The 112296-nt window shown below is 72.2% G+C and carries 106 protein-coding genes, 1 pseudogene and 2 riboswitches (2 of these 109 cut by a window edge); of the genes and pseudogenes, 46 read left to right on the plus strand and 61 right to left on the minus strand.

The window, feature by feature from the left end; translation table 11 throughout:
• Positions 1 to 90 carry the 5' portion of a bifunctional diaminohydroxyphosphoribosylaminopyrimidine deaminase/5-amino-6-(5-phosphoribosylamino)uracil reductase RibD gene (gene ribD / locus ACH4XV_RS17415; RefSeq protein WP_395791105.1) on the minus strand. 987 nt of this gene lie to the left of the window's left edge, so only the first 90 of its 1077 coding nucleotides appear in the window; its start codon is at positions 88 to 90; its stop codon lies beyond the left edge, outside the window.
• Positions 91 to 255: 165 nt separating this feature from the next.
• Positions 256 to 400: riboswitch (FMN riboswitch) on the minus strand.
• A 187-nt stretch (positions 401 to 587) separates the two neighbouring features.
• Between ribD and rpe the strand changes: the two genes are divergently transcribed.
• Positions 588 to 1262, plus strand: a complete 675-nt coding sequence (gene rpe, locus ACH4XV_RS17420; RefSeq protein ID WP_380041990.1) for a ribulose-phosphate 3-epimerase — start codon at positions 588 to 590, stop codon at positions 1260 to 1262.
• 164 nt (positions 1263 to 1426) lie between these two features.
• Here rpe and ACH4XV_RS17425 read toward each other — a convergent pair whose 3' ends face one another.
• From ACH4XV_RS17425 to def, 5 genes are all read right to left on the minus strand, one after another.
• The gene (locus ACH4XV_RS17425) at positions 1427 to 2206 is read right to left on the minus strand and encodes a class I SAM-dependent methyltransferase (RefSeq protein WP_395790633.1); all 780 of its coding nucleotides are present in this window, start codon (positions 2204 to 2206) and stop codon (positions 1427 to 1429) included.
• 36 nt (positions 2207 to 2242) lie between these two features.
• On the minus strand, positions 2243 to 2968 hold the full coding sequence (locus tag ACH4XV_RS17430; protein ID WP_395790635.1) for a hypothetical protein: 726 nt from the start codon (positions 2966 to 2968) through the stop codon (positions 2243 to 2245).
• Between the two features lie 173 nt (positions 2969 to 3141).
• Positions 3142 to 4536 carry an RsmB/NOP family class I SAM-dependent RNA methyltransferase gene (locus ACH4XV_RS17435; RefSeq protein ID WP_126642974.1) on the minus strand — a complete coding sequence of 465 codons (1395 nt, stop codon included), beginning with the start codon at positions 4534 to 4536 and terminating at the stop codon, positions 3142 to 3144.
• Between the two features lie 5 nt (positions 4537 to 4541).
• Positions 4542 to 5474: a methionyl-tRNA formyltransferase gene (gene fmt / locus ACH4XV_RS17440; protein WP_395790637.1), complete on the minus strand. Its 933-nt coding sequence runs from the start codon at positions 5472 to 5474 to the stop codon at positions 4542 to 4544.
• Between the two features lie 6 nt (positions 5475 to 5480).
• A complete protein-coding gene (gene def / locus ACH4XV_RS17445) occupies positions 5481 to 6026 on the minus strand; it encodes a peptide deformylase (RefSeq protein WP_380001302.1) in 546 nt (181 codons plus the stop codon).
• Positions 6027 to 6362: 336 nt separating this feature from the next.
• Here def and ACH4XV_RS17450 point away from each other — a divergent pair, with 336 nt between their 5' ends.
• Positions 6363 to 6971 (plus strand): RNA polymerase sigma factor, encoded by a 609-nt coding sequence (locus ACH4XV_RS17450; RefSeq protein ID WP_395790639.1) that lies wholly within the window; start codon positions 6363 to 6365, stop codon positions 6969 to 6971.
• Positions 6968 to 8167 carry a hypothetical protein gene (locus tag ACH4XV_RS17455; protein WP_395790641.1) on the plus strand — a complete coding sequence of 400 codons (1200 nt, stop codon included), beginning with the start codon at positions 6968 to 6970 and terminating at the stop codon, positions 8165 to 8167. Before ACH4XV_RS17450 ends, ACH4XV_RS17455 begins: the two co-directional genes overlap by 4 nt.
• Before the next feature lie 264 nt (positions 8168 to 8431).
• Here the strand turns inward: ACH4XV_RS17455 and ACH4XV_RS17460 are convergent, their stop codons facing one another.
• A complete protein-coding gene (locus ACH4XV_RS17460; RefSeq protein ID WP_395790643.1) occupies positions 8432 to 10660 on the minus strand; it encodes a primosomal protein N' in 2229 nt (742 codons plus the stop codon).
• A 193-nt stretch (positions 10661 to 10853) separates the two neighbouring features.
• Positions 10854 to 12932 carry a restriction endonuclease gene (locus ACH4XV_RS17465; protein WP_395790645.1) on the minus strand — a complete coding sequence of 693 codons (2079 nt, stop codon included), beginning with the start codon at positions 12930 to 12932 and terminating at the stop codon, positions 10854 to 10856.
• A 257-nt stretch (positions 12933 to 13189) separates the two neighbouring features.
• Here ACH4XV_RS17465 and ACH4XV_RS17470 point away from each other — a divergent pair, with 257 nt between their 5' ends.
• Positions 13190 to 13603: a hypothetical protein gene (locus ACH4XV_RS17470; RefSeq protein WP_395790647.1), complete on the plus strand. Its 414-nt coding sequence runs from the start codon at positions 13190 to 13192 to the stop codon at positions 13601 to 13603.
• Positions 13604 to 13655: 52 nt separating this feature from the next.
• Here ACH4XV_RS17470 and ACH4XV_RS17475 read toward each other — a convergent pair whose 3' ends face one another.
• Positions 13656 to 14171 carry an excalibur calcium-binding domain-containing protein gene (locus tag ACH4XV_RS17475; RefSeq protein WP_395790649.1) on the minus strand — a complete coding sequence of 172 codons (516 nt, stop codon included), beginning with the start codon at positions 14169 to 14171 and terminating at the stop codon, positions 13656 to 13658.
• Between the two features lie 163 nt (positions 14172 to 14334).
• Between ACH4XV_RS17475 and ACH4XV_RS17480 the strand changes: the two genes are divergently transcribed.
• The 3 genes from ACH4XV_RS17480 (at position 14335) to ACH4XV_RS17490 (ending at position 17525) form a co-directional block, all read left to right on the plus strand.
• The gene (locus ACH4XV_RS17480) at positions 14335 to 15747 is read left to right on the plus strand and encodes a wax ester/triacylglycerol synthase family O-acyltransferase (protein WP_395790651.1); all 1413 of its coding nucleotides are present in this window, start codon (positions 14335 to 14337) and stop codon (positions 15745 to 15747) included.
• A 222-nt stretch (positions 15748 to 15969) separates the two neighbouring features.
• Entirely contained in the window at positions 15970 to 16665 is a 696-nt protein-coding gene (locus ACH4XV_RS17485; RefSeq protein ID WP_395790653.1) for a hypothetical protein, read from the plus strand.
• Positions 16666 to 16748: 83 nt separating this feature from the next.
• The gene (locus ACH4XV_RS17490) at positions 16749 to 17525 is read left to right on the plus strand and encodes an alpha/beta hydrolase (protein ID WP_395790655.1); all 777 of its coding nucleotides are present in this window, start codon (positions 16749 to 16751) and stop codon (positions 17523 to 17525) included.
• Between the two features lie 33 nt (positions 17526 to 17558).
• Here the strand turns inward: ACH4XV_RS17490 and ACH4XV_RS17495 are convergent, their stop codons facing one another.
• Positions 17559 to 18542, minus strand: coding sequence for a DMT family transporter (locus tag ACH4XV_RS17495; RefSeq protein ID WP_395790657.1), 984 nt, complete (start codon positions 18540 to 18542; stop codon positions 17559 to 17561).
• A gap of 99 nt (positions 18543 to 18641) precedes the next feature.
• On the opposite strand from ACH4XV_RS17495, the gene ACH4XV_RS17500 reads away from it, so the two are divergent.
• Positions 18642 to 19202, plus strand: a complete 561-nt coding sequence (locus ACH4XV_RS17500) for a CGNR zinc finger domain-containing protein (protein ID WP_395790659.1) — start codon at positions 18642 to 18644, stop codon at positions 19200 to 19202.
• Positions 19203 to 19280: 78 nt separating this feature from the next.
• Here ACH4XV_RS17500 and ACH4XV_RS17505 read toward each other — a convergent pair whose 3' ends face one another.
• Both ACH4XV_RS17505 and ACH4XV_RS17510 read right to left on the minus strand, forming a co-directional pair.
• The gene (locus tag ACH4XV_RS17505; protein ID WP_380001276.1) at positions 19281 to 19784 is read right to left on the minus strand and encodes a MarR family winged helix-turn-helix transcriptional regulator; all 504 of its coding nucleotides are present in this window, start codon (positions 19782 to 19784) and stop codon (positions 19281 to 19283) included.
• A gap of 72 nt (positions 19785 to 19856) precedes the next feature.
• Positions 19857 to 21836, minus strand: a complete 1980-nt coding sequence (locus ACH4XV_RS17510) for a hypothetical protein (protein ID WP_395790661.1) — start codon at positions 21834 to 21836, stop codon at positions 19857 to 19859.
• 309 nt (positions 21837 to 22145) lie between these two features.
• Between ACH4XV_RS17510 and ACH4XV_RS17515 the strand changes: the two genes are divergently transcribed.
• Positions 22146 to 22874, plus strand: a complete 729-nt coding sequence (locus ACH4XV_RS17515; RefSeq protein ID WP_395791107.1) for a ZIP family metal transporter — start codon at positions 22146 to 22148, stop codon at positions 22872 to 22874.
• Positions 22875 to 22917: 43 nt separating this feature from the next.
• On the opposite strand, the gene ACH4XV_RS17520 is transcribed toward ACH4XV_RS17515, so the two are convergent.
• On the minus strand, positions 22918 to 23322 hold the full coding sequence (locus ACH4XV_RS17520) for a VOC family protein (protein WP_395790663.1): 405 nt from the start codon (positions 23320 to 23322) through the stop codon (positions 22918 to 22920).
• A gap of 205 nt (positions 23323 to 23527) precedes the next feature.
• Here ACH4XV_RS17520 and ACH4XV_RS17525 point away from each other — a divergent pair, with 205 nt between their 5' ends.
• Positions 23528 to 24055 carry a hypothetical protein gene (locus ACH4XV_RS17525; protein WP_395790665.1) on the plus strand — a complete coding sequence of 176 codons (528 nt, stop codon included), beginning with the start codon at positions 23528 to 23530 and terminating at the stop codon, positions 24053 to 24055.
• 218 nt (positions 24056 to 24273) lie between these two features.
• Complete coding sequence (locus ACH4XV_RS17530; protein WP_395790667.1) at positions 24274 to 24624, plus strand: YrdB family protein; 351 nt, start codon at positions 24274 to 24276, stop codon at positions 24622 to 24624.
• Between the two features lie 28 nt (positions 24625 to 24652).
• Here ACH4XV_RS17530 and ACH4XV_RS17535 read toward each other — a convergent pair whose 3' ends face one another.
• Positions 24653 to 25651: a phosphotransferase gene (locus tag ACH4XV_RS17535; protein ID WP_395790669.1), complete on the minus strand. Its 999-nt coding sequence runs from the start codon at positions 25649 to 25651 to the stop codon at positions 24653 to 24655.
• A 251-nt stretch (positions 25652 to 25902) separates the two neighbouring features.
• Here ACH4XV_RS17535 and ACH4XV_RS17540 point away from each other — a divergent pair, with 251 nt between their 5' ends.
• Positions 25903 to 26739: an undecaprenyl-diphosphate phosphatase gene (locus tag ACH4XV_RS17540; RefSeq protein WP_395791109.1), complete on the plus strand. Its 837-nt coding sequence runs from the start codon at positions 25903 to 25905 to the stop codon at positions 26737 to 26739.
• Positions 26740 to 26869: 130 nt separating this feature from the next.
• Here the strand turns inward: ACH4XV_RS17540 and ACH4XV_RS17545 are convergent, their stop codons facing one another.
• The 5 genes from ACH4XV_RS17545 to ACH4XV_RS17565 all read right to left on the minus strand — a co-directional run bounded on the left by ACH4XV_RS17545 (position 26870) and on the right by ACH4XV_RS17565 (position 31711).
• A complete protein-coding gene (locus ACH4XV_RS17545; protein ID WP_395790671.1) occupies positions 26870 to 27682 on the minus strand; it encodes a hypothetical protein in 813 nt (270 codons plus the stop codon).
• A gap of 72 nt (positions 27683 to 27754) precedes the next feature.
• Positions 27755 to 28192, minus strand: coding sequence for an ATP-binding protein (locus tag ACH4XV_RS17550; protein WP_395790673.1), 438 nt, complete (start codon positions 28190 to 28192; stop codon positions 27755 to 27757).
• A 453-nt stretch (positions 28193 to 28645) separates the two neighbouring features.
• Positions 28646 to 29302, minus strand: a complete 657-nt coding sequence (locus ACH4XV_RS17555) for a hypothetical protein (protein ID WP_395790675.1) — start codon at positions 29300 to 29302, stop codon at positions 28646 to 28648.
• Positions 29299 to 30114 carry a hypothetical protein gene (locus ACH4XV_RS17560; RefSeq protein ID WP_395790677.1) on the minus strand — a complete coding sequence of 272 codons (816 nt, stop codon included), beginning with the start codon at positions 30112 to 30114 and terminating at the stop codon, positions 29299 to 29301. Before ACH4XV_RS17560 ends, ACH4XV_RS17555 begins: the two co-directional genes overlap by 4 nt.
• Positions 30115 to 30256: 142 nt before the next feature.
• Positions 30257 to 31711 carry a benzaldehyde dehydrogenase gene (locus ACH4XV_RS17565; protein WP_395790679.1) on the minus strand — a complete coding sequence of 485 codons (1455 nt, stop codon included), beginning with the start codon at positions 31709 to 31711 and terminating at the stop codon, positions 30257 to 30259.
• Positions 31712 to 31870: 159 nt separating this feature from the next.
• Here ACH4XV_RS17565 and ACH4XV_RS17570 point away from each other — a divergent pair, with 159 nt between their 5' ends.
• Positions 31871 to 32677, plus strand: coding sequence for a GNAT family N-acetyltransferase (locus ACH4XV_RS17570; protein ID WP_395790681.1), 807 nt, complete (start codon positions 31871 to 31873; stop codon positions 32675 to 32677).
• 17 nt (positions 32678 to 32694) lie between these two features.
• On the opposite strand, the gene ACH4XV_RS17575 is transcribed toward ACH4XV_RS17570, so the two are convergent.
• The 3 genes from ACH4XV_RS17575 to ACH4XV_RS17585 all read right to left on the minus strand — a co-directional run bounded on the left by ACH4XV_RS17575 (position 32695) and on the right by ACH4XV_RS17585 (position 35732).
• Positions 32695 to 33495, minus strand: a complete 801-nt coding sequence (locus ACH4XV_RS17575; RefSeq protein ID WP_395790683.1) for a family 1 encapsulin nanocompartment shell protein — start codon at positions 33493 to 33495, stop codon at positions 32695 to 32697.
• Positions 33492 to 34625: a Dyp-type peroxidase gene (locus ACH4XV_RS17580; protein WP_395790685.1), complete on the minus strand. Its 1134-nt coding sequence runs from the start codon at positions 34623 to 34625 to the stop codon at positions 33492 to 33494. Before ACH4XV_RS17580 ends, ACH4XV_RS17575 begins: the two co-directional genes overlap by 4 nt.
• A gap of 369 nt (positions 34626 to 34994) precedes the next feature.
• Positions 34995 to 35732 (minus strand): SDR family oxidoreductase, encoded by a 738-nt coding sequence (locus tag ACH4XV_RS17585; protein ID WP_395790687.1) that lies wholly within the window; start codon positions 35730 to 35732, stop codon positions 34995 to 34997.
• A gap of 71 nt (positions 35733 to 35803) precedes the next feature.
• On the opposite strand from ACH4XV_RS17585, the gene ACH4XV_RS17590 reads away from it, so the two are divergent.
• Positions 35804 to 36748, plus strand: coding sequence for a LysR family transcriptional regulator (locus ACH4XV_RS17590; protein WP_395790689.1), 945 nt, complete (start codon positions 35804 to 35806; stop codon positions 36746 to 36748).
• A gap of 25 nt (positions 36749 to 36773) precedes the next feature.
• On the opposite strand, the gene ACH4XV_RS17595 is transcribed toward ACH4XV_RS17590, so the two are convergent.
• From ACH4XV_RS17595 to ACH4XV_RS17625, 7 genes are all read right to left on the minus strand, one after another.
• Positions 36774 to 37922, minus strand: coding sequence for an alcohol dehydrogenase catalytic domain-containing protein (locus ACH4XV_RS17595; protein ID WP_395790691.1), 1149 nt, complete (start codon positions 37920 to 37922; stop codon positions 36774 to 36776).
• On the minus strand, positions 37919 to 38218 hold the full coding sequence (locus tag ACH4XV_RS17600) for a putative quinol monooxygenase (protein WP_395790693.1): 300 nt from the start codon (positions 38216 to 38218) through the stop codon (positions 37919 to 37921). Before ACH4XV_RS17600 ends, ACH4XV_RS17595 begins: the two co-directional genes overlap by 4 nt.
• A gap of 18 nt (positions 38219 to 38236) precedes the next feature.
• On the minus strand, positions 38237 to 38893 hold the full coding sequence (locus ACH4XV_RS17605) for a glycerol-3-phosphate responsive antiterminator (protein WP_395790695.1): 657 nt from the start codon (positions 38891 to 38893) through the stop codon (positions 38237 to 38239).
• Positions 38894 to 38922: 29 nt separating this feature from the next.
• Positions 38923 to 40464, minus strand: coding sequence for an FAD-binding oxidoreductase (locus ACH4XV_RS17610; RefSeq protein ID WP_395790697.1), 1542 nt, complete (start codon positions 40462 to 40464; stop codon positions 38923 to 38925).
• Positions 40461 to 42176 carry a glycerol-3-phosphate dehydrogenase/oxidase gene (locus tag ACH4XV_RS17615; RefSeq protein WP_395790699.1) on the minus strand — a complete coding sequence of 572 codons (1716 nt, stop codon included), beginning with the start codon at positions 42174 to 42176 and terminating at the stop codon, positions 40461 to 40463. The genes ACH4XV_RS17610 and ACH4XV_RS17615 overlap by 4 nt, the downstream gene beginning before the upstream one ends.
• A 66-nt stretch (positions 42177 to 42242) precedes the next feature.
• Positions 42243 to 43766 (minus strand): FGGY family carbohydrate kinase, encoded by a 1524-nt coding sequence (locus tag ACH4XV_RS17620; RefSeq protein WP_395790701.1) that lies wholly within the window; start codon positions 43764 to 43766, stop codon positions 42243 to 42245.
• 82 nt (positions 43767 to 43848) lie between these two features.
• The gene (locus ACH4XV_RS17625) at positions 43849 to 45312 is read right to left on the minus strand and encodes an MFS transporter (protein ID WP_380001232.1); all 1464 of its coding nucleotides are present in this window, start codon (positions 45310 to 45312) and stop codon (positions 43849 to 43851) included.
• 174 nt (positions 45313 to 45486) lie between these two features.
• On the opposite strand from ACH4XV_RS17625, the gene ACH4XV_RS17630 reads away from it, so the two are divergent.
• Entirely contained in the window at positions 45487 to 46479 is a 993-nt protein-coding gene (locus ACH4XV_RS17630) for an aldo/keto reductase (protein WP_395790703.1), read from the plus strand.
• Between the two features lie 67 nt (positions 46480 to 46546).
• On the opposite strand, the gene ACH4XV_RS17635 is transcribed toward ACH4XV_RS17630, so the two are convergent.
• On the minus strand, positions 46547 to 46915 hold the full coding sequence (locus ACH4XV_RS17635; protein WP_395790705.1) for a VOC family protein: 369 nt from the start codon (positions 46913 to 46915) through the stop codon (positions 46547 to 46549).
• A 63-nt stretch (positions 46916 to 46978) separates the two neighbouring features.
• Between ACH4XV_RS17635 and ACH4XV_RS17640 the strand changes: the two genes are divergently transcribed.
• Entirely contained in the window at positions 46979 to 47437 is a 459-nt protein-coding gene (locus ACH4XV_RS17640; protein WP_395790707.1) for a MarR family winged helix-turn-helix transcriptional regulator, read from the plus strand.
• 84 nt (positions 47438 to 47521) lie between these two features.
• Here ACH4XV_RS17640 and ACH4XV_RS17645 read toward each other — a convergent pair whose 3' ends face one another.
• From ACH4XV_RS17645 to ACH4XV_RS17655, 3 genes are all read right to left on the minus strand, one after another.
• On the minus strand, positions 47522 to 47710 hold the full coding sequence (locus tag ACH4XV_RS17645; RefSeq protein ID WP_395791111.1) for a DUF397 domain-containing protein: 189 nt from the start codon (positions 47708 to 47710) through the stop codon (positions 47522 to 47524).
• Positions 47711 to 47839: 129 nt separating this feature from the next.
• Positions 47840 to 48025: a DUF397 domain-containing protein gene (locus ACH4XV_RS17650; protein WP_395790709.1), complete on the minus strand. Its 186-nt coding sequence runs from the start codon at positions 48023 to 48025 to the stop codon at positions 47840 to 47842.
• Positions 48022 to 48903 carry a helix-turn-helix domain-containing protein gene (locus tag ACH4XV_RS17655; RefSeq protein WP_395790711.1) on the minus strand — a complete coding sequence of 294 codons (882 nt, stop codon included), beginning with the start codon at positions 48901 to 48903 and terminating at the stop codon, positions 48022 to 48024. The genes ACH4XV_RS17650 and ACH4XV_RS17655 overlap by 4 nt, the downstream gene beginning before the upstream one ends.
• A 498-nt stretch (positions 48904 to 49401) precedes the next feature.
• On the opposite strand from ACH4XV_RS17655, the gene ACH4XV_RS17660 reads away from it, so the two are divergent.
• Both ACH4XV_RS17660 and ACH4XV_RS17665 read left to right on the plus strand, forming a co-directional pair.
• Positions 49402 to 49602: a hypothetical protein gene (locus tag ACH4XV_RS17660; RefSeq protein ID WP_395790713.1), complete on the plus strand. Its 201-nt coding sequence runs from the start codon at positions 49402 to 49404 to the stop codon at positions 49600 to 49602.
• A 261-nt stretch (positions 49603 to 49863) separates the two neighbouring features.
• On the plus strand, positions 49864 to 50637 hold the full coding sequence (locus ACH4XV_RS17665) for a phosphotransferase (RefSeq protein ID WP_395790715.1): 774 nt from the start codon (positions 49864 to 49866) through the stop codon (positions 50635 to 50637).
• 478 nt (positions 50638 to 51115) lie between these two features.
• On the opposite strand, the gene ACH4XV_RS17670 is transcribed toward ACH4XV_RS17665, so the two are convergent.
• The 5 genes from ACH4XV_RS17670 to ACH4XV_RS17690 form a co-directional block, all read right to left on the minus strand.
• Complete coding sequence (locus ACH4XV_RS17670) at positions 51116 to 51781, minus strand: HAD family hydrolase (RefSeq protein ID WP_395790717.1); 666 nt, start codon at positions 51779 to 51781, stop codon at positions 51116 to 51118.
• A gap of 156 nt (positions 51782 to 51937) precedes the next feature.
• Positions 51938 to 53023 carry an exo-alpha-sialidase gene (locus ACH4XV_RS17675; protein ID WP_395790719.1) on the minus strand — a complete coding sequence of 362 codons (1086 nt, stop codon included), beginning with the start codon at positions 53021 to 53023 and terminating at the stop codon, positions 51938 to 51940.
• A gap of 107 nt (positions 53024 to 53130) precedes the next feature.
• Complete coding sequence (locus ACH4XV_RS17680; protein ID WP_078974297.1) at positions 53131 to 53493, minus strand: DUF2203 domain-containing protein; 363 nt, start codon at positions 53491 to 53493, stop codon at positions 53131 to 53133.
• Positions 53494 to 53605: 112 nt separating this feature from the next.
• On the minus strand, positions 53606 to 53866 hold the full coding sequence (locus ACH4XV_RS17685; protein ID WP_395790721.1) for a hypothetical protein: 261 nt from the start codon (positions 53864 to 53866) through the stop codon (positions 53606 to 53608).
• The gene (locus ACH4XV_RS17690) at positions 53854 to 55053 is read right to left on the minus strand and encodes a helix-turn-helix domain-containing protein (protein WP_395790723.1); all 1200 of its coding nucleotides are present in this window, start codon (positions 55051 to 55053) and stop codon (positions 53854 to 53856) included. The genes ACH4XV_RS17685 and ACH4XV_RS17690 overlap by 13 nt, the downstream gene beginning before the upstream one ends.
• 213 nt (positions 55054 to 55266) lie before the next feature.
• Between ACH4XV_RS17690 and ACH4XV_RS17695 the strand changes: the two genes are divergently transcribed.
• The 4 genes from ACH4XV_RS17695 to ACH4XV_RS17710 are packed head-to-tail and all read left to right on the plus strand — an operon-like array spanning position 55267 to position 59417.
• The gene (locus ACH4XV_RS17695; RefSeq protein ID WP_395790725.1) at positions 55267 to 57933 is read left to right on the plus strand and encodes a nitrate- and nitrite sensing domain-containing protein; all 2667 of its coding nucleotides are present in this window, start codon (positions 55267 to 55269) and stop codon (positions 57931 to 57933) included.
• Positions 57930 to 58388, plus strand: coding sequence for a roadblock/LC7 domain-containing protein (locus tag ACH4XV_RS17700; RefSeq protein ID WP_078974301.1), 459 nt, complete (start codon positions 57930 to 57932; stop codon positions 58386 to 58388). The genes ACH4XV_RS17695 and ACH4XV_RS17700 overlap by 4 nt, the downstream gene beginning before the upstream one ends.
• Entirely contained in the window at positions 58385 to 58819 is a 435-nt protein-coding gene (locus ACH4XV_RS17705; protein ID WP_395790727.1) for a DUF742 domain-containing protein, read from the plus strand. Before ACH4XV_RS17700 ends, ACH4XV_RS17705 begins: the two co-directional genes overlap by 4 nt.
• Positions 58800 to 59417, plus strand: a complete 618-nt coding sequence (locus ACH4XV_RS17710) for an ATP/GTP-binding protein (protein ID WP_126643058.1) — start codon at positions 58800 to 58802, stop codon at positions 59415 to 59417. Before ACH4XV_RS17705 ends, ACH4XV_RS17710 begins: the two co-directional genes overlap by 20 nt.
• 22 nt (positions 59418 to 59439) lie before the next feature.
• Here ACH4XV_RS17710 and ACH4XV_RS17715 read toward each other — a convergent pair whose 3' ends face one another.
• On the minus strand, positions 59440 to 61761 hold the full coding sequence (locus ACH4XV_RS17715; protein ID WP_395790729.1) for a germacradienol/geosmin synthase: 2322 nt from the start codon (positions 61759 to 61761) through the stop codon (positions 59440 to 59442).
• A 197-nt stretch (positions 61762 to 61958) separates the two neighbouring features.
• Between ACH4XV_RS17715 and ACH4XV_RS17720 the strand changes: the two genes are divergently transcribed.
• Positions 61959 to 62384, plus strand: coding sequence for a RidA family protein (locus ACH4XV_RS17720; RefSeq protein WP_395790731.1), 426 nt, complete (start codon positions 61959 to 61961; stop codon positions 62382 to 62384).
• Positions 62385 to 62493: 109 nt separating this feature from the next.
• Positions 62494 to 62865: a hypothetical protein gene (locus ACH4XV_RS17725; protein ID WP_395790733.1), complete on the plus strand. Its 372-nt coding sequence runs from the start codon at positions 62494 to 62496 to the stop codon at positions 62863 to 62865.
• Between the two features lie 100 nt (positions 62866 to 62965).
• Here ACH4XV_RS17725 and ACH4XV_RS17730 read toward each other — a convergent pair whose 3' ends face one another.
• From ACH4XV_RS17730 to ACH4XV_RS17740, 3 genes are all read right to left on the minus strand, one after another.
• Positions 62966 to 64243, minus strand: a complete 1278-nt coding sequence (locus tag ACH4XV_RS17730) for a VWA domain-containing protein (RefSeq protein WP_395790735.1) — start codon at positions 64241 to 64243, stop codon at positions 62966 to 62968.
• Between the two features lie 140 nt (positions 64244 to 64383).
• On the minus strand, positions 64384 to 65715 hold the full coding sequence (locus tag ACH4XV_RS17735; RefSeq protein ID WP_395790737.1) for an aspartate aminotransferase family protein: 1332 nt from the start codon (positions 65713 to 65715) through the stop codon (positions 64384 to 64386).
• 513 nt (positions 65716 to 66228) lie between these two features.
• Positions 66229 to 66651, minus strand: coding sequence for a secondary thiamine-phosphate synthase enzyme YjbQ (locus ACH4XV_RS17740; RefSeq protein WP_395790739.1), 423 nt, complete (start codon positions 66649 to 66651; stop codon positions 66229 to 66231).
• Positions 66652 to 66796: 145 nt separating this feature from the next.
• Between ACH4XV_RS17740 and ACH4XV_RS17745 the strand changes: the two genes are divergently transcribed.
• The 3 genes from ACH4XV_RS17745 (at position 66797) to ACH4XV_RS17755 (ending at position 69441) form a co-directional block, all read left to right on the plus strand.
• Entirely contained in the window at positions 66797 to 67165 is a 369-nt protein-coding gene (locus ACH4XV_RS17745; protein ID WP_395790741.1) for a winged helix-turn-helix transcriptional regulator, read from the plus strand.
• A 190-nt stretch (positions 67166 to 67355) separates the two neighbouring features.
• Positions 67356 to 68546: a 3-dehydroquinate synthase gene (aroB, locus tag ACH4XV_RS17750; RefSeq protein WP_395790743.1), complete on the plus strand. Its 1191-nt coding sequence runs from the start codon at positions 67356 to 67358 to the stop codon at positions 68544 to 68546.
• On the plus strand, positions 68539 to 69441 hold the full coding sequence (locus ACH4XV_RS17755) for a carbohydrate kinase family protein (RefSeq protein ID WP_395790745.1): 903 nt from the start codon (positions 68539 to 68541) through the stop codon (positions 69439 to 69441). Before aroB ends, ACH4XV_RS17755 begins: the two co-directional genes overlap by 8 nt.
• Here ACH4XV_RS17755 and ACH4XV_RS17760 read toward each other — a convergent pair.
• Genes ACH4XV_RS17760 through ACH4XV_RS17770 form a run of 3 tightly spaced genes read right to left on the minus strand, consistent with a single transcriptional unit; the run spans position 69407 to position 72578 of the window.
• The gene (locus ACH4XV_RS17760) at positions 69407 to 70516 is read right to left on the minus strand and encodes a sugar phosphate nucleotidyltransferase (protein WP_395790747.1); all 1110 of its coding nucleotides are present in this window, start codon (positions 70514 to 70516) and stop codon (positions 69407 to 69409) included. The genes ACH4XV_RS17755 and ACH4XV_RS17760 overlap by 35 nt on opposite strands.
• On the minus strand, positions 70513 to 71628 hold the full coding sequence (locus ACH4XV_RS17765) for a sugar phosphate isomerase/epimerase family protein (RefSeq protein ID WP_395790749.1): 1116 nt from the start codon (positions 71626 to 71628) through the stop codon (positions 70513 to 70515). The genes ACH4XV_RS17760 and ACH4XV_RS17765 overlap by 4 nt, the downstream gene beginning before the upstream one ends.
• A 35-nt stretch (positions 71629 to 71663) precedes the next feature.
• The gene (locus tag ACH4XV_RS17770; RefSeq protein ID WP_395790751.1) at positions 71664 to 72578 is read right to left on the minus strand and encodes a BadF/BadG/BcrA/BcrD ATPase family protein; all 915 of its coding nucleotides are present in this window, start codon (positions 72576 to 72578) and stop codon (positions 71664 to 71666) included.
• Between the two features lie 133 nt (positions 72579 to 72711).
• Here ACH4XV_RS17770 and ACH4XV_RS17775 point away from each other — a divergent pair, with 133 nt between their 5' ends.
• From ACH4XV_RS17775 to ACH4XV_RS17800, 6 genes are read left to right on the plus strand one after another with little or no spacing between them, the layout of a single operon-like run.
• Positions 72712 to 74061: an MFS transporter gene (locus tag ACH4XV_RS17775; protein WP_395790753.1), complete on the plus strand. Its 1350-nt coding sequence runs from the start codon at positions 72712 to 72714 to the stop codon at positions 74059 to 74061.
• Entirely contained in the window at positions 74058 to 75020 is a 963-nt protein-coding gene (locus tag ACH4XV_RS17780; protein WP_395790755.1) for an SDR family oxidoreductase, read from the plus strand. Before ACH4XV_RS17775 ends, ACH4XV_RS17780 begins: the two co-directional genes overlap by 4 nt.
• Entirely contained in the window at positions 75020 to 76456 is a 1437-nt protein-coding gene (locus ACH4XV_RS17785; RefSeq protein ID WP_395790757.1) for a trehalose-6-phosphate synthase, read from the plus strand. The genes ACH4XV_RS17780 and ACH4XV_RS17785 overlap by 1 nt, the downstream gene beginning before the upstream one ends.
• Positions 76449 to 77795, plus strand: coding sequence for an aspartate aminotransferase family protein (locus ACH4XV_RS17790; protein WP_395790759.1), 1347 nt, complete (start codon positions 76449 to 76451; stop codon positions 77793 to 77795). The genes ACH4XV_RS17785 and ACH4XV_RS17790 overlap by 8 nt, the downstream gene beginning before the upstream one ends.
• Complete coding sequence (locus ACH4XV_RS17795) at positions 77792 to 78802, plus strand: alcohol dehydrogenase catalytic domain-containing protein (RefSeq protein WP_395790761.1); 1011 nt, start codon at positions 77792 to 77794, stop codon at positions 78800 to 78802. The genes ACH4XV_RS17790 and ACH4XV_RS17795 overlap by 4 nt, the downstream gene beginning before the upstream one ends.
• Before the next feature lie 10 nt (positions 78803 to 78812).
• On the plus strand, positions 78813 to 79223 hold the full coding sequence (locus ACH4XV_RS17800; protein ID WP_395790763.1) for a PPOX class F420-dependent oxidoreductase: 411 nt from the start codon (positions 78813 to 78815) through the stop codon (positions 79221 to 79223).
• Between the two features lie 27 nt (positions 79224 to 79250).
• Here the strand turns inward: ACH4XV_RS17800 and ACH4XV_RS17805 are convergent, their stop codons facing one another.
• Positions 79251 to 79835 (minus strand): histidine phosphatase family protein, encoded by a 585-nt coding sequence (locus ACH4XV_RS17805; protein ID WP_395790765.1) that lies wholly within the window; start codon positions 79833 to 79835, stop codon positions 79251 to 79253.
• A gap of 124 nt (positions 79836 to 79959) precedes the next feature.
• Positions 79960 to 80047, plus strand: a riboswitch (cobalamin riboswitch).
• A 51-nt stretch (positions 80048 to 80098) separates the two neighbouring features.
• Between ACH4XV_RS17805 and ACH4XV_RS17810 the strand changes: the two genes are divergently transcribed.
• The 3 genes from ACH4XV_RS17810 to ACH4XV_RS17820 all read left to right on the plus strand — a co-directional run bounded on the left by ACH4XV_RS17810 (position 80099) and on the right by ACH4XV_RS17820 (position 81912).
• Positions 80099 to 80311: a CbtB-domain containing protein gene (locus ACH4XV_RS17810; RefSeq protein WP_395790767.1), complete on the plus strand. Its 213-nt coding sequence runs from the start codon at positions 80099 to 80101 to the stop codon at positions 80309 to 80311.
• Between the two features lie 95 nt (positions 80312 to 80406).
• A complete protein-coding gene (locus ACH4XV_RS17815) occupies positions 80407 to 81165 on the plus strand; it encodes a CbtA family protein (protein ID WP_395790769.1) in 759 nt (252 codons plus the stop codon).
• A 252-nt stretch (positions 81166 to 81417) separates the two neighbouring features.
• The gene (locus tag ACH4XV_RS17820; RefSeq protein WP_395790771.1) at positions 81418 to 81912 is read left to right on the plus strand and encodes a topology modulation protein; all 495 of its coding nucleotides are present in this window, start codon (positions 81418 to 81420) and stop codon (positions 81910 to 81912) included.
• 18 nt (positions 81913 to 81930) lie between these two features.
• On the opposite strand, the gene ACH4XV_RS17825 is transcribed toward ACH4XV_RS17820, so the two are convergent.
• The 3 genes from ACH4XV_RS17825 to ACH4XV_RS17835 all read right to left on the minus strand — a co-directional run bounded on the left by ACH4XV_RS17825 (position 81931) and on the right by ACH4XV_RS17835 (position 85777).
• Positions 81931 to 82533 carry an Lrp/AsnC family transcriptional regulator gene (locus ACH4XV_RS17825; protein ID WP_395790773.1) on the minus strand — a complete coding sequence of 201 codons (603 nt, stop codon included), beginning with the start codon at positions 82531 to 82533 and terminating at the stop codon, positions 81931 to 81933.
• Between the two features lie 44 nt (positions 82534 to 82577).
• A complete protein-coding gene (locus tag ACH4XV_RS17830; RefSeq protein ID WP_395790775.1) occupies positions 82578 to 83975 on the minus strand; it encodes an NAD(P)/FAD-dependent oxidoreductase in 1398 nt (465 codons plus the stop codon).
• Between the two features lie 353 nt (positions 83976 to 84328).
• Positions 84329 to 85777 (minus strand): aldehyde dehydrogenase family protein, encoded by a 1449-nt coding sequence (locus ACH4XV_RS17835; protein ID WP_395790777.1) that lies wholly within the window; start codon positions 85775 to 85777, stop codon positions 84329 to 84331.
• A 293-nt stretch (positions 85778 to 86070) separates the two neighbouring features.
• On the opposite strand from ACH4XV_RS17835, the gene ACH4XV_RS17840 reads away from it, so the two are divergent.
• A complete protein-coding gene (locus ACH4XV_RS17840; RefSeq protein WP_395790779.1) occupies positions 86071 to 87534 on the plus strand; it encodes an APC family permease in 1464 nt (487 codons plus the stop codon).
• A gap of 88 nt (positions 87535 to 87622) precedes the next feature.
• On the plus strand, positions 87623 to 88198 hold the full coding sequence (locus ACH4XV_RS17845; protein ID WP_395790781.1) for a GNAT family N-acetyltransferase: 576 nt from the start codon (positions 87623 to 87625) through the stop codon (positions 88196 to 88198).
• A gap of 48 nt (positions 88199 to 88246) precedes the next feature.
• Here the strand turns inward: ACH4XV_RS17845 and ACH4XV_RS17850 are convergent, their stop codons facing one another.
• Together ACH4XV_RS17850 and ACH4XV_RS17855 are read right to left on the minus strand one after the other, a co-directional pair.
• Positions 88247 to 88852, minus strand: coding sequence for a CGNR zinc finger domain-containing protein (locus ACH4XV_RS17850; protein WP_395790783.1), 606 nt, complete (start codon positions 88850 to 88852; stop codon positions 88247 to 88249).
• A gap of 71 nt (positions 88853 to 88923) precedes the next feature.
• Positions 88924 to 93582: a HEAT repeat domain-containing protein gene (locus ACH4XV_RS17855; protein WP_395790785.1), complete on the minus strand. Its 4659-nt coding sequence runs from the start codon at positions 93580 to 93582 to the stop codon at positions 88924 to 88926.
• Between the two features lie 198 nt (positions 93583 to 93780).
• Here ACH4XV_RS17855 and ACH4XV_RS17860 point away from each other — a divergent pair, with 198 nt between their 5' ends.
• On the plus strand, positions 93781 to 94680 hold the full coding sequence (locus tag ACH4XV_RS17860; RefSeq protein ID WP_395790787.1) for a GNAT family N-acetyltransferase: 900 nt from the start codon (positions 93781 to 93783) through the stop codon (positions 94678 to 94680).
• Between the two features lie 34 nt (positions 94681 to 94714).
• On the opposite strand, the gene ACH4XV_RS17865 is transcribed toward ACH4XV_RS17860, so the two are convergent.
• Positions 94715 to 95890, minus strand: coding sequence for a chitinase (locus ACH4XV_RS17865; RefSeq protein ID WP_395791113.1), 1176 nt, complete (start codon positions 95888 to 95890; stop codon positions 94715 to 94717).
• A 670-nt stretch (positions 95891 to 96560) separates the two neighbouring features.
• On the opposite strand from ACH4XV_RS17865, the gene ACH4XV_RS17870 reads away from it, so the two are divergent.
• Together ACH4XV_RS17870 and ACH4XV_RS17875 are read left to right on the plus strand one after the other, a co-directional pair.
• Positions 96561 to 97307, plus strand: coding sequence for a GntR family transcriptional regulator (locus ACH4XV_RS17870; RefSeq protein ID WP_078974328.1), 747 nt, complete (start codon positions 96561 to 96563; stop codon positions 97305 to 97307).
• A 112-nt stretch (positions 97308 to 97419) separates the two neighbouring features.
• A complete protein-coding gene (locus ACH4XV_RS17875; protein ID WP_395790789.1) occupies positions 97420 to 98583 on the plus strand; it encodes an ROK family transcriptional regulator in 1164 nt (387 codons plus the stop codon).
• Between the two features lie 132 nt (positions 98584 to 98715).
• Here the strand turns inward: ACH4XV_RS17875 and ACH4XV_RS17880 are convergent, their stop codons facing one another.
• A complete protein-coding gene (locus tag ACH4XV_RS17880) occupies positions 98716 to 99354 on the minus strand; it encodes an NAD(P)-dependent oxidoreductase (RefSeq protein ID WP_395790791.1) in 639 nt (212 codons plus the stop codon).
• Positions 99355 to 99455: 101 nt separating this feature from the next.
• On the opposite strand from ACH4XV_RS17880, the gene ACH4XV_RS17885 reads away from it, so the two are divergent.
• Positions 99456 to 99854, plus strand: coding sequence for a winged helix-turn-helix transcriptional regulator (locus ACH4XV_RS17885; RefSeq protein ID WP_395790793.1), 399 nt, complete (start codon positions 99456 to 99458; stop codon positions 99852 to 99854).
• A gap of 44 nt (positions 99855 to 99898) precedes the next feature.
• Here the strand turns inward: ACH4XV_RS17885 and ACH4XV_RS17890 are convergent, their stop codons facing one another.
• The 6 genes from ACH4XV_RS17890 to ACH4XV_RS17915 all read right to left on the minus strand — a co-directional run bounded on the left by ACH4XV_RS17890 (position 99899) and on the right by ACH4XV_RS17915 (position 106891).
• The gene (locus tag ACH4XV_RS17890) at positions 99899 to 100948 is read right to left on the minus strand and encodes an SIS domain-containing protein (RefSeq protein ID WP_395790795.1); all 1050 of its coding nucleotides are present in this window, start codon (positions 100946 to 100948) and stop codon (positions 99899 to 99901) included.
• Between the two features lie 204 nt (positions 100949 to 101152).
• Positions 101153 to 102223, minus strand: a complete 1071-nt coding sequence (locus ACH4XV_RS17895; protein ID WP_395790797.1) for a hypothetical protein — start codon at positions 102221 to 102223, stop codon at positions 101153 to 101155.
• Positions 102224 to 102851: 628 nt separating this feature from the next.
• Positions 102852 to 104087: an ABC transporter permease gene (locus ACH4XV_RS17900; protein WP_395790799.1), complete on the minus strand. Its 1236-nt coding sequence runs from the start codon at positions 104085 to 104087 to the stop codon at positions 102852 to 102854.
• Entirely contained in the window at positions 104081 to 104851 is a 771-nt protein-coding gene (locus ACH4XV_RS17905; protein ID WP_395790801.1) for an ABC transporter ATP-binding protein, read from the minus strand. Before ACH4XV_RS17905 ends, ACH4XV_RS17900 begins: the two co-directional genes overlap by 7 nt.
• Positions 104848 to 106293: a peptidoglycan-binding protein gene (locus ACH4XV_RS17910; RefSeq protein WP_395790803.1), complete on the minus strand. Its 1446-nt coding sequence runs from the start codon at positions 106291 to 106293 to the stop codon at positions 104848 to 104850. The genes ACH4XV_RS17905 and ACH4XV_RS17910 overlap by 4 nt, the downstream gene beginning before the upstream one ends.
• A 10-nt stretch (positions 106294 to 106303) precedes the next feature.
• Entirely contained in the window at positions 106304 to 106891 is a 588-nt protein-coding gene (locus ACH4XV_RS17915; protein WP_395790805.1) for a hypothetical protein, read from the minus strand.
• A 243-nt stretch (positions 106892 to 107134) separates the two neighbouring features.
• Here ACH4XV_RS17915 and ACH4XV_RS17920 point away from each other — a divergent pair, with 243 nt between their 5' ends.
• The 3 genes and pseudogenes from ACH4XV_RS17920 to ACH4XV_RS17930 all read left to right on the plus strand — a co-directional run.
• Positions 107135 to 107788, plus strand: a complete 654-nt coding sequence (locus ACH4XV_RS17920; protein WP_395790807.1) for a response regulator transcription factor — start codon at positions 107135 to 107137, stop codon at positions 107786 to 107788.
• Positions 107785 to 109098 carry a sensor histidine kinase gene (locus ACH4XV_RS17925; protein WP_395790809.1) on the plus strand — a complete coding sequence of 438 codons (1314 nt, stop codon included), beginning with the start codon at positions 107785 to 107787 and terminating at the stop codon, positions 109096 to 109098. Before ACH4XV_RS17920 ends, ACH4XV_RS17925 begins: the two co-directional genes overlap by 4 nt.
• Before the next feature lie 25 nt (positions 109099 to 109123).
• Positions 109124 to 109213, plus strand: a pseudogene (locus ACH4XV_RS17930) (SDR family oxidoreductase); the annotation flags it as partial.
• A gap of 16 nt (positions 109214 to 109229) precedes the next feature.
• Here the strand turns inward: ACH4XV_RS17930 and ACH4XV_RS17935 are convergent.
• Positions 109230 to 109787 carry a DUF4291 domain-containing protein gene (locus ACH4XV_RS17935; RefSeq protein ID WP_395790811.1) on the minus strand — a complete coding sequence of 186 codons (558 nt, stop codon included), beginning with the start codon at positions 109785 to 109787 and terminating at the stop codon, positions 109230 to 109232.
• 283 nt (positions 109788 to 110070) lie between these two features.
• Between ACH4XV_RS17935 and ACH4XV_RS17940 the strand changes: the two genes are divergently transcribed.
• On the plus strand, positions 110071 to 111777 hold the full coding sequence (locus tag ACH4XV_RS17940; RefSeq protein ID WP_395790813.1) for an FG-GAP repeat domain-containing protein: 1707 nt from the start codon (positions 110071 to 110073) through the stop codon (positions 111775 to 111777).
• A gap of 51 nt (positions 111778 to 111828) precedes the next feature.
• On the opposite strand, the gene aceE is transcribed toward ACH4XV_RS17940, so the two are convergent.
• On the minus strand, positions 111829 to 112296 hold the 3' end of the coding sequence (aceE, locus tag ACH4XV_RS17945) for a pyruvate dehydrogenase (acetyl-transferring), homodimeric type (RefSeq protein WP_395790815.1). 2211 nt of this gene lie beyond the right edge of the window; the window shows 468 of its 2679 coding nt (coding positions 2212–2679); its start codon lies off the right edge, out of view; the stop codon is at positions 111829 to 111831.

Raw genomic sequence — 112296 nt, forward strand, 5'->3', positions numbered from 1 at the left:
GCCGTCGGGGCCGAGCACGACACAGCCGACCAGCGGATTGGGACTGGTGTGGCCGAGCGCACGGCTCGCCAGCGAGATGGCCCGGCGCATCGCCGAGGTCTCCTCGACCGGCGGGGTGGTGTTGCCCTCCACCTCGTGCCTCCTCGCGTTCGACGCGGGGCAACCGGGGTGTTTTCGGGCACAACGACACGACGAATCGACGCGCGGGGATGTCGGCGCACCTTGGGGTACGCGGGCATGCCGCAGTCGCTCGCCGCGCGCCACCTCCCATCCGGACTTTGACCGTCGGTACCGGAATTCCACCGGTTCAGCCGGCCGTCGCTCCACGTGATGCGGGGCGTCGACCGGGTCGCGGACTGTAACCGCCGGTTCGGATTTTCACCGACCCCGGAGCGCGCGTACGTGACTTTCGTACACCTCGAAGTGTGCCACGGCGGCCGACAACGTTGACCGTGGGCAACCTGTGCCGTCCGTCACGGCGCGTTCGTATATCCGAACGCGACTGCGGCGAGGATGATCTGACGATTCGTCAGGTCACTGGTCGAGGCGGTGCCCGCGGCGGGCCGCTTCGATGAGATTCTGTGCGCATGACCGTGCAGATCAATCCGAGCATCCTGTCCGCCGACTTCGCCCGCCTCGCCGACGAGGTCGCGCAGGTGCGCAACGCCGACTGGCTCCACGTGGATGTCATGGACAACCACTTCGTACCGAACCTCACCCTCGGGCTGCCCGTGGTGGAGAGCCTGATGAAGGCCACCGACACCCCCATCGACATGCACCTGATGATCGAGGACCCGGACCGCTGGGCGCCCGCCTATGCGGAGGCCGGCGCGGGCAGTGTCACGTTCCACGTGGAGGCCGCGACCGCCCCGATCAAGCTCGCCCGCGACCTGCGGGCCAAGGGCGCGCGGGCCTCGATGGCGCTGCGGCCGGCCACGCCGATCGAGCCGTACGAGGACCTGCTGCCCGAGCTGGACATGCTCCTGGTGATGACGGTCGAGCCGGGATTCGGCGGGCAGAGCTTCCTGGACGTGATGCTGCCGAAGATCCGCCGGACCCGGCAGCTGATCGCCAAGCACGGTCTGCAGATGTGGCTGCAGGTGGACGGCGGGGTCTCCGCCAAGACGATCGAGATGTGCGCGGAGGCCGGGGCGGACGTGTTCGTGGCGGGCTCGGCGGTCTTCGACGGGGCGGACCCGGGTGCGGCGGTGGACCGGCTGCGGGCGCTGGCGACGGGGGCGGCGGAGCGCTGCGCCCATTAGGGCGGGGTTGTTGTGCCCACGCGCCCGCCCATTGCGCTGCGTGAGCACGCTGCGGTTTTCATGGTTCGGGGCCGCCCACGCCGGCCCGTGAAGCTTCGTCACAATGAGTGAAAGCGACGCGGGGCTGTTGGGGTCTCTCGTCGTCCTCGCCGGGGCGGGAGACCTCAGCCGGTCGCGGACCAGATCGTCCAGTGATCGATTTCGGTGATGGGTTCCCCGGACGGGAGCCTGGACTCGATGTAGCCCGCCAGCGCGTCCAGTTCGGTGTCGGTCAGTTCGTGCAGGATCGAGCGGCCCGCGCGGGCGCGCAGGTCGGCGCCGACCTCTCGGGCGTCGGTGTAGGTGCGGCGGGTCTCGGCGAGCGCGGTGGTGCGTACGGCGGTGAAGCCGGCCTCGCGCAGTGCCGCCTCGACCGTGGCGCCGGTGGGGCGCCGGGCGGTCTCGATCGCGAGCAGCGCGGGGAACCGCTCGAAGAACCAGCCGCGCAGGTGGGTGGGCGTGCCGGGGCGGGCGACGTCGGCCGGGGTGCGGTCCTGGACGATCAGCGTGCCGCCGGGCGCGAGCAGCCGCCGGGCCTCGCGGAAGCATCCGGGGAGGTCGTCGAGGTGGTGGATCAGCGCCCGCTCGAACACGATGTCGGCGCCGCCGTCGGGCAACCCGGTGGCGTACGCGTCCCCTTCCCGAAACGACAGTCCTTCCCGCGGCGACAGCCCGGCCCGCTCCCGGGCGCCGGAGAGGATCGCGGCCGAGAAGTCCACTCCGACCGCGCTCGCCGCCCCCAGATCAAGCCACGCGGTGGTGTACACCCCGCCGCCGCAGCCGACGTCCACCACCCGCGCCCCGACGGGGTCCACGAGGTCGCCGACCAGCCGCGCCCAGTCCGCGCCGGCGGTGCGGTGGGTGTACGTGAGGCGGTTGGCGTGGCTGTGGAAGTCGATCGGCATGGCGGCCTCCCGGGGGCATGGCAAACTATCTCGATATCAAGATACTTCACGACGAGAGGATGCTTCAAGGTCTCGCCGGCGCCGCCGGATCAGGTACACGCCGGTACACAGGGTGACCCCGGTAAGCGCGGCGATGTGCTCGCGGCCGGCAAGGTTCGGCTTGACCACGACCTCGGCGATCATCAGCGCCCACACCCCCATGAACAGGATCGGCGCCCGGCGCACCATCGCGATGCACACCACCAGGCCGACCACCGCGGCCGAGGGGCCGGTGTCCATGATGTCGCCCTGGTGCGCGTCGATGCCGAGCAGGTGGTCCGGGCCGAGGCCGACCATCACGCGCGCGGCCAGCGTGCCCGACAGCGTGGCGACGTACGCGATCACCAGGGTCCGACGGGCGCCCAGGTCGAGTTCGGCCAGTCCGAACAGGATCAGCACCTGGATCAGCGCACCCCACACCGGCAGGTCCGGCGCGGGCACGAACAACGACACGGGGGTGCGCAGCAGCGCGAGCGGCAGCGGGATGCCCGCGCTCACCCCGCCCAGCACCCGCACCACGTCGCCGCCCCACGAGGTACGCCAGGCCAGCCAGAAGCCGAGGCTCAGGAGCACCGCACACACCGTGAGCGGAATCGCTTTCGGCCCATGCGCGCGCAGTTCGCGCACGGGCCGCGCGGTGAGTCTGGTCCATTCGCCGCGCACCGCCGCCCCCGTGCGGACGAGCAGGCCGGGGCGCGGGGTGCTGCGGGCGAGCGTGGACATGGGTACGGCGGCTCCTGCGATGGCGGGATGTCGCGACCGCCCGTGGTGCGCGTGGAACCGGAGGGACGGCCGGTGCGGCCGAGCCCGAAGTGACGACCACCCTCGCCGTTATGCCCCATTCAACCGGATTCAGCCGCGTATCATCCCATTCGGCGGGGCAACCGTCGACCCGGTCATCCCCTCCGACGCAGCAGGGCCAGATACATCGCGTCCGTGCCGTGCAGGTGCGGCCACAGTTGTACGTCCGGCCCGCTGCCCAGGTGCGGTACACCCGGGAACAGGGGGCGGGCGTCGATCAGCTCGGCCTCGTCCGCGCGCAGGATGTCGTCGACCACCACGCGGGTCTCGGCCGGGTGCGGTGAACAGGTGACGTAGGCGATCACCCCGCCGGGACGGGCCGCCGCGACCGCCGTGCGGAGCAAGGCGCGCTGGAGTTCGCCCAGTTCGGGGATGTCCTCGGGCTTGCGGCGCCAGCGCGACTCGGGGCGGCGGCGCAGCGCGCCCAGGCCGCTGCACGGGACGTCGGCGATCACCCGGTCGAAGCTGCCGGGTCGCCAGGCCGGCCTGGTGCCGTCGGCGGTGATCACCTGATGGTGGGTCAGGTGGCCGATCGCGTTGCGGACCAGGCGGGCGCGGTGGTGGCGGCGTTCGACCGCGAGCAGCGACACGTCGCGGCCCGTGGCGATCGCGGCGAGCAGGCCCGCCTTGCCGCCGGGGCCGGCGCACAGGTCCAGCCAGCGGCTCTCGGCGCCCTCGACCTCGGCGTTCGCCAGCGCGGCGGCGACGAGCTGGCTGCCCTCGTCCTGGACGGCGGCGCGGCCGTCGCGGATCGCCTTGATCGCGGCGGGGTCGCCCTCGGGCAGCGTGGCGGCGTACGGCGACCAGCGCCCGGGGGTGGCCCCGGCCTCGTACAGCTCGGCCAGTTCCACCCGGCCCGGGCGGGCCACCAGGGAGATCACCGGGGCGAGGTTGTCGGCGGCGAGCAGCGCCTCCATCGCGGCGCGGTCGTGCGGGTTGCCGCGCGCGCCCAGCGCGTCCCACAGCGCCTGCACGATCCAGCGCGGGTGCGAGTGCAGGACCGCGAGGTGGCCCTCGGGGTCGTCCTCGTAGGGCGGCGCGATCTGCCGCAACCACGTGTCCAGGTCCTGCTTGGACACCCGGCGCAGGATCGCGTTGACGAACTTGGCCCGGCCGTCGCCGAGTACCGCGCGGGCCAGTTCCACAGTGGCCGAGACGGCCGCGTGCACGGGGGTGCGCATGCTCAGCAGCTGGTGCACGCCGAGCGCGAGCACGTCCAGGACCGGCGGGTCGATCTCCTGGATCGGCCGGTCGGTGCAGGCCGCCACGATCCGGTCGTAGGTGCCCTGGCGGCGCAGTGTGCCGTGCACCAGCTCGGTCGCGAAGGCGGCGTCGCGGGGGATGATCCGGCGCTCGCGCAGCAGCGCGGGCAGCACCAGGTTGGCGTAGGCGTCGCGTTCGCCGACCGCGTGCAGGACGTCGTAGGCGGCCAGGCGCGCGGCGTCGGGACGCGGGCGGCGGTAGGGGCGTGCGGCGGGGGCGTTGGTCACGGTGCTCAGTTCGTGCCGAGGGTTTCACCGGGCTCGGGGTGTGCGCCCCGGGCCCAGTCGGTGGCGGCCATCATGCGTTTGCCCTGGGGCTGGACCCGGGTGAGTTCGACCGCGTGGCTGCCGGTACCCACGCGGACCACCTTCTTCTCCACCGCGATCTCGCCGGGGGCCAGCGCGTTGTCGCCGGCGCGCAGCCGGACCGGGGCGAGCTTCAGCCGCTCGCCGCGGAAGGTGGTCCAGGCGCCGGGGGCGGGGGTACAGCCGCGCACCACGCGATCCACGCGCAGCGCGGGTGCGGTGAAGTCGACGCGGGCGTCCTCGACGCCGATCTTGGGCGCGAGGGACACCCCCTCCGGGGACTGCGGTCGCGGGGCGAGGCTGCCGTCGGCGATCCCGTCCATGGTCGCCACCAGCAGGCGCGCGCCGGAGCGGGAGAGCCGGTCGAGCAGGTCGCCGCTGGTGTCGGTGGGCCGGATCTCGTCGGTGACCATGCCGTAGACCGGACCGGAGTCCAGGCCCTGTTCGATCTCGAAGGTGCACGCGCCGGTGATGTCGTCGCCGGCGAGCACGGCGTGCTGCACCGGCGCCGCGCCGCGCCAGGCGGGCAGCAGCGAGAAGTGCAGGTTGACCCAGCCGCGCGCGGGGATCTCCAACGCGGCCTTGGGCAGCAGCGCGCCGTAGGCGACCACGGGGCAGCAGTCGGGGGCGATCTCGGTGAGCCGGGCCAGAAATTCCGGGTCGCGCGGCTTGGCCGGGCGCAGGATCTCGATCCCGGCCTCGGCGGCCCGCTCGGCCACCGGACTGGCGACCAGCCTGCGACCGCGACCGGCGGGGGCGTCGGGGCGGGTGACCACCGCGACCACCTCGTGCCGGGACTCCAGGAGGGCTTCGAGTGCGGGGACGGCGACCTCGGGGGTGCCGGCGAAGACTAGGCGCATGGGGTTTTAGAGGGCCTTCCCGAAGGTGGAGTGGGGGGAGAACTTCACCTGGGGCGGGGCCTGCCCCGCCCACTCCGCCTCGCGCAGCGCACGCAGCGCGGACTTGCGCTGTTCGCGGTCGAGCCGGTCGATGAACAGGATGCCGTCGAGGTGGTCGGTCTCGTGCTGGATGCAGCGCGAGAGCAGCCGGGTGCCCTCGATGACGACGGGGTCGCCGTGCATGTTGAAGCCCTTGGCGACCACGCCGTACGCGCGCTTCGTGTCGTAGCGCAGACCCGGCAGGGACAGGCAGCCCTCGGGGCCGTCCTGTTCGTCCTCGGACAGGTCCAGGTCGGGGTTGATCAGGTGGCCCACCTCGCCGTCCACCTGGTAGGTGAACACCCGCAGGGCGACGCCGATCTGCGGCGCGGCCAGGCCGCTGCCGGGCGCGTCGCGCATGGTGTCGGTGAGGTCGGCGACCAGTCGACGCAGTTCCTTGTCGAACACGGTGACCGGGTCGGCCTTGCTGCGCAGGACGGGGTCGCCGAACAGGCGGATCGGCTGGACTGCCACGGGTGTGCTCCCCCATCGGTGGTCGGTCGGTGGTCGGTCGTACGGCTGCCGGCCGCCGGCGACCGCCGCGCGTGGTGGCGCGGCACACGAGGTGTGCCGCCCGGCGGTGTCGGTCGATCGGAACCGGAGAGCGGCAAGTCTACTGAGCGGGCGCGGCCCGGCTTCCGCATCCCGGGCGCGGGTCGCGGGCGGGGCGGGGCGCGGTACGTGCGGCGACCGTCCGCGTCGGTTTCCGGTCGTGGACGGGGCGGGGCGGGCGTACCCGCGGCGACCCTGGCGGGGTGGGGCCGGCGTACCTGCGGCAACCCCGTTGGAGGTGGCGGACACTCTCCGGGTGTGACGACCGAACAGGAGCATCAGGACGGGGACCACGTGTTGTGGGCCCGGGTCCGCGCGGGGGATCGCGACGCGTTCGCGGTGGTGTTCGACCGGCACGCGGGGGCGGTCTACGGCCACGTCCTGCGGCGGACCGGTGACGGCGGTGAGGCCGAGGACCTGACATCGGCGGTGTTCCTGACCGCCTGGCGCCGCCGTGCGGAGGTGACCTTCGACCGGGACAGCGCGCTGCCGTGGCTGCTCGGCACGGCGAACCGCACGGTGGCCAACCGGCGGCGCGCGCTCAAGCGTTATCGGGCGCTGGCCGCGCGTGTGCCGCTGCCCGACCACGAACCCGACCACGCGGACGAGGTGGCCCGGCGGATCGACCGCGAGCGGACGGCGCAGGCGTTGCGGCGTTCGGTGGCGAAGCTGCCCCGGCACGAGCGCGACGTGGTGGAGCTGTGCGTGTGGGGCGGCCTGGATCAGCAGGCTGCGGCCATCGCGCTGGGCGTGGCGCTGGGCACGGTCAAGGCGCGGATGCATCGGGCCCGGAAGCGGTTGAGCGGCCTGCTGGCCGAAGAGGGCGTGCACGCGAGCACGCACACAGGCATCGAGGAGGCACGATGAGCCCGTACGACGAGGACCGGCTGCCGGGACACGACCGGCGCCGGCGCGAGTTGCTGGCCATGCTCGACACGGAGCCGTCCGGGCGGCATCGGGCGCTGGTACCGGGAATCGCCGCCGGCGCGGTGCTCGCGATGTGCGCCGTGGGGGTGCTGGCCGCGGGGCCGTGGCGGGGGCCGGAGAGCCTGTCGGCCGCGGGGCCGGTGGCCGGCCAGGACCCGTCCCAGGGCGTGCCGAGGGAGTCGGCCAAGGCGGGCGACCCGGTGCCGTGGGACGTGGCGAGCCGAACCCTGGCGACGTGTCTGGACAACGGCCGGCAGGCCGCGGTCCCGCCCGCGCCGCCGACCGGATTCGGGACGTCGAAGCCGACGTGGCGACCGCCGGGGGCGACGATGTCGCCGGGGTCGGGATGGTCGCTGCCGCCGGGGATGCCGTTGGCGGAGGCGACCGTGCCGCCGTGGTCGGGCGATCCGGTGCCGCCGGCCGGAACGGGCCGGCCGACCGGGCCGGACGTGTCCCCGCCGTCGTCCGGGGGGCCCGCGAACGGGTCCGGGTCGCTGTACTGGCCGGACAAACCGGCCACGTTCCCGCCGGGCGCCACGGTGGACGGGGGGCCGCCGCCACCGCTGACGGCGAGCCCGACGGCGCACGGGACGCGGACGCCGAGTCCGGCCGGGCCCGACGCGTCGTTGTGGAAGGTGCGCGAGCCGGATTCGGCGTTCAAGCCGTACTTCACCGCCTGGGAGGAGATGCGGGGCGGCATGTTGCGCCCGATGGTCGTGGGCAAGGCGACCAAGCCGGGTCTGGTGGTCTGCCACGGGGAGGCGCCACCGGACTTCCCGGCCCCGACGGCGGCCGACGGCACCCTCGCGGGCCCGTTCGAAGTCCGTCGCAGCATGCTCCTCGGTCCGGTGAACGACCCGCCGCCCGCCTCCGCGGTGTCGACATGGTGGGGCAGGACCACGGCCTCGGTGGCCCGGATCGTGGTGGAACTGTCGGACGGAAGCACGATCGGCGCGGTGGTCCGCAACGGCGTGTGGTTCGCCGGCATCCCCGGCAACCTCGACGCCCCACCGCACATCCGCGCCTACGACGCGGCCGGCACCCTCCTGGCCGACCGCACGGGCGACACGGAGTCGCTGCGCTGCGCCACGGCCCCGACGACGAAGGGCTGCGGAAGCCGCACGCGCTGGGGGTAGCGCCATCACCCGCGAGATGGGCCAACGCCCGAGTGCTCGCGGCTCTGCGGGGCGGCGGGGCCGCGGGGTTGCCGGGCCGCAGGGCCGCCGGGCCGCAACCGCTGAGAAACCCGCGCGGGCATGGTGTCACTCGCGTCGGCGGGTCACACCGGGTGGGCTCGTGGCCACCCGGCGCGGCCTCGGGAACCGGGCCACGAGCCGGGCGCCCGGGGTGCCGCCGGGGCGCGCGCCGTCCGGGCGTACCCGGCGCCGCGCCCGACCGCGTCAGCCGATGTCCGGCGGATCGACCCTGATCAGTACCGGATCGGCGGTGCCCCGGGCCAGACGCAATGTCTGTGCCGCCTTCAGCGCGTGTGCCAGTTCCGCGCCACGGCCCGGTTCGATCCGGAGCAGGACCCGTTCGTGGCGCGGCGGTTCGGGCGTCGGCCGGGCCGCCGCGGGGGGCGGCGGCGTGGTGCCGAACAGGGCGCGGGTGAGTTCGGCGCGGGTGTCGGCGGCCCTGGGGTCGGGCCGGGCCGGCGCCGGCGGCGGGGTCCGGGCGACTGTCGGGGCGACCGGGACGGGCCCCAGTACGTCCACCCCGTCCGGCAGCCGCAACACCGCCAGGAAGTCGGCGATCCCGGCGGGCGGCCCGGTGACCGACGCCATCCGCGACACCGGCGGCAGGTTCAGGTCGGCCCGCTCGCCGAGTTCGGTCAGCGCGTACCCCTGCGGGTCCCACCGCACCAGCGCCTGCACCGGACGCAGCGTGGACTCGGCGACCACGACCAGCGTGCCACCCTCCCCCGCCGGGCGGACCAGGCTCGCCGCGTCCAGCCAGCGGCGCAGCGCCTCCTCGCCGGCGCGCAGGTCGGGGCGGGTGAGCAGGGCCCAGCCGTCCAGGAGCAGCGCCGCCGCGTAGCCGCTCGGCGCGACCGGTTCGGCCCCGGGCGTGGCGATGATCAGCGCCGGCAGGTCCGGCACGGTGGTCAGGATCGCGTCCCGCCCGGAGGTACGCACCGGCACGGTCGGGAACGCGCGGCCCAACTCCTCCGCGGTCCGTCGCGCGCCGATCACGCCCGCCCGGATCCGGTCCCCGCCGCACACCCGGCAATGCCAGTTCGGCGCCGGACGGGTACACCAGCCGCAGGTCAACACCCCGTCCCCGGAGGGCAGTTCGAGCGGCCCGGAACAGTGCACGCAGCGCGCCGGCTCACGGCAGCGCTGACACGACGTGCGCACCAGGTAGCCGCGTCGGGGCACCTGGACCAGGACCGGACCGCTGCGCAACGCGGTGCGCGCCACGTCCCAGGCCAGGCTCGGCAACCGCGCGGCGCGCGCCGCCTCGTCCCGGGCCAGGTCGAAATCGCTGCCGATGGTGCGTACGAGCGGCGCGGCGGCGCGGACGGCGGCGCGGTCGGCGTCCAGCGGCCGGGCCCAACCGGTGCGGACCAGTTGCGCGGCCTCGACCGTGGTGGAGTGTCCGCCGACGGTGAACGCGGCGTGCTCGCGGGCGGCACGCATGGCGAGCACCTCGCGCACGTGCGGGTGCGGCGCGTTCTGGTCGGCGTGCGAGTCGTCGCCGTCGTTCCAGACCAGGGCCAGGCCCAGTTCCACCACCGGCGCGAACATCGCCGCGCGGGTGCCCACGACGGCGCGTACCGTGCCCCGGTTGACCGCCAGCCAGCGCCGGTAGCGCTCCTCCGGTCCGAGTCCTGCGGTCAGCGCGACGTGCCGGCCCGGACCGAGCAGCGCGGTCAACGCCGCGTCGACCCGGTCCACGGCCTTGGCGTCGGGGACGACCGCGAGCGCTCCCCTGCCCCCGGCCAGGGTGGCGGCCAGCGCGCGGGCGATCTCGTCCGGCCAGTGCGGCCCGGGCAGCGCGGTCCACACTGTGCGCGGCGACTCCCCGGCGACGAGCGCGGCCAGGTGCGCGGCGCCGGCCGGGTAGCGCGACCACGGCCCGGGCGCGGGGGGCCCGGGCCGCGCCAACGGCTCCCCCGAGGACTCCGCCTCGGCGCGCGCGTGCCGGGCCGGCAGCGCGAGTTGCACGACGTCGGCGAGGCTGCCCGCGTAACGGTCTGCCACCGCCCGGGCCAGCTCGACCATCGGCGGCGCGAGCACGATCTCGGGCGAGACGACGCTCGCCAACGGGGCCAGCGGCCCGGCGTAGGTGCTGCGCTCGACCCGCTCGACGATCACCCCGTCGATCAACCCGCCACCGCGCCGCCGCCCGTCCACGACCTTGGCTCCGAACCGCACCCGCACCCGCACCCCGGGCTGGGCCTGCTCGTCCAGCTTGGCCGGCACCGAGTAGTCGAACAGCCGATCCAGGTGCACGAGCCCCTTGTCCACGACGACCCGGGCCACCGGCAGCCGCTCGGCCTGCGCCGGCGCCTTCGGCTTGCGCCCCCGCGCAGCCCGCACAGCCCGCCGAGCCCCCTCGACCCCGAACGCCAGCTGCCCGTCCCCGCCGCTGCCCCCACCGGGATCGTTCGTCGCCACATCGATCATCCTGACAGACGGGTACGACGCATCCACGCAGGTACGGACACCCCCGGCAGCCCGGCACCGCTCCCCTGACGGGCAACGGCACCCCGCTTCGCATACTTCCAGGTAGGAGGCGGAGGAGATCCGCACCTACCTTCGGCTCATGCTGGACGTCTGAAGCGTCATGCACGCCGGATCGACCCCGGCCGGGCGTGGCCTACTCCACCTCCACGCCGTGTGACTCCGCGACGCCCAGTAGGCCGTTGCGGAAGCCGTTCGTGGTGGGCGAGAAGGTCCAGCCCGTCTCGGTGCGGACGAAGGCGCCCAGGACCATGGCGGTTTCGCCGGGGCGGCGGGTCGGGATCGGGTTGGTGCCGAGGTTGCGGCCGTTCGCCTGGTCGAGGCGGGTGAGTTTGGTGCCGCGCAGGGTGCTCAGGTCGCGGCCGGGGGCGTGTTCCTCGTCGACGGCGGCGGCCAGGACCAGGCGGTCGGCCTCGCGGGGCAGCAGGGCCAGGTCGATCAGGAAGGCCACGCCGTCGCCGAGCCGTACCGCCCCTTCCGGACTGGCCGGGTTGTTGAAGAAGACGAAGTGCTCGTCGCCGAGCACCCGGCCGCGTCGGCATACGAACGCGCACGGGTCCAGCGGCGGCGCGGTCCCCGCGTCCCAGGCCACCTGGACCAGGAGCCGGCTGCCGGGCGCGGCGGCCGTGCCGGTGCCCGGGCCCAGCCGACCGCGCAGGCCGTGTCGGGCGAGCAGGCCGACCAACTCCGGCCCGGTGACCAGGCCCAACGGCTTGTTGCGGATGAACTCGTGGCTGCCGGGCCCGAATTGGGACGTGGTGACCAGCAGGCCCTTGTTCGCGCCGTGGTGCTGTACGGTCCCGGCCAGGTCGCGTACGGCGGTCGGCGGGACGGTGTGCCGGTAGCGCTTGACCTGCACCACGATCGTGCCGCCGCGGATCGGGTCCGGGTCCACCGCGACCACGTCGACGCCCTGGTCGCCGCTGCGCGCGGTGGTCGCGACCTCCATGCCCATTCGCTGGAACAGCTCGGCGATCAGGTTCTCGAACTCGATCGGGTCCATCACGAACAGGTCCGGATCGTCGTCCGCCCCGGGCCGCGCGGGCAGCGTGGGGGTGGGCGCCGGCGTCGGCGCCGAGGCGACGCTGTCCGCGAGCCGGGTCGTGCGTACCGGGGTGGGCCGGTCCGGGCGCGTCGACAGCGTGCCCTCCATCGCCTCCAGGCACGCGACCGCGTCCACCCGGTCCAGGCTGATGTGCCGGAAGTCCTGCGCGCGGGCGGTCACCGTGACCAGGTACGTGCGCCCGGGTCGGCCCGTCGCCGGGTCGATCGCCTGGACGAAGCCGTTCAGCACCACCGAGTCGAGGATGCCCTCGTGGTCGGCGAAGAACAGCTCGGCGAGAATCCGCAGCGCGCTCTGCGCGAGCACGTCGCGGTGGATCGTGCGCCGGTCGGTCGCCGTACGGGCGACCTCCTTCTCCTGGTCGTCGGTCTTCACGTAGCGCATCCGGGCCACCGCCGGCACCACGTCGACGGTCGGGAGTTCGTGGTCGACCACGAGCTGGCGCTGCGCGGCGTCGAAGGCCACCGTCGACTGGTCGGAGAAGCCCTCCGGCCAGTCCGGCGAGGCGAGCAGGACCCCCTCGAAGTAGTCCTCGATCGCCTCCGGGTCGCGCGCCGCGAGCCGCCGCACCAGGTCGTCGACCTGCTCGTTGCGCTGCGCGGCGAGCGCCCGCTGACCGTTGGCCCACTCCTCGAACTGGCGGCGGTAGTCGTTGTATCGCTGCTGCCGCTCGTATTCGGCGGCCTGCGCGGCCCGCAGGTCGTGCTCGTAGCGGGCCTGTGCCTGCGCCCGGTCCTGCTCGTAGCGCGAGTGCGCGCCGGGCGCGAACGAGCCCAGGCCGGACGGCGCGGCGACCTGATAGCGCGCCGGATCGGGCATCGGGATCGGCCGGGCCAACTCTCCCGGTTGGAACGGCGGGATCTCCACGGCGGCGCGCAACCGGTCGATCCGGAATCCCGGCGCGCTCAGCCGGGCCCGGAGCACGCCCTGGAGTTCGGCGACGCGCTCCTCGATCTCGGCGGTCCGGCGGGCCACTTCGGCCTCGCGGGCCTGCTGGTAGGCGCGCTGCGCCTCGCGGTCCGCGCGGGCGGCGGCCTTCTGCGCCTCACGGCGATTGCGCTCTTCCGCCCGCAGCTGTTGCTGCCGCGCGCGCAACTCGGCCTCGCGCTGCCGCTGTTGCTGCCGCTGTAGTTCGGCCCATGTCCCCAGCACGCCGGTGCTCCGCCGACTCGCCACGCTATCGCCCTTCCGCCCTGCACCCGTCCGCCCCCACGCCGGATGCCATCCTGCCGTGTCCGGCCGGTCGGCGCGAAGGCGGTCGGCGGGTCGATCCGCAGGCGGTCGGGCGAGGGGGCGGGCGGGCGGCGGAACGGAGCGGGACCGGCACCCCCTCGCGCGCCCGGGTCACGCCGAGCCGTCACCGGCCCCCGCGTGAACCGCCACCCCTCGAACCGCTGGACGAACCGCCCTTGGAGCCGCTGCCGGACGAACTGCCGCCCTTGGACCCGCTGGTCGAGCCGCCCGTCGAACCGCCGGACGAGATGCCCGACGTGCCGCCCGTGGCCGAACCGCCCGTGTTTCCCGTCGTGGCCGATCCGGAGCTCGTGAAGCGCGCGGGATCGGGCGTGTCCGTCGGTCCGGATCGGGTGGCGGTCGGCAGCGCGGTGCCGGGGTTCGTGGCGGTCGCGCTCGGGACGGAAACGGTCGTGCGCTTCGGCGGTTTCGGCCGCTTCGACGACTTGCTCCCACCGCCGCCGCATCCCGCCAGGACCAGTACGCCGGCGGTGGTCGCCGCGACGGCGACCGTCCCGGCCCGGAAGATTCGTTTCTTCGTACGTCGCATGCTGCACCCGCCCCCGTGGTCGACTGTCGTAGGACTGTAGCCGGCCCGACCGGCCGCCGCCGGCATCCCCTTCCCACGGCGGCCGATTCGGCTCATTCGCAGGCGATACCGTCCCCGTCCCGGTCCAGGTGCGCGCCGTAGCCGGGTTCGCCGCGGTGGATCGGCGCGGCGCCGGCGGCCCGAACCGCGCTGCAGTTCTTGTAGTAGACCGGCCCGTCGCCACCGGTGCTGCTGCCGCCCGTCGTGCCGGAGGTGCCGGAGCCGCCGGACGAACCCGTCCCCGCCGAACCGCCGCTCGACCCCGTGCTCTTGCTCCCCCCGGTGCCGGCCGAGTCGCCCGCCGGCGTGGCGGGTGCCTTCGACGGTGTCGGCGTGGAGTTCTTCGACGCCGCCGACGGCGACGGCGGCGACGAGGACGGCGGCGCGGAAGGTGTCGGCGAACCCGACGCGGTGGCGGTGGCCGTCCCGCCGCCGCTCTGCGAGGGCTTCGGCGAGCCGGACTTGCCGCCCCCGTCCCCGTCGCACCCCGCCAGTGCCAGGGTCAACACCATCGCCAACGCCGGCACGATCACCTCCGCACGCCGCCGCGTGGATCCGATTTTCGGCATGCCTGTGCCCGATATGCCCATCTGCGAGTTCCCCCCTCGATATGTGCCGCCCGGACTCTAGCCGCCATCCCCACCGCTGTCCGCCGGACCCGGGAGCCGGCACCGCTTATCACGTTTGGCCGGGTATCTGGACCGGGCCCCGGAACGCACCTACGGTGCCTGGATGGACCGATTGAGCGCGATGGATGCCGGGTTCTACTTCGTCGAGGACGAGAATGTGCCGATGCACGTCGGGTCCGTGCTGATCTTCGACGGGCCCGCCCCGTCGTACGGCGACGTGATCCGGCTGTTCGTCTCGAAGTTGCCGGACGTACCGCGCTACCGGCAGCGGGTACGCACGCTGCCGCTGCATCTGGGCCGCCCGGTGTGGGTGGACGACGAACACTTCCAGATCCTCTACCACGTGCGGCACACCGCGGTCCCCGCGCCGGGCGGCGCCGATCAGGTGCGCAACCTCGCCGGCCGGCTGTTCGCGCAGCGGCTGGACCTGACCAAGCCGCTGTGGGAGGTCTGGCTGGTGGAGGGCCTGGCCGACGGCCGCTGGGCGATCATCTCCAAGGTGCACCACTGCCTGATCGACGGCATCGCCGGTACCGACCTACTGCAGATCCTGCTCGACTGGCGCAAGGACCCGGAGCCGCCCGGGACCGAGGAGTCGGTGGACCTCGACCCGTGGCTCCCGGAGCCCGCGCCGAGCACCATGGATCTGATCGCGGACAGCCTGCGGGACGCCGTCGCGGCCCCGATCAAGCACCTGGCGGCGGTACCGGCGCTGGCCCGGGAGATGCGCAGCGGCTCGGAGCTGACCGACATCGTCCGAGCGCTGGCCCGCAGCCTGCCCGGCACCGCGCATCGACTCCTGGAGACCTCGGCCGGCTCGCTCAACGGCTCGATCGGGCCGCATCGGCGGTGGGTGTGGGCCGGTGCGGAGATCGCCGAGATCAAACGGATCCGGAAGGAGTTCGGCGGCACCGTCAACGACGTGATCCTCACCGCGATCACCCGGGGCTTCCGCGATCTGCTGGCCGGGCGGGGCGAGTTGACGTCGGATCAGGTGGTCCGCTCGCTGGTCCCGGTGTCGGTGCGGGCGCCGCGCGAGCGCAAAACGCTCAACAACCGGCTCAGCGCGATCCTGGTGAACCTGCCGGTCGGCGAGGACGATCCGGCGGCCCGGCTCCGCTCGATCCGCGAGCAGATGGACGACCTCAAACGCAGCCGACAGGCGGCCGGCGCCGATGTCCTCACCAATCTGGGCAACTTCGCCGCGCCGACTCTGCTGGCCCTCGGCTCGCGCACCGCGCTGCGCTTCCCCCAGCGCTTCTTGCAGACGCTCACCACCAACGTCCCGGGCCCGCGCGTCCCGCTGTACATGCTGGGCCGCCCGCTGCGCGAGCTATACCCGTACGTCCCGATCGCCAGCACGATGCGCATCGGCGTCGGCGTCTTCTCCTACCTGGACCACGTCACCTTCGGCATCACCGCCGACTTCGACGCGGTCCCCGACGCCCAATCCCTCGCAGACGGCATCCGCGCGGGCATCGACGAACTCCTCACGGCGGCCGGCGATTCCCCGTGAACAAGGCACCGGCGCTGCGCCTGTCCCCCGCCCGTGCCCACCACCCGAGGCCCCGCCCGGGCGACCCGCTACGGTACCGAACGGGGTGGAAAGGCGGGGGGTGGCACGGTGCGACGCGACGCGGAACCGGCAAGTGCGGCGACGGAAGCCGACGCGCCACGGGAGACGACACCCGAGGCAGGACCGGGGCCGAGCGAACGTACATCCACCGCGCCCCGTCGCGTGTGGGGCATCGCGGCCCGCGCCGTAGCCGCCGCGGTGCTCGTACTCACCGTCGTAATGGCCCTGATCGCCCGCGATCCCACCCCGGGCGACACCGACGACCTGTTGAGCGGCCTCCGCTCCGGACGGGTCGACGCGGTTGCCTACGACGCCGACCCGCGCGGCTTCACCGTGCGCTGGTCGGACGGGTGGTTCTCGCTCCGGGAGACGGAGTTCGACTTCGCGGCGCCTTTGTCGCATGGATCCGACGGTCACCTCCCGGGGCCGGGATTCGATCCGGCGACCGAGTTCCGTCGGGTGGTGGAGGCCGCGACACCGGCGGGTGGGCACGTCTCCGTCGACACATACACCAGTGCCCGCCGTCGCGGGCCCGACGATCTGCTGATGATCCCCGCGCTCCTGGGCTATCTCCCCTGGTTGTGGTTGACCCTCGCCGCGTTCCTGATCGGCTTCGGTCTGCTCGTGTCGATGGTGTACGGCGGCCCGCCGCAACTGATGGGCCGGGGCTGGTGGTTCTGGCTGTCCGTACTGACCGGGTTCGGATTCCTGGCCTATCTGCTGTTCGAACGGCGTCTGGGCGGCATGGCGCGCGCCGCGCCGCGTGAGGACACGATCGGGCGCCGGCCCACCGTCGCCGGGTGGGCGATCGTCGTGGGTTGTTGGGGCGTGGCGATCCCGTTCGTGTGGTGCACCTGATCGGCGTGACCGGCAGGGCGATCACCCGGTGGCGTGTGGGTGGCGGTACGCCGGGGAGTTCGCGGGAACGGCACAATGCCGGGATGAGTGCTTCGCGGGACATTCTTGGTCGGTCGGCTGCCGGGCCGGATCGTACGTTGCGGTATGGGTCCGGGGAGGAGCAGGTTGTCGATCTCTGGCAGGCGGCGGGTGGGTCGCGTGGGCTTGTCGTGGTGTTGCACGGGGGGTATTGGCGGGCGCGGTACGACCGGGGGTACACGTACTCGATGTGCGTCGCGTTGGCCGCCGAGGGGTACACGGCGGCGACCGTCGAGTATCGCCGGGCCGGGCAGCCGGGAGGTGGCCGGCCCGGGACGTTCGAGGACGTGGCCGCCGCCGTCGATCTGCTGGCGGCGCAGGTCCCGGAGCCGATGGTGCTGCTCGGACACTCCGCCGGCGGGCACCTCGCGGTGTGGGCCGCGCTCCGCGATCGGGTGCCGGCGGGTGGCCCGGGTCGGCTGTCCGCGCCGCCGGCCCTGGCGGGGGCGATCGCGCTGGGCGGCGTACTGGACCTGGACGCGGCGCTGAAGCTGAACCTGGACGACGGCGCGGCGGCCGAGTTCCTGCCCGACCACTCCGAGCCCGTGCTCGCCGAGACCGACCCGGTCCGGCTGGCGGCGGGCGGGGTCGGCGGGCGCCGGCTGATCCTGCTGCACGGCGACGCCGACGAGCAGGTCCCGATCGCGCTGAGCCGAACCTTCGCGGCCGTCTCGGGAGCGGACCTGCGCGAACTCCCGGGAATCGGCCACTTCGAGCCGGTCGACCCGCTCTCGACGGCCTGGCCGGAGGTCACCCGAGCGGTCGCCGACGTGCTGGGCTGACCGACGGCGGGCCCCTCGGCCACTCGCGGCTCCTCAGCCGCGATTCGCCAGCAACACCCCGACGCCGCCGATCGCGATCCCGGCCAGCGTGGTCACCCGCAACGACTGGTCGAGCAGGAGCCACGCGAGGAGCGCGGTCGCGGCCGGCGTCAGGAAGAACAGCGTGCCGACCCGACTGGCCGAGGACCGCCGCAACATCAGGTTGAGCAGCGTGAACACCCCGATCGAGTTGACCAGCACCATCCACGCGAGTGTGCCGAGGAACGGTCCCCACGCGCCGATGTACGGCGTCTCGAACAGCAGCGACCCCAGGCCGATGAACGGCGCGCTGACCAGGAACTGCACGGCCGTGCCGGTGCGCAGGTCGACGTCCCGCACATAGTGCTTCTGGTACACCGTGCCCACGCTGAGCCCGAGCAGCCCCACCACGGCCAGGACCAGCGCCGGGATCGACGTACCGGCGGGGCCGGAGACGGCGAGCACGACCCCGATCGTGCCCAGGCCGAAGCCGAGCCACTGCCGCACGCTCACCCGCTCGCCGAGGACGCGCCCGGCCAACAGCGCGATCAGCACCGGATTGAGCCCCTGGACCAGGGCCGCCACGGCGGCGGACATGCCGAGCGACAGCGCCGTGTACAGCGCGCCGAACTGGACCGCCTGGAACAGCAGTCCGGCCACCATCACGTGCCCGAGCCGTCGACCGCGCGGCCACGGCGCCCGAACGACCAGGGCGAACACGCCGAGCAGCACTCCGGCGAGCACGAACCGGAAGAACATCAGCAACAACGGCGGCGCCGCGCCCACCCCGATCGCGGCGACGATGAACCCGCTGCTCCACAGCAGCACGAACAGCGGCGGAACCGCCTTCCCGGCCGCGTCCCTGCGCCCCTCCCGCCCGGCTTGCCGCCCGGGTTCCCACCCGGTCCGATCCGGCGGGTGACCGACGGCCGTCGGTGCCGACCGGACGCCCGGAGCGACGTGTTGCCTGCTGTCCTGGGTGGTGTCTGCGACGGTCACTGGGACCCACTCCCGATCGACGAGAAGAATAACTGCCCAATCCGGTTACTCAGCCTGACCCGTCCGACACTAACCTGTCAAACGGGTTATCCTGAGAGGGTGGCCTACACCTTCAGCGGCGGCGACGTCGCACTCGATCTGATCGGCACCGTCCAGGCGCGCCGCACCGAGGCGCGCGACCTTCTCGACACGCCGACCTCGCTCGCGTCCTGGGCGGTCGCGGCCGGCCTCGTGGACACGCTTCCGGCGGTGGACGAACGCGGGCTCGCGAACACGATCGAACTGCGCGAGGCGATGTACCGGCTGGCCCTCGCCCGCGAGACACCGCAGGGGTACGCCGGGCCCGAGCGCGCGACGCTCAATCGCTTCGCGGCCGGCGAGCCGGTCCGGGTCGCGCTGACCGCGGATGGCCGAGTGGAGCGCACCGGCGACCTCGCGGCGGTGCTGGCCGAGATCGCCCGCTCGGCGATCACGTTGTTCGGCGGCCCGGACGCGGACCGGATCAGGGAGTGCGGGGCGCCGCTGTGCACCCGGCTCTATGTGGACACCTCACGCCACGGCAGCCGCCGCTGGTGCGACATGCGCGGCTGCGGCAACCGGGCCAAGGCCGCCGCGTTCCGCGCCCGCCACCGCGGCGAGCCGGAATCCGCCGACGCCTGAGCGGAGTCGGCGCGCGCCGGCTCCGCGGGCGCGCACACGACCGGCCGGGTCGGGCCCGAGCGCGCGACCGCCCCCGCGTCACCGCCCGCCGAGCGTCGACGCCAGGATGCGCAGCGCCCGGTCCACCACGTCCCGATCCGCGCCCGCGATCGGCTCCAGGAGCCCGTCGAGCGCGTCGATCCGCGCCCGCATCGCCGTCCGGGCACAGCGCCGGCCCGCCTCGGTGAGGCAGACCAGCACCGAGCGGCCGTCCTCGGGGTTGGGCCGGCGCTCGACCAACTCCTTGCGCGCGAGCCGGTCCACGCAGTGCGTCATGCCGCCGGAGGAGTACATCACCAACGGCCGCAACTCCCGCAGTGTCAGGCCCGGTTCGTCCGGCCGGGTGGCCAGCACGGCCAACACCATGTACTCCGGCGCGGTCAGGTCCAGCGCGCCGATGCTGCGCCGGTCGAACTCCTCCATCGCGATCATCGCCTGATGCATCCGCACCACGAACCCGACCGAGGACGCCTCCACGTCCGGCAGTACCGCCGACCACGCGGCCACCACGGAGTCGGCGTAGTCGGCCTGTGCATCGCTCACGTCGTACTCCCTGGCAGCGCAACCCCACTCGGTCCCGGCCGCCACGGTAGCGGCGAAGGCCCCGGGCCGGCGCTAACCGGCCGGTGCCGTGCAGGGCGCGCCGCCGCACACGTCGACGACCCGCCCGCCGGCCAGGAAGATCGCCTTTTGCTGCCGCGCCACCGGCGAATTGCGCGGGTCCGAGTGCGGATCGTGCCCGTACTCGGGCCCGATCGGCGGCGTATTGGTCACCGGCGGAGCGGGCGAACCGCTGTCCCAGACGACCAGCGCGGAGCCCCGGTACGGCCCGTGCGGCAGCGGCCGGATACCCCAGTACGGGTCCCGGTCCGGGTTGCGCCCGGCGGCGATCGCGGGTTCGTGGATCCGCGCGCCGATCGTGCGCGCCTCGACCTCGGCGGTCACCGTGGAGACCTGGTGGTCGCCGAACGCGATCTGCATCAGCACGTCGTGGCGCGGTGTACCGGGCAACGATCCCCGGCCGAGGCCGCTCGCGTAGCCGTTGGTCTCGCCCCGGTCCCAGAGCATCTGGAACAGCGAAAGCACCACCTGCTGGTCGAGCCGGTCCGGATAGGTCGCGTCCAGGATCCGTCCGTACGGCCCGAAGTCGGAGCTGCGGTTGAGCAACACGCTGTAGTTCATCCCGGTGACCCCGAGCACGCCGCGCTTGATGTCCCGGGACACCGCGACCAACGATCCGCCGAGGATGCCGCCCTGGCTGTTGCCGTCGAAGACCAGCCCCTTCGAGGTGTCGATCAGCGGTCGGCCGGCATCGGTACGAAACGCCGGGTCGGCACTGAAGCCGCGCTCGTGGATCATGTCCCGGCCGAGGAACAGCGCGTTCAGGAACCCCTGTCGAGTGCGATCCGGCACCGCGCCGAAGCTGCCGAGGTCGGCCAACGCCCGGGCGACGGTGGGCAGATCCTCGTCGGCCATGCCGATCCACTTGGTCGCGCAGAACGTGATGCCGTGCTCGGCGGCCATCGCCTTGACGTTGCCGCCGCCCACCTCGTTGTTGCTGCCGAGCAGACCGTGACCGTACAGCGACGCCTGCGACGGGGTGTCGAACGCGCTGCGCGGAATCTCGCAACGGAATTGTGCCTGCTGGGTGTTGCCCGGCAGTTGGCGCGGCAGCCCGTCCCGCCCGAGGTTGAGCGTGGAACCGGTGGGCCCGCCGGGGCGATCGAGGTAGCTGGGCACGGTGACGGTCCCGGTGACCTCGCGGGCGATCCGCGAATCCTCTTGCGGCGTGGTGTTCTTGACACCCGTTACGGTGAACTGCGGTGCCTGATCGCCGAGTCGGCCGAAGGCGTCGTCGCGCATCCGCAACATGCCCGCGGTGAGGTTGTGTTCGCTCGCGACGGTGAAGTCCCAGGCCAGGTACAGGTCGCGGCGCTCGACACCGGCCCGGTCCAGCCGGTCGAGGACCGGCCGCAGGCGCGCCTGGCGAGCCGCCAGGGGGTCGCGGCGCGGGAGGGTGCGGCCGGCGACCTTGGCGAACGCCTCGGGCGCGGCGAGCGGTCGGCCGTCGGCGCCGCGCAGGTCGCGCAGGCCGACCACGTAGTGGTGGCCCGGTACGAAGTTCCGCGCGGGGTGGACCAGCAGCGCCTGCCGGGTCGGTTCGACGGCGTTGGCGTCGAGTTCGGCCCAGTACGGCCATCGTTCGCCGGTATCGGTGTCCAGGACGACGATCGGTGCGTCGCGGGCGAGCGAGGCGCCGACGTCGGTGACCGGGGCCGCGCCGCTTCGGCCGAGGTCGACGCCGGGGACCCGGGTGGTCAGCGTCGAACCGGGCGAAAAGCCGTCGTTGCGATTCCACGCGTCGGGGGTTGCGCCGTGCGGCATCATCGCCGCCGAGAAGGCGACCCGCCGCCCGGTCTCGGTATGCCGATCGGCTTTCGTGTGCCAGTCGTTCGGGAACGGCAACAAACACGCCGCCGGGTCGATCGGGTCGCACCCCGGTTCGCCACCGGGGCCGTCCGGGTGGGCCTCGGCGGCCGGTGGCGCCAGGAACACCAGGAGCAGCGCGGCCACCGCGACGATCGTCGCGGGCATCCGGCGTCGGGAACGCACGCGGGGGTGGGGCAGGGTTCGGCTCACTATTCCTCCAACTCCTACGGCGAGGGCTGTGCAGGAATATCAACCGACATCTTGCAGGCCGGGCGGCACGAGGGGAACGGGCAGCGCGGGACCCGGCGATCGGCGCGTGGGCGTCGCCGATCCACACTCGTACGGCGCAGCCCCGAGCGCGGGCGCCCATCCGCTCGACGACGATGGTTCGATGACGCCGTCCCGGACGCAGCCGCGCAGGCCAGGGCAGGCGCGGGCGTGACCGCCGTACTGGTCGCCGCCGGTGCCTTCCTGATGACCCTGCTCGGCGGCTGGGTGGCGCAGCGCATCGGCGATCGCCGGCATCTCGTACTCGGCCTCGCCGCCGGACTGATGCTCGGCGTGGTCGCGTTCGACCTGCTGCCCGAGTCGTTGTCGGCGGCGGGTGGGCGGATCGGCGGGGTGCCCCAGGCGCTGCTGATGTTCGTTCTGGGCTTTCTCGTGCTGCACGTGGTCGAGCGTTCGGTGGCGATCCACCGGGGCCACGAGAGCGAGTACGCCCCGCACGCCCACCACCACGGCCCGGCCATGGGCACCGACGGCCGGGTCAAGGGCATCGGACTGACCGCCGGCATCGCGCTGGTCGGGCACAGCGTGATGGACGGCTTCGCGATCGGCGCCGCGTTCCAGGCCGGCACCACCGTCGGCACGACGGTGGCGATCGCGGTGGTGGCGCACGACTTCGCCGACGGCTTCAACACGTTCACCGTCACCCGCATGTACGGCAACGACCGCCGCCGGGCCCTGACCCTGCTGGGCGCGGACGCCCTCGCGCCGGTGGCGGGCGCGGCCCTCACGCTGGCGTTCACCATCCCGGAGCACGCGCTCGGCCTGTACCTGGGTTTCTTCGCCGGCTTCCTGCTCTACCTCGCCACCGCCGACATCCTCCCCGAGGCGCACAGCCCACACCCGTCGGGCTCGACGCTGCTGTGCACGGTGGCGGGTGTGGGGTTCCTGTGGCTGGTCATCTCGTTGGCGCAGTAGGCGGCGCGGAGGGCGCGGGTCGGCTCGCCGCCCGTCCCCGTGTTCAGCGGATCGGGCCCATCCGTTCGATCAGGTCCCAGCGGTTTCCGTACAGGTCGCGGAAGACGGCCACTATCCCGTACTTCTCCCGGCGCGGCGGCTCCTCGAAGACCACGCCCGCCGCCAGCATGCGGGCGTGCTCGCGCGCGAAGTCGTCGGTGTACAGGAACAGTCCGACCCGGCCGCCCGTCTGGTCCCCCACCCGGGAGCGCTGCTCGTCGTCCACCGCCTTGGCCAGCAGTACGGCCGCCTCGTTCGGTCCCGTGCCGGGCGGGGCGACCACGACCCAGCGTTTCCCGTCCGCCATCGGGGTGTCCTCGCGCAGGTCGAACCCGAGCGCTCCGGTATAGAACGTGATCGCCTCGTCGTAGTCCCGCACCACCACCGCGACCAGCCCGAGCCGATTCATCGGCCCACCCCGACCGGTACCCGTGTGGCAACGCCCTCGATGGTCATGCGGCCCAAGCTACCTTCCGGGTCTGCCATCCGACCGGGACGGGTCGTCGACACACCGGCGGGTTGGTCCCGGCGGGCGCGGGGCCCTGCGCTCCCCTCGGATTCCGCTGTGGGCGGACCTTCTTGCCTTGCCCGCGTATCGGCGTAACTTGAATTACATGATTACAACGAAACAGGAAGCAGTGCGCGGCTGGTTCACCGGACGCCTGCCGGAGGGCCTGTTCACCGCGCTGGTCGAGGTGACCGTCGACCGCGAGGAGATCACCGTCATCGGCCGTATCCCCGAGCCGGAACTCGCCGAGGAGGTCTCGGCCGACGAGCGGGAGGCCGCGCTCGACGGGCGGATCGCCGAGTTCCGCGAGCGCACCCGCGAGGACCGCATGGCGGTGGCCCGCGAGGCCGAACGCCGCTTCGGCCGCAAGGTGTCGTGGGGCGTCGAGTGCGGCGGGACCCGCGCCCTCTACACCAACGTCTCCGTACCCGTGATGACCCGGCTCCGCCAGCCCGAACGTCAGGTCCTGGACACCCTGGTCGCGGGCGGCGTAGCGCGCAGCCGCAGCGACGCGCTGGCCTGGTGTGTGCGCCTGGTGCAGCGCAACGCCGACACGTGGCTGACCGACCTGCGCGACTCGCTGGAGCACGTCGAGCGGGTCCGCTCCCAGGGGCCAGACGCCCCTGGCGAGTAGGCCCGACCCCGCGCGCGCCGTGCCCGTCGTCCACCCGGCGACGCGGCACGGCGTACGGCACGCGGCGGTGGCCCCCTTCGGCCCGAGCGGCACCGGCGCCTCGGCCCGAGTGAGATCGGCGCTCGCAAACGAGAGCAGTGCTCTTGACTTGGAGCATGGGACGCAGAATGATGCTCTCGGGCGAGAGCGGTGCTCTCGCAAGCCACGGGGAGGCTCGCATGATCGTGCTCTATTGGACCGCGATGTTGTTTCTGTTCCTGGCCGAGTTGGCCGCCGTCGCGGCCACCGCCTACTGGGGGTTCACGCTCACCGCCGGATGGGCGGTGCGGATCCTGGTCGGGTTGGCCGCACCGACCGTGATGATCCTCCTCTGGGGTCGGTTCGCCGCCGCCAACAACGCCGATGCGCTGACCGGGCTTCCGCGCGTGTTGTTCGAGATCCTCTGGTGGGGCGCCGGCATCATCGCCTTCGTCGCTGCGGGCCTGCTCCCCGGCGCGATCGGCGTCGCCGTCGCCCGCCTCACCGGCCTCGGCGCCCAGCGCGGCAAGGCCCACGCGGCACGCCGCTGAGCCGCGCCCCCGGGCCATGTCCGGCGGCTCAGGCCAGGCGCCGGCGCAGCCAGTGCAGCGCGCCGTGGGCCTGGGCGCGTTGGAACGGACGCAGGGTCGGGAGACCGTCCGGGGCCGGCAGCAGGGAGTTCGCGGCGAAGAATCCGGCGGCGGCGGCCATTACGGCGGTGACCCGGTCCGGGTCCACCCCCCGGCGGGCCAGATGGGCCTCGATCGGGTCGATGGCGGTGTCGCCGTTGTGCATGATCACGCTCGGCGCCATCAGGACCACGTCGATCCAGGACGCCCCGCGCACGGCCCACGGCCAGTCGACGAACACGACCCGGTCCGGGGTCAGCAGCATGTTGTCCGCGCGCAGGTCACCATGCACCAGGGCGGTGCCCTCGGCGGCGGTCGGCCAATACGCCTCGTGCGCGGCGATCCGCTCGACGTTGGCGCACGTCCACGCGCCGAACGACTCGGGATCGAAGCCGCGTCGCCACGCCCCGAAGGTGACGCCCAGCGCCTCGGCGACGGTGGGCACCTCGATCGGGGACGGGTCCAGGACGGCGCCCAGGTCGGCGCAGGCGGCCAGGACCCGGGTCAGGTCCTCCGGACGCCACGGCTGCACGGGCGTGTGGCCGTCGATGTCCTCGAAGGCCAGTGCCACCCAGCCGTCGAGGTCGACCTCGGCGAGCAGGCGCGGCACGGGGGCGGCGGGAGGGAGGGCGGCGGCGACCCTGGCCTCGGCCCGGTGCAGGCCGGGCGCGTCGGGGTTCGCCTCGGCGCCGACGGCCTTGACGAATGCCCGTCGGCCGTCCGCGAGTTCGACTCGGGCGGCGATGCCGGGCGAGAATCCGCCGACCTGGGTGACGGCCCGCACGACCCGGGCGCCGAGCCGCGCCTCCACCGCCGCGCGCAGCCCTTCCGGCGCGGCCTCCCACGGCACGCGTACCCCGGAGGCCACGGGCGCGGCCTCGGACATCCCGGGCGCCTCCGCCTCGGGCGACGTCGTACCGGTCCGCTCTGCGCTGCTCTCGCTGGTCATCGGATCAGGATTTCCGTCCGTCGGCGCCCGGGCAAATCCTTATCCGGACCCGCACCGCGACCGGAATCGACGACCCGGGTCCGCGCCGGGCCCGATCCGTGTCGTTTCGCGCCCGGATCCGCGCCGGCGGCTCCGCCGTTACCGTTCCGTCCAACTTCGGACATGTGATGTCCACCTGGCACACCGTGGGCCGCCGCTACCGTGACGGCCATGATCCGCATCCCTGTTTCCCACCCCGGAGTCGTCCGGTGATCGGTTGGTTCGAAGCCGTCGTACTCGGCTTGGTCCAGGGACTCACCGAGTTCCTGCCGATCTCCTCCAGCGCGCATCTGCGCATCGTGTCGGCGTTCGCCGGCTGGGAGGACCCGGGTTCGGCGTTCACCGCCGTGACCCAGATCGGGACGGAAAGCGCCGTCCTGATCTACTTTCGCAAGGACATCGGCAACATCGTCGGCACGTGGGTGAAGTCCCTGTACACGCCGTCGCTGCGCGGTGAACTCGACGCGCGCATGGGCTGGTACATCATCGTCGGCACGTTGCCCATCGGCGTACTCGGCCTGATCTTCCAGGACACGATCGAGACCACGTTCCGCGATCTGCGGCTGATCGGCACCACGCTGATCGTGTTCGGTCTGATCCTGTTGGTCGCGGACCGAATAGCGCTGAACAACCGGGGCATGGACAAGCTCAACGGCAAGGAGTCGCTGATCTACGGCTTCGCCCAGTCGCTGGCGCTGATCCCCGGTGTCTCGCGCTCGGGCGGCACGGTCACGGCGGGTCTGCTGATGGGGTATCGCCGCGAGGTCGCGGCGCGCTACTCGTTCCTGCTGGCCATCCCGGCGGTACTGGCCTCCGGCGGCCTGGAGCTGTTCAAGATCGGCGAGGGGCCGGCGCCGGCGTGGGGGCCGACGATCGTGGCCACGCTCGTGGCGTTCGTGGTCGGCTACGCGGCGATCGCCTGGTTCCTGAAGTTCATCAGCACGCACAGCTTCACCGTGTTCGTGGTGTACCGCGTCGTCCTGGGCCTGGTCGTGCTCGGCCTGGTGATCTTCGGCGCCCTCGAACCGACGGCGGGCGCGGCGAAGTAGCTCCGCGCCGATCCAAAGAGCCGTTCGGCCCCGCCGTGTCCGCCCGTACGCCGGCATCGAACATCGTGTTCGAACACCACCGCCGTACACCGCGCAGACGGCGAGGCCGAACGGGCCGGCGTCGCTCGCGTCACTCGTCCCCGAGCATCGCGAACACGAAGGCCAGCCGTCGGTCGACCCACGGCGCCAGGATCCGGACCGGCTTCCCGCGCCCGTCCGTCGTCATCACCAGGTCGCCGGCCGCCTTCCAGGCGAGGACGCGCGGGCGCACCGGTCCGATCGAACCGTCGGGGCCGCCGAGCACCGTGTCGAAGGTCAGGCTCAGCGCGGTGTCCGCCGTATGGGCGGCCAGGCGGCGCGGATCGGTCGTCGCGAAGAGGTTGCGGCCGACGATCTCGGGCCGGCCGGGCTGGTCGATCCGCCAGGTGTGCTTGAGCGGTCGCCGGGTGGGCGGAACGCGCCGGATGGTGCCGAGGGGTTCACCGTCGGCGGCGCGGACCCGGTCGTGTCGTACGGCGTCGATCGTCTCGGCGGGGTCCACCGTGCAGAGCAGGTCGCCGTCGGGGAGGTACAACGAGCGGCGGTCGTTCCCGGCGAGCGCACACGGGGTGAAGAAGTCCCCCGGGCCGCCGCCGCGCAGGATCCGCACGCCGACCGCGGAACCGGCCGCACGATTGTTTGTCCCGTCGCTCGACAACGAGCCGTAGCGGAACGCGGTGACGCGCTGCCAGTCGGGCGCGTCGGGGTCGAACCCGGCATCGGAGTCGGCGTCGGGACCCGGTTCGGCGTCGGCGCCCGGTTCGGAGTCGCGACCCGGATCGCCCGCCGCGGCGGGATCCTCCGAGCCCGGTACCGGCGCCGTATCCACCCCGGCCGTCGGCTCCGCCTCGCCCCGTCCCCTGCGCCGCCCGAACACCATCCGACCCCGGCCCTCCTCCGTCACGACACGTCGACCCGCGCGCCGGTCGCACCGTCGTACGACCGGACCATCCGCGCTCGACCGTATCGGGCGGGCTCAGTCCACCCCGAAGTCGTCCCCCGCGTCGTCCTCCACCTCGTCGCCGAAGTCATCGTCGAAATCCGCGCCGTAGTCCTCGCCGAAGTCCTCCTCGAACCCGGCGCACACCGCCTTGCGGCCGCCGCTGCGCAACTCGACCCGGAAGCGCCGGCTCAACGCGGCGACCACGAGCAGACCGCGCCCGGCCTCGGCGTCTTCCAACACCTCCACCGGGGACGGCAGCGAACACGGCAGGTGATCCAAGACCTCGACCCACAACATCCGACCGTGCAGCGAGGCGGACACCTCGTAGTCGCCGTAGTCGCCGGCGTGTTCGACCGCGTTCGAGGCCAGTTCGGAGGTGACCCGGACCGGGTCGTCGGACTCGAACCCCACCCGCTCGCAGAAGCGCCGCACGTGGGCCCGCGCGGCGGAGACGGTCTGCGGTTTCGACACGAGCCGTACGGTCGAACGTGTCCTGGACACGGTGGTGGCCACGTCTCCCCCTCCAGTCGGTCGGGCTGCTGAGAGCACCGTGATCGAATACTTCCTGGAAACGGGCCCGAACTGCGATTTCCGGTCACCGACCGACCGCGATCTGGTAGAAACCGCGGCAAGATCGGTGGACTACTTGGAAGTTACCGAATCCGAGGCCCTTCCGGGCGGATCGTTTGGCAAAGAAAACCGCGCGTCGGACCGGACATCCCACACCCGGGCCGGCAACCAGCGGTCGTACCCCGGGAGTTCGTCGAAATCCCAGGTCAGCCTACCGAGCCGAGGGCGGTGGGCACGGCGAAACGCGGGACAACGACGCGTCGACGGAGCATCGAATCACCGACGACGAACGACCCGATCCCCAGCGGGGGTCGGGTCGTTCGTCATCCGGGCGAATGTTCGAGGGGGCCTGGCTCAGAAGCGGATCGAGCGCTCGATCGACTCGAGGTCCCGCAAGCGTTCGGTCGCGCTGCTCGGGGCCGAGGACAACATGTAGATCGGCACCACGCCGGTGTCGATCACGGTGACCCGGAGCCGGAACGGCGCCACGTTGCGGTCCTCGGGGGTGCTCTCGATGTCCATCAGCCACGCGTTGCGCCCGTCGAGGCGGGTCGCCTCGCTGGAGCGCACCACGTCCTGGGCCTTGGCCGGGTAGATCAGTTCGAGTTGGGCCCGGCCGACGGTCTCCGCCGTCTCCGGCATCGATCGCGGCCTGGCGGTCACGTACGCCTTGGTGTCGACCACGCCGACCATGAACGTGCCGAGCGGGTTGTTCGGGTCGGGCGTGGGCTTGGCCGTGGGGTCGCTCGTCTTGGGGTCGCTCGTCTTGGGGTCGACGGTGGAGGCGACCGAGGAGTACAGGCCGACGTACGGGTCCGGGGGCTTGGCGTACCAGCCCTGGGGCAGCACGTACGACACGTGCGCCTTCTCGTCGCGGATCTCGCCGGGCCGGGCCGAGCGGGTGGCCGCGGGGGGCGCCGACTCGCCGTCGCCGGCGTTGTCGTCGCCCGGTCCGCACGCGCCGACGGCGATCAACGCGGCCAGCGTCGCTCCGAGGGCCGCGCGCCTCATCCCAGGACCTCCGCGTCGCCCCCGTCGACCTCCACGTCGCCCGCCTCGACCGCTGCCCGGTAGGCCGCCTCGACCTCGCTCGTGGCCGCGCCCTCCCGGTCGAGCAGGTGCGCGTACAGCAGGCGCGAGCCGGCCAGGTCGGCGTCGATCGCGCGCCGGATGTGCTCCCGGGCGGCCTCGGTTCGGCCCGCGTCCAGTTCGGCGTCGCCGAGGTCGACCAGCGCGTCCTCCTGGCCCGCCTCGACCGCGCGGGTCAGCCAGGCGATGCCGTCGTCGACGGCGTCGCCGTTGAGCAGCAGCCGGCCGAGGTTGGCCATCGCGAACCCGTCGCCCGCCTCCGCCGCCGGGCGCAGCAGCGCCTCCGCCTCGGCGGCCCGGTCGAAGTCCTGGAGGAAGGCCGCGAAGTCGTTCGGCGCGTCGGGGTCGCCGGCCTCGATCGCCGAGACGTACCAGCGCTCGGCCGCCTCCGGCTCGTCGAGCGCGTCGGCGAGCAGGTTGGCGATCGGCAGCGCCCAGCGCGTCTCGCCCAGCCGGTGCCGGTCGATCAGCAGGTCGACCGCGGCCTCCGCCCGGCCGGTGACCTCCAACAACTCGCTCAGCGCGTCCACGGCCTCCGCGTCGCCCTCGGCCAATGACTGGCGCAGCACCGCCTCGGCGGTCTCGTCGCCGCCCGCGAACATCAGTTCGCCGGCCTTGCGCCGGGCTTCGGGCGCGCCGGCGTCGGCGGCTTCGAGGTAGAGCTTGACGGCGACGTCCATGCGTCCCTCGCGCACTGCTTGGTCGGCTTGGGCGAGGTGGTTCGTGCCGGACATGGTCCTGCTTTCGGATCGCGGGGCGTAGGCCCACGAGCCTGCCACATCACCGAGCTTTCGACGTGGTCGGCACGGACGGCGCCCGCCGAGGCCGGGCACCCGGCCGGTGCGTGCCGCCGCTCGGAGACCGGCGTACCGGCGCTCAGAACGGATGCGGCGCGATCTCCCCCCGCATCGTCACCCACTGCGTCTCGGTGAACGCCTCGATGTTGGCCTCCGGGCCGCCGAACCGGGCGCCCGTGCCCGATGCCGCCTGGCCGCCGAAGGGGGCGTTGGCCTCGTCGTCGACCGTCTGGTCGTTGATGTGCACCAGGCCGGTGGGAATCGCGTCGGCGACCCGCATCGCCTGCCCGACGTCGCCGAGGATGCCGAGCGAGAGGCCGTACTCGCTGTCCCGGGCCAGCGCGATCGCCTCCTCGACGGTGCCGAACGGGACGACCGGTGCCACCGGTCCGAACACCTCGTCGGCGTACGCGGGCATCGTCGGCCGCACGTCCGCCAGCACGGTCGGCCGATAGAACAGCCCCTCGTACGTGCCGCCGGCGGCCAAGCGCGCACCTGCGGCCACGCTGTCCCGGACCAGGCCGTCGATGCGGCGCAGTTGCCCCTCGTCGATGATCGGGCCGAGCGCCACGTCCTCGGTCGCGGGGTCGCCGACCGGCAGGTGATCGGCCTTCGCGGCCAAGGCGGCGACGTAGTCCGGGTACAGGCTCTCGTGGACGAGGTGGCGGCCGGTGGCCATGCAGATCTGGCCCTGGTGCAGGAACGAGCCCCAGGCGCCGGCCGCCGCGGCGCGGTCGAGGTCGGCGCCGGGGAGCACGATCAGCGCGTTGTTGCCGCCCAGTTCCAGGTGGGCGCGCTTGAGCAGGCGTCCGCAGGTCTCGCCGATCCGGCGGCCGGCGGCGGTGGATCCGGTGAACGAGACGATCCGTACCTCGGGGGCGGACACCAGGGCCGCGCCCGTATCGGCCCCGCCGGGCACCAGGTGCAGTACGCCGGCGGGCAGTCCGGCCTCCTCCAGGATCCGGGCGAGCACCACGCCACCGCCGATCGCCGTGCGCGGGTCCGGCTTGAGCAGGACGGCGTTGCCGAGCGCGAGCGCGGGCGCGACCGAGCGGATCGACAGGATCAGCGGGTAGTTGAACGGCGCGATCACGCCGACCACGCCCGCCGGACGGCGGCGGGCCAGGCTCCAGCGCGGCTGGGTCGACGGGAGCACCAGGCCCTGCGGATGCGCCGCGAGCGCCGACGCCTCGAAGCACTCGGCCGCGGCGAAGCCCACCTCGACGGCCGCCTTGGCCGGGACCGATCCGGACTCGCGGACCAGCAGGTCCCGGATCTCCTCGGCGTGCCGCTCGAACAACAGCCCCGCGCGGCGCAGTACGGCGGCGCGCTCGTCGTACGGCCGGGCCGCCCAGTCGCCCTGAACGACGGCGGCGGCCGTCGCCGCGCGGGCGACGTCGGCGGGATCGGCCGCGCCGACCACACCCAGCACCTTCCCGGTCGCGGGCGCGACCGCCTCGTACGTCCCTCCGGACCCGGGCGTCCACCGCCCGTCGAAGATCTTCCCGGTCCACGTGCCGTCGGCAAGCAACATGCGGCGTCCTCCCAGGCGATCGGCCGCGCGGGTCGCGGCGGACCTGCTCGCGACCTCGACGTGCCGGATACGCCCGGATGTTGCTACGGATTCCTCGCCCGCGAACCGATTCCTTCCACTCACCGGAAGGGTGGACGTGTCGTGTGATGGGGTGTCCTCATGACCGCCGCGACCTCGCCCGTGATCTCCCTCGGCTTCCGCACCGACCTGATGCTGCTCACCCTCCAGGGCAGCCGCGTCGAGGAGCGGGACGGCTACCGGGTCGTCCGTACGCCCGCCAACCCCACTTTCCACTGGGGCAACTTCCTCCTCCTGCCCGCTCCCCCGGCCCCCGGCGCCGCGGCCCGCTGGGTGGACACCTTCCGTCGGGATTTCCCCGACGCGGACCACGTGGCGCTCGGCGTCGACGGCACGGACGGTACCGCCGGCGACCCGGCCGACCTCGCCGCCGCCGAGCTGCACGTCGAGCGCGGCACGGTCCTGACCGCCGCGTCCCTGCGCCCGCCGGCCCGCCCCAACACCACCGCGACCTACCGCGTCGCCGACAGCGACGACGACTGGGCCCAGGCGCTCGCGCTCAACGAGGCCGGCAACACGGACTTCGAACCCACCGCCTACCGCGAGTTCGCCGCCCGCCGCCTGGCGGGCTTCCGCGCGCTGCAGGAACGCGGCCACGGCGCCTGGTTCGGCGCCTTCGAGGACGGCCGACTCCGCGCCGGCCTCGGCCTGTTCACCGACGGCCGAGGTCTGGCCCGCTACCAGACCGTCGGCACCCACCCGGACCACCGCAACCGCGGCCTGGCCTCCGGCCTGGTACACGCCGCCGCCGAGCACGCCGCGGCCCACTGGTCCGTGACCACCCTGGTCATCGTCGCGGACCCCGACTACGTGGCGATCGACCTCTACCGCCGCCTGGGCTTCGCCGGCACGGAAACCCAGATCCAACTCCAGATCGTCCCCACCTGAGCCCGCCGGGCATTGCGTCAGGGACGGGCGAAGCCGATGGCGGCTTCGCCGGTGTACATCAGGAACGTGAGGGTTTCCTGGAAGTAGAGGTGGATGCCCGCGTCGTCGTGGGACAGGTAGCCGATGGACAGGTCCTGGCCCAGGCGCAGTTCGTAGTCGCCACCCCGGGTGGACAGCACGAACGCGCCGTCGATGGCCGGAGCCCAGATCGGTTCGCCGGCCAGGATTCGGGTCAGGTGTTGGCGGATCGGGTAGCCGTGGTCGGCGGCCTCGTTGACCGCGGTGTACGCCTCCGGGCCGAGCACCAGGTGGTACGGGCCGTTGACGCCGGCCAGGCGCAGTTCGGTCAGCGCCCGGCTGACCGCGTCCGGATAGTCGCGGGCGTCGGTCGGGAGCGATACCGGCACGTTCGTGGATGCCCGGCGGATGCCCTCGATCGATGCCGCCGGGTAGCCCTCGAAGATCAGCCGGTCCTCGGTGAACCCCATCTTGCGCGCCGCGTCCTTGACCGGCTGCCAGTCCGCGTCGGCGGCGCCGCGCTCGACCGCGTCGACGGCGCTGCGGGCCACGGTGAACGGCACGCGCAGTTCGATCAGGGGGCGGAATCGGCGGCTGCGGGCGAGGACTCCGTCGGCGGGCGGCTCCAGGTCGGCCAGGTGGCCGGTCCCCACGCCGGCCGCCGCGCTGCCGTCCGGCCCGGTCACGTCGACGACGCGCCGGCCCGCGACGTGCTGCTTGAACGTACGCCTGGCCTCGTCCTCCAAGTCGGCCCACGCGGCGTCGGAGATCGGGGCGAGTTCGCGGTGGAGGTTGTTCATGGGGTCAGGCTCCTGGTTTCGGGGGCTGGTGCGGGGTGGGCTGCGGGGTCGACCGAGTCGTCCGGGCCCGGGTCGGCCGCGCCGAGTGCCCCGATGCCGAGCGAGCCGTCCGCGCGCAGCGCCGCCGGGGCCGGGTCGGCCGGAGCCGCGCGCTCGATCGGCGCGTCCGGCGGGCCCGGCGGGTCGTCCAGGAAGTCCGCCGTCGGCACGAAGAACAGCCCGCCGGTGACCGCCGTCGAGAAGTCCAGGATGCGGTCGTAGGTGCCGACCGGGCGGCCGATGAACATGTTCTCCAGCATCTGCTCGGTGACGCTCGGCGTGCTGGAGTAGCCGATGAAGTAGGTGCCGAACTCGCCGCTGCCCACCGACCCGAACGGCATGTTGTCGCGCAGGATGTCGCGCTCGGTGCCGTCCGGGTCGGTGATCGTGGTGAGCGCGACGTGCGAGTCGATCGGCTTGACGTCGTCGGGCAGTTCGAGGTCGGACAGCTTGGTCCGGCCGATCACCTTCTCCTGCGCCTCCACGGGCAACGCGTTCCAGGCCCGCATGTCGTGCAGGTACTTCTGGACCATCACGTAGCCGGCGCCGACGAAGTTCGGGTCCTCCTCGGCGGTGATCGTGACCGCCTCGAACGCGTCCCGCCCCTCCGGGTTTTCGGTGCCGTCGACGAAGCCCATCAGGTCCCGCTGGTCGAAGTAGCGGAATCCGTGCACCTCGTCGACCACGGTCGCCGCGCCGGCCAGCCGGTCGGTCAGCACGGTGGCCAACTCGAAGCACAGGTCGATCGACCGCGCGCGCAGGTGGAAGAGCAGGTCGCCGGGTGTGGACACGGCCCGGTGCTTGGCGCCCACCAGTTCGCGGAACGGGTGCAGCTCCGCCGGGCGCGGGCCCGCGAACAGCCGATCCCAGGCGTGTGAGCCGATGCCGACGACACACTTCAGGTCGCGCTCGGGGAGCCGGAAGCCGACCGAGCGGCGCAGTCCGGCCAGGTCGGCGAGCAGGTCGCGGACGGTGTCCTCGGCCGCGGGGTCGGCGTCGATGGTCAGGACCAGGAACATCGCCGTCGTGGCCGGCAGGCCCAGGATCTCCTGCGGCCGGGGCGGCGGCGTCGCGTCGGTCTGTACGCACATGCCGTGGCAGATCGACGGATCGCGCGCACGGCAAACCTGATTCGGCCGAGGCGATCATGGCCGGGGCGCGCCCGCGTGGGGGCGGGTGGCGCGACCGGGCCGCGGATCTGCTGGTGCGCCGGGGGCTCGACGAGACGACCGCGGACTGAACCCGGTGCGGTGGCCTCAAGCGCCGGCCGGGCTTTTTGGCCTCAAACGCCGGCCGGGCTGAGTGACCCGGCCTCCGGCCGAGGTGGCCTCAAGCGCCGGCCCGGCTACTTGGCCTCAAACGCCGGCCGGGCTGTTTCGCCTCAAGCGCCGGTGGGGCTGATTGGCGCCGGCCGGGCTGATTGGTGGTCTCGGTGGGGTGGGTGTCGGGGTGGCGTGGGATTACCAGGGGATTGGGCCGTTTTCAGACCGGAAGGTGGCCGCTGGGCCGTCCTTGGCCAGCGTTGCCATGTCGACCGCGATGGTTGCGCCCTCCTCTGCCGTGCGTATACCGGTGTGGCGGTTGAGGTCGGTTGCGCAGTAGCCGGGGCTTACCGCGTTGACCAGGATCCCTTCGGTGCGCAGTTCGTTGGCGTAGAGCGCGGTGATCGCGTTCAGAGCGCTTTTCGAGGTGCAGTACGGGAGGAGCATCGAGGAGTACGGGGACCATGGGCTGCCCGGGTCGGCCAGGTGGGTGAGGGAGCCGAGTTCGCTGGACATGTTGACGATCCGTGCGGCGGCGGAGCGGCGTAGCAGCGGGAGCATCGCGTGGGTCACCGCGATGACGCCGAACACGTTGGTCTCGTAGACCTGCCGGACGGTGGCGGCGACGGTTTCACTCGGCTTTTGCGGTCCGGCGGCGATCGCGGCGTTGTTGACGAGGATGTCGAGGCGGCCGAACGTGGCGTCGATGTACTTGGCTGCGGACTCGACCGACATCTCGTCGGTGACGTCCAGCGGTACGAACCGTACGTCGGCGCCGTCGGCGCGAAGCTCCTCGGCCGCCGCCTCGCCCCGCTCGGCATCGCGGGCGCCGATCAGCACGGTGATGCCGAGGGCCGCGAGCCCGCGCGCCGTTTCCTTGCCGATGCCCTTGTTCGCGCCGGTGATCAGGGCGGTCTTCTGCGAAGTCGTCGTCATGGCACCCAGCCTCCCCCGGCCCATGGGCGGCAGGGAAAGACCGGGCGACTCTGGATCTATAGTCCACGGATATGAATGAGCTGGAGGTGCGGGAGCTGAGGTACTTCATCGCGGTCGCCGAGGAGTTGAACTTCAGCCGGGCCGCGGAACGCCTGGGCATGGCGCAGCCCCCGCTGTCGAAGGCGATCGCTCGGATGGAATCCCGGCTCGGTGTACGCCTGTTGGAGCGCACCACCCGGCAGGTGCGGCTGACCGCCGCCGGTGGGGTGCTGCTCGACCAGGCCCGGATCGCGGTCGACGCGGTGCACGCGGCGGCCCGGCGGGCACGGCGGGCCGGTCAGCCGACGCCCCGGCTCGTCGTGGCGGTCAAGCCGGGAGGCGATGCGGGGCTGTTGCGGGAGATCCTCGACGCCTACCGGGGAACGGGTGCGCATCTGCCGCCGCCCGAAGTCGTCGTCGGCGGCAGCGGGGAGCCGATCGCCATGCTGCGGGACGGCCGTGCCGATGTGGCGCTGCTGCGCAGCCCGTTCGACGGCCGGGGGCTGGATTCCCAGACGCTCGTGGTCGAGCCGCGGCTGGCCGTACTCCCCGCCGCGCACCGCCTGGCCGGACGCCGGCGACTGCGGCCGGCCGACCTGGCGGGCGAACCGATCCCGCGCTGGAAGGGGGCCGCCCCCGCCACCCTCGCCTACTACACGGGAAGCGACGAAGCGGGAGCGGTCGACGGCCGCGCAGGCTCGGCGCCGGCCGACCCTCCCGAGGGGCCGCTCGTGGCCGGCATCGAACAACTCCTGGAGGTGGTCGCGCTGGGCCAGGCGGTGGCGTTCCTGGCGCTGTCCACCACGAAGCGGTACCAGCGCCCGGACATCGCATACCGGCCGGTCACCGGCCTCAGCCCCAGCACGGTCGTGGTCGCCTGGCCGGAGACCTCACGATCCCCGGCCGTCGCCGCCTTCGTCCGAGCCGCCCACGACGTCGCCGCCGACCACCCGGACCACCTGAGCGCACTGGCGTAGCGACCGGGGCACTCACCCCCGGGGTTCACCGCCCAGCCGCCACCGCCGCTCCCGTGCGGATCACCTGGCGGATGGCCTCGCCGCTTGCCAACGCCTCCATCGCCTCGTTCAGGTCGTCCAGTTCGACCGTGCCCGTGTGCAGCAGTTCGACCGGCATCTGCCCGGCCCGCCACAGGGCCAGGTACCGGGGGATGTCGCGGCGGGGCACCGCGTCGCCCATGTACGAGCCGATCAGGGACTTGCCCTCCCCGGCGAAGGCCAGCGCCGGCACCGCGTCCAACCGCCGACCCGGCGCGGGCAGGCCGACCGAGACCACCCGGCCGCCTCGGCCCACCGCCGCCAGGCAGTCCGCGATCACGCCGGCGCTACCGACCGCCTCGATCACCACGTCCAAGCCGTCGCCGACCAGGTCGCCGATAGCGCCCACCGCCTCGTCCGGGTGGTACGCGTGCGACGCGCCGAGCCGCAGCGCCAGGTCGCGCTTCGCCGGGACCGGGTCGACCGCGACGATCGGGTACGCCCCGGCCGCCCGCGCGCCGAGCACGGCCGACAGGCCGACCCCGCCCAGGCCGAACACCGCGACCGACTGGCCCGGACGTACCGCCGCCGTGTTGATCACCGCACCCGCCCCGGTCAACACCGCGCAGCCGAACATCGACGCCACCTCGAACGGCACGTCGCGCGGGATCGGCACCACCGACTCCTGCGCCACCACGGCGAATTCGGCGAACGCGGACACCCCGAGCTGGTGGTGCACCACCGCGCCGTCCGCGTCCCGGAGCAGGGCCGGCCCGTGCAGCAGCCCGCCCGAGCCGTTGGCCGCAGCGGCGGCCGAGCACAGCGCCGGCCGGCCCTCGTCGCACCGCACACAGTGGCCGCAGCTGGGCACGAACACGAGCGCGACGTGCTCCCCCGGCGCGACCCGGTCCACGGCGGGCCCGACCGCCTCGACCACGCCGACCGCCTCGTGCCCGAGCGCCATCGGCAGCGGCCGGACCCGGTCGCCGTTGACCACGGACAGGTCGGAGTGGCACAGGCTCGCGGCGGCGATGCGCACCAGCACCTCGCCCGCACGCGGCTCGCCCAGTTCCACGTCCTCGATCGCGACCGGCCGGCTCGTCCCGTACGGCCGGGCCTGCGAGGTCGCGCGCAGTACGGCCGCCCGCATCCTCACGGCGCGACCTCGCGCGGAGTGAGCCGGACCACGTCCCGGCTCACCAGCAGCGGCACCACCTTGCCGAGCACGATCTCCCGAAAGTGCGCGGAGGCGCAGTGCGCGGTGAAGTCGGCCTCGGCGTCGTACTCCTCGACGAGCACGATCGTCCGAGGCTCCTCCGTGCCCTGGTGTACGCGATAGCTCCGGCAGCCGGGCTCGGCCAGCGAGTGGCGGGTCATCTCGTCGAGCAGGGTCAGTACCTCGTCCTGCGCGTCGGGGTGGGTGAGATAGCGGGCGACGACTACGTAACTCAAGGGTGGTTCTCCTACGTACTACGGAGCGGAGGAAGCAGGGGGCGGGGGCGGCGCGGTCGCGCCGAGCCGGTCGCGCCGCAGGTCCCACAGCCGGGGGTCGGACGTGGCCACGGCGACCGCGCCGAGCGCGAGCGCGGCGGCCGCGTCCTCGGCGGTCTCCACGAAGCCCGCCGCGACGAACGGCGACATCGCGCGTTTGGCCTCGGGGGTCATCCGGGCCACGATCGGCGACGGCATGATCTCGACCAGGTCGGGACCGCCGCGCGCGATCGCGTCGGTGCTGCGGCGCATGTTGGAGCGGTCGGTGACGAACACCTTCTGCATGGTCAGCAGCCCGAGCGGGCGGCCCTTCTCCATCAGCGAGAGTCGGGTGCTGACCATGCCGTGAGCGCCCATCGCCTTGAGGAATTCCAGCGCGCCCTTGTCCTGGGCCAGGCCGGGGCAGCTGTCCACGTTGACGAACACCGTCTTGCCCGCCCTGCCGAGCAGCTGCACGATGTTCGGCAGCTGCCCGACCGGGATGGACGCGAGGATGCACACCTGTGCGGGCGCGCCGAGGAAGTTCTGCAGGCGCTGGGGTCCGATGATCGACGCGATCACGGGTACCTCGGCGAAGGCGGACGAGAGCACGGAGGACATCCGGGGCGCGCTCGCGGGGCGTCGGCTGGCGTTCATGACCTACCTGGGACTGGGTCTCGGCCGCCTCACGCGTCGAAGCGGTTGGGCAGGCCCAGTTTGCCAGGATTGAGTATTTGGGCCGGGTCGAGGGTGGCCTTGACCTTGGCGAACGTGTCGAACCCGGCACCGAGCGCGGCCGGCAGGTACGGGCCGCGCAGCAGTCCGCAGCCGTGGTGGTGGCTGAGCGCGGCGCCGTGCCGGATGAGCACCTCGTTGGCCGCGTCCCACACCGCGCGGTACCAGTCGCGGCGCCGGGGCCGGTCCACGTCGCCGCGCAGCGAGAAGTAGACGCAGGCGCCGTCGGTGTACGCGTGCGACTGGTGCGCGGAGGCCGCGAGCGTGCCGGGCACCGCCTGGATCGCCGCGACCACCTCGTCGTACACCTCGCCGAGCGCCGTCCACGACCCGGCCATCTCCAGCGTGTCGGCGACGAAGCCGGGCCCCGGGGTGAAGCCGTCGGAGGACTTGCCGACCAGCATGCGGTCCCGCAGCCAGCGCTCGAACACCGCGTCGCTGTCCAGTTCGGGGCCGTAGCTCAGGCAGACCTCCTCGCTGACCTTGAGCATCGCGTCGACCAGGATCGGGTCGCCCTCGTCGGCGATCAGCAGGAGGTTGGTCTCGGGGTGGTCGAAGTGCACCCCGCTCTCCAGCTTGTCGTACAGGCGCAACACCGCCGGGGTGGCGCCGCGCTGCATGATCTTGCGGCACGCGTCCAGGCCCTCGGCGAAGGTGTCGAAGCCGAACGCGAGCGCCTTGGCGTAGGTGGGCAGCGGGTGTACCCGGATGCGCGCGGAGACGATCACGCCGAGCGTGCCCTCCGAGCCGATGAAGATCTGCCGCAGGTCGGGGCCGGTGGCGGCGCGCGGGTAGTCGCCGTAGGTGGCGCGGGTGCCGTCGGCGTGCACCACGTCGATGCCGACGACCATGTCCTCGATCTTGCCGTAGCGGGTGGAGAGTTGGCCCGCGCCGCGGCAGGCGATCCAGCCGCCGACGGTGGAGACGGCGAAGGCGGACGGCCAGTGGCCGGTGGTGACGCCGTAGGTCTCCTGGAGTTCCTTTTCGAACAGGTCGCCGAACATGCCGGCCTCGACGTCGACGACGAGCGATTCGGCGTCGAAGGAGACGATGCGGTTCAGTCCGCACAGGTCGAGCACGACGCCGCCGTGCACGGGCAGCGCGGCGCCGGTGACGTTGCTGCGGCCGGCGGAGGCGGTGACCGGGATGCCGGCGGCGTGGCAGATCCGCAGTACGGCGGCCACCTGGTCGGCGTCGACGACGTCGACGATCACCGCGTCGGGGGTGGCGGGGCGGCCGTCGGTCTCGCCGATCATGGTGCCGGCCCACCAGTCGCGGGTACGGGCGACCACGTCGTCACGGTCGGTGTACACGGCCTTGGCCACGCCGCGCAGGTCCTCGATCACCGGGGCGGGCACCTCGACCACGCGGCCCTGGAGCGACGCGTCGCCGGTGCCGATCGGGGTGTTCCGGGCCCACTTGGCCGGGGTGGGCGCGCCCACGATGTAGTCGCCGCGGTTGAACGGGTTGGTGATGGTCTGCCTGCTGATCACTTCGCGGCTCCTTGGGATGCGATCACTGCGGATGTGGGTTCTTCGGGCTCGCCGAGCAGGACCGCCTTCTCGTGCCGCACGGCGGCGAGGTAGTCGGCGACCTGGCGGTCGATCTGCGCGGCGGTCAGCCCCAGTTCGGCGCCGAGCAGCCGGCCGACCTCGGGGGCCGCGGCGGCCGAGGCGTCGCGGGCGAACAGGCGCGAGCGGGTGCGTCGGGAGAGCACGTCGTCCACCGAGCGGGCCATCTCGGAGCGGGCCGCGTAGACGACCTCGGCCCGGATGTACGGCATGCCGGCGACCACCGGCTCGGCGAGCGTGGGGTCCTCGGCGAGCAGGTCGGAGACGAAGCGGGCCTCGGTGCCGTAGCGCTCGCCCAGGTGTGCGGCGAGGCCGCCGGATGCGGCGACCGCCTCGGCGTCGTAGCCGGCGCCGCCGATCAGCGGCAGGTTGGTGGTGCGGCTGCGGCCCTTGCGACCCAGGACCTGCATCACCTTGTCGATCACCAGTTCGCCCATGTGCCGGCTGGTGGTGAGCTTGCCGCCGGTGACGGTGACCATGCCGCCGCGGCCGACCGAGATGTGGTGGTCGCGGCTCATGTCGAGGGTGGCGCCCTCCTTGCCGCCGACCAGCGGACGCAGGCCGCCGATGCTGCCGATCACGTCGTCCGGGGTGAGCCGGCCCTCGAACGCGGTGTTGGCGCCTTCGAGCAGGAACTCCATCTCCGGGCGGGTGCAGTGCACGTCGTCGATCGAGCCGCGGTAGTCCTCGTCGGTGGTGCCGAGCACGACCGCGTCGCCCCAGCGGGTGCAGGTGGCGCGGCGGGCCCGGCCCGGGATGGGGACGGTGACCGTGCAGTCGATCCGGACCTTGTGCCACGGCACCACGATGTGTACGCCCTTGGCGGGTCGTACCTGCGGCCGGTGGTCGTCGTCGGCCAGTCCGTCGACGGTGTCGCTCCACACGCCGGTGGCGTTGACCACGGCGGAGGCGCGCACGTCGAAGCGCTCGCCGTCGACCTCGATCCGGACTCCGGCGGCCCGGCCGCGCTCGGTCAGGATCCGGTCCACCGTGGCGCCGTTGAGCACGGTGGCGCCCAGCGCGGCGGCGGTGCGCACGATGGTCAGCACCAGGCGGGCGTCGTCGGCGCGGCCGTCGAAGTACATCAGCCCGCCCTGGAGGTGGTCCGCGCGCAGCGTCGGCGCGTGGGCCAGTACCTCGTCGACGGTCAGCCGCTGGTGCAGCTTGCCGATCCGCCAGCCGCCGACCAGGTCGTAGGTCCACAGCAGGCCCTCGAAGCCCTTGGCGAGGCGGGCGTCGAAGACGCCCTCCTTCTCCAGGATCGGGAACAGGAACGGCAGGCGGTGCACCAGGTGCGGCGCGTTCTTGCGGAAGCGGTGTCTTTCCAGGAGCGAGTGGCGGACCAGGTTGACATTGCCCTGCTCGATGTAGCGCAGGCCGCCGTGCACCATCTTCGACGACTTGGAGGAGGTCCCGGAGGCGAAGTCGTCCTTCTCCACCAGGGCCACGTCCAGGCCGCGCGAGGCCGCGTCGAGCGCGGCGTAGGCGCCGGTGACGCCGCCGCCGACGACGAGCACGTCGAAGCGGTGGTCCGCGAGTCGGTGCTTGGCCCGGCCGCGGTCGAGAAGCAGCGGGGTGCCTCTCGTGGCCGCCGCCGACGCCCGTCGTGGCTTGCGGGCGGGCATCGAAATCACAATCAACTCCTGGGGTCTGTCCGGCGGTTCACGGTTCGCGCCGCCGGGTCGTACGGGCGGTTCGGCTCAGGCGGGGTAGCCGGCGAGCACGCTTCGCCAGGCGGCGCGCTGTGCGGCGCGCCGGTCGGGGGTGGTGGTCGGTTCGAAGATCCGGCCGCGTGGTTGGGCCTCGACCACCTCGTCGAGTGAGGACCACAGGCCCTCGCGTACCCCCGCCAGGTAGGCGGTGCCGCGCAGGCTGGCGGTGGCCGAGTCGGCGGCGCGCTCGATCGGCAGGCCGACCAGGTCGGCCTGGATCTGCATGAGGGTGTCGCTGCCGGCCACCCCGCCGCCCACCCGGAGGCGGGCGAACGGGGCCTGCATGGTGGCGGCGACGCCGTCGATCAGGTCGCACACGGAGTGCGCGATCCCGTCCAGTACGGCCCGGGCGACGTCGGCCCGGGTGGTGGCCAGGGTCAGCCCGCCGAGCGCGGCCCGTGCCTCGGGCCGCCACTCGGGCGTGCGGATCCCGGCGAGCGCGGGCACGAACCACTCGCGCGGGCCCGCGCCGGAGACGCTCGCGGCGAGTTCGCCGATCTCCGCCGGCGAGGCGAACAGGCCCAGGTCGTCGCACAACCAACGCAGCGCGGACCCGGTGGTCGAGCAGTACGCCTCCAGGCTGAAGTGCGTGGTGTCGCCCTGGCGCCAACCGGGCTGGGCAAGCACCCCGGCGATGCCCGGGATCGGCATCGCGGGGGTGCGGCCGGTGGCCGCGTCCACGAAGGTGCCGGTGCCGTACATGCACATCCCCTGCCCGGCGGCCAGTCCGCCCAGCGCGATCAGCGCCGCGTGCTGGTCGCCCATTACCGCCGCCAACGGCAGTTCCACGCCGAGCAGTTCGGGGTCGGTGCGGCCGTAGCCGAGGTCGTCGTCGGCGAACAGGTCAGGGAGCAGTTCGAGCGGGTAGCCCAGGTGCTCGATCCACTCGCGGTCCCACGCGTGTTCGCGCAGCAGGTAGGCGCCGATCGAGCCGGCGTTGCTCGCCGAGACCGCGTGCGCGGCCCCACCGGTGAAACGCCAGGCCAGCCAGGTGTCCACGGTGCCGAACACGAGCGTGCCGGCCTTGTACGCCTCGGCCACCTCGGGCCGCTCGGCGATCTGCCGCGCGGCCCAGTGGAACGGCGCCCTGCTGCCCACCGGGCGGCCGAGCCGGGCGAGCAGCCGCTCGTCCCACTCGGCCTCGTAGCCGAGCAGGTCCCGGGCGTAGCGCCGGTCCTGCCACACACACGCCGGCACCAGCGGCAGGCCGGTGCGCCGGTCCCACAACATGGCGGTGGCCCGCTGGGTGGACAGCGCGAGCGCGACGATCTCCACGCCGTCGGCGCGGGCCCCGGCCAGGGCCTCGCGGCACACGTCGAGGGTGGCCGACCAGATCTCCATCGGGTCCTGCTCGACCGAGTCCTCGTCGGGGTGGTCCACCGCGATCGTGCGATACGCCAGGTGGGTGACCGCCCCGGAGTCCTGCACGACTCCGGCGCGGGTCCCGGTGGTGCCCTCGTCCACGGACAGAATGCCCAGGCGCCGGCCGGGGTGGTGCAACGTCTTCGTCATCACAGCCCTTTCGGTGCGATATCTCCGCTTGATCCGCTTGATCCGCTTGATTCGAATGCGAGTCTCGCGTGACGGACCGACTTCAGCGGGTGACCAACGCGGGGTTCGCGGGCCCGGCCGACGGCGCGGCGATGATCGGCACGTTCGGGTCCTCGTCGGGCGAGACGGCCCGGGTCGGATCCCAGCGGATCGCCAGGCAGGTGAGCAGGCCGAGCAGCGGGACGACGGCCAGGACCATGAAGGTCTTGTCCAGCCCGATGCCGTCCTTGATCTGCGGGAACAGGTACAGCCCGGCCACGCTGCCGAAGCTGCCGATCATCCCGGTCACGCCGGTGCCCAGGGTGCGCACCTCGCTGCGGTAGGACAGCGCGGCGATCGACTTGCCGTTGGCGCCGGGACCGGCGGAGTGACAGAAGATGAACAGCGCCGGGAGGATGAACGCGATCCAGGTCGGCACCCGGTCGAACGTCAGCCCCATGCCGAGCAGCATCACGAACACGCCGCCGAAGCCGATCGCCGAGCTGATCCGCAGGCCGAGCCGGCGGGCGAAGTACGCGGAGAGCAGGCCGCCGACGATGCCGAAGGCGTTGAACACCATCGAGCCGATGGTGGCCTTCTCGAAGCTGTTGCCGAAGATGGCCAGGCTGATCACCGGCAGATACCAGCCGACGGCGAAGTACTGCATGGACTGGCCGAGCGAGATCGCCGAGGACAGCAGGGTGCGCGGCAGGTACGAGCCGCGGAACAGGATCCCGGCCTGCTTGATCCCCACGTTCGGCGGCGCCTCCTCGGCGTCGGCCTTGTCCGGCACGGCGCCGGCGACGGTGGGGGCGGCGGCGACCGCCTCGATGCCGTAGATGCGGCGCAGGTTGCGGACCGCGTCCTCCAGTCGGCCCTTCGTGGCCAGCCACGTGGGGCTTTCCACCAGGAACGCCCACTGGAGCAGGAACAGGGTCAGCGCGATCACCCCGGCCGAGCCGACCGACCAGCGCCAGATGTCGGCGCCGACGTCGAACTTGAAGCAGATCAGGGTGAGCAGCAGGTTGCCGGTGGTGGCGATGTACCAGATGCCCTGCCACAGGTTGAGCCGGCCGCGCAGCGACTTGGGCGTGTATTCGGCGAGCAGCGCCATCGCCACCGCGAAGTCGACGCCGTAGGCCACGCCGACCAGGACCCGGCCGATCCACACCACGAGGAAGTCGTCGGCGGTGGCCGCGATCACCGCGCCGGCCAGCGCGAACAGCTTGGCCAGCAGCAGCGGGGGCACCCGGCCGATCCGGGTGGCCAGCCAGCCGCCGATGGGGTTGAACAGGATGGCCAGCGCGGGTGCGGTGGCGGTGAGGATGGAGACCTGGGTGCTGCTCAGGTCCATCTGCTTCGTCATCGGGGCGAGCCCGGCGCCCAGTGCGGCGTTGGAGTACGCGTCGAGGAAGAGTCCCCCGAACACGAGGAACCAGATGACCCGGGACCGGCCGGAGATGGTCCCCTGCCGGTCGATGAGCGCGACGACGTCCTTGACGCCTCTGACGCTCGGCTGCTGTGCCATGTTCCCGTCCTCGGAAAAAAGGACCGGTCGGTGACACGCGAGCGCTAACGCGTAGGAGGGCACAGCGAAGCCACCGACAGGTGGTCTTCGTCTGTTCCTGCCAAAGAATGCTCTGGACCCTAGGAGGGACATCCGGGGGTGTCAAGGGTGGCGGTCGAGGGCCAAGATGGGAAAATGATCCACTCTGCCGCCGAGAACCGTTACCAATCCATGCGCTATCGCCGTGCCGGACGCAGCGGGGTCGAGTTGCCCGCGGTGTCGCTCGGGTTGTGGCACAACTTCGGGGACACCCAGCCCATGGAGGTCCAGCGCGCGGTGTTGCGACGCGCCTTCGACCTCGGGGTGACGCACTTCGACCTGGCGAACAACTACGGGCCGCCGTACGGGTCGGCCGAGGCCAACTTCGGGGTGCACTTCCGGGCCGATTTCCGGCCCTATCGCGACGAGCTGTTCATCGCCTCCAAGGCCGGCTGGGACATGTGGCCGGGGCCGTACGGCAACGGCGGTTCGCGCAAGTACCTGCTGGCCAGCCTGGACCAGTCGCTGGGTCGGATGGGGCTCGACTACGTCGACGTCTTCTACTCGCACCGCTACGACCCGGACACCCCGTTGGAAGAGACGATGGGCGCGCTGGACACGGCCGTCCGGTCCGGGCGCGCGCTGTACGCCGGCATTTCCAACTACGGTCCGGAAGAGCACCGCCGGGCCGTGCACATCCTGCGCGACCTCGGCACTCCGGTACTGCTCAACCAGTCGGCGTACTCGATCCTGGACCGCGAGCCGGAGCGGGGCGTGCTGGACGCGGTCGGCGAGACCGGGACCGCGCTGATCGCGTATTCCCCGTTGGCCCAGGGCCTGTTGACGGACCGCTACCTGAACGGCGTGCCGGCCGACTCGCGGATGGCGGTGGGGCACTTCCTCACCGAGGACGCCCTCACCGAGGAGCGCCTGACCCTGCTGCGCGCGCTGAACAAGCTCGCCGGCGAACGCGGCCAGACCCTGGCCCAACTCGCCCTCACCTGGATCCTGCGCGACCCGAGGGTGGTCTCGGTCATCGTCGGAGCAAGCAGCGTGCGGCAGCTGGAGCAAAACCTCTCCGTGGTCGGCCAACCCGACCTGACCGAGGCGGAGATCGCCGAAATCGACCGCCTCTGCGCACAGCCCTGACCGACCCCGACCCCCGCTGCCCCGACTCGTCGGCTGCCCGCCGTCGGGCCGGGGCGTGGGCGCCTTGTCAGGTGCGGTCGTGGAGGGTGACGTGGTAGCCGTCGGGGTCGGCGAAGGTGAACGTCCGCCCGAAGGGGCCGTCGATCGGCGCGGCGACGATGGCGTGGCCGTCGGCGACGAGGGCGTCGTGGATGGCCTGGACGTCGGTGGCGTGCAGCCAGATCGCGGCACCGATGCCGGGCCGGGCGGCGGACGCGAGATCGGTGCCGGGCACGATGTCGCGCAGGGCGAACGCGATCGGCTTGGTCTCGAAGACGACGGCGTGCGGGGGGCCGGCCGGCGAGCGGACGAGGCCGAGGTAGCGCTCGTAGAAGGCCTGCGAAACGTCGAGGTCACGCACCTGGAGCGAGATGAAGTCGGGGCCGGTGGCGGGCATGGCGATACTCCTTCGTTGCATGTCAGGTTCCTGACACGCACCAAGGTATGTCAGAATCCTGACATGAGTCAAAGCGGAGCGGGCGTCGACCTGGACACATCCCTGGGCTACCTGCTGAAAGAGGCTTCGAGCGCCCTGCGCACGGCCATGGAGGAGGTGCTGCGCCCCCTCGGGATGAGCGTGACGCACTACTCCTGCCTCGAACTGCTGGCCCAACGCCCGGGCCTGTCCAACTCCGAACTCGCCCGCGGCGCATTCGTGACCCGCCAGACGATGAACGTCCTGCTCCAGGCCCTGGAACGAGACGGTTACGTAACGAGGCCGGCGGAGGCCCCCGTCGGCAAGGCCCTGCCGGCGAGCCTCACCCCGCGAGGCCGCCAAAGCCTGGAAAAGGCAACCACGGCGGTGCGCTCCGTCGAACTCAAAATGCTGACCGGCATGACCGAGCAGGAACAATCAGCCGCATTCCGCAGCCTGCGGAGCATGATCACGGCCCTACAAAACTCCACCGAAGCCCCATAGCCCACCCGACGCGGCGCGGCTAACGATGCCCCGACTCGGGGGCTACTCCCCACCAAGTCGGGGCACTTCGCACCCCGGGACGCTCTAGCCACTCACCGTGGCATCCAACAACGCCTGCCAAGCACCGGCCGGCACGCCGATGTGCCCCCGGTCGGGGTCTTTGCTGTCACGAACAGCGGTTATGGCACGCACGGTCGCAACCTCCACGCAGTTGCTCTCCGCGCCGGAGTGGGACGACTTGCGCCACTGAACGGTGGCGTGGGAGGTGTTCATCTTGGTCACTCCAATTCTCGCGTCCGACAAGCACCGGGGAATCGCCTTCGGGCCGGGGCACTTCTGCATCGTCCGTGCAACTGAGCGCCCTGCCATCTGTGACTGGGTGGGGCGGGCGTCAGGAGTGCGTCAGATGCTCAGCGAAGCTGTGAGGGCCGCCCAAGAGGATGCGTCGACAACGAGGTAGCCGACATGCGGGTCCTTGGAGTCGCGGACCACACAGTCGGCGGACCGGGTCACGGCTGTTTCCACACAGTTCGCCCCACTGTCGGAGTACGACGACTTACGCCATTCCGATATGATTTCGCGATTCATGCGCCTTTATCTCCTCTTCGCGGCTTTCGCAACACTTCCGTCATGAGAGCTGCTGAGTCTGCGGCACTGTGGGCGGCCGTACGCAGGGCGTCGAAAACGAGAGTGTATCCCGACAGTTCTTCCGGCTTTTCGAGGTAGTGACTGCCCGTCAGGTCCTCCAGGAAGACAGTGTCCGCCACGGCGCGCTGGTCGAACGAGAACATCACGAACGGCCCACTCATCCCCGCATGCTCGACAGGACTGGTCGGCAGGATCTGAATCGTGACGTTGTCGCGCTCCCCCACCGTCAGCAGGGACTCGAGCTGCTCGCGATGGATGGCGGGCGTGCCGGCCATGCTTGTCACGGCGGGTTCCCAGATGATGGCGTGGAGCCGTAGACCGGCATCCGTCTCAATCCGGGCTTGCCTCTCGCGCCTGATCTCAAGCAGTTGTTCGGAGCGTTCTGGCGCGAGCATCGCCGGGTTGGCGCGCATTACCGTTCGAGCATATCCGGCCGTCTGCAAAAGCCCTGGGATGAGAGCGGATTGCCAGGTGCGAATGTACTGGGCATCCCATTCCAACCCGATGAAGTCGGCATAGTACGGCGCGATCGTGTCCCCGCCGTACGGCTCCCACCAGCCTTGTCTGTTGCTGTCCTTCGCGAGCTTTTCCAGGTATGCGCGCCGATGCGGATCGGTCACCGCGTAGTGATCCAATAGCGCCCGGAGATCGAGCACTCGGGTCGTAACAGCGCCGGTCTCCATCCGGGAGACCTTCGGCTGACTGCACGCGAGGATCGAGGCGACCTGAGCCGTCGTCAAATCGGCCGCCTCTCTCAGCTTCCGCAGCTCCGCGCCAAGACGCCGCGAGCGCACGGTGGGCTTGCCTCCAGCAGGCATGGATTGCGCCTTCCCGGTCGGGTGTTCCCCGTCTTCCGGTGAAGGCTAGCGGCCGTCCACGCGGCACCGAATGCCACTGCATCCTATGCAGCGAATGGCTTGCAGAGTGCATACGATGCAGCTACCGTCACCATCAGAGCACTCAGTACTCGCAAGATCACGAACTGTGATCCCGATGCTCTTCGGCGCCGTGCCGAGCGGCTGTTTCGTCGCGTCTTGATCGGCCCCGGCGTCGGTCTCGATCGCGCGTGGTCTCGAAGGGAGTGGCATGGCGAAGTCGACGCAACCGCCCGGTGTGCTGCGGACGTTGGGCCCGGATCAGTACGCCATTCGAGCGTGGGTCATCCGCCGGGCTCGTGCCCGGTATCCCCGTCTGGTTGTTCCGCCTGTCCCCTGCGGGCGGTGGCTGTGAGGTGCGAAGCGGGGTTCGTCGTCGGGGCGGACGGGGAGGCCGTCCGGGTTGTCACGGCGCGTGAACTGCCTCCGCATGAAAGGCCCTTGCCGCCGCGGTATGCCCTCGGTGAATGGGTCGCCCCGCTGCCCGGGCACGGCCACGACGGCTGTCCCGCCGGGCGGGTGGAACGCGGCGAGGAATGTGCGGGGCTCGCCGACGACCAGGTCGTCATGGTGCTTCCGCCCGGCGGCATGCCGTATGTACTGAAGGGTTCCGAGTTGTATCGGGTCAAGCCGCCGCATTGACCTTCACGTTCGCCCTGTCCGACTGCCCGGGGAAGAGCACCGGCCGGGGTCCGCACCATCCGAGCACTACCGACACGAAAGGTAGGGCACATGGCACGCGACGAGGAATACGAGATCACCGGCGGTACCGCCGGGTGTGAACACGAGTGGTGGCACTGGTCCGGCGAGGACCGGTGCAGGAAGTGCCCGGCGGTCCGCAAGCGGAAGTAGGCGGTACCGACCCGTGACCGACGTGAAAGGCAACGCATGGAACGCCGCTGGATGTGGAGTGAACTACCCGAACCGGTCCGGGCGGAAATCGAGTCGGTCACGGGTCCGGTGCACGAGGCGGAACCGCTTCCCGATGGGCTGACATCGCCGTTCGCGGCCGTGCTTCGGGCGCCGGGGCGAAGGGTGTTCGTCAAGGGCACACCGACCACGAACGGCAAAGCCGTCACCCACCAGCGGCGGGAAGCGTTGGCGGCCCCGTCGGTCGGCGGACGCGTGGCGCCGACCATGCTCGGGCACCTCGCGCCGCCCGGCTGGGACGTGCTCCTGTTCACCCACGTGGCCGGACGGCATGCCGATCTCGCCCCCCACGGGAAGGACCTGTGCTCCTTCGCGTACGCGCTGAGTCGAGCGGGCCGTATCCGCGCGCCACACGGGCTCGAACTGCCGCCGCTCGCCGATCGATGGGCGGAATACCTCACCCCGGGCGAACGCGCGCTGCTCGGCGGAACACATCTGCTGCACACCGATCTGAACCCGTGGAACGTGATCGTCGGAGACCACGGAAACGGCGCACGAACCTGCTTCGTGGACTGGGGCATGTCCGCCATCGGACCCGCGTGGGCGGAACTCGCCTACGTCTACATGTTGTTGCTGTGGTCCGATCACACACCGGATTCGGCGCACGCGTGGTTGCGACAGTTCCCGGCATGGCGGGCGGTATCCAACGCGGGCATAAAGGCGTTCGTCACCGGCGCAACCGCAGAAGCGCATGCCCGCGACCTACCCGACCAGGCCGGACGGTGGACCTCGCTACTCACACGGTGACCCACGCATGAAGTTCGGCCGACAACTTGCAGGAGTTGACGATGTGACCCGCTTCATCACCGCCCTCTTCGGAAGGCTGCGCCGATCACCCACCCCGCCGAAGCCCACCGACAAGCGCCCTCGGCCGACCAAGCCGAACCTCCGGGTACACCCCGCATGGCGCGACTTCGTACCACCCACCCCCACCACCGACACCCCACCGACGCAGGATTCGACAACGGTCGTAGGGCCCTACCTCATGACCCCAAAGGAACTCGCCGAACGACGCCGCCGCCGCAGCGAGACACCAATCAGCCCGGCCAAACCAGCCCCGCCGGCGTTTGAGGCGAATCAGCCTGGCCGGCGTTTGAGGCCAAGTAGCCCGGCCGGCGCTTGAGGCCACCTCGGCCGGAGGCCGGGTCACCCAGCCCGGCCGGCGCTTGAGGCCAAAAGCCCGGCCGGCGTTTGAGGCCGTCGGGGCCGCGTCGGGGGCGCACCCTCATACCCCCACGCGCAGCGCCGGGCGCAGGTCGGCCAACCCGACCGCCGCGAGCGAGGCGACCACGCGGCGGCCCGGCGCAGCCGGGATGGGCGCGGTCGTGCGCACCGCGACCACCGCGCAACCCGCCGCTTCCGCCGACGTGACGCCGACCACCGTGTCCTCGACCGCGACGCACGCGCTCGGCTCGACCCCGAGCGCGGTCGCCGCGGCCAGATAAGGGGCGGGGTCGGGCTTGGTCCGCGCGACGTCCTCCGCCGCGACGGTGACCGCGAAACGCGCCGACCCCAACGCGTCCCGCACCAGGTCCACCACGTGCCGCGGCGACGCGGACACGATGGCCAGCGGCACCTCGGCCTCGGCCAGCGCGTCCAGCAGGGCCACGACGCCCGGCAGCGGCTCGATCCGACCCCGCACCCGGTCGGTGAACGCCGCGTCCAACGCGTCGGACAACTCGTGTACGCACGGCCCCTCGGGCACCACCGCGTGCAGGTAAGTCGCGGTGTGTGCGATGGCGTGGCCCACCACGTCGGCCGTGTCGGTCGGTCCCAGCGCGTAGCCCACCCGGCCGGCCACGTGCTCGACCGCCTCCCACCACAACTGCTCGGTGTCGACGAGGGTGCCGTCCATGTCGAACAACACGGCGGCGGGCAGAACGCTGGACACACTGACTCGTTTCGACGCGCGATTCGCTGCGTGGAGCGCGGACGTCCCGACACTCTCAGCCCGACGTGAGCGCAGTACCAAGGCCGGGTTGCGGGCGCGTGAACGTGTGCGAACCCCGCCGTCACGCAGCGCGAGCACGTCGGTCGCAACGCGCGGCTACACCACCGCGGCGCGCAACGACAGGACGTCGGGCAAATGCTGCGCGATGCGCTCCCAGTGGTCGCCGCCGTGGTGCCCCCGGTAGATCTCGCCGCTGCGCGAGCCGAAGTAAAGGCTGGTGACGTCGGCGTCGTCGGCGCACATCGCGTCGCGCAGGACCGCCGTCCAGAACCCGTCGGGCAGGCCGTCGGACAACGCGGTCCACGTCTCGCCGGCGTCGTCGCTGCGATAGACCCGACAGCGCCCGTCGATCGGGAAGCGCATCGCGTCGGCGGTGAGCGGGACCACATACACGGTGTCCGGTCGGCGCGGGTGCACCACGATCGTGAAGCCGAAGTCGGCGGGCAGGCCCTCGGCGATCGACTGCCACGTCGCGCCCGCGTCGTCGCTGCGGTAGACCCCGTGGTGGTTCTGCAGGAACAGCCGGTCGGGCCGCTCCGGATGCCGGGCCACCTTGTGGACACACTGGCCGTATTCCGGATACTCGTCCGGCTGGAAGGTCACGTGGATCCCGGTGTTGGACGGATGCCAACTGGCCCCGCCGTCCTCGGTGACATAGACCCCGCCGGTGGACATCGCCACCACGATCCGGCGCGGGTCGGTGGGGTGCGGCAGCACGGTGTGGATCGCCTGACCGCCGAAGCCGGCCCCCCAGTGCGGACGGTGCGGGTGGTCCCACAACGCGCGGACCAATTCGAAGGAGCGCCCACCGTCGGCCGAGCGGAACAGCGCGGACGGCTCCACGCCGGCGTAGACCACGTCGGGCTCGGAACTCGCCCCCGGCACAAGTTGCCACACCCGCTCGACCGACGCGCCGGCGTCCGCCGGAAAACCGACCCGCCCCAGATCCGGTTCACGCCACGTTGCGCCGAGGTCGTCGCTGGTGACCACGATCGGGCCGAAGTGCTCGTTCACGACGCCCGCCATCACCCGGGGCGCCGACCCCCGCGTATCGATCGCGACCGAGTAGACGCCGGTCATCGGATGGTGCGGCCCGGTGAACTCCCAGGGCTCGGCGCCGTGCGAGCGACCGATCCACAGACCCTTGCGAGTGCCGACGGCAAGCAGGACGGACTTCGTCACGATGACCTCCAGGCAGCGATTCCCAGGTGGGAAACGCTACGCGCCACCGGTGACATTCGCCCGATTCGACGCTCTTGTCGGCCTGATTCCCCTACCCGAGCGCCGCGCTACGGCAGCGGACGCCGGCCCGCGAAGCCCAGGTCGGTGCGGTGGTACCAGCCCAGTTCCCGGTCCCCCTCCAACCAGCACAACAACACCGGTACGCCGTCCAGGTCGGCGGGGAAGTCGACGAGCAGCGGCGCGAAGCCCTTGAGTTCCGCGCCGGTCTGCTGGATCCGGGTCATCAGGTCGTCGAGCCGCGCCTGCATGCCCTTCAGCTCCGGCAGGCCGCCCAGTTCGGTACGGGTCCCGCCCGGCTCCAGCGCCGCGGCCAACTCCGCCGCGTCCGCGCGGACCACGATCAGTTCGTCGAGTACCGGCATCAGCCGGGCCAACTCCGCGCGTGCCTCGTCCACCGTGAACAGACCCATGGCGCACAGCCTCCCATGCCCGCCGGGGACCGATGTCGGCGCCGGGTCGCCGCTCGGCGCGACCGGGGGTTCGGCCCACGCGCCCGCGCCCCGCCGTTCCGTCGAACCGGAGCTAGACGCCCGGCCAGGAACCGTGGTTGGTGTGCACGCCGAGCACGCCGCCGGCGGCTTCGGCACGCGTCGTATTGTCCCGCTCGATGCGCAGACCGTCGTGTGCAACGGTCCGGGTGCGCGCACGATCACGCAGGCCGAGGAAGACGATCAGCACACCGACGACGAGGAGCAGATCGGCGACGAGAATGACGGTGATCACGGCGGCTCCCGAGGAGTGGATCGGCGGCCCGGCAACCCGGACCGCCCCTACATGATCCATGCCCGCTCCGACCGGGTCGACCCCTGTCCCGCACAGCGGGCGGCCAGCGCGCGCAATCGGGCCTCGTCGCCGTCCACCGAGGAGTCCAGGCGCAGGATCTCCTGGACGAAGGTCCGGTTGATCGGCCGGCAGCGGATCTCCTGGGCCGCCGTGGCCTCGGCGTCCAGCAGCGCGGTGACCGCCTCGCCGCGCCGGCCCAGCGCGGCCAGGGCCCGGGCGAGGTCGATCAGGTGCCGGGCCTGCCTGCCGCGCGGCAGCACGGCGAGCGTGGCCGGGTCCAGCCGACCGTCGACGGCCCGCCCGAACTCACCGAGCAGCACCTGCGCGGTGACCCGGCACAGCGGCACCTGGATCGCGCCGGGATCGATTCGCTCCGCCGCGTCGAGGAGGTCGCGCGTGCCCGAACGATCGCCGAGCCGCGCGGTGGCCAGCGCGGCGCCCAGCCGCAGGGTACGCAGCGCCGCCCGCCCGGCCGCGCCGCGCGGGCCCAACGCGGCGGCCAGATCCGCCTCCACCTCCAAGGCGAACTCGGCGGCGGCCCCGGCCCCTTCGTGCCCCACCATGGCCGCGGTCAGCCGATCGGCGGCGCGCGCGAGCACCACCGCGTCGCCGCTGCGCCCGGCCGCGGTGACCGCCCGGTCGGCGGCGCGCCAGGCCAGGTCGGCGTCGCCGAACACCTGCGCCGCGGCGGCTGCCAGGGTCAGCGCACCGGCGCGCACCACCATCGGCGCGAACGGATCCGCCGCCTCTCCCACCGCCGCGGCCCCCGTCCCGACCAGCATCGGCGGCACCACCCGGTCCAGGCACAGATAGTCGGCCGCGGCGTACGCGGTCCAGCCGTACGCCAACTCCCGCCGCAGCACCGCGAGATCGGCCGGCTCGACGGGGGCGCCCGCGGTCGGCGCGAGATCCGCCCGGCGCAGCGCGACCCGGACCGCCGCGAGCGGATCGTGGTCGACGCCCTCCCGGTTCGGCTCGGGAGGCAGCAGGCGGTCGATCCCGATGCGCAGGACCACCGCCGCCCGGGCGATTACCGACAGCCGTGGATCGGCCTGCCGGTGGCCGGCCTCCACGTCCTCGACCCAGCGCACCGATCGGCCCATCAGACGCGCGAATTCGGCCTGGGTCAGGCCCCTGCGCGTGCGCCAGTACGCGATCTGCCGGCCGATCCCACCCACCGTGTGCATGCCGTACCCACTCCTTTGGGTAGCGCCGAATGCGCGTTCGGTAACCTATGTACGGAATTCGCTCCGCCGCCCGCCGCTTGTGCGCTGTATGTGACGCACGGGTAGGAAGTTCCCCACGCACACTGCGTGGATTGTGTCGGGTGCCTCACCGGTACCTTCGGCCGGGTCGCGGCAACCGCAATTTCGGGCCCGGTTGCCCTTGCGGGAGAGTCGATGAGAAAACTGATGCGCGCCCCTCGGGCCGACCGGACCGGGGCGGCTCGCTCGCGGCCGCGTCGGACCTTCACCATTCGGACCCTGCTGGTCCTGCTGACCGTGGTGCCGCTGGTGTCGATGGTCGCCCTGTGGGCGATCGCGACCTATCGGCTCGCGGATCACGCGAGCGGTTTGGACAACGAGGTCTCCGTGGCCGAACGGGCGGGCACGCCCAGCTACAACACGATGATCTCGCTCCAGGCCGAACGGCGGCTGACCGCGGCCTGGATGGGCAAGCCCACGCCCGCCGCGGCCGACGCGCTGCGCGGGCAGCGGGTCAAAACCGACGAGGCCGTGAAGCAGTTCGTCGCCTTCGCCAAGAGCGGCGCGCGCGAGACCCCGGGCAACGCCGTGCGCCGCGCCCGCGAGGTGGCCGCGGAGTTGGCGCAACTCCCCGACGCGCGTCGCCAGGTGGACGCCATCGGCGCGATCGGCCGGGACCGCTGGATCAAGTTCTATACGAGCCAGATCGCCGATCAGATCTCGGTGGTCCAGGCGCTGGCCGAGACCTCCGACACCGGCGTCACCTACGCCGGGCAGTTCCTCGTCATCCAGTTCCGCGCCGGGGAGGCGCTGGCGCAGGAGGACACGCTGGTGTCGTTCTCGTTGCCCGCCGGACGGCTGAGCCAGCCGGACTACGCCGCGTTCGTGCAGAACGTGGGTGTGCGGCGGCACTCGATCGACGACGAGATCGAGCCCTTCCTGCCGCCCGAGTCACGGGCCGGCTATCTGGCGCTGACCCAGAACCCGGCCTGGCACGACCTGGTCTCGATGGAGAACGCGATCATCGCGACGGTCGACGCGCCGCGTGAGGCGCGCGCCACCGGCAGCGGTATCCCGATTCCGGCCGAACTGGCCAGCTGGCGCAGCGTGCTCGACCGACTCGCCGAGCCGGCCTCGGCCTTCGACTTCGCCCGTGTGGACCAGGTGTTCGCGGCCGGCGACGACGCCACCTCGGACACCTGGAACCAGGTGTACCTGCTCAGCGCGATCGGCCTCGCCTTCGTGGTGCTCGGCGGCGTGTTGTGCTGGCGGATCACCCGGGCGGTGCGGCGGCGGTTGTTCCTGCTGCGCGACGCGACGGTGGAACTGGGCACACACCGGCTGCCGATGGTCATCGAGCGACTGCAACGCGGCGAGCGGGTCGACCTCGCGGTCGAGGCGCCGGAGGTGGAGGCGGGTCGGGACGAGATCGGCCAGGTCGCGTCCGCGTTCAACGCCGCGCAGCGCGCGGCGCTGGACGGCGCGGTACAACTGGCCCGGCAGCGCGAGGGTTTCGCGAAGGTATTCGTCAACACGGCGCTGCGCACCCAATCGCTGGTGAACCGTCAGATCGGCGAGTTGGACACGATGGAGCGCCGGCACCAGGACCCGGAGCTGCTGCGCGAGTTGTTCACCATCGACCATCTGGCCACCCGACTGCGGCGATACGAGGAGAACCTCGTGGTGCTCACCGGCAACCGACCGGGCCGACGCTGGAGTCGCCCGGTCCGCATCGTGGACGTGGTGCGCGGCGCGGTCGGCGAGGTGGAGGACTACCACCGCGTCGAGGTGTACTCGGATCCGGACGTGCTGCTGTCCGGGCCGGCCGTCGGCGGGGTGATCCACCTGCTGGCCGAACTCGTGGAGAACGCCACGATGTTCTCGCCGCCGGACACGCCGGTGCATGTGCGCGCGGCGGCGGTGGCCAAGGGGTTGGTCATCGAGATCGAGGACCGCGGCCTGGGCATGGCCGAGACGGAATACGAGGCGGCCAACCGGCAGTTGGCGGTGCCGACCACGTTCGACGTGATCGCGCTCGCCGACGACGTGCGGATGGGCCTGTTCGTGGTCGCGCAGCTGGCGGACCGGTTGGGCGTCGGCGTGACGTTGCGTCCGTCACCGTACGGCGGCACGCTGGCCATCGTGTTCCTGCCCGACGAACTGATCACCCGCGAGGGCGGCGTCCCCGACGAAGCGGACCGCGCGGCGGGGCCGTTCGAGTCGGCGACGGCGATCGGGGCGGCGGTACAACCGGCTTCGGTGCCGGAATCGGTCTCGACGCACCAGGCGGACGAAGGCCCCGATTCCGTACCGGAGTCGCCGGGTCGGCCGCACCCCGAGCCGGTGGTGCGCGCACTGGACCGGGTACCGATGCCGGCCGAACACGCCGAGCCCGCGACCGCCGAACCCGACGTGTCGGTACGCCCGACCGCGCCGACGGGCACCGACCCCGGCCCGGTCGCCGCCCCGGAGCCGGTCTCGACCCCGGCTGCGTCTCCGAGGCACGCACGCGCGGCGACCGCACCCGCGACCACGCCCGCCGTCGAGGAGACCACCCCCGACGGCCGCCGTGCGCTGCCCCGCCGGGTGCGCCAGCGCAACCTGCCGATGCCACTGCGTACCGAGACCGCCACCACGAGCGAGGGAGGGGCCCGAACCGAGGCGAAGCCCTCCTCACCGCGGGAAGCTGCGGCTACCTTGTCCTCGTTCCGATTCGCGAGCCAACGTGCGCGCGAGGCATCCGAACCGACCGCGGCCGACGACGAGTCCGCGATCGCGACCGAACCCGGAACCGGGACCGAGCCCGCTCCGGGCGCGCGCCCCGCCGCCGGAAGCACCACGCACCCTGGGGAACCGTCATGACGAACACGCACGATCTCGCCGGCGGCATGGCCACCACCGCGACCGACAGCCGCCTGGACTGGTTGCTGACCGATCTGGTCAAGCGCGTCCACCAGACGCGGCACGCGATCGTGCTGTCCGAGGACGGCCTGCTGATGAGCCGGTCCGAGACCATCCCGCGCGACGACGCCGAGCAGTTGGCCGCCGCCGCGGCCGGCCTGCAGAGCCTGGCCCGCAGCATCGGCCGGGGTTTCGCGGGGGGTTCGGTGCGCCAGACGCTGGTCGAGATGGACGACGCCTTCCTCTTCCTCACCGCCGCGGGCACCGGCGCGCATCTGGCCGTGCTGGCCGAACAGAGCGCGGATGTGGGCGTGGTCGCGTTCGAGATGAACATGTTGGTGAAGAAGGTCGGTGAATACCTCGGCACCCGACCACGCGGTGACGAGGGCGGCACGCGAACCGGCGGTCGAGCGTGAGATCCGGGTGGGATCAGTCCTGGGACGAGGACGCGAGCCCGGTGGTGCGCCCGTACACGCTCACCCGGGGGCGGACCAAGGCGGTGCGCGACGCGGACCTGACCCTGATCACCCTGGTGACCACGGTCGACCCGGACGAGCCCGCGGTCCGGGCCCCCGGGCCCGACGAGTCCTCCCCGGGAGCGCGGCGCAAGCCCCGCGACGGGCGCGGCCGCCAACCCGAGCATCAGCGGATCCTGGAGTTGTGCCGCGAACCGCAGGCCGTCGCCGAGGTGGCGGCCCTGATCGATCTGCCGGTGAGCATCACCAAGGTGCTCGTCGACGACCTGCTCCGCGACGGCCTGGTGACCGTGCGCGCCCCGCTGGCCCTGGCCCGCACCCCCGATACCGCCCTGCTGAAAAAGGTACGTGATGGTCTCCTTCGGCTCTGACCGACTGCCCGAGCGCGCGGCGGCGGTCAAGATCCTGATCGCGGGCGGATTCGGGGTCGGCAAGACCACGCTGGTCGGCACGGTCAGCGAGGTTCCGCCGCTGCACACCGAGGAGATGATGACCGAGGTCGGTGTCGGCGTGGACGACACCGTCGGCATCGAGGCCAAGTCGCGCACCACGGTCGCGCTCGACTTCGGCCGCATCACGCTGTCCGAGGAACTGGTGCTGTACCTGTTCGGCGCGCCCGGACAGGAGCGGTTCTGGTCGTTGTGGCACGACCTGGCGATCGGCGCGCTGGGCGCGATCGTGCTGGTGGACACGCGCCGCCTGGAGGCCGGTTTCGGCAGCATCGACTTCTTCGAGCGGCGCGGCATCCCCTTCGTGGTCGCGATCAACCGCTTCGACGAGGCGGTGGAGTACACCGTCGACGAGGTCCGCGACGCGCTCGACCTCGATCCCGAGGTGCCGATCGTGCCGTGCGACGTGCGTACGCGCGGGTCGGGGCGCGACGTACTGCTCGCGCTCGTCGACCACCTCCTCGGCGTTCCGGTACCGGCCGGTGCCGGTCGGGCACCGGCCGGCGCGGCCGGCGGGTGAGATGTGATCGATCGCGTCGGGGTCAGTGCACCGTGACCCCGGCGCGGATGACCGGTCGGGCGGCCGAAGTGCCCAGCCCCTTGGGCCCGTAGCCCAACCGGGGTACCGCGGCCGGTTCGGCCGGCGCCCGGGCCGCGCCCGACCGCACGCCCTGTGCGATAGCGCCGATACCCGGCCGCGGTGCGGTCGGCAACCCCGTCCCGACCTGCCACGGGAACGGCACCAGCGGCCTGGGGTCGGCGTAGCGCTTGCACTCCCGATGCCACTTCAGGATCGCCGCGTTCCAGTCGCCGAGCGCCACGGCGTAGCCGTCCAGCGCTTCCCTGGCCGCCGAACTCAGCTCCAGGTCCCGGTGCATGGCCGGGAGTTCGGTCGCCACTACCCGCTCGAACTCGCGCATCCGAGAGGTCATCAGGTCGTTCACGATGGCCAACGCGTGGTCGAAGTCGCAGCCAAAGAAGTTCTGCACGACCAGGAGCAGGTTGTGCAGTTCCCCCTCGACCTCGATCTCCTTGCGGTAGGAGAACACGTCGTTGATCATCCAGCCGAAGTCGGCCGCCGAGTTCTCCATCGCCCGCACCGCCCGTGAGCGATAGGCCCGTTGGGGCACCACGTCGCCATGCGTCAGCCGGGACAGGCTCTTGGTCAGGTCGGCGCCGAACGTGAGGCGACGCATCTCGATGTAGTCGACCGGATCCGGGATGCGGTTCTGCGCGGTGTTGGCCAACTCCCACAACCAACTGTCCAGCATGTCGTCGACGGTGCACCGGAACCTGCGTCGCGACGCGGGCGGCATCGGGACCGCCGTGCGTGACCACAGGTCGGCCAGGGCGCGCTCGAGCGCGTCCTTCGGCGCGGGCGCGGCCTCGCCGTCGACCGGCATCAGGGTCTTCAGCCGTTCGGTGTAGGCCTTGGCGCGGGCCTGGTCGCCCGAGCGTCCGAAGACGATCGGGTAGTAGTCGTCGCCGTAGGTCCCCCACGCCAACCACTGGGCACCGAGGTCGAGTTGCTCCGACGAGGCGGCCGGCGCGATGCCCGCCGCGCACAGCGCCAGATCGAAGTCGCGCAGTGCCCGCTCGTCCCAGAGACCCTCGTCGAGGATGCCCGTGCGCCGGCTCCACTCGACGAGGTTGTCCCGGGCGCCGTCCAGGTGCGGGTTCAGGCGCGGCTCGAACGGGATGTGGAAGTCCGGGATCTCGTACGGCGCGACCGGCTGGAACGGCACGTGCGTGTAGCCGCGCAGGCCGCTGTGCAGTCCGGCCACCAGGCCCGGCAGCATGCGCGCCGCCGAGGTGCCGATGCCCTGCGGGCCGGCCGGCACCCCGGGGACCGTGGGGGTGCCGCCCACCTCCGTGGCGCCGTTCATGTACCGGCTGGAGCGCATGTGCCACTCGTGGCCGCCGGACTGCCAGTCCTGGAGGCCCTTGACGTAGGCCATCACATCGATGCGGGACTGCGGGTCCAGGCCGTATTCGGCGAACAGCGGCGGGAGTTCGGTGAAGGTGGTGTGCTCGAACTGGTGCAGGCGCGAGGTGAGCAGTTCGTTGACCGAGTCGGCCGCCTCCTGGGTGGCGCAGCCGAGGAACTTCTCGAAGACCAGGACGGCGTTGGCGTTCTCGCCCTCGTTCTCCACCTCGCGCTGATACGAGAACAGGTCGTTGCGCAGGTGCACGGCGTCGGCGAAGGTGTCCTTGAGCACCCGCATCGGCCGGCTCGCGGCGATCACGGCGGGCACCTCGGCGTTCGCGGCGTATTCCACCAGGTTGGCCGACCAAGGCGCGCCGCCCACCTTGCGGCGCATCTCGATGTATTCGACCGGGTTGGCCACCCGTCCCTCGTTGATGTTGGCCAGTTCCCACAACGACTCCTCGAGCAGCGCCTGCGTGCTCGCGGCGAACCGCTCGCGCCAGGCCGGCGACATGCTCGGCACGGTCCGCGCCCACAGGTCGGCCAGGCCCTCCTCGACCTGGTTGATCGGCTCGGGGATCGGCGTGCCCGGGTCGACCGGCATGAACGCGCGCAACCGCTCCAGGTATGCCTTGGCGCCGGCCGTGTCGTGGGTGCGCTTGAACACGTCCAGGAAGTGGTCGTCGAAGAAGAAGACCCAGACGTACCAGTCGGTGACCAGGTCGAGCTGCGGGCCACCGCAGTCGGGATGGGTGTACGCGCACAGCAGCGCGTAGTCGTGCGAGTCGAAGTCGTGCTCGTCCCAGATGTTCGAGCCCTCGATCATCCGCATCCTGCGGGCCCACGCCTTGGAGTGCACGCGCGCGCCGTCGAGATGCGGATTCAGTCGTGCCGGGTACGGCACGTAGAACTCCGGGAGTTCGAAGGGTTGTGACATCGGTGCGCCCCTTTCGCCAGGGCACACCGTAGGGTCACGCGCGGTCGAACGGGTCTTCGTCACGCCGGTTCTCCCTCGATCAGGTGAAACCGGAGCGGCACAGGATTGACGATCTTCACCGGCAGGCATAGGGCGCGCACGCCGGGGCCGTGGGGGCGCATGGCAGGCGCGCGGCACGGCGGGTGAGGATGGGACGCATGACGACATCGCAGCGGCTCACCCGTATCCCCGCGCCCGAGGGCGTCGCACCGGGCCGGGGGTACACCAACGTGGTCATCGGCACCGGCCGAGTGGTCGCGATCTCCGGACAGATCGCCCTGGACGAACACGGCGACCTGGTCGGCAAGGACGACCCGGGCGCGCAGGCCCGACAGGTGTTCGAGAACCTGCGCCGCTGCCTGGCGGCGGTGGGCGCGACCTTCGACGACGTGATCAAACTGACCTACTTCCTCACCGACATCGCCGACCTGCCGGCCGTTCGGGCGGCCCGGGATGCGTACATCGATCCGGAGCGGCTGCCGGCGAGTTCGGCGATGCAGGTCGCGGCCCTGGTCCGGCCGGATCTGCTCCTGGAGATCGAGGCGTTCGCGGTGCTTCCCGAGGCCGAACCGGCCGCCGAATAACGCTCGGCGCCGGCCCGCGGCCGGGCGCGAATCGATGCCGGCATCATGGCCGGGCAGGTCGGCCCGCCGTGCGCGCGGGCTCCCGACGGTTCCCGAAGGGTGGCGGCAAGTGCTCGTGCAGGTGAGCGTGGTCGACGACGAAGGCATCGAAGTAGCGGCGTTGCAGCGGTGGTTGGCGATGGACCCCGATCTGCGCGGCGGCGCCGTGACCAGCTACGCCGAGGACGACACGACCGGCACCATGGGCGCCACCCTCGACGTGGTCAACGTCGTGCTCAGCAACGGCATCGGCCTGTCCGGCCTGCTGGTGGCGATCGCCGGCTGGCGCCGCTCGCGCGCACCGATCACGGGCGCGGGCGGCCCCGACATCGTGGTGCGCCGGGGCGATGTGGAGGTCGTGTTGTCGGCGGCGACAGAGGACGACATCGCCCGGGCCGTACGGGCCCTGGAGGCCCCCGACGGCTCCGGAAGCCCCGCGTAACGGCGCGCTCCGGCTCCTGACGGGCCATCAAAAACGCCCGACGGCCGACCGTTCGGCCGACCGTCGGGCGTGCTCGGGGATACGCCCGGCTGAGACGCGGCTAGACCAGCGCGTCCACCGGCTCCGCGGCCAGGACGCCGGCCGTGATCGCCTCGTTCAGCCATTCCGGGAATTCCAGGAGGAGTTGGTCGTACAGCTCCGCGTCGCCGAGCGTGCGCGGATCCTGCCCGGCGTGGAAGAAGCCCGCGTTGTCCACCACGCGCTGCTCCGGCACGGTGAGTTCGTCCAATTTGCGCAGGAAGTCGAAGCCCTTGGACTCGGGGTCGCCGAAGCCGAGGAACTGCCAGAAGATCGGCAGCCCGGCCGCGTCGCACAGCGCCTTCGCGGCGGCCGGCCGGCTCGTCGGCGCGCCGTCGGTCTGGAAGATCACCAGGGCCGGGTCGGTGCTTCCGGACGCGCGGTAGTGCTCGACCACCCGGGCGATCGCCCAGTGGTAGTTGGTCCGGCCCATGTGCCCGTAGGAACCGTGCAGTTCCTCGATCCGGCCCACGTGGTTGCCGGGGTCGAGGTCGGCGACGCCGTCGATGTCGGTGGAGAAGAACACCATCGGGACGACGGCCTCGCCCAGTTGCCCGGACAGCGCCAGCGTCTGGTCGGCCAGGTGCTGGACGGTGCCGTCCTTGTAGTAGGAGCGCATCGAACCGGAGCGGTCCAGGACGAGGTAGACCACGACGCTGCGGCCGGTGAGGCCGCACTTGGCCACGGCCGCCGCGGCGGCCTCGGCGCGGCCCGAGGTCGCGGGCGCGGGCTCCTCGGCGCGGGCGGACGGGACGGGGGCGACCGCGGTGGGCGTCGCGGCCGGGGCCGGCTCGGTCTCGGCGGCGGGCGCCGCGGGCGCCACGGCCGGGGACTCGACCTCGGCGGTCGGCGTGACGACCACCTCGGCCTCGGTCGGCTCCGCCTCGTCACGGGTGGTGATCGACTGTGCCGGTACGGGGATCGACACCGGGGCGGGCTCGGCGGCGACCGACTCCGCCCGGGACTCGGGGATGACCACCGACTCGGCGACGACGGGCTCGGACTCGGGTACGTGTACCGGCACCGGCTCGGGCTCGGGGACCCGCACGGGCTCGGGCTTCGGCTCCGGCTCCGGTTTCGTCAGGGCCGGTGGTTCCGGGACGAACTCCGGCTCCGGCGTGGTCGGCGCGTCCGACGTGTGGTTCGCCTCCGCTGCCGTGCTCGCCTCGACCGCCGTGGCCGGCTCCGGTGCGGGGCGTGCCGCCGGCTCCACGACCGCGTCCGTCGCCCGGGGTGTCTCCGCCGTCTCGCGGGACGCCCGCGAACGAAAGACGTTGCGCAGCAGACTCCTCAAACCCATCGGCGAATCCTTACCTGTGTGAGGGACGCCGCCCCGATCATCAGGACGGTTACGTAAGGCTAGTCATGGCGTCCGCCGCCCGGCGGCCGACCCGCGCGTACGACACCCGACCGCCCCCCGAACAGCCGAAGGATTTCCCCTCACACGCCGGCGAGCAGCACGAACGCCGCGTCCACGGCGGCGCAGGCGGCGGCCACGTCGTCGTCGGTGAGCGCCGCCGAGACGAACCAGCACGCCGAACCGGCCGCGTTGACATGGATTCCGCGCTCCAACAACGCGTATCGGAACAGCGCGTAGCGTGCGTCGTCGTTCGCGGCCGGGCCCCCACCGGCCCGCGTCGACGCACCGTCGGCAAGGAAGACCACCTGGAACATCGCGCCGACGCCCTGCACCACACAGGGAATTCGCCGATCCCGGGCGGCCCGTCGGATCGCCTCCATCACCCGGGTGCCGGCCGCGTCGATGTGCGCGGTCACCGCCGGATCGCCGAGTTCGCGGAGCGTGACCAGCGCTCCCGCCGCGCACAGCGGCGAACCGTTGTACGTGCCACCGTGCTTGATCCGATTGGCCCCGATCTCGCTCATCACGTCCTGTCGGCCGACGAACGCCGCGATCGGCAGGCCGCCGCCGAGTGCCTTGGCGTAGACGGCGAGATCGGGGATCACGCCGAACAGCCCCTGGGCTCCGCCGGGTCCGGTGCGAAAGCCGGTACACACCTCGTCGAAGATCAGCAGGATCCCGCGTCGGGTGCACTCCTCGCGCAGCGTCTCCAGGTATCCGGGCACGGGCATGGTGCACGCGTTGTTGGCCATGATCGGCTCGCAGATCACCGCGGCGAGTTCACCCCGATGCGCGTCCAGCACCTCACGCAGGATCTGCGCGTCGTTCCAGGGGCAGACCACCACGTCGGCGAGCACGCCCTTCGGCACGCCCGGCGAGTACGGGTGGGCGCGCGGTCGCGCGTGCGGTCCGGCCTCGGCGGCGGGCGGCTCGGTGGAGACCGCGAGTGTGTCGGCCCATCCGTGGCAGTGGCCCTCGAACTTCAGCACCCGGTCGCGGCCGGTGAAGCCGCGCGCCGCGCGGATCGCCCCCTGGATCGCCTCGGATCCCGAGTTGGCGAACCGGACGAGGTCGGCGCACGGGATCATCGCCCGCATGGTTTCCGCCAATTCGATCTCCGGCACGGTGCCCGCGCCGAACATGGTGCCGTTGGCCAACACCTCGGCCACCGCCGAGGCGATCCGCGGATTGGCGTGCCCCACCACCGCGCAGCCGTACGAAATCAGGTAGTCGACATACTCGTTCCCGTCCACGTCCCAGATGTGCGCACCCTTTCCGCGCGCGATATACAGCGGATAGGGATAGGACCCGGTGGTGGTGATCCGGCCGGACGAGGCCGTTCCGCCCGCCAGGGATCGTCGGGCCCGGTGGAAAAGCGCCCGGCTGGTTTCGGTCGACTCGGCCGAGATCACGAAATTCGCCACCTTCGCTCGCGACGCCCGCCGGGGACACCGCGTGGGTTTTCTCCGCCGCCGGTGCTCCCGGGGGCCCGGGATCCCGCGCTCGCCCGGTCCGAGCGCGCGCGGTCCGGGATCCGACCGGCGGTCGGCTTCGAGCAGGGACATCGGCCGGTCCGGCGAAAAGCCCGGTGTCTCCGGATATTCGGGCTCGGTCCATCCGTCGATTCGGTGTTCGGCATATGGAATTCCCCCGCTTCGGTCGTGTCTCTCGGTCGGCCGGGCAGGTGGTCGCGGAAAGCGGAGGGTCATCTCGCATTTCCTGGTGAAAACCACGTGACCGAACGGAAAACGGAGCCTGATCGAACCGATACGAGAAATATCCACAAGGGGACCGACCCATGCGCGGGTCGGACGGATTGGCCGAATCACTTCCCCGGCCGGCCGCGCCGACCGCGCGCCCCGGGCGCGGATTCACGCCACGCGGCGAGGACCGGCCACTGGCCGTCGGGCTCGGCCGGCGGGGGTTCAGCCGAGGAAGGTCAATCGCACCGTGCGGTCCGGGTTGTCCCGGTTGGTGTCCACCATCGTGACCGACTGCCAGGTGCCCAGAGCGAGTTCGCCCGCGATCACCGGCAGGGTCGCGTGCGGCGGGACCAGCGCGGGCAGCACGTGATCGCGTCCGTGGCCGGGGCTGCCGTGTCGGTGTCGCCATCGGTCGTCGGCCGGCAACAGATCCGCGAGCAGCGCGAGCAGGTCCTCGTCGCTGCCCGCGCCGGTCTCCAGGATCGCCACCCCCGCGGTCGCGTGCGGCACGAAGACGTTCAGCAGTCCGTCCCGCCCCACCGCCGTCTCGCGCAGGAATCGCGCACACATCCCGGTCAGGTCGTACACCCGCTCCCGCTGCCCGGTACTGACCTCGAACACCCGCGACACATTCGTCTCCGCCATCCCCCCATGCTCACCCGAACCCGGACCGCCGACGCGCAGCCACACGCTCTCCCGGCGGATTCCTTTGCTTTCGGCCGAATACGTACGGACAATGTGCGGCAGTACCTACCTGTCGGTAGGGAACTGTCCGAGGAGGGGGAGGCGCATGGTTCGGCGCTACCAGTGCGGTCTCGACGCCGCCATGGACGTCATCGGCGGCAAGTGGAAGGCGCTGATCCTGTGGGCGCTGCACACCGAGGAGCGGCGGTTCGGGGAGTTGCGGCGCGCGGTGCCCGGGATCAGCGAGAAGATGCTGATCCAGCAGCTGCGCGAGATGGAGACGCGGGGCATCGTGCACCGCGAGGTGTATCGGGAGGTCCCACCGAAGGTGGTCTACTCGCTGACCCCGCTGGGCGAGTCGCTCAACGAGGCGCTGTTGCCGCTGGGCGTGTGGGGGCAGGACCACGAGGAGCACATCACCGCCACCGCGCGCTCGACCACCGCGGCACCGGATCCCGCGCGGCCCGCCGCCTAGCGGTCGTTTCCGGGCGAAGTTTCCGGAATCGGCGAATGCCCGGGAATAGCGTCGAAGGGTCTGCTATACCCGCGCGGGCGCACTCTGGGTGAGTCGTTGTTGACTTTTCGTAGCACCCGCCGTAATTATTTCGGCAGCGAATATCCGGATTGTCTGCGACGTCTTCGTTGAGCCGCCGGGGTGTGAATATATGACCGAATACGTCCGAGTGTCCGAACAGCTGGCGCTGCCTCGCGGCCGGGTCGATCCGATCATGGCGACCGCTCGGCGGCTCGACACATATCCGGTCCATGTCTGCCTCGACGAGAACACCGCGCTCGCGCGCCTGTGCGCCGAGATCGACGGCCGCCGGGTCGCGCTGGTCACCGACGACACCGTGCTCGCGTTACACGCACACCGCCTGACCGAACGCCTGATCGCCGCCGGACTCGACGTGGTCGCCACCTCCTTCCCGGCCGGCGAGGCCAGCAAGAGCCTGCGCACCGCGAGCACGCTGCTCGACTGGCTGGCCGAAACCTCGCTGGTACGCCGGGACATCCTGCTCGCGGTCGGCGGCGGCGTGGTGATGGACACCGTCGGCTGGGTGGCCAGCGCGTACATGCGCGGACTGCCGTACATCAACGTGCCCACCACGCTGCTCGCGCACGTGGACGCGGCCCTGGGCGGCAAGGTGGCCATCGACCACCCGTCCGCGAAGAACCTGATCGGCGCCTTCTACCAACCCCGCGCGGTGGTCTCCAACGTCGGCTATCTGAGCACCCAGGACGATCGTGGGCTGCGCGCCGGACTGGCCGAGGCGATCAAGACCGGGATCATCGCCTCGCCCGAGTTGTTCGAGCTGATCGAGCACCGGCACGCGGCCCTACTGGCCGCCGAACCCGGGCCCACCGCCGCCCTCGTGCATGCCTCCAGCGTGATCAAGTGCCGCCTGATCGCCCGCGATCCGTACGAGCGGGACCTGTGTCGGCCGCTGAACTTCGGGCACACCATCGGACACGCGGTGGAGACCGCGACCGGCTACGGCCCGGTCCTGCACGGCGAGGCGGTCGCGTTCGGGATGGCCTGCGCGGCGCGCATCGCCGAACGCCGTGGGCTGCTCGACCCGGCCCTGCTCGCCCGGGTGATCGCACTCCTCGACCGGGTGCGACTGCCCACCACGCTCGCCGCGTTGCCGGCGCCGCTCGATCCGGCGTCCACCGTCGAGGCGCTGGGGCAGATCCGCAAGATCCGGGACGGCCGGCTGCGCTTCGTGCTGCCCACCGCACTCGGCGAGACCGTGATCACCGACGACGTCACCGACGAGGAGATCCACGCCGCGCTCGTGGTCTCCACCGGATCCGAGGCCACCCTGGCGCGCACCCACGGAGGTATCGATGGCTGAACCCGCCGGGCTGGATGTGTTCGTGGTCGGCGGGGTCGGCGTGGACGTCATCGTTCGGGTGCCGGAACTCCCGTTGCCGATAAGCGATTTCAAGGTGCCGCCGATCCGCAGCTATGTCGCGCACACCGGCAACGGGGTGGCCCTGGGCTGTCGGGCGTTGGGGTTGCGCACACACCTCGCCGCCGTGCTCGGCGAGGACCCGGAGGCGGACTTCGTGCTCGCGCACTACGCACGGCACGGGCTGTCCTTCGCGCATGCCACCGACCCCGCCGGCACCCCGCGCAGCGTGAACCTGGTCGGTCCGGACGGCGAACGACTCTCACTGCACGACAGCCGGCTGCCGAAGGACCTGGTGGTCGACCCCGATCTGTACCGCCCCGCGCTGGCCCGGACCCGGCACGCGCACGTGTCGATCGGCGGCTGGTCGCGGGCCGCGCTGGCGGAGGCGGTCGAGGCGGGCGTGTCCACCTCGACCGACCTGCACGGCTGGGACGGGAAGGACCCCGCCCGGGCCGACTTCGCCTACGGCGCCGAACTGGTGTTCACCTCCACCAACCGGCTCGGCGACCGGGTCGAGGAGGCCGCGCGGGACCTGCTCGCCCGGGGCCGGGCGAAGATCGTGATCGCGATGGCGGGTGGTCGGGGCAGCTATCTGGTGGTGCCGGATCGGCCGCTGTGGCACGTACCGGCGTTGGCCATGCGGGCCGACGAGGTGGTGGACACCAACGGGGCCGGGGACAGCTACGTCTCCGGCTTCCTGTACGCCTACCTCGCCGGCCACGACTGGGCCGCGTGCGCCGCCGCAGGCACTCATGCGGGGGCGCACGCGGTCCGCACGGCCGGTACGCACACGTCGTTCATCACGGCGGAAGAGCTGGATCGTGCGGTGTCCTGAGCGGCGGGTTCGGAGTCACGATCCCGCTCGGGGTGACGATGGCGTCGCGGACCGTGCTGCCGGCGGCGACCGTGGCGCCCGGCAGCACCACCGAGCGCAGTACGGTCGCGCCCGGTTCGAGGTGACAGCCCGGGTGGAGCACACTGCCCTCGACCCGCGTCCCCGGTGGTATCCCGGTGCCCAGCAGACTCCCGTCGGAGTACCGGGGGAACCCGTCCCCCAGGCCCGCGAGGGTGCGCGGCAGCAGGTCGGCGGGGATCGGGTGCGGCGGGTCGAGCAGCCGCAACTGCTCGTCCCGGTAACGCTCGACCGTCCCGATGTCGGCCCAGTGGTCGGCCACCCGATACGCCGTCACCCGGTCGCCCCTCGCGATCATCGCGGGCAGTACGTCGCGGCTGATGTCGTGTTGCCACCCCGTCTCGCCACGCGCAGCCAGTACCGCCAGCACCTCGCGCAGCGCGGCGATCCGGAACACGCAGAACGCGGTGAACACCAGGTCGGAGGTCGGCCGCGCGGGCTTCTCGACCAGGGCTCGGACCCGGCCGTCGGGATCGGTCTCGACCATGCCGAACAGGTGCACCCAGCGGCGCTCGATACGCTGTACGCCGATCGTGCAGTCGGCGTCGGCGGCACGATGCGCGGCCAGCATCGGCGCATAGTCGAACACGTAGACGTGGTCCGCGTGTTGGATCAGCAGATCGCGCGCGCCGGGGGCGAACAGGTATTCCGCGTTGGCCAGCAGCGCGTCGGCGGTGCCGCGTTCGGCGGACCGGGCGGGCAGGATCGCGCCGGGGCCGGATCGGGCCAGGGCGTCGTGCGGACCGAAGTGCAGCCGGGTACCCGGGTGTTCGTCCCAGTGTGCGATCAGGTGCCGGACCAGGTCGGACTCGCGGTGCTGGGAGAGCAGGACCAGTTCGGGCAGGCCGGAGCGGATCGCGTTGGCCACGCTGAAGTCGACCAGGCGGCAGCTCGCGGCGTACGGAACGAGCGGTTTGCAGACGGTCGCGGTGAGCGGGCCCATACGCTCGCCCAAGCCGCCCGCGAGCAGCCCGCCGCGTACTCCGTCGAGCGTCACCAAGTCCGCCCCGGAGCGACACCGGCGGGGATCAGCGTGCGCAGCAGCGTCAGCGAAGTGGTGATGCCCTGCTCCGTCGGCAGTAGGGCGTCCTCGTGTTCCACGTAGATCACTCCCCGGTAGTCGTCGTCGAGCAGCGCGGCCACGATGGCCGGCCAGGGCAGGGCGCCGGCGCCGAGGGCACGGAAGCGGATCGCCGGGCCCGGGCCGTAGCGCGACCAGCCCGCGCCGCGCGGCGGCTCGGTGTCGGCCCAGCGCTGGAGGTCCTTGGCATGCACCGCGGCCAGTCCCCGACCCCAGCCGCGAACACAGGCCACCGGGTCGTATCCGACGGCGGCGAGGTTGGCGGGGTCCACGCACACATGCACCCCGCTCGCGGCGGACAGCAGCGCCCGCGTGCTGACCGGGTCGTACGCGACCTGCTTGGGATGCGGCTCGATCACCACACGTACGCCCAGCGTGTCCGCCAATTCCAGCACCGGGCGCGCGGCGTGCACCCACGCGTCCACGTTGTCCTGCCAACTCACCTCGCTGCCCGACCAGGACAACCAGCGGGCCAGATCGGGCACGCCGAGCATGAGCCGCACCAGCGGTGCGCCCACCCCGGCGGCGAAGCGCACCGTCCCGAGCGCGGCGCGCAGCCCGAACGCCCGCTTGGCCTCCGCACTGCCGACCAACACCGCGTCGGTGTGCGGCCCGTGCGGGCCCAGTACGAGCTGGGTGTCCCGGCTGTTGCTGACGCACCCGACCTCGACGCCGGCCGCCGCGCACCGCTCACGCACGTCACGCTGATGGCGCGGATCCTCGAGGCGGGCCGCGTCCACGAGCGCGAAGGCGCGGTCGACGGGCAGATCGACGACGTCCACTCCGACGTCGCGGGCCACCGCCAACGCCCCCGCCAGTCCGGAGGGCGCCAGCGCGGCGAGACAGATCCCGAGCCGAATGGGCGCGGTGGCCGGGGCGTTTCGGGCCGCGGGCGGGGCGGATGGGGCCGGTGGGGTGGGGTTGTGGTGCTCAGCTCCGGTGGGGCTCTGGTCCTCGGGTCCGGTGGGGTTTCGGTCCTCGGCTCGGGCGGCGTTCCGGTCCTCGGCTCCGGTGGGGCTTCGGGTCATCGGCGGTCCCCCTCGTTCGGTTGCGTCTCGCGTCCTCACAGGTGGCGGATGTGTGCCCAACCCTTGGGCGGCGAACCCTCGTTCGCCCGCAGGGCGGCATACACCGCGTCCACGGGATCGGCGATCACGGTCGGCGATTCGGCCGCGCCGAGTTCGGTGACCACACGCCGGCTCAGCTCGGCCGCGTACGGCGGACACCCCCGGAACACGCCGCCGTTGAGCACGACGCGCCAGGTGCCGCTCAGGCCCGCCGCGTCCCGGGCCGCGCGGACCCCGTCGACCAGATCGTCGAGGCCGGCCCGCACCACCTCGCCCGCGACCGCGTCGCCCGCCTGCCACGCCGCGCACACCTCGGGCGCCAACGCGGCCACCGCGCTCTTGGGGAACGGCTCCGCGGCCAGCCGGCGGGCCAGTTCGCGCGGACCCCGGGCGGCGAACAGCGTGGTCGGCCGCCCGCGCCCGTCCGCGCCGCGCACGGCGGCCCGCAATCCGGCCGCGCCGAGCGCGTACGCGCTGCCCTCGTCGCTGCCCAGATACTCGCAGCCCCCGATCACCACCGGCGGCCCCGCGTCCGGCCCGGAGCCCGCCACGCAGGCCGATCCGGTCCCGGCCACCACGACCACCCCACGCCCGGCCGTCGGCGGCGCGAGCAGCAGCGGCGGTACGTCCCCGGAGACCACCAGCCGCCCCACCAGGCCCTGTTCGCGCGCCAGCACCGCCAATCGATCGATCTCCGCCGGCGCGGTGTCCATGGTGATCGTGGAGCTCGCGAACCAGCCCAGCGCGGGTGCCCCCGCCAGGTCCGCGGCGATCTCGGCCAGCAGCCGCGCCAGCGTCTCCTCGGCCGCCGCGCCCGCCGACGCGGGGTTCACCGACTCCCGGGTGTACCGCGCGTCGCCCACCCTGGCCGTGGTGCGTGTGCCGCCGGCGTCGATCGCCCAGTACTCCACCGTCGAAAGCCTCCGCAGTCCGTCGAAATCGCCCGCCGCCGGTCACGCTATCGGTGCGGAAGGCCGGCTCGGGGTAGTGGTGGGGAGATACGGTGGGCGACACTCTCGGTCACCTGTGACGGACGGAGTGTGCATGCGATACGGCGGCGGTGTGCTCGGTCTGCTTGCCCCGGCGACGAGTTGGGGGCTGTTCTGGGGCGGTTGGGCCGCGCTGCTGCCCACCCTCCAGGACGAACTCGGGTTGGACGACGGGAATCTGGGCCTGGCGCTGTTCGCGGTCCCGGTGGCGGCGGTGCCCGCGATGTTGCTGACCGGGCCGCTCGCGCGGCGGCTCGGCCCGCGTACGTTGCCCCTGGTCACCCTCGGGTTCGCGCTCGGCACGCTCGCCGTCGCGGTGGCCGGGTCGCGCTGGACGTTCGCCGCCGCGCTGTTGCTGGTCGGCGCGACCAGCGGGGCGATCGAGGTGGCGCTCAACGCCACCACCGCCGCGCGCGAGGCGCTCACCGGCGAGCGGCTGTTCCACCGGGTCCAGGCGGCCACCCCGCTCGCGATGGTCCTGGCCGCCCCGGCGGTCGGTCTCGCGCTGCACGCGGGGGTGTCGGCGCGGGCGATCCTGGTGACGATCGCCGTACTGGTCGCGCTGAGCGCGGTGGCGGCGATCGACCGCCGGCACTGGCAGGAGGAGGCGGCCGGACCCCCCGGATCGGAGCGCGCCGAGCGGGCGAACGGCCGTCTCCTGATCGCGCTTTCGGTGGTCGGCGCGGTCGGCGGCACGGTGCTGCTGATGGAGAACACCGTCGAGCAGTGGGGCGCGATCCACCTCACCGACAACCTCGGCACCGGCCCGTTCCTCGCCTCGTGCGGCCCGGCGGTCTACATGGCGGGCCTGTCCGCCGGCCGCCTGCTCGCCCAGTGGCGCGGCGAACAGGTCGGCGACGCCCCGCTGATCGTCGGCGGCGGCGCGCTCGGCGGCCTGGGCCTGGCGCTCGCGGCGGCGGCCTGGTCCACCCCGACCACCCTCGCCGGCTTCGCGCTCGCCGGCGTCGGGCTGGCGCCGGTGTTGCCCACGCTGCTCGCCGCGACCGGTCGCGCGGTCGCCCCGAGTCGGCGCCCGCAGGCGATCTCGCTGGTCACCACCGTGTCCTACGCCGGCTTCCTCGGCGCCCCGCCGCTGGTCGGCACCCTGGCCGGCCGGCTGGGCCTGGGTACGGTCCTCGGCATCGTGGCGCTGTGCGGGGTGGTGGTGATGGTGGGCGCGCGGTCGTTGCGGCTGCTGCCCGCCGAGACCGGCCCGGGCGCGTCCGGCCCGGACGGCGATCCCGATGATCCCGACGATCCGGGCGGCTCCGGCGGCTCCGGCCGCTCCACCGACGGTGATCGCTCCACCGAAGGCGACCGTTCCGAAGGCGACCGTTCCGAAGGCGGCCGTTCCGACCCACCGCACCACCCACGTCCGCCGCACCGGAAGGGAGTCGCCCGATGACCCGGGTCCTGCTGTTCGGATCGGGGTACATAGCCGGCCACGTCGGCGCCCGGTTGACCCGCCTCGGCCACGGCGTCGTGCTCGGTTCGCGGCGCCGCCCGCGCACCCCGGAGACCCGGGGGCTGCGCTGGCTTCCGGTGGACGTGGCCGATCCGCGCGAGGTGCGCACGGTGGTCGACGCGGTCCGCCCCGACGCGGTGGTGGCAGCGCACGGGCCCTCGGACATCACCCGGTGTGAGGCCGATCCGGCGGGCGCGGCCGCGGTACACGTCGCCGGGGCCCGACACGTGGTGGCGGCGCTGGCAGGGCGGGCCGCGCGGATGGTGCTGATCTCCACGGACAACGTCTTCCCGGGCCACGCGGACAGCTGCGCCGAGTCCGCGCCGACCTCGCCCGCCAACGCCTACGGGCGGGCCAAGCTCGCCGCCGAGGCCGCCTACCTGGCCGGCGGCGACGCGCTCGTGTTGCGGGTCAGCCTGGTGTACGGCTGGGACCGGGCCGGACTGCGGCCGAACTTCTTCACCACGTGCGCCGAACGGCTCGGCGCGGGCGAGCCCGTGGCAGTGCCGGACGAGCACTGGAACACCCCGGTGCTGATCGACGACGTCGCGGCCTGGACCGCCGCGCTGCTCGACTCGCCGCACACGGGCGTGGTGCATCTGGGCGGGCCGCGGCGGCTGTCCCGGGTGCAGTGGGCCCGGCACATCGCGGCGGTGCACGGCGTGGACCCGGCGCTGGTGACCGCCGTGCCGCAGCGGGACACCGGGTACGCCTGCCGCCCGCGCAACGCGTGCCTGCACAGTGAACGCGCCGCGCACCTGCCCGAATTGCACGGCCTGGACCCGGTCGACGTGTTCGCGGCCGACGCGGCGCTGATCGCGGCCGTGGTCGGGCCGACCGGATCGATCGCCTCAGCCGCTCTCGACGCTTCAGCCGCTCTCGGAAGGGACCAGCCCTGATGGACCGTCATCTGTTCCTGGCCAGCAAGCGTGCCGCAGTCAGCTTCGCCCCCGATCCGGTGACCGGCGCGCTGCGTCCGTGGCTCGCGCCAGGCGGTACCGGCAACGTGGTCGCCGAACAGGCGGGCGTGCTCGACGTGACCTGGATCGCCAGCGCGGACAGCGACGACGATCATCGGGCGGCCCGGGAGAGCCCGAACGGCCTGAGTCTGCGCCTGCGTTCGGGCCGCGACATCCGGGTCCGACTGCTGCGGCACGACCGGGAGACCTTCGACGTCGTACAGAACTTCATGACCGCGCAGCTGATGTGGGCCGCGAACAACTACGGCTGGGACCGGTGGACAACGCCGACCTTCGGCGCCGAGACCTATACCGCCCTGGAACGATTCACCGAGTTCACCGAGGACTTCGCCGGTGCGCTGCTCGCCGACTCGGCCGATGTCGCCGATCCGGTGTACCTGGTGCACGACTACCAACTCGTGGGCGTACCGGCCCGGTTGCGCGCCGTGCGGGCGACCGCGCCGATCCTGCTGTTCGTGCACATCCCCTGGCCCTCGCCCGACTACTGGCGGATCCTGCCCCGGGCGCTGCGGGTGGGCCTGCTCGAAGGCATGTTGCCGGCGACCACGATCGGCTTCTTCGCCGAGCGGTGGTGCCGCAACTTCCTGGACTGCGTGGCGGATCTGATACCCGATGCCGACGTGGACCGCAACGCGGGCGTGATCCGATGGCGCGGCCGGCGCACGGGCGTGCGCACCATGCCGCTCGGCTACAGCCCGCGCGCGCTCGACGCGGACCATCCGCGCCTGCCGGCGGGGATCGCGGAGTGGGCGGGCGACGCGCCCCTGGTGGTGCACAGCGGCCGGACCGACCCGATGAAGAACGCCGAACGCGCCGTCCGGGCCTTCGTGGTCGCCCACCGCCGCGAGCCCGCGGTGCGCTCCTCCCGGATGCTGGTCCGGATGAATCCGAACCGGCTCTACGTCGAGGCGAACGCCGACTACGTCCGTCGCGTGGAGTACACGATCGCCGAGGCGAACGCCGAACTGGGCCCGGACACCGTGCGATTGCACTGCGACAACGAGGTGGAGCACACCATCGGCTGCTTCCGCCGGGCCGACGCGCTGATCTTCAACTCGACGGTGGACGGCCAGAATCTGAGCACCTTCGAGGCCCCGTTGGTCAACGAGCGCGACGCGGACGTGATCCTGTCCGAGATGTGCGGCGCGGCGGAGATCCTGGCCCCGGTGTGCCGCACGATCAACCCGTTCGACCTGGTCGAGCAGGCCGACGCGCTGATCGGTGCGCTGACCGCGTCCCCCGCCGAACGGGCGGCGGCGGCCGAGCGGCGACGCAAGGTGGCCGAACCCTGGACGCTCGAAGCCTGGGTCCGCACCCAGTTGGAGTGGCTCGACGCGGACCACCGCGATGACTGAGTCGGCCGAGGAGCGCGCCGCCGCGACCGCCCGGGTCGCGCAATACCGGCTGGGCGATGAGCAGTTGGTGCGCGGCGAGGGCATCCGCTCGTGGGACGCGAGCGGCCGGGAATACCTGGACTGCGTGTCCGGGACGTTCAATCTGATCCTCGGCCACCACCATCCCGAGGTGATGGCCGCCGTCCGGGCGCAGACCGAGGAACTGGTCTTCGCCTCCTCGTCGTTTCGCACCGAGTCCACCGACCGCCTGATGCGCGACCTGGCCGCGCTGGCCCCGGCCGGTCTGACCCGGGTGAACCTGCGCAGCAGCGGCGGCTCGACCGCCAACGAGGGCGCGATCCGCATCGCCCAGCACCACACCGGCCGGCGCGACGTGATCGTGCCGTTCCGGGGCCACGTCGGCCAGACCATCGCCGCCGCCGGGTACAACGGCAGCAGTCGGATGCGGGCGCCGTTCCACATGCCGCCGCTCGGCGCGGTACACGTGCCCGACGCCTACTGCTTTCGCTGCTTCTACCGGCAGACCCCGGACAGTTGCGGCATGTTGTGCGTGAGCCGGATCGAGGACTTCATCACGTACGCCAGTTCGGGCAGCGTGGCGTGTGTCCTGATCGAGCCGATCAGCGGAATGGGCGGCAACATCGTGCCTCCCCCGGACTACTTCCCGGCCCTGCGGGCCCTGTGCGACGAGCACGGGATCGTGTTGATCTTCGACGAGATCCAGACCGCGTTCGGCCGCACCGGGCAGATGTTCGCGGCCGATCTGTTCGGCGTGGTGCCGCACATGATGACCGTCTCGAAGGGGCTGACCGGCAGCGGACTGCCGCTCGCGGCGATTGTGACCGAGGAGCGCATGGCCGACTGGGACCGTTCATTGCACGGCTTCACCTACGGTGGCCACAACCTGGCCGCCGCGGCGGCGGTCAAGACGCTGGAGATCGTCCGACGCCCCGGTTTCCTGGAGAACGTGCGCCGGACCGGCGCGATCCTGACCGAGCGGCTGTGCGCTCTGCAACGGGAGCACCCGATGCTCGGCGACGTACGCGGGCCCGGGCTGATGCTCGGCCTCGAACTGGTGCGCCCGGACGGGGGCAAGGCCCCGGAACTCGCCCACACGTTCCAGCGCGCGTTGCACGCCCGGGGTGTACTGACCCGGGTATCCGAGCACGGGCTCGGCAATGTCATCGAGTTGCGTCCGCCGCTGATCCTGACCCCCGCGGAGGCGCATCTGATCGCCGACCGATTCGGCGAGGCGCTCGCGATGGTGGCCGCCGAAGCGGTCGGGCGGACCATGCCCGCGCCCCGCGTCGGCACCGCTCGCCCGGATCGGGCCGGATGAGGGTCGAGTTGGGCCCGCACGGCCCGCACCTGCGGCTCGGCCGACCACACCCGCCGGCGGGCGAACACCGGGTGCGGATCCGGATCGCGTTGGCCGGTCTGTGTCGCTCCGACCTCAAGGAGGTGGCCCGCGAGCGGCACGGTCCCAGTCAGTTCGGCCACGAACTGGTCGGCGTGGTCGCCGAGTCCACCCTGCCCGAGGTGCTGCCGGTCGGTGCCCGGGTGGGCCTGGATCCCAATGTGCCGCTCGCGCGCACCAGCGGCTTCGCCACCGAGATGTACGCGGCCGGCCCGGCCGACCGGCTGACCGCCGCGCTGCCCCGGATCCCGGCCGAACTCTCGGACCGGCAGGCGGTCTTCGCCGAACCGCTGGCCTGCGCCGAGCACTGCGTCGCGGCCCTGGTCGGGCACACCGGCATCCCCCTCCTCGGTCGGCGCGTGGTGGTGTTCGGCGCGGGCGCGGCCGGTCTGTGGATCGCCCGCCTAGCCGAACTCGCGGGCGCCGAGGTCACGTTGGCCAATCGCAGTGCCGACCGCACCGAATTCCTGCGGGCGCGCGGTTTCGAGGTGCGGCCGAGCGTGGGGCTGCCGTCGTCGGCGTTCGCGCTCGCCGTGATCGCGACCAGCTTCGTGCGCCCGGAGATTTTGACCGAGGCCCTGCGCACACTCGTTCCCGACGGGCTGGTTCTGCTCTACGGTGGCACCGCCCCGGGCGATCGACTCCCGGACCTGGCCTGCGATCTGGACCGGGTCCGGCGCCGCGAGCAGGTGGTGCGCACCACGTGGGCGGGTCGGCCGGTCACCGTGGCCGGCAGCTACGGCACCGGCCGCGCCGACTTCGCCGCCGCGCTGGCGGTATTGCCGAAGCTGCCCGTGGAGCGCCTGGTGACCGCGGAGATCACCCTCGCCGAACTCCCGGCCGTTCTGCGCGAACAGGTGAGTGGTCGGCCGCTGGGCAAGACGCTGATCCGACCACGAGCCGCGACCGCTCCCACGAACGCGACGTAGGATCCGGGACATGACGATCTCTCTGGGTGATTCCGCCCGCAAGCTCCTCGACGCGGCGCACCCGGCCGTACTGGCCACCGTGAACCGGGACGGCAGCCCGCAGACCTCCGTGGTGTGGGTGGGTCGCGACGGCGACGACGTCCTCGTCTCCACCCAGGCCGGCCGGCTCAAGGACCGCAACCTGCGCCGCGACCCGCGCGCGAGCCTGACCATCTACGACCCCGCCGACTCCGAGGTCTACGTCGAGGTACGCGGCACCACCACGATCACCGAGGACGTCGGCCGCCGGCTCGCGATGGAGTTGGCCGAGAAGTACGAGGGCCCGGGCGCCGGCGACGAATACCTGAACCTCCCGCCGGAGTCGGTGCGCGTGGTCGTGCGCCTGACCCCGACCCGGATCACCGGCACCGCGACCGACTGAGCACCGCTCGACGACCCCGCCAGGGTTTCACGCCCGGCCCGGCACGCCGAAGCCGCGCAGGGCCCAACGCGGGCCGTTGCGGGTGAGGTCGACCCGGGCCAACGGGCCGGCGTCCAGGTGCCAGAGCACGCTCGCGGGGGCCCGCAGCGCGTGCACCGCGACGGCGCGCGCGACGGTCGGGTGGGTCACCGCGATCACCCGCGCGTGCTCCGCCGCCCGGCCCAGCTCGTCCAGCCACTTCCCGGCCCGCGCCGACACCGAGGCCAGGGACTCGCCGCCGTGCGGGGCCGCGTCCGGATCGGCCAACCACGCGGCCACCCCGGCCGGATCCGCGGCCAACACCTCGTCGAGGGTGCGGCCCGCCCAGTCGCCGTGGTCGCAGTCGCGCAGCGCCGGCTCGACGCGTATCTCGGCCAAGCCGAGCGCGGCGGCGGTCTCGGCGCAGCGCAACTCCGGCCCACGCAGCGCCCGCGGCGCCCGTCCACTCGGCGGCCGGGCCTGCTCCCGGGCCGCCGCCAGGCCGGCCGCGGTCGGCGGCTCGTCCAGCGGGAAGGCCGCGCGCGCGGTGGCCGCGGTCGCGGCATGGCATACCAAGGTGACCCGTGTACTCATATCCGTGTACTCACCCCAGTCCGCCCGGTTCAAGACTTGCACAAGTCTGCCGTCCGGAGCCCCAGGCCCGTTGACCCGCTCAGGCGGCGGCCCCTAGATTCCGATCGACCTCGCGTCGCGACGAGGAAGCCGGTGAGACCCCGGCACGGACGCGCCACTGTGATCGAGCCGTCGACCCGCGCAAGCGGGGTTCCGGCGGCCGTGAGTCAGACCCTCCCGCGACGCACCCCGCACACGGGCGCGTTGCCCCGAAGGAGGATTCCGTGGCTCAGGCTGCCGTTCCCCGTCCCGCCGCCACACCGATCACGATCCCGGTCCGGGCGATCGTGCCCTGGGCCGCGTTCGCGGGGGCGTTCCTGCTGTTCCTGATCTACTTCGTCGCCTCCGAGCAGGGCGCGGTCGCGCTTTTCTCGGGTACCGGTGTGCACGAGTTCGTGCACGACGGGCGCCACCTGCTCGGCTTCCCCTGCCACTGACGGCCGCGCGATCGTGCGGCCGCACGGTCGCGCCGTGAGGCACGTTCGGCGCGGCCCTCGGTCGAGGGCCGCCGCACAGGGAGTCGACATCGCGCATGGTGCGAAATCTGTTGATCCGCGGCATGCTCACCGGCGTTCTCGCCGGGGCACTGGCGTGGGTGTTCGCGTGGGTCTTCGGTGAGCCGCAGATCCGCGACGCGATCGCGTTCGAGGAGCACGGGCACGAGGGCGGCGCGGCCGGCGATCATCCCGAGGAGGAGGTCGTCGGTCGGGGCGTGCAGAGCACGATCGGCATGCTGACCGGGGTCGGTGTGTACGGGATCGCGATCGGCGGCCTGTTCGCGCTGGTCTTCGCTTTCGCGTACGGCCGGATCGGCCCGTTCCGGCCCAGGGCCACCGCCGGGTTGTTGGCGCTGCTCGGCTTCGCGGCGGTGATCGTGGTGCCGTTCCTGAAGTATCCGGCGAACCCGCCGGCCGTCGGCGACGCGGACACCATCGGGCGGCGTACCGCGCTGTACTTCGGCATGCTCACGCTGTCCGTACTGTTCGCGGCGGCGGCGGTGATCCTGGCCCGGCGGCTGACCGACCGGCTCGGGGCCTGGAACGCCGTCCCGCTCGCGGTGGCCGGCTTCCTCGTCGCGGTGGGCATCACGATGTGGGCGATGCCGACGGTGAACGAGGTGCCGGCCGAGTTCTCGGCCACGGTGCTCTGGCGTTTCCGGGTGGCCTCGCTCGGCGTGCACGCCATCATCTGGACCACGTTCGGCCTGGTCTTCGGCCTGTTCGCGGAACGCGTTCTGCGGCCCGCGGCCGATCCCAGGCCCGAACCCCGAGTCCCGGCCGCCGCCGGTTGACCGGGCCGGTCCACCACGGTGTCGCGACCGAACCCCGGCCGCGACCCCGCCCGCCGGTCGGGCCATCCAGGGCCCGACCGGCGAGCCCGCAAAATCCAGCCCGGCCGGCGTTTGAGGCCGGCTCGGCCGAAGGCCGGGTCACCCAGCCGAGCCGGGCGCATGACGCCAAGGGCCGGGCGGGACCGGGCCCGCCCGGCAAACTCCCGGTAATCCACGCGCGTGGCGCCCGCCGCCTCCGTACGCTGCGAGACCATGCGCAAGATCGTCGTCGTCGGCGTCGGCGGAACCGGCAGGCCCGAGTTGGCCGACGCCCTGGGTACCCGACTCGACCTCCCCGTCACCCACCTGGACACCCTGTACCACCGTGAGGATCGAACCACCGCTTCGGCCGAGGAGTTCGCCGACGCGCAGCGCGCGCTGGTCGCCCGGTCCGAGTGGATCGTGGTCGGCAACTACGCCTCCACACTGCCGATCCGGCTGCGGGCGGCGGACGCCGTGGTCTTCCTCGACATCCATCCGCCGGCCGCGATCACCGCGATACTGGCCCGCCGCCGGCACCCCGAGGCGGGCGATCACGACCGGCTCGACCCGAGCGTGCTGCGCTCGGTCCTGGCCTACCGGCACTCGGTCCGCCCCCGGGTGCGCCGACTGCTCGCCGCGCACTCCGCGCCGGACGTCCCGGTGCACACGTTCACCACCCGTCGCGCCGCCGACCGCTGGCTCGCCGGCCTGCCGACGAGCGGCTGAGCCGCGACGGGCGGGCGGTCAGCGGCTGTCCCGCTGGTCCAGGCCCGACCCCGGCGCTATCTCCGGCGCGTCGAGCAGCGAGGACTCGACGCCGCCGACGCCCCAGCCGTACGCGAGCTTGTGCACCTCCAGCACGAAGAAGGAATCGGTGGAGAGCACCCCGTCGATCAACAACAGGCGCCGGTTGAGCAGATCGGTGAAGTGGTCGGTGTCCCGGCAGATCACCTCCACCATCACGTCGTACTGTCCCGCGACCATCACCACGTACGACGTCTCGGGCAACTCGCGCAGTTCCCGGCACACTTCCCGGGCGCTGCCGGGCCGTACCCGCATGCCGATCATCGCGAGCCGGTCGAACCCGATGGTGAGCGGGTTGGCGATGCCGACGATCTGGAGCGTCCCGCTCTCCTCCAGGCGCTGCACCCGATAGCGCACCGAGGACGCCGGGATGCCCAGGTCCTCGGCGATCTGCTTGTACGCACGCCGGCCGTCGGCCTGGAGGATGGCGATGATGCGCCGGTCGATGTCGTCCAGCGGGCCTGCAGGGGTCATGCGGCTGCTCCGGGTCTGCTGCGGCGCCGGGTTCGGCGCGTATGCCTGGTCCTGATCTCCGGCGGCCATCTTCCCCTGTTCCTCACGGCCTTCGGGTCCGGCGCCCGGGTGGTTCACGAGTCGAAGCCCAGTCCGAGTCGGTCCAGCGAGCGCAGCCACAGGTTGCGGCCCCCGTGCGCGTCCTCGCGGGCCATCGACCAGCGGGTGGCCTGGATGCCGATCCAGCGCGCGGGCTCGGGCGGGAACGGGATCGGCTTGCGCTTGATCATGGTGAGTTCGGTACGTTCCGACCGGGTGCCGGCGAGCAGGTCCAGCATCACCTCGGCGCCGAACCGGGTGGCCCCGACGCCGAGTCCGGTGAAGCCGAGCGCGTAGCCGACCCGGCCGGCCGCGGCGGTGCCGGCGAACATGCAGAACCGGGTGGTCGAGTCGATCACGCCGCCCCACGCGTGCGAGAAGGCGACGTCGGCGAGCGGCGGGAAGGTCGCGGCGAACTGCTCGGCGAGGATGTCGAACGTCTCCGGGCGCTGGGTCAGCGCCTCGTCGACCCTGCTGCCGAACGGGTAGATGGCGTCGTAACCGCCCCACAGGATGCGGTTGTCGGCGGTCTTGCGCAGGTAGTGGAACTGGTTGCCCGCGTCGGTGACGCCGTGTTCGCCGGTCCAGCCGATCGCGGCGAGTTGTTCGTCCGTGAGCGGCTCGGTGGTGAGCGCGTAGTCGTACACCGGGACCATGCTCAGGCCGAGCCGGCGCAGCAGCGGCGGGTAGATGTTGGTGGCGAGCGCCACCCGACGGGCGGCGACGAGCCCGTAGGCGGTGCTCAGCCGGACCGCGTCGGCGGGCTTGGTGTCGATCGAGGTGACCTCGGTACGCTCGACGATCCGCACACCGGCGTCCAGGCAGGCTCGGCGCAGCCCCCAGACCAGGCGCGCGGGGTCCAGGAGCGCGTAGTCGGGCTGCCACACGCCCGCCGCCCACAACGGCGAGTCGACGTAGGCGCGCAGCGCGTCCCCTTCCAGGTATTCGGCCTTCTCCCCGTAGCGATGGGCAACCCCCACCGACGCCCGCAGGGACTCGGCCTGCCAGGGGGTGGCGGCAACGGCGACCTTGCCGAAACGCCCGAACCCACAGTCGATCCCATGCGTGTCCAAGTCACGCTCGAACGCATCGAGATTGCGCGCACCCAGGCGCTGCAACGTATCGATCTCATCCGGCCACCGTTGCAGCCCGTTGGCCAACCCATGGGTAAGACTCGGCGAGCAGAACCCCCCGTTGCGGCCACTGGCGGCATGCCCACAGGTGCCCTGCTCCAACACCAGTACATCCCGCCCGGGATCCCGCTGCTTGGCGATCAACGCGGTCCAAAGCCCGGTATACCCGCCACCAACCACGGCCAGATCAACCCGAACATCCCCCACGAGCCGCGCCAACGGCTCGGGACACTCGATCCGATCCAACCAAAACGGCTCCTGGGCAGCATTACGCAAGGCAATGCGGTGACTCGGGGTCATGCGGTTCCCTACGGGGTAGTGACCGGTATTCGTAAAGGCAAGCCAAAACGCGGCCTCAACCGCCGGCCAGGCTGACTGCGTCCGGCCTTCGGCCGAGGGTGGCCTCAAACGCCGGCCCGGCTGGATTTCGCAAACCCAGCCATCGACAGCCCGGCCGGCGTTTGAGGCCAAATAGCCGGGCCGGCGCTTGAGGCCACCTCGGCCGAAGGCCGGGTCACACCCAGCCCGGCCGGCGCTTGAGGCCAAGCAGCCCGGCCGGCGCTTGAGGCCAAGCAGCCCGGCCGGCGCTTGAGGCCACCCTCGGCCGGAGGCCGGGGTCACCCAGCCCGGCCGGCGTTTGAGGCCAACGGCGGCTAGAGGTTGATCACGCCCGTGCGGAGGTCGGACATGTCCAGGAGCGTGTGCTTGCCCCCGATCCGCCCCCACCCCGTACCCCGATTCCCGGCCCCGCCGAACGGCATGTTCACGTCCCAAAAACACGTGCTGTCGTTCACCACGACCTGCCCCACCGCCATCTCCTCCACAAACCGATACGCCGCCCGCATGCTCCGCGTGAACACGGCCCCCTGAAGCCCCAACTTGTCGTCGTTGGCCAGCCGCAGCGCATCGTCCTCGTCCACGGCAGTGATGATCGGCACGACCGGCCCGAACGACTCCTCCCGCGACAGCAGACTGTCCACGGGGACCTCGTCCACCACGGTGAACTCGTAGTACAACTCCGTCGGCATCCCCACCCGGCGCTTGCCGCCCAAAAGCACCTTCGCGCCCCGCTCGTGCGCATCCGCGATGTGCCGATCCATCTTCGCGGCGACACCCTCGTTGTTCAGCGACCCCAAGTTCGTGGCGGCGTCGAACGGGTCACCGAGCACCACGTCCTCGGCGGCCCGCAACACCGCCGCCACGAACGCGTCGTGTACCGCGTCGACCACGATCACCCGCTCGGTGGCGCAGCAGACCTGCCCGGCGCACAGGTACGCGCCGTACACCGCGGCCTTGGCGGCGGCGGCCAGGTCGGCGTCCTCCAGCACGACCAGCGGCCCGTTGCCGGAGCACTCCATGATCGAGCGCTTGAGCCCGGCGGCGGCCTGGATCTTGGCTCCGGTCGCGGAGGACCCGATGAAGCCGATCGCGTCGATGCCGTCGTGCCGCACGAGCGCGTCGCCCGTGGCGCCCTCGCCCGGGAGGATGTTGATCAGACCCTCCGGCACCCCGGCCGCGACGAACGCCTCCATCGCCTTGAGCACCGTCAGCGGCGTGTTGGCCGGCGGCTTGACCACGTGCGCGTTGCCCGTGGCCAGCCCCGGGGCGACGAACTCGGCGAGCATGAGCAGCGGGAAGTTCCAGGGGGTGATGATGCCCCAGGTGCCGACCGGCGCGTAGAAAGTCCACATGCGCTTCGTGCCGTCGGTGGAGGGCATCGTCTCGCCGTGCAGCCGGACCGCGTCCTCGGCGTGCAGGTGGAAGAGCTGCGCGGCCTCCTCGATGTCGGCGACCGACTCGGCGAGCGGCTTGCCCTGCTCCAGGGTCTGGAGGCGGGCCAGCTCGTCGACCCGCTTGGTGATCTCGTCGCCGATGCGGTGACACAACTCCGCGCGCTGCCAGACGTTGACCCTGGCCCACGCGCGCTGCGCGGTGTTGGCGGCGGCGACGGCCCGGTCCAGGTCGGCGGCGGTGGGCACCGGGACGGTGGCCACGTGCTCGCCGGTTACCGGGCTGATCACGTCGTAGCCCTCGGTGCCGGCGCCGTCGACGTAGGCGCCGTTGATGAAGAACTGGTGGCGGGCGGGGCCGTTGCTGCTCATGCGGGGGGATCCCTCTCTGTCCTCGGGCGGCGTATGTTCAGACTTCATCAGCAACTTTGACCTGTCAATAGATCTCAATGAGCAACTTCGACTGCTCTCATTTGTCGAACGAACAAAGAAGAACCCTTGACGTGGTTGAAAACCCGGATCTATAACAGGGCCATCAGCAGGGCCACCGGCAGGGCCGACGACGGCGTCGACAGCAGCGCGTCCGGAGCCCGCGACCCCCTCCCCCAAGCGGCCGTCCCCCGGGAACCTCCACCGGCCGCTCCCACCCCGCGAAGGGGAAACGTATGTCCGCAGCACCTCACCCGGCCGCCCCCGGCTCGACCGGTACCGCCGCCGACACCGTGGTCGACCCGCCCGCGCTCGCCAAGAAGATGCGCTGGTACGACGGCTTCGCGATGTCCCTGACCATGCCCGCCGCGCTGATCGCCTCGCTCGGAGCCTCGATCGGCGGCCTCGGCGCGTGGGGCGCGATCGCCCTGTGGGCCGGTTCGATGCTCCTGGCCACGATCGCCAACTGGATCTACACCGAGTTGGCCGCGATGTTCCCCGAGTCGTCCGGCGGCATCGCGCACTACGCGACCGAGGGTTGGAAGAAGCGCGCGCCGTTCGTCGGCCCGCTGGCCAGCATCGGTTACTGGTTTCCCTGGACCACCGCGCTGTCCGTGTACGCGGGCATCATCGGCTCGCTGGTCCAGGCCCAGTGGTTCCAGGGCCAGGACTGGACCCTGGACCTGGGCTTCGCCGAGCTGACCTTCCCGATCGTGGTCGGCATCGCGGTGATCGTGCTGCTCTTCGGCGCGGCCATGTTCGGCCTGCACGTCGCGATGTGGGTCGTCTACGTCACCGGCGGCATGCTGCTCGTCCCGCTCGTGGTGTTCATCGTGCTGCCGTTCGCCAGTGGCGACTGGAGCGCGAGCAACCTGCACTGGAACCTGCACGGCGCGGCCGGCATCCGCGAATCGTTGGTGTGGCTGTACGTGATGGCCTGGACGTCGTTCGGCGTCGAGGTCTGCGCGACCTTCGCGCCGGAGTACAAGGACACCGTCAAGGACACCTCGCGGGCGCTGCGCGCGGGTGTGCTGTTCTCGCTCGGCGTGTTCATCCTGCTGCCGCTGGCGCTGGCCGGCTATGTCGGCGAGGAGAAGATCGGGCTCGACCCGACCACCTTCTACGTCGGCGCGTTCAACGACCTGGTGGGCGGCGCGGCCGACCTGATGGTGGTCTTCCTGATCGCCTCGCTGCTGCTGATCATGATCACCGGCCTGGCCGACGGTTCGCGCGTGCTCTACAACATGGGCAAGGAGGGCACCACGATCAAGCAGGTCGGCGTGCTCAACCGGCGCGGCGTGCCGGCGCGGGCCCTGATGATCGCCCTCGTGGTCAACGTGGTCATCCTGATCGCGCTCAAGACCCCGCTCGCGATCATCGTGACCGGCAACCTGGGCTACATCCTGACCCACGTACTGGCCATCTCGGGCTTCGCGATGTTGCGCCGGGACCGCCCGGACCTGGCCCGGCCGATCCGGCTGCCGAACTTCTTCGTGCCGCTGGCCTGGCTGCTGGCCGCGTTCCTGGCCGTGGTGTTGGTGGTCGGCGCAACCGGGTTCTCCATCACCGGCTACGGCGGCTTCAAGGAACTGGGCATCGCCTGCGGCGTGTTGGTCGTCGGCGTGGCGCTATGGCTCTACCGCACGAGAGTCCAGGACCCCCGCGACGCGGCACACGTGGGCGCCGCCGCCAAGCGGTAGACCCGCTCCGCCCAGGCTTTCCCGCACACGGGGCCATCGCGCACGTCGCGGTGGCCCCGTGTCCGCTCCGCCAGGGCACACTCGAACCATGTCTGCCGAACCGTCATCCGCGTATGTACTGCCGTCCCACGTCGAGGTGGTCGCCCCCGGGATCCATCTGCGGGAGTGGACCGACGCCGATCTGCCTTCCCTGGTCGAGTTGTTCGACGAAACCGAGATGGCCCGCTGGACGCCCCTCGCGTCCCCGTTCGATGTCGAGGCGGCCCGGGCGTTCCTCGCCAAGGTCCGGCGGACCCGGGCGGAGCAGCGGGCGATCCAGCCGGCGGTGACCGTCGACGGTGGTCGGCCGTGCGGCGCGGTGATGTTGTTCGTCGGCGACGAAACGGTGGGCGATTGCGCCGAGTTGGCCTACGGGATCGGCGCCGGTCATCGTGGGCTCGGTCTGGCCGCGAAGTCGGTGCGGTTGATGACCGAGTACGCCTATCACCCGGTCGGCGTGCCCGAGGTGGTGCTGCGCATCCCGGCGGACAACGTGGCGAGCATCGGCGTCGCCCGGGCCACGGGATTCGTGCGCGCGGACGCGCCGCCGGTGGGTCGGGATCGGCGGGGCGTCGAACTGGAGTTGGATCTGTGGGTGCACCGAGCGGCCGAGCCGGAGCACTGAGCGCCCCGGGTGGGAAGGCGAGCGCTCTCGCGGCCCACCACCGCCGGGCTACGAGGCGGTGTGCTGTTTCTGTTTCGTGGTTCGGCTCGTTTGTTTCTTCGCTCGGTTGCCGCAGGTGTTCATCGAGCACCAACGGCGGGTGCCAGGGCGGGATTCGTCCAGGAACAGCACTGCGCAGAGCGGGCCGGCGCAGGCCCTGACCCGGGCGATCGCGGCGGAGTCGACCAGGTCGATCGCGTCCCGGGCGATTAGCGACAGGGTGGCGGCGACCGGGTCCGGCGCACTCCAGCGCACACGGCCCCACGTGTCCACCGCCGGGATCGGCGTCGGGGCGGCGGCGGCGCGGTTGACCCGCTCTCGGGCCAGGGATCGCCAGGCGGTCAACCCCTCGCCCCGGCGGGCCACCACGATCAGTTCGTGGATGGCCTCGCGCAACTGCCGGGCGTCGGCAACCGATACGGCGGCGAAAGGGGCGACGGCGACCACCCCGCCGCTCGGGCCGAACTGCCGCACCCATGCGAACAGAGCTTCCGTGTCCGGTAGTTCCTCGTTCTCCTGTGGTGTGCCCCGGCGGTTGAGCGTGCGGACGAAGTCCAGGGCGAGCCTGCCCGCTCCGTGGCGGAATCGACGGGTGTCGGCGGCGGATCGCGGCATACCCGCCAGCGTACTCGCGAACCGGTTTGACCAATATGGCCTGGAACGACGGCGCGGGGTGCCGCGGCCCGCTATTCGGGGGCCGCCGCGATCCGGTCGCGCAGTTCCAGATAGCGGCCGCGGCGGTCCGGGCGGGCGTGCGCGGCGGCCTTGCGCAGCGCGGGCAGGGCCGCGACGCCGATCCGGGCCAGGCCCTCGCCGGCGGCTTCGCGGATCACCGGGTCGGCGTCCGCGAACAGGGCGATCAGGGACGGTACGGCCGGCTGCCAACCGGCGTGCGACAACGTGCGGATCGCGCCCCGGACGACGTCCCGTCGCGGGTCGTCGAGCAACTGCTCGGTGTGTCGCAGGTATTCGGCGCGGCCGAGCACGCGTCGCGAGATCCGGTGTGCGTGCAGGCGCACACGCGGGTGTGCATGGCCGAGCAACTCGGCCACCAGGGCGCGTACTTGTGGATCGGCGCCGTGTTCGTCGGCGAGCCGGGACAGGGCCCGTCGGGCCTGCTCGGGCGCGTCCGCCCGTACCGTCGCGATCAGTTCGCCGCGGGTGGGGCGCTCGGCACCGGGCGGCACGGTCCGGGTGCGCAGGGACACCAGGGCAAGGCCGTTGCGATCGGGACCGGGTACCCGGAGTACCCCGCCGACCAGGGTCAATCGATCGGCGAGTGCCGTGCGCCCTTCGACGCGCAGCCGACGTACGGTCTCGGTCAGTTCCGGGGTGCGCCGCATCGTGCGGTCGAGCAGCAGGTCGAGACAGCCCAGGCCACCGGCGTCCAGGCGGGTCCGGAGGGCTTCGGCGAGGACGTCGGCGGACATGGCGCGGGTGGCGGAGAGTACCGCCGTCCGGGCCGTGGGTGTGCCGTGCTCCCACCACGAGACGAGGTGCGGGGCGGCGCGTTCCAGGTGCTCCGGGGCCATGATCGCGCACAGCCGCGCGGCCCGGGTGCGGGCGAGGTCGGCGTCCGGGTGGGCGAACACGCCTGCGGGGTCGGTGTCGTCGGCGAGGTCGAGCAGGGTGGGGGCGTGGGGCCGCAGGAGGTGCGCGGGCAGGTCGACGGCGCCGCGCAGGTGGGCGTCCAGGACGACGCGTCGGGTGGCCGGCTCGGCCCAGGTGCACAGGATCTCGGCGGCGGCCCTGCGGCGGCGCGAGTCGGCGGCGGCGAGCAGGGTCACCAGACGCTCCCGTTGCGGGGTCGAGCGTGGCTGGTCGAGGTCTTCCACGTGCGGGAGACGGGCGGCGGGACCGGTGCGGTCGAACCGGTGGGCCCGGGCGGCCCGTTCGGCCGACACCCACGGCGGCGCGTCGATCGGCTGGAGTTCGGTCAGCCAGTCGAGCAGGAGCACGCGGGTGTCGGGCGCGGCACTCGGGAAGACGTCGATCAGGGCGGCGATCCGCGCCCGGGAGTCCGGGACGGCGCCGAACTCGGCCTCGGCGCCGACCTCGGTCGCGGCCTCGGCCTCGGTCTCGGTCGCGGTCGCGGTCGCGGTCCGGAACGCGGCGAGCGTCTGCGGCGAGCGCACGGCGGCATCGAGCCCGGACCGCCAGGCGTCCAGCAGCGCGACCCGCTCGGGACCCTCGGCCTCCGCCCCCTCGGCATCCGCCCGCCCCTGCGGCCGGAACGCCTCGTCGAGCACCACGACTTCGGCCTCCCAGGGGTTCGGCCCCGGACGCACCCCGGCCAGTGCGCGCTCCACGTCCTCGCGGGTGCGAACTGCTCCGCAACAGCGCAATACGGCCAGTGGGGTCGGGCCCGCGAAGGCCGGGTCCGGCAAGGCGCGGATCCGGCGGGCGAGGTCGAAGGCGGCGATCTCGGTCGACGAGCCCGCGATCGCCTCCAGGATCGCGCCGACGCCGTCCACCGTGCCGAGTTCGGCCGCGAGCACGTCGTACGCGTCGGCGAAGGCGGCGCGCTCTGCGTCCGACCACGGCGCGGGACAGGCCGCCACCACGAACCGCAACACCGCCGCCCGATCGGCCGTCCGCCATCGCGCCAGGCCGAGCAGCTGCGGCAACGCCCCCCGCAGGGCGCCGTGTTGGTCGGGCGTCGACGCCTGCGGCCCGCGCCGGACCAACCGCAACACGGCCGGCACGTCGTGGTTGGGCCGAGCCCGGCGGGTCATGGTGAGCAGATCGGCCCGGAGCCCCCGGTCCTCCTCCGACGCCTCGGCCACCGGCTTCGGCACCGCGATCCCGTGGGCCGCGAACTCCTCGGCCAGATCCGGGATCCCGCCGTCCCGCACGGCGAAGTCCCCCCGCGCCAGACCGACAAGCATCGGCTCCGCGACCACCGAACCTCGACGACTCAGCCCCGCCATGGCACCGGTGGACCACTCCCGGTCCAGGGCCTGGATCAGCAGCGCACGCTCCCGCGCGTCCGTCGCCCGCTCCGCCGCCGCCAGGACCCGCGCCCGGTACGCCGGTCCGAGCACCTCCCGGAGCGCCGCCGTCAAGGAGTCGCGCAGGCCCGGATTGTCGTGCCGCCCGAGCCGCCCCAGCAGCAGCGGAACCTGCCTCGGCGTGCCGGCGTCGATCAGCGCCTCCGCCGCCGTCTTCCCGACATTCATCACCGGGTGCTCCAGGCACGCCGCGATCGCCTCCCCCGCCCACCGGGCCCGCATCCGGCCCAGTGCGCGCAGGGCCTGACGCACGGTCCGGGGATCCGGGGAGGTGGTGAGCGGAATCAGGCTCGCGGACAACGAACGGGCCGCGTCCGGGTCCCGGGCGATCAGCGCGATGGCGTGCTTCCGCACGTCCGGGTCGCGGTGCCGGATCAGGTGGTGGATACGGTCCTTGACGCCGGGCTCCGCCCGACGTGTACCGCACCCGGTCGCCTCCTGGCCTCGGGACAGAAGTTCGAGCAGGACGACCAGTTCGGCGTCGGTGACGCCTTCGCGGTCGATCAGGTCCAGGGTGATGTCGCGGACGAGTTCGGCGCGCGCCGCCTTCGGGTCGGTCGCGGCGAGCAGACACACCGGGCGCAACACGCGGCGCCGGTAGAGGCGTTCGCCGAGCGCGCCGATCGCCTCGACCACCTCGTCCGGCACCACCGGCTCGGCGACCTCCTCGCCCCGGTTCGCCACCAGGTCGCTCACCACCCGCAGCAGCAGGTCGGCAAGCGCCGGAAGGGTCCGGGCGTCGCCGTTGCGGGCGAGCCGGCACAGGGCGGCGACCGGGTGGTCGGCGTCGATATCCGCGGTGAGCAGGGCGAGTTCGTCCGGGTCCGGCATCCCGAGGTCGGCCGCGATCCGCTCGGGCAGTGCTCGCCGGTCGAGCCGGGCCCGCAACTCCCGGCGCCGGTGCGGGTCGTCGGTGAGGTGCCACAACACCTCCAGCGCGAGGTCGGCCACCCCGCGCAGATGCGGCACCACCACGCCGCCCGGGTCGGCCACCCCCAGCCCGTCACGCAACACCGCGACGGTACGCGGCCCGCCGATCGCCTCCAACGCGCGCAACGCGGCCCGGGGCGCCCGGGGCAACGCGGCCAACACGGCCTCCTCCGCGCCCGTGTGCCGCAACGCGCGAAGGGCGGCCAATACGGGCTCCGGCCGGCCGGCACCGGCCAACCGAGCGGCCAAAACCTCGCCGACCGGCAGATCGGGGGCACCCTGCGCGGCCAGCGCGGACAGCAGTTCCACGCATCGCGGCCAGTCCGGGTGGTCGTCCGCAACCGAGATCAGCACGCGCAGCGCCTCGTGCCGCACCGTGTACAGCACGATCGCCACGTCGACCGCGGTGACGCGGTGGTCGGCGAGCGCCATGGCGATCACGGTGGGCACATCCTCGTCCCGGACGAAGTGCCCGCGCCGATGCATCGCCCCCAGGCAGGCCACGATCGACTCGGCGAACAACAGCGGATCCACCTCGGCGATCACCAACAACCCGCCCACATCGCCCCGTTCGGCAAAGTCGCCGATCGCGGCGAGGGCCCGCTGCCGCTGCCGCCCCGGCAGTCCGGGATCCGCGGCCACCTCGCGCAGCAGCCCGATCGCCCCGAACCGCGCGGCGACCTCCACCGCGTCCGGAAACTCCGGCAGCAGTCGGCGCAACGCCCGCTCCATCCCGGCCGGGATCTCCTCGGCGGCCCACGGCGCGGCCAACTCCACCAACGCCCCCGCCACCACCTCGGCACCGGCGGCCGGATCCAACAACTCGACCAACCGGGCGCGGGCCTGCCCCGGCCCGATCAACGCATCGGCCAACGCCCGCCGCACCACCCGCAACGCCGCCGCGCGCAACACCGAATCCGACCGCGCCGACAACCCGTCCAGCAGGGCCTCGACATCGTCCACCGCACCGGCGTCGATCCCCTCGACCGCCCGGTACAGCTCCTCTCCCGCCGGCTCGGCCCGCACCGTCGCCTCGGGCCGGGCCACGATCTCCGCCCGCAGCCAGGCGATCCGCACCCGAGCCGGCCACCCGGCAGTGCGCCATTCCGGGACGGGGACACGCAACCGCGCGTACACCTCGGCCAGCGCCAGGGCCGCCTCGGCCGATCCGGCCGACACATGCGGCAGCAGAGCAGCCGCCTCGCGATCCGCACCACCCCCGGGCCGCCCGACCCGCTCCCGCAGCAACACCACGCCGAGGTGGCGCAGCGTCGGATCCTCGTGCGCGACCAGACCCCGAAGCACGGGGATCGGGCACGGAACCCCGTCGAAGTACGCCGAGAGCCACGCGGCGTCGGCCCGCGCCACCGCATCCGACACGGCGTCCTGCTCCGGGATCGTCATCGCTCGATCCTAGGCAGGCCCCACAGCACGCGACGAACGGGTTTTCCCACCCACCCCGATGCTTGCCGTCCACACACCGGGCCGGCTAGGTTCGCCGTCCGACCGCCGAAAACCCTCGGCGCCACGCACAAAGCACACCCACCGACCAATACGCGAAGCACCGAGCACCGAGCACCGAGCACCACCCATGGAGCCCCCTTGCCGACGACCTACCTCACGGCACTCACCGACCCGAAGCGAAGCCCCAGCGCCCACCGGCTGGCCTGGCTGGCCGCCGACACCCACGGCATCCCACGCGGCTCCGCCTTCCTGCGGCTGTTCGACAAACCCGGCCAGGACCACCTGGCCGAGGTGGAGGTGCACGTACACCCGGCCGAACGCCGCGACGGCGTCGGTACCGCTCTGCTCCACGCGGCCGTCGAAGCCGCCCGGGAGGCGGGCCGCCGCTCACTGCTCGCCCAGGCCAAGGCGGACTCGCCGGGCGCGGCGTTCCTGTCCGAGCGGGGATTCCGGGACGTGCTGACCCTGATCTACACCCGGCTGTCCCTGACCGACCAGGAGCCGGGCGACGCGGCGTGGGCCGCGATCGCCGAGCGGGACCACCCCGGCTACCGGCTGCACTCCTGGGACGGCACCGTCCCGGACGCACTGGCCGAGACCTTCGCCGCCTCCCGCCGCGCGATGGACGACATGCCGATGGGCGAGACCGACTACGGAACGGTCGTCTGGGACGTGGAACGCCTCCGCGCAGCGGCCCAGGCCATCGCCGATCGCGGCGAGCTGCTGCACACCGTCGTTGCGATCGACACCGCCGACGACACCATCGCCGGCTTCACCGAGCTGGTCGTTCCCGGCGACGGCAAGGGCGACGGTCAGCACTACAGCACAGGTGTCCTGCCCGAACACCGAGGCCACGGCCTGGGCCTGTGGATGAAGGCCGAGGCCATCCGGCAGGCCCGGGAACGCCACCCGAACCTCACCGCGCTGCTGACCGACACCGCCGACGCCAACCACGCGATGCGCGCCATCAACGACACCCTCGGCTACCGACCGACCCACCGGTCGACCGAGTACCAACTCGACCTACCGGTGGGTTGATCGCACCGACGAGCACAGCCGGCGCAGGGGAGAATCAGCAGGGCCCCAGGTCCTGCCACACCCCCCACTGCCCGGTCGTACCCGGCTCCTCACCCTGCGTCCACCACTTGGCCTTCCACGAATGGCCCTTGTAGGAGACGGAGTTGCCGCTCTGGTAGACCGCCGCCCGATCCCATGCCGCGATCGTGCAGTTGCCCGGCGGGGTCGTCGTCGGGGGGGTCGTGGTCGGCGGTGTCGTGGGCGGCGTGGCGCCCGCGAACCGTACCGAGAACTTGGTGAAGTCCCAGGGCGCCTGCGGAACGCTGCTGCACACGCCCGACGTTCGCCCGCCGTTGTCCGGTGGCGTGCACTGCCGGTCGCGGTTGACCGACCAGTTCGTGAAGCGCGCCATGTGGTGGCTGATCGCGTAGTCGTAGACCGTCTGGAAGTCCGCCTGGTAGAAATACTCGCCGGTGTCGCTGCGCCCGTTCATCTGCGAAATGCCCTCGTGGGCATAGGCGGTGGCGGCGTCCCAGCCGAACGTGCTGCGCAGGACGGAGTTGAAGTTGGTCAGCGCGGAGGTCTGCGCCGCCGCTCCGTTGAAGCCGCCGTCGAACGGCATGATCGAGAAGTTGTCCGGCGTGAAGCCCTGCGCCTTGGCCTCGTTGAGCATCTGCTTGCCGAACCAGCCGGTGCCGTCGGCGGTACCGGCCGTGGTCACCGAGATGTAGATGCCGGGATTCTTCTGCTGGAGAATCTTGGCCGCGCCGATCTCGTTGTGGATGGCCGCGCTGTTCTCGTACTCCGGCTCCTCGAGGTCGAAGTCGAGCGCCTTGAGGCCGTATTTGTCGACCACCTGCTGGTACGCGGCGGCGGTCGCCTCCGGTGTGCCGCAGGTCTGACCGAGCTTGGTACCGCCGTAGCCGCCGATGGAGACCGAGACGTCACCGCCCTTGGCCCGGATCGCGGCGATCACGCCCGCCACCGCGGTATCGGTGGAGACCGGCTTCGTTCCGTCCCAAGTCGGCGTACAACCACCGCCGTTGGGCGCGAGGACAAACGCGAGCTGGAACGCCTTCAGGCCGGTGGCGTCCATGACCGCACCGGCGTCCGGCGGGTCGTTGTCGAGCGGCATGAGGTAGGGGGCGGCGGCATACCAGTTGCTCCCGACGCCGCCAGGCGCGGACGCGGCGGGCCCTGCGGCGGTGGCTCCACCGGTGAGCGCGAACATCGACAGCAACCCGGCGGACGCGGCGGCAGCGGCAAGTATGGGGACGAAACGACGTGCCACGGGGGACTCCTGTGGGGGACTTGGTATAGACCAATGGCCAAAGCGTGGCCCTCCCCTCCCGCACCGTCAATACATTGGACTGGACCAATTTTGCCGCCGTCCCCCGCCCTCGTCCCGCCGCCCCGGTCCCGCCGCCCGCCGACCGTCGGGGCCGCCGAGGCAGACGGAGGCGGCCCGACGCGACGCCCGGCGACGAGCTACGCGCGCCTCGGCCTCGACGGCTCGTCCCCGAATGTTCGTCCGGGCGTTCCCGGGGTGAGCAAACCAAGTCGTCGGGTGGTTCCCGCCGTGGCGCAGGGTGGGGGCGTGAGGCCGCGTCGGGGGTGTGGCCCGAGCGTGGTGCCCGCCGGAATCCGACCCGACACTCGGCTCCCCCCGCGATTCCCTCGCCCCACGCCCACCCCGGCGGGGTGTGTCCTTCGCGCAGGTCGAGCAGGAGGTGTCGCGTCGCATGTGGCGATGTGAGACAGGTCACCGGGAAGTTCATCCGACTTGGTCTGGACCTTTCGTGGTCCGACGCGGTTATATTCAACCGTCTTTAGTAAACCGAGCATGCAATAAATCCACGCCGAGCAGGCGTCGGAGAGCCGAGGGGGCGTCCGTGAGCAGCATGGCGACAATGCCGGACGAGACGGCGGTCTTCGGCGAACCCAAGTACTGGCAACTGCGCACCTCCCTGCTCAAGGCGATCGACGAGGACTTCAACTCCGGCGACATCCTCCCCAACGAGCGCGACCTCGCCGCGCGCTTCGGGGTCGCCCGGGCCACCCTCCGACACGCCCTGGAGCAGCTCGAGCTGGAGGGCCGCCTGGTCCGCAAGCGCGGCGCGGGCACCACGGTCGCCGGCCCTCGCGTCGACGTCTCCCTCGGCGCCGACGGCGAGGGCTGGCCGGGCGTGGACCTGCGCGACCGCGAGGTGATCGACTGCGCCACCGTGCCGGTCACCGAGGAATTCGCCGACACCCTCAAGGGCCGCCCCTCGGCCCTGGTCCACCGCCTGCGCCGGCGCCAGTTCTCCATGCGCCAGGTGGTCGGCCTGGAGTGCCTCTACGTCTCGCGCGCCGTCGTGCCCTCCCTCTCCACCCGCGTCCCGAACTTCGAGCGGGCCTCGCTGATGTTGCGCCAGCTGCGCGGCCACCGCCTCGAAGGACGGCACCGCGCGGTCGAGTTGGCCGTGGCCGAGGCCGAGGAGGCGCGCTACCTGGAGCGTCCGCCCGGTACCGCCGTCCTGGTCGTGACGACGACGTACACCGCGCTCGGCCGCACCGCCGCGGTCACCGTGGCCACCTACCGCGCCGACACCTGCCGGCTCGCCTTCGCCGAGGCCGGGCCGACCGCGCTGCGGCCCGCGTCCTGATCCCGACCCGAAATCTGGGTACCATCCGCGCCTGAGCGACGACGGCGTGCATGACGGGCGCGGCGGCCCGGACGAACGTCCCGTGTGACGACGCGGGGAGAGGACAAGAGCTGTGGCACAGGCGACCGGCGGGGATTCCTCCGTGGTCCGGCGGATCAATTCCGCGGCGACCCTGCGTGCGTTGCGCGGCGGCGAGGTGCTGACGGTGACCGCCCTGATGGAGGCCACCGGTCTGTCCCGACCCACCGTCGAGGGCGTCGTCGACGGTCTGCTCGCCGAGGGCCTGGTCGTGGAGACCACCACCGCCGAGGGCGAGGACGGCAGCCGTCCGCGCGGCCGTCCCGCGCGGCGCTTCCGGTTCCACGCGGAGGCCGGCCACCTGCTCGGCATCGACGTCGGCGTACACCGCATCCGGGTCGTCCTCGCCGACCTCGGCGGCACCATCATCGGCCGCGCCGCCCGCACCGTCGAGGAGGGCTGCGAGGCCGAGGACCGCCTGGAACGGGTCCGCGCCACGGTCAGCGAGACGCTGCGGCGGGCCCAGGTCTCGCGCAATTCGCTCTGGGGCGTGGGCGTCGGCACCCCCGGCATCGTGGACACCGAGGGTGTGGTCACCCTGTCCTCGGCGATGCCCGGCTGGACCGGCCTGGACCTCGGCGGCCGGCTCGGCCGCTCGTTCAGCTGTCCGGTCCAGGTGGAGAACGACGCCAACCTGGCCGCGATCGGCGAGCGCTGGAAGGGCGTGGCGGTCGGCTCCGACGACATCGTCTATGTGATGGCCGGCCTCAGTCCCGGCGCCGGCTCGTTCATCAACGGTCGGCTGCACCGAGGCTTCGGCGGCGCGGCCGGCGAGATCGGCGCGCTGCACCTGCTCGGCCGCCAGGTCACCCCGGAGAACCTGCTCTCCACCACCGGCACCCCCCTGCCGCCGCTGGACGAGGCGGCCGTCGGCGAGGTGTTCCGGCACGCGGCCGCGGGCGACCGCACCGCGGGCGAGGCGGTGGACCGGTTCGTCCAGCGCCTGATCCACGACGTCACCGCGCTGGTCCTGGCCCTCGACCCGGAGATCGTGGTGATCGGCGGCTGGGCGGCCGGCCTCGCCGACGCCGTACCGCCCCTGACCGCCGAACTGCGACGCCTGTGCCTGCGCATGCCGCGCGTCGAACTGTCCGCCCTCGGCGCCGACGGCGTGGCCCTGGGCGCCGTCCGCGTCGCCCTCGACCGCGCCGAACACCGCCTCTTCGCCGTCGAACACACCGGCTCGGCAAGGGCCTAGAGCCACCGGTATACCCCCGACGCGGCACAGGCACCCGGCAGACACCCGGCCTGCGCACGTCCACCTATCCCGCGTTCCCGCCCGCCCACGGGTCGGAGCCGGCCACCGCCCGCTCGCCGAGCGCCCGCCCGGTCATCGGCCGTCCGCGATCCCGACGTGCACGCCGTGCAGGGTGGGGGTGTCCAGCTCGTCGAGCAGCGCGATGGCGAAGTCGGGGTAGGAGACCCGGCTTTCGGCGTCACCGTCGGCCCGCCGCCACACGCCGGTGCGCGTACCGGCGTGATCGAAGTCGCCGGCCGGGCTCAACACGACCCAGTCGGGCCCGCCGCCCGCCTCGCGCAGCACCGCGTTGCCCTCCCCGTGTGCCAGGTAGAACTGCCGGTACTCCTGCGGATATCCCGCCGTGTCCATCAACAGCACACCGGACGCCGTCGGCAACACCGAGGCCAGCCCCACCCACGCCAGCCGCCGCACGCCCGCCCGGTCGAGCCCGTCGCGCAGCGCCCGCACGGCGCGCGTGAAGAAGTCCGCCGTAGGCGCCGCCGGGTCGTACACCGCCGCGATCGCCCCGTCGTGACCCGCCGCGAGTTCGGCCACCGCGTCCGCGTCCGTCACGTCACCGGCGACCACCCGCACCCGCGCCTCGGCCAGGTCCCCGTACTTCGCCGGATCACGCACCACCGCGGTCACCCCGTGCCCACGCCGCAACGCCTCCGCGATCGCGGCCCGACCGGTACGACCACCTGCGCCGAAGACGATGATCTCGCTCATCGAAAACACCCCCTGTCCCCGGGTCGATCCCTGTGTCGACCACCGCCGCGCACGCTATCCGGGGTCGTGGTTACCTCCTGGATACCGACTACGGTGGACACATGAGCGAGGCCACAAGGGAACTCACAGGGGAGCCACTGCGCGCGGACATGTTCGACCCGGTCTGCCCGTCGAACCTGTCCCCGATCCGGTTCGGCGACAAGTGGGCGGGGATGATCATCCGCTGCCTGGAGGGCGGTCCGCGGCGCTTCTCCGAGTTGCGCGTACCTATGCACGGCGTCACCGCGAAGGTGCTCACCCAGTCCCTGCGCGCGCTCGAACGCGACGGCCTGATCAGCCGTACCGCGTCCGAGACCCCGGTTCGGGTGACCTACGCCCTCACTCCGCTGGGGCGCGGCATGCTGGTCCCGATGGCCGCCGCCTGCGAGTGGGCCGCGGCCCACTGGGACGAACTCCTGGACGCGCGCGAGGCGTCGATGAACCTGGACCGCACGGCCTGACAACGGTGCGGGCCCGGGGTGGCGCCACCCGAGCCCGCCCCCGACTACCGCGTCTCCGTCACCTTCGCCAGCGCCCGCGGCGCGTCCGGGTCGCACCCGCGCCCCAACGCGATCTCGCGCGCGAGCAGTTGCAGCGGCAGGATCTCCAGGATCGGCGACACCTCCTCGGCCACCCCGCCCGGCAACACGAAGCCCCGGCCGTACTCGGCCACCGGCTCGGCCGCGCCGACCACGAACAAGTCCGCTCCGCGCTCACGCAGCCGGTCCAACACCGGCCGCAGCGCCCGGCCGCCCGCACCCTCCGGCGCCACCGCCAGTACCGGCCAGCCCCGGTCCACGATCGCGAGCGGCCCGTGCATGAGGTCCGCGCCGGAGAACGCCTGGGCGCCGATGTAGCTGGTTTCCATGATCTTCAACGCCGCCTCGCACGCGGTCGGATACCCGTAGCCGCGCGCGGTCGCCACGAGCCGGTCCGCGAACCGGTACCGCTCGGCCGGCGCCTCGATCTCCGCCTGCCGCTCCAGGATCGCCCGAGCCGCGGCGGGCAACCCGCGAGCCGCCTCCCCCGTACCGCCCCGGATGTGGTCCACGAGCAGGAACAGCGTGAGCAGTTCGGCCGTGTACGTCTTGGTCGCGGGCAGCGCGAGTTCGGGGCCGGCCAGCACGTCCAGGTGCAGATCGGACTCCTGCGCCAGCACGGAATCGGCGTTGTTGGTCACCGCCAGGGTGAACGCGCCGTCCTCGCGGGCCTGTCGGGCGGAGGCGATCAGGTCCGGCGAACCCCCCGACTGGCTCACCGTCACGACCAGGCAATCGGCGAGCCGTTGCCGGGCACGGTACGCGGTCGTGGTGGACATCGAGGTGAGCCCGGCGGGCAGGCCGAGCAGGACCTCGGTGAGGTAGCGCGCGTACAGCCCGGCGTTGTCGGACGTCCCGCGCCCGGTGAACAGGACGAACCTCGGGTCGCGGGCCCGGATCTCGGCCGCGGCGGCCCGGATCGGCCCGAGCCCGTCGGCCAGGATCCGCGCCAACCCCTCGGGCTGCGCCGCGATCTCACGGGCCATCACCGACCCGGGCACGGGGGAATCGAGCATGCGGGTGCTACCTCCGGACTGCGGCGACCCGCCCCGGAACGACCTCCGGCGCGGTGTTCCGAAGGTATCCACCGCGCCGAGCACCGGGCAATATTGGTCTAGACCACTATCGAAGGCAGTCGAAAGCCACACGAAGACCACGCGAAAGTCAAACGAAAGGCGGGCACGCGCCCCGCGCATGCCCGCCGCTTCCGCCCGATCCGGCTACGCGTTCTCGCGCGCCCGCCCGGCGACGACCCCGTCCAGGTCGGCCTTGCGCAGGTCCACCGTGCCCACCGGCACCGGCACCGGCACCGGCGTCGACTCGCGTCGCGCGTGCCGCCTGGCCCGCAGCCACACACCCGGCATCGCGCCGAGCATGCGCACCTTGGCCACCGGTACCGCCAGCACGGCCCGCGCCCGCTCCCGGGGCCCGTCCGTCCAGGCCAACCACCCCGGCCGGGTCCGCCCCGCGAGCAGACCGAGCACGATCGCCGCACCCACCGCGATCAGGTGCTCACGGCCGGCGAGGTTGGGCAGGATGATCGACTCCAGGACCATCGACCCGCCGGTGATGGTGAAGAGTATGGGCGCGCGGTGAATGATCGAGAGATACGTGAACAGGCCCACCACCGCCGCCGAAGGTCCGGTGTCCAGCACGTGCGCCGCCGAGGACGGCAGGCCGAGCGCGTGGTCCGGGCCGATCGCGATCATGATCCGGGCGCCCATCGTGCCCGCGAGCGTGGTGACGTAGGCGACCATCAGCGTGCGGCCCGCGCCGAGCGAGAGCTGGGCGATCGCGAACGCCAGGAAGAGCTGGGTGATGCCGGCCCACACCGGCAGGTTCAGCGCGGGCACGAACAGCGAGATCGGCGTGCGCAGCAGCGCCAACCACAGCGGCAGGTCGGCGCTGACCCCACCGACGAGCCGGACCACGGTCTTGCCGGCCGGGGTCTGCCCGATCGCGTGGAAGAAGATCACCGCCGAGCTGGCCACCACGGCGAGCGCGAGGCCCTTGCCGCGACTGCGCCACAACTGGCGCACCGGGTCGGCCACGATGCCGCGCCACTCGCCGCACAACGTCCGCCACAGGAACAGGAGCAGTTGCCACGGAGCGGACCACAACACGCCGCGGACACCGCCGCGGTCCACCTTCGAGGGGGCCGTCGTCTCGGTTCCGCCGATCGTCTCCACCGCGTCGGGCCGCCGTGACTCGATGAGGGTGCCCGCAGGCGCGGACCCGCCGGCGGCGACATCGTCGCCGTCGTCCCGGCGATCGTCGAGAACGCGCAACACTGCTGATCAACCCCCAACGACTCGTCGAGTCCGACAGCACCGGACCCGAGCCGGTGGTGATGTGGTGTTCACCACGCCCTGCCCTCTGCTGCGTCATCGTAGGACGAGGACACGACACACCGGTCGGGTGGGTTGACGCGGGGCGGGCGCTCCGCGGTTGCGACAGATTCCGGTCGACCGGGCGATGCGGGGGGCGGTGAACCGCTCTTCCGTCTCAAAGATTACCGACTTTCGCCGTCGGCCACTGTCAACCGAATCGATGACATGACCGGGTCTGCGTCATCATCTGGTCGTACGTTGCGCCTCCTCTCCCGCTCCCACCTGCACCGATGCGGAACGCGCCGCTTCGGTAACGCCGGAATCGACCGACCCATCCGATCGGTTGGCAGGCCTCCGACGGCACGGGAATCACCAACTCGGGCCCACGCAAGGCGAAACCGTCCGAACGCGGAGGGTGATATCCGCAGTCGGACGGTCTCGTCGACGGTCGGTGGCTCGAGTCTGTGGGAGCGAGGGTGAAATCTTGCCCAGCCAACACTCAGGAATTGCCCAGCCTTTGCCCATCTCCACCCGATCGGCGGCCGGCCCGGGCCGCGTCCGCGCCTCCAGGCTCCGTTCAGCGCCTGCGTCAGGCCCCGTTCAGCGCCTCGGTGGGTGGCAGTCGCGCCGCGCGTCCGGCCGGGTACAACCCCGCCAGTGCGCCGATCGCCACCGATGCCGCGACGCCGCCCAGGATGGCCGGCCACGGCAGCACCAGCGGCCACCCCTTCGCATGCGCGTACCCGCTCGTCACGATCAGCCCGAGCAGCACGCCGGCCACCCCGCCGAGGCCGGACAGGGTAACCGCCTCGGTCAGGAACTGGAGGCGGATCTGCCCGCGCCCGGCGCCCAGTGCCCGCCGCAGACCGATCTCCTGGCGGCGTTCCAGTACGGAGATGACCATCGTGTTGGCCACCCCGACCCCGCCGACGAGCAGTGCCACCGCGCCGAGTCCGACGAACAGGCCGGTGAAGGTGTTCTTGGCAGCCAACTGCGCCTCCAGCGCGTCCGACGGACGGCTCACCTTGACCGCGCCGGGATCGGCCGGGTTGGCCGTCGCCGCGAGCACGTCGCGGACGTTGTTCACCGCGTTCTCGTCGGAGCGCTCGTAGATCCGGGTCGGGTGCCCGTCGAAGCCGAGCAGGTCCTTGGCGCCCTGCCAGCCGACCAGCGCGGACCGGTCCACCTCGGGGGCCAGCGGTACCGGCTTCAGCACGCCGATCACGGTGAACCAGCGGTCGCCGATCCACACCTGCCGGTTCGGCCCGTCGACCCCGAGCAGTTCCGCCGCCCGTGCGCCGAGCACGACCGTGGGGTAGCGGGAGGTGGCCGCGTTGAACCACTGCCCCTTGCCGACCCGGCCGCCGATCGTGCCGAGCAGATCCTCGCGGGCCGCCGCGACGGTGATGCCCTTGGTCTCGCGCGGGTCGATCCGGTCGGTGCGGCGTACGCTCCGGCCCTCGAGTTGGGCGGTCGCGCTCGCCGAAGTCACCGGACCGATCCGGCGCACCATGTCCACGGCCTCCTCGGGCAGTTGCAGCCGGGTACCGAACATGTTCTCGCCCGGTCCGACCGAGAGCATGTTCGTGCCCAGGCTGCGGATCTGGTCCATCAACCGGGCCTGACTGGCCGCGCCGATGCCCAGGACGGCGACCATCGCGGCGATCCCGATGGCGATGCCCAGACCGGACAGGATCGCGCGCATCGGCCGACCGCGCACACCGAGCAGGCCGACCCGGACCACGTCGACCGGACCGAGCCGGGCGGTGTCCGGGAGCGGGACGAGTGTGGACCGGGGGCCCCGGTCCCGGCCGAGGATCACCATCCGGCCACTCCCACCGGCTGCGCGCTCGGCACGCCGCTGTCCGCGTGGATCCGGCCGTCCAGGATCTCCACCCGCCGGGGCAACGACCGGGCGATGCCCGGGTCGTGCGTGATCACCACGATCGTGGTGCCGTCCGCGTGCAGTTCGTGCAGCAACCGCATCACCGTGGCGCCGGAGCGCGAGTCCAGCGCACCGGTCGGCTCGTCCGCCAACACCAGCGCGGGACGGGCCACCAGCGCGCGGGCGATCGCCACCCGCTGCCGCTCGCCGCCGGACAACTCCCGCGGCACGTGGTCGAGTCGACTGCCGAGACCGACCCGGGTCAGCGCCTCGGCCGCGCGTTCGCGCCGCTCGCGGACCGGAATCCCGTGGTAGTAGAGGCCGTTGGCCACGTTGTCCACGGCGGTGAAGTGTTCGGTGAGGAAGAACTGTTGGAACACGAAGCCGATCCAGTTCGCGCGCACGCCGGAGAGTTGACGATCCGTCAAGCCGGCGATGTCGTGGCCGAGCAGGCGCACCACACCCTCGGTCGGCCGGTCGAGGGTGCCCATCAGTTGCAACATCGTCGACTTGCCGGACCCGGACGGCCCCACCACCGCGAGCAGTTCGCCCGCCTCGATGGTCAGGTTCGCGTCGATCAGGGCATGCACGCCACCCGGATAGGACCGGCCGACGCCGTCGAGTTCGATCACGGGCGCCGCGCCGCCGGGGCCGGGGGCCGTCGACTCGGCCCCGCCCGGCGAGCTTTTGCGGTACCTCCTCATGCCTTGGGCACCCCGACCTTCAGTCCCTCGGTCACGCCGTCGCCGGTGACCTCGACCCGTCCGTTGGCGAACATGCCGAGTTCGACCTTGAGCAGCCGGGTGCCGCCGTCGGGTTCGACCGCCTCGACGCCGTAGCCGCCCTCGGCGAGGGCGAGCAGCGCGTTGACCGGGACGGTGAGCACGCCCTTCTTCTCCTTGCCGGTGAACCCGACGGTGACCGGCGCGCCGTCCAACGTGCCGGCGTCCTTGGGCTGGTCGAGTGCGATGTCCACGGGGATGGTGGCCTTGTCGCCGCCCGAGGGTGCGCCCGGGGACTGGTCGCCCTCCTTGGCCACCGTGCCGACCTGGGTAATCGTGCCGCTCGCGGTCTTGCCGCCGGGCAGGGTGACCTGGACCTTGGCGCCCCTCGTGGCGAGCGTCTGCTTGTTCACGGGCAGGTTCACGGTGACCCGGCGGCCGGTACCACTGGCCTTGAGCAGGGACCCCTGCGAACTCGCGCCGAGCGTGGCGTTGACCTCGCCGACCCGGACCGAGTCGGGCAGCACCACCGCGTCGCCGGGATCGAACCGGCCGGTCTGCCTGTGGCCCATGTCCTTCTGCCACTTCTTCAACGCGGCGGCCGTCGCGTCGGTGAACTTCTCGTCCACGGTGAAGCCGCCGTAGCCCAGCGCCTGGAGGTTCTGCTCCAGTTCGCGGACGTCCACGCCCTTGTCGACACCGACCGACAACGCCCGCCAGAACGGCGTCTCGCCGTAGAACAGCGGCACCTTGGTGCCGTCCCGGCCGTAGACGCGGTCGCCGCGCACGAGAGTGTCGCCGACGCCGGGGAGCCAGGTGATGGTGCCGGGGCCGGGGTTGTTGCCGCCGTCGGGGGGTGGGTTGCCGGTGCCGGAGGAATTGCCGGTGCCGGGAGCGTTGCCGGTTCCGGACGAGTTTCCGCCGCCGGTCGACGAGTTGCCGCCGCCGGCTGCGGAGCCTCCACCTCCACCTGAGGTCGAGCCTGCGCCGGGGCCCTTGCCCGGGTTGGCGCCGGGGTTGTTGCCCGTGCCCGCGTTCTGGCCGGAGTTGCCCCCGTTGCCGCTCTGCGGCTTGTTCGCACCGCCGCCCGGCGTCTCCGGGTCCGCGCCGGGCGGCGCCGCGTTCACCGAGTAGGTGCCCGCGTAGCCGAGCTTGCCGTCCACGTTCTGCCGGTCGACCAGATCGGCGCGGGTCACCGGTACGGCGTCCAGTTTCGTGCGGTTGGCGGATGCGTCGGAGCCATCACCGCCGTCCGACAGCAGTACCGCCGCCGCGCCGCCCGCCGAGGCCAGGACCAGCGCCGCCGCCAGTGCGCGCCGCCGACGGCGCCGGCGCCGCTCGCGCGGGTACGCCGTACGATCCGGGGCCACCGGCTGCGACGTGCTCTCCTCCTCGAGCTGCTGCGGGGTGTCGATCGAAACCACGAGGCGGCCCCTACTTCTGCTTCTCGAACGGCGGGACCTTCTTGCTGCATGTCTCGATCGCCTTCATGACCTTGTCGTCACTCCCGTCGATCGTCATCGCGACACCACCACCACCGCCGTCGTCCATGTTCTCCACGCCGTTCTCCCGCATGCAGGCCGCCCGCTTGGCCTGCCACTCCTTGTACTTGGGGTCGTTGGGGTCGAAGTCCTGCTTGGGCTGGAACTTCTCGCACGCCTTCATCGCGTTCTCGGTCTTGCCCATGTCCCCGTTGACGGTCATCGCCGGCATCCGCATCGCGCCGCCCTCGCCCTGCTCCGGGTCGGGCATGTCGATGCCGTTCTCGCGCATGCAGCTCGCGAACTTGACCATCTGCTCGTAGCGCGCCTTGGCGTCGTCCTTGCCGGCGCCCGGCTGACCGCCCGCCTTCTGGTCCTTGCCGGCGCTGCCGCCGCCCGAGGCCACCTTGTTCTTCGCCGACCCGCCGTCGTCGCCCCCGCACGCGGCCGTGGTCACGGCGAGGCCGCCCACCAGAACCATGCAGGCCGCCCACCGCACCACCAGGGGCCGTCCCGATCCCGTGCGCCCGAACCTCGTCATCACTGCCGCTCCCGCCTGTGGTCCCGCCGCCGTCCGGCCCGATGGTCCGGACGCCCGGTCGCACGCACCGCCCACGGCGTCGTGGACGGGATGTGTGCGACAGCAGGTCTACGTGGCGGCGGGTTTCCCGGCCGTCACCCGAATTGGTTATCCGGAGCTAACACGGGGTCGCGTATAAACGGTGGGGGTCGATTCGAAGTCGCCCATTTCCCCCCATCGGCCCCGAAGCGGAGCGACGAAACCTTGCGAGTCCTGGTGACCGAGGACGAGGAACTGCTGGCCGACCTGGTGGCCCGAGGGCTGCGCCGGGCGGCGATCGCGGTCGATGTGGCGTACGACGGCGAAAGCGCGTTGGAGCGGCTGGCGGTCAACGACTACGACGTACTCGTGCTCGACCGCGACCTGCCCGGCACGCACGGTGACGAGGTCTGCCGGCGGGTGGTGGCCGGGCGGCTGCGCACCCGGATCCTGATGCTGACCGCCGCCGGGACCGTACCCGAACGGGTGGCCGGGCTGCGCCTCGGCGCCGACGACTACCTGCCCAAGCCGTTCGAGTTCGCCGAACTCCTCGCGCGTGTACAGGCGTTGGGACGCCGGGCGACGCCGGCGGTGCCGCCGGTACTGGAGAAGCACGGCATCGTGCTGGACAGCGCGCGGCGCCAGGTCACCCGCAACGGCGAATACGTTCGGCTCGCGCACAAGGAATTCGCCGTGCTGGCCACGCTGATGGCGGCCGACGGCGCGGTGGTCAGCGCCGAGGAACTGCTGGAGCGGGTCTGGGACGAGAACATCGACCCGTTCTCCAACACCGTACGGGTGACCATGTCCAAGCTGCGGGCCAAGCTCGGCGACCCCCAGGTGATCCGGACCGTGCCCGGCGCGGGATACCTGATATGAGCGGCGTGGTGACGGTGCGCGGCCTCGCGGGCGATCTGCGACTGCTCAGACGGGCGGTGTTCCGGCGGCCGTCGGCGCGGGCGCGACTGGCGCTGATGTACGGCGGCATGTCGCTGGTGGTCGGGACGGTGCTGCTGGGCATCGTGTACTGGTTCGTCGATCAGCGTGTGTCGCAGCGGCTGCCGACGGCGATGGCCAGGACGTTGTCGATCGACGCCTCGGGCAACGTGGCCCCGTACAGCCCGGGCACCCCCATCCAATACGCGCCGGCGCAGGTGGCCGAGCCGGGGGCGTACGCCCAGTACGCGCTGCCCGTGGAGCGGATTCGCCGGGCCAGCTCGGTCGGCCAGGAGGTGACGATGAGCCAACTGCTGACCGTACTCGGCGCCGCCCTGCTCCTCCTCGCGGCGGCCTCGATCCTGGTCGGGTGGTGGATGTCGGGCCGCGTACTGCGCCCGGTGCACGGCATCACCGCGACCGCGCGCCGGTTGTCCGAGCACAATCTGCACGAGCGGATCGCGATGCCCGGGCCGGACGACGAGCTCAAGGAACTCGCCGACACGTTCGACGGGATGCTGGATCGACTGGAGAAATCCTTCGACAGCCGGCGGCTGTTCGTCGCCAACGCCTCACACGAGTTGCGCACCCCACTCACGATCCAGCGCACGGCGATCGAGATCGGCCTCGCCGATCCGCACTCGCCGGCGGACATCGTCGAGACCCGCGAGCACCTGCTGGCGTTGAACCGGCGCACGGAGCGGCTGATCGACGGCCTGCTGAACCTGGCGGTGAGCGAGCGCGGGAACGTCCGGGCGTCGCCGGTCGCGCTGGACGAACTGACCGCCGACGTCCTGCGCCAAACCCGCCCGGCGGCCGAGCGGGCCGGGGTCCGGGTGGATGCCAACCTGGCCGAGAGCACGGTCGCCGGCGACCCCCTGCTCCTTCGCCAACTGGTCACCAATCTCATCGAAAACGCGGTCCGCCACAACCACGCGGGCGGCTTCATCACGATCGGCGTCTCCCCCGGCTCGTTCCGAATCCGCAACACGGGCCCGGTAATCCCCGCAGCCCGCATCCCCGACCTCTTCGAACCCTTCCACCGCTTCCGCCCCAACCGCACCGGCTCCGCCAACGGCTCCGGCCTCGGCTTGTCCATAGTCCAAGCCATAGCCCACGCCCACGCAGCCCAAATAACCACAAGAGCCAACCAACACGGCGGCCTATCAATAGCAATAGCCCTCCCCACACCCCCCGCCCGACAAGCACCCCCAGTCGACCCACTCGCCACACAACCCACCCCCACCGCGTGAGGCCACCCAACGCAACCAGACACCCGTCGCCGGCGTCATCGCGATGCTCGCCTCCGACGACGGCGCCTTCATCACCGGCACCGAAATCCGAGTGGACGGCGGCACGCACGCCTGACGGGCCGCGCGTCGGCTCAGCCGTCCACGCCCACGCGCCGCGCCACCGCCGCCGGCAGGGGGTACAGCTTCTCCGGCGGCAACAGGCGCTGCGCCTGGGCGACCCGCCCGTCCTTCACCAATCCCGCCAAACGCCTTACCAGAGGCGTCAGATCGGTGATCCCGACGACCCACTCCTCATTGAAGATCCGGATCAACCCGCGTCCGATCCCCACCTGAATGCTGTAGTGATTCAGCGCCGCACCACGCAACGACCGCTCCGGATCCCACTGCACGTGCACATCGGCGCCCGCCACCGACCCCTCGGTCGACACCGCCCGCGCCAGCGCCTCCTCGAACCCGGCCCGAGTCATCCGCACCGCCAACACCCGTTCCTGGCCCGCCTTGCGCCCCCAGTCACTGCGGTGCATCAGCCAGCGAAACGACGGCTTGACCCAGGTCATCCGCCCGAACGAGAACGGCGCCACGAACCGGCCCTCCCGCAAAGCCGGTTCGGCGATGGCCGGCGCATACGCCTGGTACACCACCAACGAACGCGCATCGAAGTCGGCCCGAATCTGACGCAACATGACCATGCCCCGACACGCTGCCAGCCCCACCCTCCACCGGCCACGCATTTTCCCGGCCCACCCCGATGTGCCATCTCTCACTACAACCTTCGGCCGGCCTCGAATGTCCAACGCACCGGCAAATCAATCGAATCGGCCGATCCCACCCCCCTTGCAGCACCCAGCGAACCCAAATGACCACCCTCCGTGGAATCGCGAATCAACGACGGCTCGATTCCCGTTGCGGGCACCCCAGTCAACTGGTTGCCTTCCTTCGCCCGGTGATCCCGGCGACACGAGGAGTGCTTCAGTGGCCATGTTCCGAAGGAAACCCACACACGACCGGCGTCGACTTCCCACCCTGGTGGGCGGTATCGCCACCGCGGTGCTGGCCGGTGGCCTGTTGACCGTTCCGGCGTCCCCCGCGTCGGCGGCCGGCGGCCCGACGAATCTGCGGATGAACCCGGTGCCGGTCAACGGCTCGACGGGAACATGCGGTTACGTCGGCGCGATCAACCTTGTCAGCACCCTGGACCTGTTCGCGACGGTCGGCGAGGCCAATGGTCCGCTGATCGGCGCCCGCTTCGAACTGCACGAGGTCGGGAACGGCGACCCGACCACCTTCGACAGCGGCTGGGTCTCGGAGTCGTCCGGCACCCACGAAGCGCGGGCATACATCCCGGCCACCCTGCTCACCAACGGCAAGACCTACGCCTGGACCGTCGAATCGGGCCCGGCCGGCGCCCCCGACCCGGACCGCGCCGCCGGCTGCACGTTCACCTACGACGCCACCGCCGCCGCCCCGCCGACCGTCACCAGCACCGACTTCCCGGCCAACGGCGGCGGCAAGTACGCCGGACAGGCGGGAGTGTTCGTCTTCGGCACCGGATCCGACACGGACGTGACCGCCGTCGAATACGCCCTCAACGGCACCATCCCCGTCGGCGGAGCCGCACGAGCCATCTACGACGCGGCCTCCGGCACCTGGCGCACGCCGCCGGTCACGGTGGCGCAAGGGGGAACCAACCGCCTCTACGCCCAAACGGTGGACCGCGCCGGCAACCGCTCGCAACAAACGACCTACACCTTCTATGCCCCGAGCAACCCCAACCCTCCCGGACCCAAACCGGGCGACATCACCCGAGACGGCAAGGTCGACGTGCTCGTCACCGACGGAGATGGCGCGCTGCGTTTGTACAGCGCGGGTGACGACCCTGCGGCCGGCGGTCGAATCGCGGGAACAGCCGAAGAAGGGCCCATGGACGACTACTCGTGGACGGGCGCCGGCGTCTCACACCGCGGCGGGGACTACGGCGACGATCTGTACGCGTTCGCGTCCGGACGGATGTACCTCTACCGGAACTCGCCGGGCCAGTCACCCGCCGACGGCTGGTTCAGCACGGCCCGCATGGCCGTGGTGGCCCGCCCGAGCACCTGCGTCGATCCGACCGCGAACGCCTGTGCGTCGTATGCACACGACTGGAACCACGTGAAGCAGATCGTTGCTGCCGGCGACGTGGACGGTGTCCTGACCGGCCAGGGCGGCAAGTTCACGAACGACCTGTTCACCGTCGAGGACGACGCTGCCGGGAACGCACGCCTTTGGCTGTTCAGCGGTGCGGCGAACCCCGGTTCGCTCACCCGCGCCATCCCCCTCGGCCCCGCCACCCGGCAGAACCAGGACATCATGGTCCCCGGCGACGTCACCGGCGACGGCCTGCCCGAACTGTGGGTCCGTGACCGCACCAACGGCAACGTGTACCAATACGCCTCCGTCAAAAAGACCGACGGCACCGCCGACCTCGACGCCTACACCGCCGCGCCCACCCTCATCGGTACCGGCTTCGACACCACCGCCCACCCCCAGGTCTCCACCGATGGCGACTTCGACGGCGACGGCAAAGCCGACCTGTGGGCCCGCACCCCCAACGGCAACACCTACACCTTCCCCGGCGGCAACTCCCCCGACGCCACCGGCAACACCTTCGGCCCGGCACAACTGATCGCCGGCAACTGACCCACCACCGGGGCCGCCCCAACCAAGGAGGCGGCCCCGGTCGTATCGGCGTCAGATGCGGCCGTAGCGCCGCATCGCCTCCTCGGGCGCCTCGGGCTTGACCCTGCCCCGGCGGGCCAGCATCCGCAGGGTGCGGATCACGATCGACGGCGCGTCCACCGCGAAGTGGGCGCGGGTCGCGGCCCGGGTGTCGGACAGGCCGAACCCGTCCGTGCCGAGCGAGGTCCATTCCTGCCGGACCCATGGCGCGATCTGGTCGGGGACGGCGCGCATCCAGTCGCTCACCGCCACCACCGGCCCGGTCGCGTCCGCCAAAGCCCGTGTGATGTGCGGGACTTGGTCCTCCCCGGCGGCCAGCGCCTCGCGGCGCAGTTCGGTCCACGAGGTCACCGACCACACCTGGGCCCGCACGTCCCAGTCCTCGGCGAGCAGCCGCCGCGCCTCCAGTGCCCACCGCACCGCCGTGCCACTGGCGAGCAGTTCGGCGTCGGCCTCCGCGTCGGCGACGGGCGCGCAGCA

Origin of the sequence: Embleya sp. NPDC020630 (assembly GCF_044334985.1) — a bacterium.
In the GTDB taxonomy this organism is placed as follows: domain Bacteria; phylum Actinomycetota; class Actinomycetes; order Streptomycetales; family Streptomycetaceae; genus Embleya.

Coding starts and splice junctions, on each gene's coding strand:
- ACH4XV_RS17555 (WP_395790675.1), bottom strand. CDS start 29,302: ATGAGGCGCGCGGCCCTCGGAGCGACGCTGGCCGCGTTGATCGCCGTC.
- ACH4XV_RS17710 (WP_126643058.1), top strand. CDS start 58,800: ATGGTCTCCTTCGGCTCTGACCGACTGCCCGAGCGCGCGGCGGCGGTC.
- ACH4XV_RS17935 (WP_395790811.1), bottom strand. CDS start 109,787: ATGGTCATGTTGCGTCAGATTCGGGCCGACTTCGATGCGCGTTCGTTG.
- ACH4XV_RS17825 (WP_395790773.1), bottom strand. CDS start 82,533: ATGGCCGCCGGAGATCAGGACCAGGCATACGCGCCGAACCCGGCGCCG.
- ACH4XV_RS17870 (WP_078974328.1), top strand. CDS start 96,561: ATGGCGACAATGCCGGACGAGACGGCGGTCTTCGGCGAACCCAAGTAC.
- ACH4XV_RS17475 (WP_395790649.1), bottom strand. CDS start 14,171: ATGCCGAAAATCGGATCCACGCGGCGGCGTGCGGAGGTGATCGTGCCG.
- ACH4XV_RS17620 (WP_395790701.1), bottom strand. CDS start 43,766: ATGACGAAGACGTTGCACCACCCCGGCCGGCGCCTGGGCATTCTGTCC.
- ACH4XV_RS17570 (WP_395790681.1), top strand. CDS start 31,871: ATGACCGCCGCGACCTCGCCCGTGATCTCCCTCGGCTTCCGCACCGAC.
- ACH4XV_RS17765 (WP_395790749.1), bottom strand. CDS start 71,628: ATGACCCGAAGCCCCACCGGAGCCGAGGACCGGAACGCCGCCCGAGCC.
- ACH4XV_RS17515 (WP_395791107.1), top strand. CDS start 22,146: ATGACCCTGCTCGGCGGCTGGGTGGCGCAGCGCATCGGCGATCGCCGG.
- ACH4XV_RS17480 (WP_395790651.1), top strand. CDS start 14,335: ATGGACCGATTGAGCGCGATGGATGCCGGGTTCTACTTCGTCGAGGAC.
- ACH4XV_RS17740 (WP_395790739.1), bottom strand. CDS start 66,651: ATGGCGGAGACGAATGTGTCGCGGGTGTTCGAGGTCAGTACCGGGCAG.
- ACH4XV_RS17580 (WP_395790685.1), bottom strand. CDS start 34,625: ATGTGCGTACAGACCGACGCGACGCCGCCGCCCCGGCCGCAGGAGATC.
- ACH4XV_RS17690 (WP_395790723.1), bottom strand. CDS start 55,053: ATGCACACGGTGGGTGGGATCGGCCGGCAGATCGCGTACTGGCGCACG.
- ACH4XV_RS17885 (WP_395790793.1), top strand. CDS start 99,456: ATGAGCGAGGCCACAAGGGAACTCACAGGGGAGCCACTGCGCGCGGAC.
- ACH4XV_RS17530 (WP_395790667.1), top strand. CDS start 24,274: ATGATCGTGCTCTATTGGACCGCGATGTTGTTTCTGTTCCTGGCCGAG.
- ACH4XV_RS17820 (WP_395790771.1), top strand. CDS start 81,418: ATGCGCAAGATCGTCGTCGTCGGCGTCGGCGGAACCGGCAGGCCCGAG.
- ACH4XV_RS17890 (WP_395790795.1), bottom strand. CDS start 100,948: ATGCTCGATTCCCCCGTGCCCGGGTCGGTGATGGCCCGTGAGATCGCG.
- ACH4XV_RS17650 (WP_395790709.1), bottom strand. CDS start 48,025: ATGAATCGCGAAATCATATCGGAATGGCGTAAGTCGTCGTACTCCGAC.
- ACH4XV_RS17850 (WP_395790783.1), bottom strand. CDS start 88,852: ATGCCGCGATCCGCCGCCGACACCCGTCGATTCCGCCACGGAGCGGGC.
- ACH4XV_RS17490 (WP_395790655.1), top strand. CDS start 16,749: ATGAGTGCTTCGCGGGACATTCTTGGTCGGTCGGCTGCCGGGCCGGAT.
- aroB (WP_395790743.1), top strand. CDS start 67,356: ATGACCGAATACGTCCGAGTGTCCGAACAGCTGGCGCTGCCTCGCGGC.
- ACH4XV_RS17625 (WP_380001232.1), bottom strand. CDS start 45,312: ATGGCACAGCAGCCGAGCGTCAGAGGCGTCAAGGACGTCGTCGCGCTC.
- ACH4XV_RS17430 (WP_395790635.1), bottom strand. CDS start 2,968: ATGTCCACGCTCGCCCGCAGCACCCCGCGCCCCGGCCTGCTCGTCCGC.
- ACH4XV_RS17510 (WP_395790661.1), bottom strand. CDS start 21,836: ATGCCCGCGACGATCGTCGCGGTGGCCGCGCTGCTCCTGGTGTTCCTG.
- ACH4XV_RS17575 (WP_395790683.1), bottom strand. CDS start 33,495: ATGAACAACCTCCACCGCGAACTCGCCCCGATCTCCGACGCCGCGTGG.
- ACH4XV_RS17780 (WP_395790755.1), top strand. CDS start 74,058: ATGACCCGGGTCCTGCTGTTCGGATCGGGGTACATAGCCGGCCACGTC.
- ACH4XV_RS17720 (WP_395790731.1), top strand. CDS start 61,959: ATGACGACATCGCAGCGGCTCACCCGTATCCCCGCGCCCGAGGGCGTC.
- ACH4XV_RS17785 (WP_395790757.1), top strand. CDS start 75,020: ATGGACCGTCATCTGTTCCTGGCCAGCAAGCGTGCCGCAGTCAGCTTC.
- ACH4XV_RS17645 (WP_395791111.1), bottom strand. CDS start 47,710: ATGAACACCTCCCACGCCACCGTTCAGTGGCGCAAGTCGTCCCACTCC.
- ACH4XV_RS17700 (WP_078974301.1), top strand. CDS start 57,930: ATGACGAACACGCACGATCTCGCCGGCGGCATGGCCACCACCGCGACC.
- ACH4XV_RS17815 (WP_395790769.1), top strand. CDS start 80,407: ATGGTGCGAAATCTGTTGATCCGCGGCATGCTCACCGGCGTTCTCGCC.
- ACH4XV_RS17565 (WP_395790679.1), bottom strand. CDS start 31,711: ATGTTGCTTGCCGACGGCACGTGGACCGGGAAGATCTTCGACGGGCGG.
- ACH4XV_RS17425 (WP_395790633.1), bottom strand. CDS start 2,206: ATGCCGATCGACTTCCACAGCCACGCCAACCGCCTCACGTACACCCAC.
- ACH4XV_RS17655 (WP_395790711.1), bottom strand. CDS start 48,903: ATGCCTGCTGGAGGCAAGCCCACCGTGCGCTCGCGGCGTCTTGGCGCG.
- ACH4XV_RS17455 (WP_395790641.1), top strand. CDS start 6,968: ATGAGCCCGTACGACGAGGACCGGCTGCCGGGACACGACCGGCGCCGG.
- ACH4XV_RS17795 (WP_395790761.1), top strand. CDS start 77,792: ATGAGGGTCGAGTTGGGCCCGCACGGCCCGCACCTGCGGCTCGGCCGA.
- ACH4XV_RS17900 (WP_395790799.1), bottom strand. CDS start 104,087: ATGGTGATCCTCGGCCGGGACCGGGGCCCCCGGTCCACACTCGTCCCG.
- ACH4XV_RS17715 (WP_395790729.1), bottom strand. CDS start 61,761: ATGTCACAACCCTTCGAACTCCCGGAGTTCTACGTGCCGTACCCGGCA.
- ACH4XV_RS17925 (WP_395790809.1), top strand. CDS start 107,785: ATGAGCGGCGTGGTGACGGTGCGCGGCCTCGCGGGCGATCTGCGACTG.
- ACH4XV_RS17835 (WP_395790777.1), bottom strand. CDS start 85,777: ATGAGCAGCAACGGCCCCGCCCGCCACCAGTTCTTCATCAACGGCGCC.
- fmt (WP_395790637.1), bottom strand. CDS start 5,474: ATGCGCCTAGTCTTCGCCGGCACCCCCGAGGTCGCCGTCCCCGCACTC.
- ACH4XV_RS17635 (WP_395790705.1), bottom strand. CDS start 46,915: ATGCCCGCCACCGGCCCCGACTTCATCTCGCTCCAGGTGCGTGACCTC.
- ACH4XV_RS17685 (WP_395790721.1), bottom strand. CDS start 53,866: ATGGATCATGTAGGGGCGGTCCGGGTTGCCGGGCCGCCGATCCACTCC.
- ACH4XV_RS17775 (WP_395790753.1), top strand. CDS start 72,712: ATGCGATACGGCGGCGGTGTGCTCGGTCTGCTTGCCCCGGCGACGAGT.
- ACH4XV_RS17640 (WP_395790707.1), top strand. CDS start 46,979: ATGAGTCAAAGCGGAGCGGGCGTCGACCTGGACACATCCCTGGGCTAC.
- ACH4XV_RS17695 (WP_395790725.1), top strand. CDS start 55,267: ATGAGAAAACTGATGCGCGCCCCTCGGGCCGACCGGACCGGGGCGGCT.
- ACH4XV_RS17865 (WP_395791113.1), bottom strand. CDS start 95,890: ATGTTCGCGCTCACCGGTGGAGCCACCGCCGCAGGGCCCGCCGCGTCC.
- ACH4XV_RS17525 (WP_395790665.1), top strand. CDS start 23,528: ATGATTACAACGAAACAGGAAGCAGTGCGCGGCTGGTTCACCGGACGC.
- ACH4XV_RS17790 (WP_395790759.1), top strand. CDS start 76,449: ATGACTGAGTCGGCCGAGGAGCGCGCCGCCGCGACCGCCCGGGTCGCG.
- ACH4XV_RS17845 (WP_395790781.1), top strand. CDS start 87,623: ATGTCTGCCGAACCGTCATCCGCGTATGTACTGCCGTCCCACGTCGAG.
- ACH4XV_RS17560 (WP_395790677.1), bottom strand. CDS start 30,114: ATGTCCGGCACGAACCACCTCGCCCAAGCCGACCAAGCAGTGCGCGAG.
- rpe (WP_380041990.1), top strand. CDS start 588: ATGACCGTGCAGATCAATCCGAGCATCCTGTCCGCCGACTTCGCCCGC.
- ACH4XV_RS17665 (WP_395790715.1), top strand. CDS start 49,864: ATGTGGAGTGAACTACCCGAACCGGTCCGGGCGGAAATCGAGTCGGTC.
- ACH4XV_RS17585 (WP_395790687.1), bottom strand. CDS start 35,732: ATGACGACGACTTCGCAGAAGACCGCCCTGATCACCGGCGCGAACAAG.
- ACH4XV_RS17755 (WP_395790745.1), top strand. CDS start 68,539: ATGGCTGAACCCGCCGGGCTGGATGTGTTCGTGGTCGGCGGGGTCGGC.
- ACH4XV_RS17880 (WP_395790791.1), bottom strand. CDS start 99,354: ATGAGCGAGATCATCGTCTTCGGCGCAGGTGGTCGTACCGGTCGGGCC.
- ACH4XV_RS17915 (WP_395790805.1), bottom strand. CDS start 106,891: ATGACGAGGTTCGGGCGCACGGGATCGGGACGGCCCCTGGTGGTGCGG.
- ACH4XV_RS17805 (WP_395790765.1), bottom strand. CDS start 79,835: ATGAGTACACGGGTCACCTTGGTATGCCATGCCGCGACCGCGGCCACC.
- ACH4XV_RS17830 (WP_395790775.1), bottom strand. CDS start 83,975: ATGACCCCGAGTCACCGCATTGCCTTGCGTAATGCTGCCCAGGAGCCG.
- ACH4XV_RS17800 (WP_395790763.1), top strand. CDS start 78,813: ATGACGATCTCTCTGGGTGATTCCGCCCGCAAGCTCCTCGACGCGGCG.
- ACH4XV_RS17605 (WP_395790695.1), bottom strand. CDS start 38,893: ATGAACGCCAGCCGACGCCCCGCGAGCGCGCCCCGGATGTCCTCCGTG.
- ACH4XV_RS17590 (WP_395790689.1), top strand. CDS start 35,804: ATGAATGAGCTGGAGGTGCGGGAGCTGAGGTACTTCATCGCGGTCGCC.
- ACH4XV_RS17905 (WP_395790801.1), bottom strand. CDS start 104,851: ATGAGGAGGTACCGCAAAAGCTCGCCGGGCGGGGCCGAGTCGACGGCC.
- ACH4XV_RS17680 (WP_078974297.1), bottom strand. CDS start 53,493: ATGGGTCTGTTCACGGTGGACGAGGCACGCGCGGAGTTGGCCCGGCTG.
- ACH4XV_RS17460 (WP_395790643.1), bottom strand. CDS start 10,660: ATGATCGATGTGGCGACGAACGATCCCGGTGGGGGCAGCGGCGGGGAC.
- ACH4XV_RS17840 (WP_395790779.1), top strand. CDS start 86,071: ATGTCCGCAGCACCTCACCCGGCCGCCCCCGGCTCGACCGGTACCGCC.
- ACH4XV_RS17855 (WP_395790785.1), bottom strand. CDS start 93,582: ATGACGATCCCGGAGCAGGACGCCGTGTCGGATGCGGTGGCGCGGGCC.
- ACH4XV_RS17730 (WP_395790735.1), bottom strand. CDS start 64,243: ATGGGTTTGAGGAGTCTGCTGCGCAACGTCTTTCGTTCGCGGGCGTCC.
- ACH4XV_RS17535 (WP_395790669.1), bottom strand. CDS start 25,651: ATGACCAGCGAGAGCAGCGCAGAGCGGACCGGTACGACGTCGCCCGAG.
- ACH4XV_RS17630 (WP_395790703.1), top strand. CDS start 45,487: ATGATCCACTCTGCCGCCGAGAACCGTTACCAATCCATGCGCTATCGC.
- ACH4XV_RS17745 (WP_395790741.1), top strand. CDS start 66,797: ATGGTTCGGCGCTACCAGTGCGGTCTCGACGCCGCCATGGACGTCATC.
- ACH4XV_RS17520 (WP_395790663.1), bottom strand. CDS start 23,322: ATGAATCGGCTCGGGCTGGTCGCGGTGGTGGTGCGGGACTACGACGAG.